The sequence below is a fragment of the Ignavibacterium sp. genome (genome assembly GCA_032027145.1).
In the GTDB taxonomy this organism is placed as follows: domain Bacteria; phylum Bacteroidota; class Ignavibacteria; order Ignavibacteriales; family Ignavibacteriaceae; genus IGN3.
In genome coordinates, this window is the sequence record JAVSMP010000001.1 from 1 (window position 1) to 115,343 (window position 115,343).

Genomic DNA, 115,343 nt, shown 5'->3' on the forward strand with positions numbered 1-115,343 from the left:
TGGTTTGCATACTCGTAGAACATTCTGATGCTTACTGTTGGTTTTGTTGTTATTATTGTGAATGTTCCATCTCCATTGTTAACTGCATCTTTCCAACTGCCTTCATAGTAAGTTACATTACTTGCTGGTATTTGGTTACCCAAACTGTTTTTTAGGTTTACAACAAGATTTGGATTTGCTGGCGGTTCCGGTAATCTGTCTAAAATGTAATGTGCATTCCAGTAGAGAAATTTCCATCCTTCTATTGTTACAAAGCGCGGGTCTGCGTTAAGTGAGTCCTTATAAACATTATCTACTAAATCCTGAAATGCTTTTACCTGAACTCTGCACACGAGTGAATCTCCTGCTTGTAAGTTTGTTTTGGCGGTGGTTAAAATATTTTTTAGTTCGTTGGAGAAAGTTATATCGCCGAGCCAGGTGTAGTTAAGCACACTATCTACTTGCAGCTTTAGATATTCAATTTGATCAATTATTGTAATACTTGAATCAGTATTAATGCTCAATGGTTTGAAATCATAAATAAACCAAATAATATCATCTTTAATATTTGCTGAACTTTCAGTCTGATACCAACTTTTCAAAAAATTAATCCAGTACGGTTGTAAATAAACTTTTGGATATATACCCGATTCAATACTCGGATAAAAAGGTATATAATAGGCACGTAAGTTTTCGTCAGGTTCTAATGGAATAGCCCACATACTCCTTCTCGGTTGGTTAATGGGATCAAATTTATATAAATCAATAAAGAGACTTTGTCTATCCCAACCACTCAATTCCTGAAATTTCTGATCTAATAGTTCAACAGTCAAATCACGATCAATCCAATAAAGAGAATATGTATAATTTGATAGTTCATTTGCATTTGTTGAATTTACGATAGCTTCGCTTAGTAAAGAAATCACTTCACTTCTGTATTGTGGATTATTAGCATAAGTCCTTAAACCCTGAAGTGAATAAACTCTATAATTTGAATCCAAAAAAGCATTTTTTATCAAATCAAAATTATTATAGATGCCAGCCTCAGATAAATACCTGTCAGCAATAATTTTGTCAACTATATAGTTCATCGAATCAATCGCCGATTGCAATGCAACTATAGCTGACTGATCTCCAAGGTAACCCTTTATAATTATGTCTGTAACAAATTTCTGGAATTTCATTGTGTAAATAGGTGTTGATTTATCAGTAATTGGAATTGTGTTTAAATTACTTTGTAACCACTGAAGTTCAGAGTCTTTATGATAATAAGCTAAATAAAAAGCAGCTATTTCATAATCAATTTGTGATGAATATTCATTTAATATTACTGATTTTAGATATTCTATAGAAGTATCTTTGGAAGTCATTGTTATTTGAATGTTCCAAAGTGATTGTGAATAAATATTACCAAAACATATAAAAATTATTAAGATTAGTATTGATTTCATGGATTTCCTCTATCTAATTAATTCCGAGACAATTGAGTTTTGTAGGGTCATACCAAGACTGCATTTTAGCCCAACTTAAAATTCTAGAGCGAATTTCTTGATATGTCTGTTTTGCCACTTGGTCCGCATTTAGTTCAGATTTAAACTGTAAAATAAATGGAAAGGGAAATGCACTAATACAGCCTACAAATTCAGACCCGTTCCTTTGTTTAATGTTTGCACCAGTAATAATATCATAACTGAACAAAAATTCTTTTAAAGCTTGGACCATTGTAATATTATTAACATAAGAACTATTTAGTGCATTCTCCGGACAATTATAATCTGCTTTCAATCTATAGTAAATATTTATCAAATCAGGGAATGTTTTTTCATTTAAGTATTTTTTAACTTCTTCAATTATATCATTATAATGTTTTTCTTCGTGTGCCCTTATCCCTGAGCTAAAAAGATACTTTACAGGATGAACTTCACAAGGGTGAGCATAGGGACTGTTAATCATCCAATCTATATCAGATAATACTCTCTTTAAATCGAGGCAATTGTTGATATTAGAGGAAAGAAGAGTTAAATCATTACCATCCTTTAAATCAATAAAATTATTATTTGAGATAACGGAACTACAAATATCAGCAAATATTGGGACTCTGACATTTTTAACTTTGAATCGCCATTTAGAATCATTAGGATCACGTTCATCGAGGCACGCTTCTACAACAATATCTTCCGATAATTTGTAAACTATTGTTGGTGTACTTTGTGAATAAGTACCGATTTCATCCATCAAGTATGTTAATCCCACATCGGTCTTGGGATCACCTTCACTGCATCCTTCTCCTGCATCTGTATTTTTAGGTGTTTTTGTTACAGGATCGATCCAACTCCAGGGAGCGTTTGAAATAAGTTTTTCAATTTTTCCAACTCCAGGATCATCAAATTTCTGAGGTTCAAAGCTATCACAAACCACAATCTCCTCATCACAACTATCCTCTTTCACCACCACATTACCGTAACCTTCAAGAGTTTCACCAAAATCTATCCAATCACTTTGTATTGGTTCTTTATTATGCACATTTATACTATCTATTTTATTTGTTTCATTTTGTTTCGTATTATTTCCTGTTAATGATGTTGAGATGTTTCCTGTTTCGGTTATTACTTTTATTTCTATTTTCGCTGAGTCAACATCAATACTATCATTTGCAACAATTCTAAATCTATTTGGAATCCCTGTTAATGAACTACCTGAATTACCTGTAAGCGAATCAAGTAAAAATCCGTAACTACTTCCTTCTATTATCCATACATCAAAAGATTGATCTGATGGAAATTCTTCTGTTCCATAATCGGTTCTCCTTTTAACTGTTACGATTGCAGTATCTCCCGGAGCAATTATTTTTGGTTCTGTCTCGACAATCAAATCAAATAACGCTGGTTTTATTTTCACACTATCATATTCAACTAAGCCGTTTCCTTCTATCATAATTACACCAAGTGTATCCAGCGTATCACGCAGTGGTTTATTATATAAGAGCTTGATATTATTTAGATCACTTAATATTGTTTGAGTTGAACTGCCAAGAGTATCTTCTGTTTGATTTTGAAAAAATGTTAGATATTGTGAACCTTGAATGATCGAAAGATTTAGTGAATCGGTTAATGATACTACGTTTGAAGATGAACAGCTATTTGACGGATTTGTATAAAGATTATATTTATTCTTATACTCAACTGGATAGTTATTAGTATTAATTTTGAAGTCAAGAAAATCCACCAAGAAAACATAAATTGTTTGTTCATAATATCTTGTTACTGTCCAGGTATAATCCAAACCAGACATTGCTTCAATTAACCCAGAATGTAATAGTTCGTCATCGAAATAAATACTATAGTTAACATCAACTGATTGATATGCACCATAGAAACCGGTAAGAGTAACTCTTAAAGTATAGTAATATGAATTAACATTCTGGATATTTAATATTGATGAGCCTGTTGGCCAACCAAAAACAAACCCCGTAGCACCAACCACTTGATCACAATTATTAGTTAGTTGGGTGTTCACTTGCAGGTTAGCATTCCAGAAGTGTCCATTCGCTTGTACTTCTTGGGCATCCCAGTTAACTTCAACACTCATACTATGGCTGTTTGAATTAGGATTATCTGGAACAATTACACTTTGCGGATTTATCTCCACTTTTTCTTTGATTATTACTTGGGCGTTAATGTGAGACGAGAAAATAAAAACGAAAAACGTAAAAGCGAGAAGCGAGAAGCGAGAAACGAGAAACGAGAAACGAGAAACGAGAAACGAGAAACGAAAGCTATTGCTTTTTGTGTGCTTGTCAAGTGATTTTTTTTCTAAACTTTTTCCCATAAAGTTTTACTCCACTGGTTAAAGCTGATTGATCTTTTTTCTTTGGAATTTTATCCGCAGTGCTTGGAGGTTTTTATTCCCGCTGATAACCTAAAATTATTTTTCCCTTTTGTCAATAGCTGTTGTTAATTATTTTAGTTGCGCGTAGTTAAGTGTTGACTTTCCTTGGTGGGCTTAGTGGTTAAATGTCGTTTTTTATACCAAAGGACAAAGGTTTTTACAAAGATTACCGGCTTTTAGTTTATCTCAACAACATCATCTTTTTTGTTGATATAAATGAACCAGCCTGCAAACGATAGATATAAACTCCGCTTGCAAGGTTTGATGCATCCCAGCTTACTTCATAATATCCCGGCTCTTGTTTTTCGTTTACAAGTGTTGCTGCTTCACTGCCGAGTATGCCATAAACTTTTAAGCTAACATCTGAGAGGCTGGATACCTGATACCGGATTCTGGTTGTTGGATTAAATGGATTTGGATAGTTCTGATTTAGATTATGCTCACTTGGTAAACCAGATTTTTACATCGACTTCAATTTCATCAGAATAATTAAAAACACCATTAAAATCTATTTGCTTTAATCTATAAAAGTATTTGTTTGAAGAAGTGTTACCAATTGAATCAATAAAAGTATATTTATTAGTTTCAGTTGTTGTACCGCTACCTTTAACAAATCCAATAGGAGTCCAATTGATTTTATCTATTCTTCTTTCTATTACAAATCCAGAATTATTTAATTCAGAAGCTGTTGTCCAATTAAGAATAACTTTATCAAAATTACATTTACCTGTAAAAGAAATTAATTCGACTGGAATAGGCCCACCACCTCCATTTTCCGTAGATAAGATAATTCCATTATTACCGGTTATCCAGCCATTATTCTTATCAAACATATTTAAACCATAAAAGCTGTCGTCTGAGATTGGACTATACTGTGCATACCAATTTATTCCGCTATTTGTAGTATGCAGAATAGCACCTGTAAAACCAACTGCCCAGCCGGTTGAATCATCAATAAAATCAACATCTCTTAAATGCTGCAAAGTCCCTGAATTTTGTAACATCCAGGTAAGTCCACCATTATTAGTTTTCAAAATACAACCATTTTCACCGACTGCCCAGCCAACTAAGTTATTTATAAACTCAATATCAAAAATTTTTGAGTAATTGCCTGTATAATAATACTGCCAGGTTAAGCCTCCATCTAGTGTTTTTTTTATATAGCCTGAAGAACCATCTCCGCACCAGCCAACATTTGGGTTAATAAAATAAACAGCCCAAGTCCATTCAAAGGAGATAAAAGATTCCTGCCAGATATTTCCTCCATTAAGTGTTCTTAGAAAAATACCCGCACTACCGACAGCCCATCCAAAACTTTCATTTATAAATTGAATTCGATGTAATGTATTATCATCAGAATAATATTGGAAATACCAATTTATACCACCATCTGTAGTTGCTATAATGTAACCGGATTGGTAAGGATTATAAGTATAAATTGTTGCCCATCCTTTTAATGAATCAATAAAATAAATTGAATGCACATTGTATTTAAGACCAATTGAACAGTCCAGCCAATCTAAACCGCCATTTGTTGTTTTGACGATACATCCTTCATCGCCGCCAGCCCATCCTAAGTTCTGGTCAAGGAAAAAAACTGTAAGAAATCTTTGGTTAGTTCCGGAATTCTGCAGCACCCACTGTGAGTTAGCAGATGAAAAGAAGAATAGTAAAAACAAAATGAATATTATTAATGATCTCATTTGATTTCTCTCATTGTAAATCAATTTTTGAAGCAGACCCTTTGTTAAACTAGATTAAATTAAATTTAATATCAACTATTACAAACTTACTTTAGTATATTTCTAATCAATAAGTATATTTTTTTTGGTAATCTTGAACAAGAAACTTAGATTTTGTTTTATTCCATACTTGTATTTCAAAGAAAAGATTTACTGGTTAAAAGCCAATAAAGACAATTTAATTGGAAAAGACTTCTACCATTTTGGAAAAACAATAGCCAGGAAACTGTTGGCTAAGGCAGTCATTTCTCCAAAACTACTTTTTAATCCCGTTTCTATTGTTCGATATTTTGAATTTGATTTTGCTTTAAAAAACCTGACCAAATATTCTCTTTCAAATAAGAAGGTTCTTGATATATCTTCACCATACCTTTTTGGTTTTTATTGTGCTTCTAATTTCGATACAGATTATACATATCTAAATCCGGATACAAATGATTTAAATCTCGTAAAAAAATACTCACAGAAAATATTAAACAAACACAATTTTAAAACAGGAACTGGTGATGCTGCCAAATTAAATTATGCAAATAATTCTTTTGATGCAGTAATATCTATTAGTGTAATTGAACATATTGACAACAATGGCGATATGACTGCTATTAAGGAAATGATGCGAATCCTTAAAAAAGATGGGATTCTGATTTTAACTTTTCCTGTTTCAAAATCATTTGTAATAGAGTATTCTGAGAGCGATACTTACGGATTAAAAGTTAATCAGATTAATGATAAATATTTCTTTCAAAGAGTTTATGATGAGAAATCTATAAAAGAAAGATTGTTAAATAATATTCAGGACTTCACTATTTTAGAGCAGCAGATTTTTGGTGAAATAGAACAAGGTTTTTACAGCAAATATTCTGACCGATGGAAAAAGAAAGGATTATTGGAAACAGTTAAAGATCCCTATTACATCTCGAAATTTTTTGATTACTTGGTTTCCTTTAATGAAATAAAAGAATCCGCAGTTTTAGGAATAGCACTTAGGAAAGATAAATGAGTTTTAAATATCCGGTATATCAACCCTCGCTTGGCAACAAAGAAAAAGAGAATGTGTTAGAATGCCTTAATTCGACCTGGATTTCTTCAAAAGGTAAATTTATTACACAGTTTGAAAACTCCTTTTCAGATTACATAGGAATTAAACACTCTGCGGCAGTTTGCAATGGAACTGTTGCTATTCACCTCGCACTTTTAGCATTGGGAATTGGTGAGAATGACGAAGTGATTGTTCCTTCTTTTACTTATATAGCTTCTGTAAATGCAATTAAATATACGGGTGCAAAACCCGTTTTTGTAGATTCTGATTTAACAACTTGGCAGCTTGATCCAGCAAAGATCGAGGAAAAAATTACAAAGAATACTAAAGCTATAATGGCTGTTCATCTTTATGGGCAGCCTTGTGAAATGGATATTATTATAAATATAGCAGCAAAGCAAAAGTTATTTATTATTGAGGATTGTGCAGAAGCTTTTGGAAGTTTATATAAAGGCAGACACGTTGGCTCTATCGGTGATATCTCTACATTTAGTTTCTTTGGAAATAAAACTATCACTACTGGTGAAGGCGGGATGGTCGTTACAAATAATCAATCATTGATTGAAAAAGTAATACATCTTAAAGGACAGGGTTTAGCAAAAAACCGGGAATATTATCACGATATAATTGGTTATAATTACAGAATGACAAATATCTGTGCAGCAATCGGCTTAGCTCAATTAGAACGAGCAGATGAACTTATTAAAAAGAAAATACAAATTGCAAAATGGTATGAAGAAAAATTGAAGAACTTGCCGGTAATTTTCCATTCTCAAATTGGAAATGTCAGGCACTCATTCTGGATGATTTCTATCTTATTAAATAATTCCTCAGAGAGAGATAAAGTAAGAGAATATCTTAGATCAAATGAGATAGAAACCCGTCCAACTTTTCATCCTGTTCATCTAATGCCTATGTATTTTGTAAGAGAATTTTCTCTTCCGGTTGCTGAAGAACTTGGAAGCCGTGGAATAAACCTTCCAAGTTATCCTGATCTTAATGAAAACGATGTTGACTACATTTGTAATATGATTAAAAGATTTTTCAAATGATTCCATCAGAAGTTGAAATAAGAAAAATTAACATAGCTCAGTCAAAGGAACTATCTGACTTACTTTTACAATCTGATAGAGAATATTCTAAGTATTTTATTCCGTTTGAATTTGATATTGAAAGTGTTTCAAAAGTATTGGAAAAAGCGGTTAAAGATATGTATTACGGAATTTATGTTAATAGTATTCTTGTTGGTTTTTATATGCTTCGTGGATGGGATGCCGGTTATGGCATTCCCTCTTATGGAGTCTGGATTGCAGAGAACTTTTCTTCAAAAGGATTATCAAAATTAACACTTCATCATGCAATTTCGATTTGCAGAATCAATAAAGTAAAAAAACTGATGTTAAAGGTTCATCCTGATAATATTATTGCAAAAAAGATATATGAAGATTTTGGATTTACTTTTAGTGGTGTAGATGAAAAAATTGGACATCTTGTTTACTACAAAAATATAAAGTAGATGCGAATAGGTTTTTACATACATCACTCAATGCTTAAAGCTGGTGGAATTTTTACATACTCTATTGGAATACTGAGACTGCTACTTAAATCTGATGAGATAAAATCAATTGTATTATTTACCTCACCCGAAGTTAAAAAAAATCTGACTGAGTTTGATAATAAAAGCAAGATTGAATTCAGTATCCTGAATAGAAACTCTTTTTTTACCAAAATTAGATTTGCATTATCTTATTTTTTATTTGATACATACACGGTTTACAACAAATACTCCTCTGGAAATAAGTTCCTGAACTTTCTAAAAAAATTCTCAATAAGTATAAATCCGTATAATTCACTTTTAAAAAAATCCGGGATCTCATTATTTCATGTTCCAATTCAGTATTCACCGATTTATGGAACGAAGATTCCTGTAATTATTACAATGCATGATCTTCAGGAATTTCATTTTCCGGGAAACTTCTGCTCTGCTGAGAGAATACACAGAGCGATAAACAACCATAAAGCAATGTATGAAACAGATAAAATAATAGTTTCCTTTGAGCATATAAAAAAAGACATAATAAATTTTTACAAAGTCCCTGAGAATAAAATTAATGTATGTCCCCCGCCGTTTTCCGAAAATTGGTTTACAACAAAAAAGGAAACTGATTGGCAATCGCTAGAAAAGAAATATTCTATCTCCAAAAAATATTTGCTCTACCCCGCTGCAACATGGTCTCATAAAAATCATATTAGATTATTAGAAGCTGTAAGGATTGTCAATGAAAGGATTCCTGATATAAAATTAATCTGCACAGGTAACAAAACTGATTATTTCTCTGTTATTGAAAAGAAGATTTATGAGCTAAAGCTTGAAAAGTTTGTTAAGTTTTTAGGAATAGTTCCTGAAGAGGATTTGATTGGATTATACAAAAACACATCTCTTGTTGTTATTCCAACATTATACGAAGCTGGAAGCGGACCTCTTTATGAAGCAATGAGATATGAGGTTCCTGTAATCTGTGCAAATACCACTTCACTTCCCGAAACAATTGCCGATAAACGGTTTATTTTTAATCCAGACGATGAAGTATCATTGAGCAATCTAATTGTCGAAATGATTTCTAACAAAGAATTATTCCAAGAAAATTTGATTAATTCAAGAAATCGGATGATTGAACTTAGTAAAATTGACTATTTCAAAAATTTTAGAAGAATTTATAATCATTTTATTAAGTGATTAAATGCTTTTTTATATCCATTTATTACAGTATTTATATTTACTTCATTTTCTATGACTTTTACAGATTGTCTTCCAAATTCCTTAATCATATTTTCATCTGATAATAATATGGTTAGTTTACTCAGTAAGTCTTCATAATTGCCATTTGAAAAAATAAATCCATTCTTTCCATTTTTCACAAGTTTGCGCTCTGTTCCATCGCAAATCGAACAAATCACTGGTTTACCATATGTCATCGCTTCATTTATTGAGAGACCACCCATGCCACCTAAAACATATACACCACTAGCGAGAAAATATTTCGCTAGTAGAATTGAGTCATAAATTGATCCAACAAATTTTACTTTATTAAGAATATCCAACTCTTTAACTAACAACTTTAGTTTCTCATTTTCTGGGCCATCCCCGATTATAATTAGTTCAATTTGTGGAAAACTATTTCTTAAATCGTTAACTGCTCTAATTAGAAAATCTACTCTTTTCCATTTTACTAATCTTCCTACATGAATCAATCTTTGATAATTGTAAGTTAGAATTGGTTCCGAAGAGAGTGCTTGGTTTTTAACGACCTTAAGCAATTCAGTATCAGGTGAATTATATGATACAAATATTTTTTCTTTAGATACGCCAAATGTTTTTAATAATTTGTATGAATCTTCAGTATAAGTGATTATTCCATCTGCAATCCTATAATAAATTGACCGAATAATTGCTATAAAAAAATTAGAAATTTTTCTTTTAAATGATTTATCAATTAATTCAAGATTTTCATTTATAAATTCTGTGGACTTAAATTTTATAGCATCATAAAAGGGCTGAACCTGAAAGGGAATTTCTTTGAAAAGTATTTTTATTTTGTTTTTTTTTATATGAAATGTTAAAAACAGATTAAACACTAGTTCCAAAACAAATGGCCAACCAAGAACAATAATATTAGGCTTCTCTTTTTCCAATATTAATTTAAAATTCTGAAAAAAAGTTTTATTATAATATCTCTTAACCTCCTTTTCGAAATACATTTTAAAATTAGCTCCACTTTCGGTTAGATATACGCCAGCACCAACATTACTTGATAATTGACCAGCAGATATAGTAATAACTTCAACATTTTCAAGATTATTTATTTTATTTAAAATAGGAATAACATAATGTGTTAAACCATTTAATAAAAAAAGAACTTTCATAGCATTAAATTTCAAGACAATTATTGTATTTATAAAATACAGATGTACAATTATTATGTGGCGTTACTGGTGATATCCCTATAAAATCGATTTTCTTAAATCCTCTATCTTTCAAATGATTAATACCCTCCAGATATTTAGGCAAATCCGCATTATCAAAAATTATTACTCCATCTTCAGTTAAAGAATCTAATGAACATTTAATACAGTTAACTCTATCCCGTCCATCAATAATAATTAAATTAAATTTTGTATTCTCTGCATTAACAGACCGGCAATATTCTCCATTATAATCTAATCCTTTAAAAATAATATGAGCATTTTGGGGCAGTTTAGATGATATAAAGTTAAACCATTCTTTATCGCTTTTAACAGCAACTATATTTTTCACCCGGTTTGAGTACCAAAGTGTTGAATTTCCACTTCCAAACTCAAATACAGTAAAATTCTTTTTCAACCTTGGTTCAATAAATTTGATAAATGAATAGGTGCACCAAGGTATAGGCTTATTATTAATATCAACTGATTGTTTTGTGTTAAAACTTTTGAACCAGCCATCTTCGAGTAAACCACCTGTAAGCATTAGTTGGATGGCTCCTCCAAGATTTAGCTTGATTAATAATTTCCAAACAATATTTTTAATCCTCCTGATCATTTAATCCTTATTAAATATATCAATGTTGTTGTTTTTTTTTTGAGCCCATTCAGATGGATTTTTCCATTTTACAATTATAGATTTTAAAGTGTTAATCTCATTAGTATGATAAAATTTTGTTAAATACAAAATCAATGGGAATAATAGAACTAGCACTAATTTAAAAGTTAAGTTTATCAATAATAATTCTATCTGAGTGACATAATTTATAAATAATAAAATACTACTGATTAAAAAAAGTAAAAGTAAACGTAATACTTCGAAATTTATTTTATAATATTTATTAGACATGATAAATGAGAAAAAGTAAAGGAATATAAACGCAATCAAAGTGTTAACTGCTGCACCCATTATCCCATATATTGGAATGAAAATAAAATTGAGTATAATATTCAAAACGGCAGATACTATTGTTATGATTGCTATGTATGTTGTCTTGGATGTCAGATACATTCCTAATGATGAGATTAAACTCATTCCGAAAAACACATAAGCAAACAAAATTACAGGAACAACTTCATAAGCCGGCAGATAAGAACCGCTGCCGGAAAATAGTTCAATTATTTCTTTACTGAAAATTGACAGTGCCAAAGCTCCCCAAACAAGGAAATATGAAGCATAAGTCATAATCTTCACGTAGTAATCTTTATCTCCCGGCTGCTGATAAACTTTATAAGCAACCGGCAATAAGGTTAAAGAAAGAGGCATTATCATAAACATATTTAATATACCTGCTACACGATAACCTAATTCATATAATCCAAGTGCTTCCTCTGAGTCCAGAAATTTTATTAAAAACCGGTCACTAATGTTTAATAATGTCATTGATAAAGCACTGAATATTAAAGGTAATCCGAACTTTAATGAAGCAGTTAAAATGTTTTTTTCAAATCTATACTCCATTAACTTTAACATAAACGGAGTTAAGATAATTAGTGTTACTATTTCAGAAATTAACTGACCATATAAAACACCATTAATACCGAGTTCAAGCGAGGTTACTAAATAAACAGTTGCAGCTATAAGCACAAATAACTTAATAAGACTTATAACCGTAAACGAGACTGATTTTTCATCAGCCCTTAGTTTATTTTGAAATACATTAGTAATAATTGATACTACAACTATGTAGATTGCAATTCTGAGGGATGAATAATAGTCATTATAATTTCCTAAAATCTTTGCTAACCATGGGGCACCAAATTCTCCAATTACAATAAAAACAAGTGCAGAAAATATTACAAACAAGGTGAGAGTAAAGAGAATAGATTTTTTTTTATCTATGTATTCAATCTGATTATTGAATTTTAATATTGACTGGTTTTGACCAAGGACAACAATCTGAATCATAATTGTAATTATAGCAAGGACAAGCCCAAGCCTTCCGAATTCTTCTACAGTAAAATAACTCGTGTATATAGGAAGTAAAATTATACCGGATGCTTTTGTAGCAACATTACTGATACTATAAATAAAAGAATGTTTTAAGAAGTATTTAAATTTGTCAAGCATTAAAGAGCTAATTCATTTATTGAGAGTCTGTAAAATAATTTGTGTAAATGAGTTTTATTGTTAAAGAACATTTATTAATCTCTCATCAAAAATAATTGATAAATGTGATAATGCAACAGTCCAGTTTTGCACCGGCATAATAGTCCACTTTTTAGAGATATCTCTGTAAACTAAGAAAAGCATTTTTTTCAGTGCATCATCATTAGGAAAAATGCTTCTTTGTTTTGTAACCTTTCTAAACTGACGATGCACAGCCTCAACTGCATTGGTAGTGTAAATGATTTTTCTAATTTCATCAGGGTATTTGAAAAACGTAGAAGCGTGCTGCCAGTTCTGCCTCCAGGTTCTGATTGATAAAGAATATTTCTTTCCCCAGTTTTCTTCAAATCTGTCGAGAGCAATAAGAGCAGCTTCTTCAGTTGGTGCTGAATAAACTAATCGAAGTTCTTTCATAAATGACTTCTGATCTCTGCTTGCAATGTATCTAAGTGTATTCCTGATTAAGTGAATGATACAAAGTTGTATTTCTGTTCCAGGGAAAACCGTATTGATTGCCTCTGGAAAACCTTTCAATCCATCAACACAAGCAATCAGAATATCCTGGAGACCCCGGTTCTTTAATTCAGTTAAAACACTAAGCCAGAAGTTAGAACCTTCAGCTTCACTTACCCACAAGCCCAGTAGATCCTTTCTACCGGTAATATCAAGCGCCAGGCAAGTGTAAGCTGCTTTATTAGTTACCTTTCCTTCGCTGGTTACTTTGTAATGAATGGCATCAAAAAAGACTATTGGGTAAACTGATTCAAGTGGTCGATTGTGCCACTGTTTTGCCAGATCGATTATTTTATCAGTTATTTGGGATACAAGTGTTGCACTTATATCCAGACCGTAGAATTCTTGTACGTGTGATTGTATATCTCTTGTGGTCATTCCTTTTGCATACATTGAGATAATTTTATCTTCAATTGGTCCAAGAGTTCTCTCATACTTTTTTACTATAACCGGCTCAAATGAACCATTGCGATCTCTGGGTACTGTAAGTTCTATTTCTCCGTAGTCATTCTTTAGAGTCTTGTGGGTTTTACCATTGCGGCTGTTACCGGTGTTCTTTCCTGCGGGTGAGTATTTTTCATACCCGAGGTGTTCGGTAAGTTCTGCATCAAGTATTCCTTCAAGGGAGGCTTTAATGATTTTCTTGATAGCTCCGTTTTCTCCCATCAAGTCTTGATAGGTCTTTGCTGTTTTTAGATCGGCTTTAAGCTGCTCGATCATTTCGGGAGTTAGTTCCATTGTGTAAATCTCCTTTTGGCTAATAGTTAAATGTAATTAGTTTTTTAGCAAATGAAAACCCCGAAGGATTTTCGCCAAGTTAAGTGCTGTTCCGCGGAGTTTATCCCGATGAATATCGGGGCTACACAGCACTTAACTAATTTCTTACTTTAACCATTTACACAGAATTATTTACACTCCCACTAAGTGACTTTATACCACTATAAATGGATTAAACTATAAAATTATATCTTGTAGCTTTAGAATAATGTAAAAGTCATCCTCGTATAAGTAAGACTTAAATAATTTAATATTTTCTTGTATTTTATATTTTTCAAGTAATAAATGAGTAACGTTATATTTTTTAATTAAAGTACTTATTACACATGTGTTTAGCGTACTATCACAATTAACGATTTTATCTGCAAGTATTACTCTACTATACCATTCAACTAATTCTTCGGATTTATATGGGTGGGATTTAAAGTCGATAAATACTGGAACCCCTGTTTCTAATCTAAAATTTTCCATTTGAAGCGGAACAACATACTGGTCATAAATTTGCCTGTTTTGCCTAACAAAATTAAATACTTTATCAGTTATGTAGCTTGTATGTGTATTAGCGTAGATCTTATAATTTTTAATACCTAAAATACTGAACAAAAAGATTAAAGATATCATTGGAAAAATCAAATAGGATTTTGTATTAGCAGAAAGGTAATTTTCCAATAACCCAAATGTCAAATTATACATAAGTATTATTGAAAGAAGAGGCATTAAAATCACTGAAATTCTCCACGGGAATAGCAGTCCAAGCTCAATAGAATTAGTGATTAGCTGAATAATAGATAAAATTATTAGCAATACCACAGGAATAATTAGTATTATTTTGAACTTTCTATTTTTAATAAAAAAAATAGATAATACAAGTAATAAATATTTGAGAGTTGATTCGATATTCAACCAGTAAACAATATTTGCATGGTGAGGAATTCTGTAATTATATAAAATCTTTTTTGCATCAACACCCGTAGATTCTAAGGGAAGATAAAATGACATATAAAAAATTATTACCGGTACCATTAAAAAAATAAAAATAAATATTATCTTATAAAGATTTTTGTATTTATGTAATATTAAATACACGCAATAACTCGTAAAAAATATTAAAACTGAAAGAAGATAGGAGGCGTGAAAATATACAGTAATAATTAAAAATATTATTGATAATCTAATTTTTCTTTTAATGAAAAAATACAGTGAGATAAAAATAAAAACACCAAAAATAGACGGTTCAAAACTCTTTCCGATAAGATATTGACCGGCAACACCATCTGTAAAAAAAGATGTAAGATAGAAGTTTAAATACTTAGTTGCTAATAATGTTAATTCATTAGAATAGAGGAAGATTATTATTAGATACACAAAAAGTTTCGAGTAGAAACTAGTTAGATTTAAGATATTTATAATTATTCCAAATAAAGTCCAAAAGTATACTACAAGGACAAGATAATACATAACAACGAAACTAATTTTCCCACCAATTGGGTAAAGAACTTTAACTAAATAACTAAAAACGGGGAAAGGATCTTTTGTTTTGGCTAGCCAATCATTTCCCAAATTGCCAAAATCTATAGAGGCTAGTCCGTGAATGAAATAAGTATTCTGATTTGCATAAAACAAAGGTTTTGGGGGTGTAGTAGATATAACCAAACCAAAAGTTAAAAAAATAACAATAGCAAAATTTTTTGAGTAGATTAGTATTGTTTTCTTAATATCTATTTTTTTGTCTATATCCAATAAATTTTACTCTTTTACCAGACTTTTTCTTCTCAAATTAAACCCGACAGAAACAAACAATCCGAGTACTACAAGTGAACTTAATATTAATGACAGGTTTTTTGCAATTACAAACGATTCAGGTAAATACTCGAAGTGAATCTTGTGTTCGCCAGCCGGAACTACTATCCCTCTAAAATCATGATTGGTTCTGTATATCATTGTTTCTCTCCCATCAATGTATGCTTTCCAGCCGGTAGAGATTTTAAATATTTTGTAATCAGCTTCACCTGAGATATATGTATCACCTAAAAACAAAAAATTATTTCCGCTTGCATTAACTTTTAAGTAAATGTTCTCATTATCATACTTTTCAATATTCACAAAAGCAGTGCTGTCAGGTCTATCAATCTTAAGATCAGCGTTTTCAACAAATGCAACTTCCTTTGGATCAAACTGATCATTTTTTACGTTATTAAGTATTTCAATTGCTGTTGCCTTTTGCACCGAATTAACAAAATATGCTCGAGGTAAAACGTTTTGATTAAGATAAACAAAATCTTTTTCACCGGAATAAACAGGGACTAATCCCTCGTATTTATAAGGTTTATCAAATACCACATATTTTGTATTTGTCATTCTCCAAAAAGTCTGATTTGCCGGGCTTCCGAGCACATCCATATAATCCTGATACGCTCTTGGTTTGATTCCGGAGTAGCCATATAAATCCTGAGTTAAAAAGTAAGCATTAAAATTTGAGTTTTGATTAACAGAACCAAGTGAGCCATCCTGTTTAAGATTAATAATTCTGAAAACTGATTTATCATTCAGTGATTGAATTGCGGAGATATAAGCCGGCTTATCAAATAATTGTTCCTGATTCTGAGCTTCTGTATATGTTTCTCCGCGGTTATTAATTCTTATTATGTCAATGAGGCTTAATACTACAATTATAACTATCATCAAATCTTTGCTTACAGCAGATTTCAAATAAGCATAGATCAAACCAAAAGCTGCTGCTGAAAAGAAAAATGCTAATCTCAGATCACCTAAAAACATATCCGCCATAAAATCATGTATCTGTTGAAGTCTTGTCCCTTTTTCTCCAGCAGCATTGATATGACTGATAAACCAGCTTTTAATTGGTGAAGAAAGGAGAATAGTCAGAACAAATATCCCGGTTAACACATAAAAAACATTTCTGATAATGTTAGAATATTTTTTATCATTTTGATTTTTCAACTCAATTACTCTTGCTATTCCAAGTCCCGCCAGTATTGGAAAACTAAGCTGAACCAGTATCAATATCATCGAAGGAACTCTGAATTTATCAAAGAACGGGAAATAATGGAACATCAAATCATAGGCAATCGGAAAGGTGCTTCCGAAAGAAATCAAAGCAGCAATAACAGCTAAGATAGTCAGATATCTTACAAGCGGGTCATTCCAATTAATTATAATAGAAAATATTGCAAGAAAGAAAATTATTACTCCCATATATTGAGCAACATCAACAAATGGCATCTGACCGAAATAAGTATTTACTTCAACATCCTTATTCTGAGATAACGGTCCATTATAAACTGCTTTACCAAATCCATAGTAAGACGGCACAATCCAGGTTAATATTTCACCGGGTGAGAATGACCAGTTTGTTGCATATTCATAAAAACCAGTTTCTGTTTTGGGTATGGTTCCTGTTTGTTTATCAACAATACTTTCTGTGCCGCGTGTTGAATATGGAGTGTACTCAAAAACCTGAGTTAAATTATCAGACTGAATACCTAATCCAACAACAACTGCCAGTAAAAATATTGCGGCAGATTTTACCAACTGTTTTACAAGAATCTTATCTTTTGATTTTAATGCCCTGGCAAAGAAATAAAGAAAATAAATTAGGACTGCAAAAAAGATGTAAAATATAATCTGCACGTGCCAGCCCAAATACATAATCGGAATAAAAAACAACAAGAGCATAACATCTAAGAATTTTATTTTTTTCTGGAAGTTTAACAGAAGTAATAGAATAACCGGGAAAACAAATATCGCAGTAAGTTTAGTAACATGCCCGATGAACAGAAACACAACTATTCCAGTACTAAACGATACTGCTAAAGCTGAGAACAAACTTATTAGTTTATCTTTTGTTCTATTTAACATAAAGAAATACATTGTGTAAGCTAGTGCAATCAGATAGAATGTCCATTTAGCATAATCAACTGTAAACGGAGCGCTGAAAATATTTCTGATAAAATTTATGACTACATAAATTAAATTAAACCATTTATAACCTGTTGCTAAGGCATACGCCGGCATTCCACAAAAAATATTCGGATTCCAGAGTGTGTATCCGCCCTGATGATTTTCTATATATGGCTTTACACTTAAGCTTGTTAAAATATCACCTGACTGAAATGTTTTTCCTCCAAAATAAAGCGGTGCATAAAAGATCAGAAAAACCAGAAGAATTATTATTAAAAAAGTTAATGTCTGAAATTTAATCGGGATAATTTTATCGAGTGAAAAACTGTTTAGAAAATTATCCTGATGTTCTTTTTTAGTCTTTACGATTTTTTTTGTCTTTGTCATTCAATCTCCGTTTGAGATATTTAATAAACTACTTTGCTGCTATAAAATTAATTCCGGATCCTACTTTGTTATTTGATTTATAATCAATCCACATCATTATAAAAGTGAACGGAAACGTTAGTAAGTAATATAATGGCAGAATGATCAAAAATAACTTTGAAAGATTGACCATTAGTATAGGATATTTAATACCGAGTCTCCAGGCTTTATCTCCCCAAAATCCGTATGTGTATTTGGATTGATAAGTTGCAAATCCAGCCGGATGAAGTTTCGCTTCAAGTTCTTCTTTTGAGTAACCGTCACGTGCGTGTTCGCCAATAAAGCTTTCATCATCATCATCGTGAACATCGCTGCCTCCGTATATTGAAGGTGTGTTTATGATTAAGTATCCATTTTTTTTAAGTGCGGTATAAAAGTTTTCAAACACTTTTCTGTCATCTTCAATATGCTCCATTACATCAACACAGACTATTAAATCAAATTTATCCGTATGATTTATTACTGTTAGATCTTCAATACCAAAAGAAACATTTTCAATTTTCTGACTTTTGAAAAAATTTATACAGTCGTTAATCCAGTCCTCTTTTACATCAACCGAATAGATTTCGCAAGGCTGAAGAGCCTTAGACATAAAATAAGAATACTGCCCATAGCCTGAGCCAGCATCATAAATGCTTATTTTTTTACTGCCGAATAATTTTCTGAGATTTTTTAATTCTCTTCTAACATACCACGAACGTAAGAACATTAAATCAAGTATCTTATAAAAGATGATTCTTAAAAATGGAAATTTCTTAATAATAGTTGCAAAAATATTTTTTACCGGATCGTATTTCATTTTATAAATTCAGTATAGGATAGTATAAATTTAAAAATTATGAGTTAATTAAATTAAAAATTCCATTTACAAAATTTTTCCACGAATACTGTTCAGCAATTTTAGAAATATTATTTGAAAATTCATTTTCTTTATTCTCAGTATAAAACTTAATTATTGCGTCAGCTAACTGACTGGGATTTTCCGGTTCTACAATATAGCCGGTTTGGTTATTCTTAATTACCTCACCCAGACCGCCAACACTTGCGGCAATAACTGGTTTATCAAAATTAACAGCTATCTGAACAATGCCGCTTTGTGTTGCACTTTTGTAAGGAAGAATTACAACATCAGCAGCAGAAAAATAATATTTAACTTCCTCTGTAGAAATAAAATCTGAAAACAAAATCACATCGTCTTGCAAATTTAGCTTTTCAATTAGTCCTGTATATTTTTTTTCATCATCGTAAAATTCTCCAGCCACAATCAACTTTATTTTGATTTTTTCTTTAACAAAAACTAGTGCTTCAATAAGAACATCCAAGCCTTTATAATCCCGAATAAAACCGAAGAATAAAACATACTTTGCATCAGTAAGTTTAAGCTTACTCAGCGCTTTTTCTTTACTAACCTTTTCACCGAATCTTGAATACACCGGATGCGGAAGAACTTTGCATTTTGGTTGTTTAACAAACTTCTCAAGATCTTTTTTTACTTCTTCAGAAAGAGTGATAAAGAAATCCATTTTGTTCAAAAAAGATTTGGTTAATAGTTTATCGCCGGGTCTTTTTTCGTGTGGAATAATATTATGGCATAAAGCAAGTAATTTTGCTCTAGTTTCTTTCATTAAACTTTTTGCAATTGAACTATAACAAAGAGCAAAAAATGGCAGCCAATATGCAAAGATTACCAACTCAGGATTAAGCTTAATAATTTTTTTAGCAGTTTCTTTCCAGGATATCGGATTAATGGAATCAATAATTATTTCAGCCGGAATTTTATCAACATCTTCGCCGTTTTCAAATTGTGATTTTCCGGGGAAAAAAATTGCCGGATATTGTCTTTTAAAAGTAAGAACATCCACGTGATTAGTAATTATTAATTCCTTGTAAAGCTGGGCAGTAAAATTAGCAATACCGCCTCTCAAAGGATAAGCCGGTGATACAATTACGATTTTCATTTTACAGATGTTACGGAGGGATGGATTGTTAATTGAACTTTAGTTTCGGTCTTTAATAACATATTCCCTTTCACTTTGGTTTTGATGGACCATCATTTCACCAAGCAATCCTACAGAAAAAAACTGAACACCAACTATAATCAACAACATACCAAGGAACAGCATCGGTCGGTTGCTTAAGGCTTTACCGGATAACCACTCGATTGTTAAATAACCATTAACAATCAAACCTATAAAAAAAGCCACTGCTCCCAAAAATCCGAAAAAGTGCATTGGTCGTTTTATATATCTGCTTACAAAGGTAACTGTAATTAAATCAATAAAACCTTTAAAGAATCTCGAGATACCAAATTTAGTTTTTCCATATCTGCGTTTATGATGTTTAACAGGAATTTCAGTAACAGTAAAGCCCTGCCATTTAGCGAGTACAGGTACATATCGGTGAAGCTCGCCGTAAACATTTAAATTTTGTACAACTTCTCTGCGATAAGCTTTTAATCCACAATTAAAATCATGAATTTTAATTCCGCTGAATAATCTTGTAATAAAATTGAAGAAGCGCGACGAATATTTTTTTATAAACGGATCAAATCTTTCTTTCTTCCAGCCTGAACAAAGATCATAACCTTCATCAAGTTTCTTTAAGAGATTTGGAACTTCAAAAGGATCATCCTGCAGATCTGCATCCATTGTAATAATTACATCGCCGGTAGCAGTTTTAAATCCGACCTGCAAAGCTGCGGATTTACCATAATTTTTTCTAAAGCTAATATATTTTAATCGTGTATCAGTTTTACCAGCATCTTTAATTACCTGTAAAGATTTATCAGTACTTCCATCATCTACAAAAATAACTTCATAAGGTTTATTTAATGTTTTGATTGCTTTTCTAATTTCATTGATAAGCGGCTGAATAGATTCCTCTTCATTAAAAAGCGGTACAACAATAGAAATTTTCTGAAAACTTACTTTTACAGGCTGGGCTGCTTGATCGCTGGATGAAGTCTGAGGTTTATAATATCTCTTTTTAGGATAATATCTTCTGCCGCCTTTGCGGTATTTATTAGGAGTCTGCCCGGTACTGCTCTTTTCACTCTGAACCGGTTTATTTTGATCGCTTTCTGCCACATTTACCTTTGTTAATTTCACTTCAAAATTAACCGAATAATACGGAAAAAACAATTTGTGTACTTATAAATCATCTCTTAAAGGATATTATTTCTTTGGGCTAAATAAAGGTTATGCTTAATAAATTATAATTGCAGAAAAAAATTTCAGACAGAAATTATCAGACTGCTTTGAATTAATATAAAGTAAAGAATGCAATCTGAATCCATGTCAAGATTTCTTTATTTTCACTCTGAGCTATGTTGGAGATAATCAAATAAAATATTCAGAAATTCTTTCAATTAATTTCCAATTAATACTTCATATTAAAAGGTGGATTGTTTATTTTGCAAATAGATTTCTAACTAATTTAATATCTAACAAACTTTGAGGTGCATAATGCAGAAAATTTTTCTTCCTTTTTTACTTTCATTTTTTGTTTTTGCTGTTGTAGTCAATGCTCAGCACAGCAGAACAAATCAGGATAACTTTAAGAACACACCAATAGTTCATCAAATTCCAAGTGAATCAGTTTTATTTATGGATGATATGAACGGTGATAATACATTGACAGGCATTCAGGCAAGAGGTTGGTTTTTTGATGATGTTGATGGAGCTGGTATAACCACGGTATTCCAGGGAAATACTACCGTATTTCCTGCATACGAAGGACCAGCCACAGGTTACATTGGACAGAATTTTAATGGCGCATTTAATGGCGGATTATTGATTGATCAATGGTTAATTTCTCCACTGGTAACTGTAACTGCTGGAGATACACTTAAATTCTGGCATCGCTCACCTGATAACAGTTCTTGGGCTGACCCTCTTGAAGTTTGGGTTTCAACTACTGGCGGTACAACTCACTCAGATTTTGATGTTCAATTAGCATCATTTACAGGTTCGATCACAGGATGGCAGCAATATGTTGGTAATTTTACTACATCAGGAACAGTAAGATTTGCTGTAAGATATTATACTACAACTGGCGGTCCATCTGGTACTACATCAGATTATGTAGGACTTGATTTATTTGAAGTTACTGGAACAGCAGCAAGTACACAGGATTTATTCATTTCGGAATACTTAGAAGGTTCAAGCAATAATAAAGCGATAGAAATCTTCAACCCAACTGGTGCAAGTGTAGATCTATCAAATTATAGAGTTGTAAGATCTAATAACGGTGCTGATTCCATTCAATACATTCAACCTCTTTCTGGTACTTTGGCTGCAAATCAGGTATTTGTATTGGCTAACCCACAAGCTGATCCAACAATCTTAGCTGTTGCTGATATTGATACTGGTGCTATCACTTTCTATAACGGTGATGATTATATGGCATTAGAAAAAAATATCGCAAGTGTATGGACTCCAATTGATGTAATAGGAATTTTAGGTGAAGATCCTGGCACTGCCTGGACTGTTGCTGGTATAGCTAATGGTACCGCAGAACATACACTTGTTAGAAAAGAAGAAGTTTTATTCGGAACAACAGATTGGGCTTTATCAGCAGGAACAGATTCAGTTAGTTCACAATGGATAGTATATCCCCAAAACACTTTTACTTTTTTAGGAAATCATACTGTCGTACCTGTTGAGTTAACTTCATTTGTTGCATCTGTAAGCGGAACTTCTATTAACTTAGCTTGGTCAACCGCATCCGAATTAAATAACCTTGGTTTTGAGATTGAACGAAAATCTACTAACTCCGAATGGCAAGTGATCGGATTTGTTGCTGGATTTGGAACTTCAACCAGAACTAATAAGTATTATTTCTCAGATGATAATTTATCAATAGGTAAATACAGTTATAGACTGAAACAAGTTGATTTTGAAGGTACTTTTGAATACTCGAATATTGTTGAAGCTGAAATAATTGCGGTTAATAAATTTGAATTATCACAAAATTATCCTAACCCATTTAACCCTTCTACTTCTATCAAATTTAATTTACCTGTTGCGAGCAATGTAAAATTATCAGTCTTCAATTTATTAGGACAGGAAGTTAAAACACTTGTAAACGGATTTAAAACTGCTGGTTCACATACCATTACGTTTGATGCTAGCGCACTTTCAAGTGGTATTTACCTTTATAAAATCGAAGCAAATAACTTTACTCAAACCAGAAAAATGACTTTGATAAAGTAATTTTGTCCAAATTTTTTTTAGCCCCGATGTTTTCGGGGCTTTTTTTTTTGAAAGATATTTGATAAATCAAATCTAAAATGAAACGAATTGTTGTAACCGGTGCAACAGGTTTGATCGGCAAAAAACTTGTTGATTCGCTTATAAAAATGAAATATGAAGTTATTGCTTTTAGCAGGAATGCTGAAAAGGCAAAACTGCTGCTTCCAGATGCAAATAAATTTGTCAGTTGGGATTATACAAAGCCAAATGAATGGAGATCTGAGATAGAAAATTCATTTGCCATTATTCATCTCGCTGGTAACAATCTTTTTGAAAAACGATGGAATGAAAAATTCAAGTCGAAGATATTAGAGTCTCGTGAACTAAGCACAAGAAATCTTATTGAAGCAGTAAAATCCAGTACGAATAAACCAGGAGTTTTTATTTGTGCTAGTGGAATCGGCATTTATGGAGACCGTGCTGATGAATTGCTTAAGGAAGAGTCATTAAATGGAAACGATTTTCTTGCTGATGTATGTAAAGTATGGGAGAATGAATCAAGAAAAGTTGAGGAGTTTGGAGTTAGAAGTGTACAAATAAGAACAGGATTAGTTTTGAGCACTGAAGACGGAGCACTTAAACAGATGTTACCGGCATTCAAATTTTTTGTTGGTGGACCCTTGGGAAGCGGTAAACAGTGGTCTTCCTGGTTGCATATTGATGATATTGTTAAAATCTATTTATATGCGTTAGAAGGTAATAGTATTTCAGGACCAGTAAATGCTGTCTCGCCCAATCCGGTTACAATGTGGGAATTTGCTAAAACATTGGGTAAAGTTCTAAATCGTCCTTCAATCTTTCCTGTTCCAAAATTTGTTTTAAAATTAGTGATAGGCGAGGCTGCCGAAGTAGTTACAGCAAGCCAAAAGGTTGTGCCAGATAAACTTATTAAATGTGGTTACAAGTTTAAATTCGATAATATAGAAACGGCGTTAAGAGATTTGCTTAAATAATTTTATACTTATAGTTCTTTAGATAAATCAATAAATTTTTATAAACATCTTCTCGTTCCAATTCAACAAACAGAAATTAAATTTTTGTCTAGCTTCTTTTGAACTTTTCTTCGAATAACATACTTATCAAATTCTGTTAATCCAGCTGCAAAATTATCTATTGGAGCAAAATTATTTTTCATTTTGTCTTACATCGCTTCAATCAAAAACAAAAAAGGACTTGAATTACAAGCCCTTTTTAACAGCAAATAATCTTTTAATACCTGTAATAATCAGGCTTAAATGGACCTTCAACCTTAACACCAATATATTTTGCCTGTTCCGGTGTTAAAGTATCAATCTCAACTCCGATTTTCTTCAGGTGCAATCTTGCAACTCTTTCATCCAGATGTTTTGGTAAAGTATAAACTTTATTTTCATATCTGTCAGGATGATTCCATAGTTCTAACTGCGCCAGAGTCTGATTTGTAAATGAATTTGACATAACAAATGAAGGATGACCTGTTGCGCAGCCAAGATTTACTAATCTTCCTTCTGCAAGAATAATTATATCTTTACCATCAAGTGTGTATTTATCAACCTGAGGTTTAATTATAACTTTTGTGTCGCCATATTTTTTATTCAGCCATGCCATGTTTATTTCAGTATCAAAATGTCCGATATTGCAAACAACAGTTTTGTCCTTCATCATTTCGAAATGTCTTGCATCAACAACATTTGTATTACCGGTTGCAGTAACAACAATATCAGCTTCTTTTACTGCGTCATCCATTCTCTTAACCTCATAACCCTCCATTGCTGCCTGCAATGCACAGATTGGATCAATTTCAGTAACGATAACTCTTACATGTGCATTCTTTAATGATTCAGCTGAGCCTTTGCCAACATCACCGAAACCTGCAACAACAGCTACTTTACCTGCGAGCATAAGATCGGTTGCTCTGCGTATTGCATCAACTAAAGACTCTCTGCAGCCGTACTTGTTATCGAACTTAGATTTTGTAACTGAATCATTAACATTAATTGCAGGTATTGGAAGTGTTCCATTTTCCATTCTCTCATACAAGCGATGAACACCGGTAGTAGTTTCTTCTGAGACGCCTTTAATACCGGCTGCAAGTTCTGGATAGTTATCAAAAACCATATTGGTTAAATCGCCGCCGTCATCAAGAATCATATTTAATGGTTTTGATTCATCGCCAAAAAATAATGTCTGTTCGATGCACCAGTTAAATTCATCTTCGTTCATTCCTTTCCAGGCAAAAACCGGAACTCCTGCTTTTGCAATAGCAGCAGCAGCGTGATCTTGAGTTGAAAAAATATTACAAGATGACCATCTTACTTCAGCTCCAAGTTCAATTAATGTTTCAATCAAAACTGCAGTTTGTATTGTCATATGTAAACAGCCTGCAATTCTTGCACCTTTAAGCGGTTTCTTGCCGCGGTATTCTTCACGTAAAGACATCAAGCCCGGCATTTCAACTTCTGCTAATTCTATTTCTTTTCTTCCCCACTCAGCTAAAGAAATATCTTTAACTTTATAAGGAAGTGTGAGATCAATTTTTTTATCGAGCGTTACACTCATTATATATTCCTTTAATTATTTATAATTTTCTTTTTTGTATCAACGTTTACCAGATAAATTTATCAACGATTAAATTGAAAATCAGTATAATTTTTTAAGTATATTTTGTAAACAACGGAACAAGGTCCAAAGTTTCCCAGGTAAATTCTGGTTCGGTTCTACCGAAATGACCATAGACTGAAGTTTTCTGATAAATTGGTCTTCTTAATTGTAATCTGCTTATTATTCCATTAGGTGTAAGATCAACTTCCTTCTGTATCATTTTTGATATTTCTGAATCAGAAATTACTCCTGTTCCCTTAGTATCAACATAAACCGAAATTGGTTCAGCAACTCCTATTGCATAAGAAAGCTGAACCAAACATTCTTTAGCCAGTTTTGCAGCAACAACATTTTTTGCTATATGTCTTGCAGCATAAGTTGCACTTCTATCAACTTTACTGGGATCTTTTCCAGAAAAAGCTCCACCGCCATGAGGAGCCCAGCCGCCATAAGTATCAACAATAATTTTTCTGCCTGTTAAACCACTATCTCCATGTGGCCCGCCAATTTCAAATCTGCCGGTAGGATTTACAAAGTATTTTGTTTTTGCATCGAGCATTTCAGCCGGAATAACTTTCTTCACAACATTTTCTATTACATCATCTTTAATTTTTTGCTGTGTTACATCTGCATCATGTTGCGTTGAAACCACAACAGCATCAACTCTTAAAGGTTTTTTATTATCATCATACTCAACTGTAACCTGCGATTTTGAGTCCGGTCTGAGATACGGCATAAAACCATTTTCACCCTTTCTTATCTCAGCAAGTTTTTTAACAAGTTTATGAGCAAACATAATGGGCATCGGCATAAGTTCTGGTGTTTGATCACAAGCGTATCCAAACATAATTCCCTGGTCTCCGGCACCACCAGTATCTACACCCATTGCGATATCAGGTGACTGCGAGTGAATTGCATTTAATACCGAACATGATTCAGCATCAAACTTATAATCAGCACTTGTATAGCCAATTCTTTTAACGGTTGCTCTTACAATATCCTGCACTTCAACATAAGCTTTAGTGGTTATTTCGCCGCCGACTAATACTAATCCTGTAGTAACAAAAGTCTCACAAGCTACTCTTGCATTTGTATCTTTAGAATAAATTGCATCTAATATTCCATCGGATATTGCATCACATACTTTATCCGGATGACCTTCAGAAACAGATTCTGATGTGAAGAAAAATGACATAACCTAATATTCCTTTTACTGTTTTATTAATTCCATAGTTATTTTTTGATTATCAAATTTAGTTAATCCCTTCATGATATACAAAATAACTTAATTAAATTTTACTTACTTTTCTGTTACAGATAATCATTTTTTTAGAACCGAAATGAAAACAAAAATAACAGAGTTATTAAATATAAAATATCCTATCATTCAGGCTGGTATGGTGTGGGTTTCAGGCTGGGAATTAGCTTCGGCAGTTTCTAATGAAGGCGGTTTAGGTTTGATTGGGGCTGGTTCAATGAAACCTGATCTATTAAAAGAGCATATAAAAAAATGTAATGCTGTTACTGATAAACCATTTGGAGTTAATATTCCTTTATTAAGAAAAGATGCTGATGAACTAGTTAAAGCATCACTTGATGAAGGGATAAAAATATTTTTTACTTCCGCTGGAAATCCAAAAACCTTTACTTCTCTTTTGAAAGAAAAGGGCTGTACTGTTGTTCATGTTGTAGCAAATTTAAAATATGGGATGAAAGCACAGGAAGCTGGTTGTGATGCAGTTGTTGGAGAAGGCGTTGAAGCCGGCGGGCATAATGGGGCAGATCAGATTACAACCTTATGTCTGATACCTCAGCTTGTTGATAAACTTAATATCCCGGTTATTGCTGCCGGCGGTATTGCTGACGGAAGAGGAATACTTGCAGCATTATCGCTTGGTGCAGAAGGAGTGCAGATAGGAACACGGTTTGCAGCGACTGTTGAATCTTCTGCTCATCAGAATTTTAAAGATGAAATTGTTAAAGCCGGTGGTCAGGATACTGTTTTAGCCTTCAAAAAAATCGGACTTGTCAGAATGATTAAAAATGATTTTGCAATCCGAGCTATCAAAGCTGAAAGTGAAGGATGGAATGAAACGCAATTAAGAGAATTACTTGCTACTAAACGTGAGCGAATGGGAATCTTTGATGGTGATTTAATTGAAGGTGAACTTGAAGCAGGTCAAGGTGTGGGGCTTATAAATGACATCCCGACAGTGAAAGAATTGTTTAAGAGAGTGCTTAATGAGATTGAAATTACAAACAGAAAAATTAATAATTTATATAAGGGATAATATCTATAAATTTTAATATTGTTATTCGTAATGAGTCTAAATTCTCAATACTTTTATAATTTTTTCTGCTTCTAAAACTTCATAAACAAGTCTATGTTGTTTATTAATTCTTCTTGAAATAAAACCTTTAAGATTATCTGTAAGAATCTCAAATGGCTGAGAAAATGCGTAAGGATTCTGTGCTATAAAGGTAAGAAGCAATTCCACTCTCCCTTTTAAATTTGAAGAAGCAATTTTCTATGCATCTCTTTGTGCCTCTGGAGAATAAAGAAGTTTATACACTACCAGTCAAGCTTTTCAGAATAGTCACCTAAGTCAATCTTGGCTTCCTTAATAATTGAATCTGCAATTTCCGGAATACTATTTAAATAATCCGTATCACTTTGCTCACCTTTATCTGCTTTTTCCTTCATCAACTTAGCATACTCAAGTATGGATGACTGATATTTAAGCGGAATTTTGCCAATGATCTCGACGATTTGATTTTGTATAGAGGGTGATGAAAACAAAGGTGAACTTGAAGCAGGTCAAGGCGTGGGGCTTATAAATGCTATCCCGACAGTAAAAGAATTATTTAAAGGCTAATAGATGAAATAAAAATAACAGAAAAAAAATTACCCTCAATCAATTGAAGATGATAAAGTTCTTTTGTCTGTGTGTTTTTATTAAATTTTTAATAACAATGATTCTATTACTTCATCAACATCAATAGCATAAGGAAAATATGAGTGAATTTTCCTAAGGACCCTCTCAACTACTGCATCAGGACAGCTTGCACCACTTGTTAACAATATTGTTATTATATCTTTCTGCGGTATGAAATTATTTGTTTGAATCTCCTGCCGGTTATGCAGATCAAAATGACTTATTTCTGTTTCCGATAAAATCTTTTTTTCAGAAGAAATAAAATACGTGGTCAATTTTTGCTCACAAATTTCAACAATATGAGAGGTGTTTGATGAATTATAACCCCCGACAACAATTGCAAAATCTGCTTCAACTTCTAATAATCCATAGGTTGCATCCTGATTATCGTTTGTAGCATAACAAAGAGTATCGCGCGTATCAGCAAAGTGATTTTTGATTTCATTCAATCCATATCTTTTTATCATCGTTTCTCTTAACAAATCTGCAATTGCCTGAGTTTCGGTTGCAAGCATCGTTGTTTGATTTACAACTCCGACTTTCTCTAAATCCTTTTCTGCATTAAAGCCGTTTGAATACTTTCCTTTGAAGATTTCATAAAATTCCTGTTCACTAAACCCTCCAAGAATGAAAGAAGATAGCTGTTTTGCTTCCTCCAAATCTCTTATGATAAGAGACTTAGCATTAGTATTGCTATGTGAGAAAGTAGCCCGTGTTTCTTCATGGTAAGATTTTCCATGAATAATAACAGTAAAATCTTCATCACCAAGCTGTGCACTTCTGGTCCAAACTCTTTGCACAAAAGGGCAGGTGGTATTGTACTGATAAGGATCAATTCCAAGTTCATTAAGTTTTTCTTCAATTTCTAAAGTTGTTCCGAAAGCAGGAATGATAACAATATCTTCATTAGTTAATTCTTCCCAATCAATTAGCTGCTTTCCTGAAGTATCCATTAAAAACTTTACACCAAGATTTTTTAGGTCGTGATTAACTCCGGGATTATGGATCATCTCACTCAAAAGAAATATTCTTTTATCAGGATTTTCTTCAATTGTTTTATAAGCTATCTCAATTGCGTTTTCTACACCGTAGCAAAATCCAAAATGTCTTGCTAAATAAAACCTTACAACACCAAAATCTAAAAGAGTAGGAGTAAAATCTTTTTTTCTTGGATCAGAATCTTTACGCAAGTTTTTAATTCTTGTAATAAAAGAACTTCTGTAAACACCTGGTATATTAAAACTTTTCATATAATCATAACTTTAGAAATATCAATAAAATTCAAGTGGTTATTATAAAATATTTATCAATACGACAAATCGGAATAATATTAAAAGAAAAATAAATCTTCGCTTTTGTATATTGGCATTCCAAATTTAGAGAATTAAAATGAATTTATTAGAAAAGTTAGAAAAAATTAAAGTCAGGTTTGATCAAATTAACACACAGCTATCCGAAGCTGCAAATACTAATGATTTTGAAAAAATAAAAACGCTTAATAAAGAAAGATTGAATCTTGAAGATATAATAGCTGCTTACGAAAAATACTCTTCTATAATAAAAAACATTTCGGGCAATCTGGATATAATTAATTCATCAAAAGAGCCGGAACTTGTTGAGATGGCTGAGTCAGAGCTTGACGAGTTGAAATCTGAAAAAGAAAAGATGGAAGAAGAAATTAAAACACTTTTACTGCCTAAAGATCCTAATGATGATAAAGATGTTATAATGGAAATCCGTGCTGGCACCGGAGGTGAAGAAGCTGCGCTTTTTGCAAATGATCTTTTTAGAATGTACACCCGTTATGCTGAAATCTGCGGATGGAAATATGAACTTATTGATTTAACTGAAACCGGATTAGGCGGAATTAAGGAAGTTGTGTTTTCTATAAGCGGGCAAAATGTTTATGGCAATCTGAAGTTTGAGTCAGGTGTACATCGGGTACAAAGGGTTCCGGAAACAGAAGCCAGCGGAAGAGTTCATACTTCTGCAGCATCGGTTGCCGTTTTGCCTGAAGTTGAAGATGTTGAGATTGATCTGAATATGAATGATGTGAAGATTGATATTTTTAGATCTGGCGGAGCCGGCGGACAAAATGTTAACAAAGTTGAAACTGCCGTTAGAATGACTCATTTACCAACTGGAATTGTAGTGCAGTGCCAAGATGAAAGATCACAATTAAAAAACAGACAGAAGGCATTGAAAGTATTAAAAGCAAGATTATACGATTTGGAGTTAAATAAACAGAACGCTGAAATTTCAGCACAAAGAAAATCAATGGTCAGGAGCGGCGACAGAAGCGATAAGATCAGAACTTATAATTTTCCTCAAAACAGAATTACAGACCACAGAATCGGATTAACACTTTATAATTTATCAACTGTAATTGAGGGACATATTGGAGAGTTTATTGAACAGTTGAAGATTGCCGATAAAACAGAAAAACTTCAATCTGCCAAAACAATTAATCCTTTATCTGAATTAAGATAAGACTAACATCATCATCATATTCACCCTGGGTAAACTCATCAAACTTTTTGTGAATAATTTTTAGCGGATCTTTTTCATCGTTTAAGTTTTTAATGATCTCAGAAAGACGGTGTTCTCCAAAACTTTCTGAAGTTCTTGCCCTTGAATCAATCAATCCATCAGTGGTCAGAAAAACTTTTTCTCCCGGCTTCAGATTGATTACTTTATCTTCGTATTCACCGTTCTTAGCAAATCCCAATAACAGTCCATTCGATACAATTCTTACCACATCTCCTTTATCTGTTTTATAAATCAACGGAATATCGCCAGCACCTGAATATTTGATCTGATAGTTATCTCTATTTAGAATAAGAATCGAGAGTGTTGCAAATACTTCAGATATCTTGGAATCATTATGAACAGTAGAATTAACCTGCTGTAATATCTCACTGGGTGAATAACCCCTGGTGCTTTGTAAAACTCCTCTTAAAGCACTTCGTATATATCCCGCATAGGCATAAGCAAAGTACCAGGCTCCCCATTTTTTTCCCATTACATCTCCAAGAATTACAACAAGATTTTTTTCATCTAATTGATAGTAATCTAAAAAATCACCACCGGGTATTCCCTTAAAGGGAGTATGAAAATGAGAGATGGAAAAGCCGGGAAACTCCGGAAAAGAATCAGGCACCACTTTAGTTCTAAGTGAACTGGTTGCTTCCTGAAGTTCTGAGATTATCTTTCTTCTTTCATTGCCAAGACTTTTAATAATAGCTGAAACCTTTGCAACTACAAGTTTTGGCCCAGCAGTTTTTACTACATAATCAGTAATCCCCAAATCATATCCATCAAGTATATCTTCTTCTGTACCTTTTGCAGTTAAAAATATAAATGGTATATCTTTAAGTGAGGGATCATTAAGAATCATTCTGCGAAATTGAAAGCCATCAGTTTTAGGCATCATAATATCAGAAACAATAATATCAGGCAATTGTTTTTTGATTGATTCCATTGCATCATCAACACTATCGGCAACTGCACATTCATATCCGGCTTTTTCAAGATTATATTTGAATAATCTGGACATTGACGGATCATCATCAACGAATAAAATTTTAGGAGTGGTTTTATCAAATGATTCTTTCAGGCTTTGTCTTATACCATAAGTTCTGTAAATATCTGACCGCCTGATTAAAGCCTGAGTCTTAAGAATAAGCTCTTTTACATCAAATGGTTTTGTGATGATATCATCACCGCCGGCTTCAACAGCTTTTGATTTATCTTCGAGAGTGTTTTTAGCAGTTACAAAAATAAACGGAAGAAATCTGTGGTTTTCATTTTCTCTTACTTTCTGACAAAATTCAAATCCGTCCATCCCTTCCATAGTTACGTCGGAAAGCACAAGATCAATTTTTTCATTCTTTAAAACTTCAAAAGCCTGATAAGAATTCTCAGCTTCAAAAGATATAAAATTGTTAAGTTTCAGATGATGAGTAATAAGTTTTCTGATTGTTTTATCATCATCAATAATTAAAACAGATCGTTTCTCTGATACAGCCATAAGTTACTATATTGATGATGAAAAATCATAATTGTTAATTACTATTTAAAACTTTGTACAGCTTCATCAACTGATTTAAATGATTCAAATACCCTGTACATTCTTGTTAACTCGAACATTGAATGAACAGCAGGTTGAAATCCTACCAGTCTTAAATCTCCGCCCAACCCTGTAAGTTTTTTTAATGATACTACCAGACTTCCAAGGAAAGTTGAATCAATAAACTCGCAGTTTGATAAATCGACAACAATCTGTTTAAAGCCTCTTTGTATATCATTAACCAGTACTTGTTTGAACTCTTCGGCTTCGACAAGTGTTGCTCTTTTAAGATTTACAGAAATAATAACAACACTATCTTTTTCTTCCCTGAAAAACTTCATATTATTTCCCTCTATTCTGTTGATCTGTTTTCAATTTTGTATTTGTCCATTAATCTATAGATCGTAGCTCTGCCCAGCTGTAATCTTTTGGCAGCTTCAACTATATTACCATTTGTAATGTTAAGTGCGTGTCTTATTGCTTCTTCCTTTAATTTTTCAAAAGGAATAACAGTTTCATCGCTAAAAAGCGGACCAGTGTATTCTATACTTCCGGAGCTTTCACCAGATCTTAAATGTGCCGGAAGATCTTCAACATCTATCATATCCTTGTCTGTTATGATCATACATCGTTCAATTGTGTTTTCCATTTCTCTAACATTTCCGGGCCAGTTATACTCGTAAATGAGTTTGGTGCGCGTTTTGAAAATCCTTTTACATTCTTTTGCAGTTTGAGACTGAATTTTTGTATAAAATGTTCTGCTATTACAAGAATATCTGATTTTCTGAATCTTAAAGGTGGGATTGAAATCGGAAATGAATTCAATCTATAATAAAGGTCTTCTCTGAACTCTTTATTTTCAACTGCTTTTTTAAGATCGCGGTTTGTAGCAGAAATAATTCTTACATCTGACTTAATTAATTCTGTTCCGCCAACTCTTTCAAATTCTTTTTGTTGAATCACTCTTAGCAACTTAGCCTGCAGTAGCATTTCAAGTTCACCAACCTCATCAAGAAAGATTGTTCCGCCTCTTGCAAGTTCAAACTTACCAAGTTTTCTTTGATGAGCACCGGTAAAAGAACCCTTCTCATGCCCGAATAACTCGCTTTCCAAAAGCTCTCTTGGGATTGAAGCGCAATTAACGACCACAAATGGTTTATCTTTTCGCTCTCCGTTATAATGAATTGCTCTGGCAATAAGTTCTTTACCTGTTCCGCTTTCACCATATATCAATACAGTAATATCATTATGTAAAACCTTAGTAACTAATTTGAAAACATCCTGCATTTTACCATCTGAAGAAATGATATTATCAAAACTGTATTCTTTCTTCACATTTTCTTTTAAGTTCTGTAATTCGCGCGTCAGATCATAATTTCGTATAGCATTTTTAATTGCAAGTTCCAGCTTCTGCTGATCAATCGGCTTAGTAAAATAATCGAATGCACCGAACCTAAGTGATTCAACTGCAACTTCGATACTACCCTGAGCTGAAAGCATTATCACAGGCATATTTTCATCAAATTGTTTAATGCGTTTAAGGGTTTCAATACCATCCATACCGGGCAACATAATATCTAAAAGAATGGCGTCTGGTTTTTTAGATAAGTTTTTCAGTGCATCTTCAGCATTTGCAAAAGTTTCAACTTGATATCGCCACTTATCTTTAGCCCAATAACTGAGCAATTTTGAAATAGCCTGTTCATCATCTACGATAAAGATCAATTTTTCCAATTTATCTTCCTTAAGTTTCTAATCTTTATAGTTCTTTAATAATTTAATCAATATTGTAGTGCCTTTATTAGGTTCACTCTGAATATTGATTAATCCTTTGTGCAAATCTACAATTTGTTTTACAAAAACCAATCCCATCCCTGCACCCGGTAAATCAGAATCCGGTCTGTTTACACGATAAAACTTCTGAAATAAGAATGGTAAATCCTTTTCTGGTATCCCAATACCTGTATCAGAAATAATTATCTCTACCTCGCGATAAAGATTATTCAACAATACTTTAATGCGTCCGTTTTTTGATGAAAATTTGATTGCATTTTCCATTAATGCTTTTAAAGCCTGACTAAATCTTTCTTCGTCAATTTCAGCTATAATTTCTTCAGGCGGTGTTTCAAGTGTAATTATCAGTCCTTTTTCTTCAGCAAAACTTTCTTCTTGAGTAATAATGTTTTTAAGTAACTTAGCAAGATTGACCTTACTTTTATTCAGAATCAGTCTGCCGGTTTCCATACGTGAAATATCAAGTACGTCATTGATAAGTTTTGCAAGTCTTTTACCTTCATTCAAAACTATAAGATTAAACTCCTGTTTCATTTCTTCGGGCATATTAGGATCCGAGGCGATTGTTTCAGAAAAACCAACTATTGATGCTATCGGAGTGCGTAATTCGTGAGAAATATTTGAAACGAATTCACTTTTCATATTGTTAAGTTCTTCCAGCATCATTTTCTGATTAATTGACCTGGTCCTTTCAAGAGATATTAAACGATTTGCTTCGATAAGCTTTGGCTTTAAGTTATTCAATTCATTCTCAAGTTTTCTTAAATAAGTAACATTTTTTGCAATACCTAACAAACCGATAATCTTCTCATTTTTCTTAACTGCTCTTATAGAAAACTGATATTTATGGGAATTCTCATATTTATCAACAATAAAAGATTCAAACAGAGTGTATTCGTTTTTTATTGCCAGAGAAATTGATGAATTGACCAACAATTGATTTGAGGGTTCGATTAAGTCTAATAAATGTTTGCCTATCAGTTCATCCTGATGATATTCGAGTTCAGAGGCTCCGAAAGTATTTACGAAAACAATTTCACCATTTTCGTTAAGAATGAACATCAAATCCCGCGAAATATCAACAAGACTTTCAAATAATTCCTTCCACTCACCTAGTTTTTCCAGTTGTTTATAATCTGTAAGCATTAGTGATTTATTTATTGTATTTTCTTTCTGCTCTTCGAACATTAAAAACTAAGTTAATTGAAAAGTTTTAAAGATTATTAGGGGGCAAAATAGCAGGTTTTGATGTGTAAATCAATGTAGGTTAATAAAGTATAAACATCAATTATTTATCACCTAAAGATTGCTGCTGCAAAACTTCAAAGTATTTTCTGATCATTTGTTCATAATCTGAATTATATCCTTCACGAACAGCACTGTTCAGTTCATCTCTTAATTTATCTTTTTGATTTTCTTTTTTAAGATTTAATTCTGACGGACTGTTTCTGGAAAAATTTGATCCTATTTCGGATTTTCTTTCCTTCTCGAAGTCTCTTTCGTTAATTGATCTTTGTGCATCCAAAAGTTTTGAAAGTATTCTTTCCTGTTTCTGAATAAGGTCATCAGTAAGTTTTTCAGTATTCATATCAGTTACAACTTCTTTCATCTGATTAACAATATTCTCCAAATCAGCAGGAATCTTTTTTGACTCGCCGCTTTGTTTTGCTTCTTTATTTAACTGCTCTAGAGATTTTTGAATCAACTGCTGCTGCTGTGCTAATCGCTGCATTTGTTCTTGCTGTTCAGGTGATAATTGTCCTTGCTGCATCTGCTGCAACATCTGAGTCATATTATTCAGATTCATTTGCTGACCTGACATTTTTTGAAGCTGCTGCATAAGCGACATCATTCCGCCGCCGCTGCTTCCGCCTTGCATCATCGCTTCAAGTGAGCTTTTCATCATCATAGCAGCTTCATTCAGATGCATCATGGCTTCACCCTGCGAAAGTGTAGCCATACTTCCGTTTCTGTTTTGCATCGCTTGCATTGATTGATTCATTTTTTGTTTTGTATTTCCAAGTGCTTTTCCCATTTCGGGAGTAATTGCAAAAGTCTTTTGAGAAAGTTCAGACATTTGTTCAAGCAGTTTATTTAAATTTTTGTTTAGATCATTCTGTTTCTGAAGATTCTGCTCAAACTGCGAGGAGTTAGGATCAACCCTTTGTAATTTATCTTTTAATTCTTCCTGTTGTTTTGATAAAGATAAAATATTATCCAGAATACGCATCATATCAGTAAAGGTCTGCATCTGATTTTCCTGCTGCATCATCTGCTGCATCTGCTGCATACTTTGTTTCATCTGCTTCATATTTTCGGATAACTGCTGCTGATTCTTTTGAGCCTTCTGCATTTGATTTTGTTTTAAATCTTTTGAGGCTTCTTCAGACAATTCTTCATTCTGCTGGGCATCCATTTCATCCTGAAGTTTTTTCATCTCTTCGTTAGGCATATCTTTCAGATCATTCATCTTCTCAGCAAGCTCCTTCATCTTCTCCTGCAGCCGTTCAAGTTCTTTTGTTACTTCATCTTGCTTCTTACTCAACTCATCAGATTGTTTCTGATTATTCTGATCGTTTTGTTTTGTCTGCTCATTTAGCTCATTTTGCTTTTGCTCAATATTCTCCGTCCTTTTAACAATTTCATCCATCTTCTGTTCAATCTGAATTCTCTTCAGCAGATTCATTGTCCGTTCTATACTCTTTTTAAATTTCTCTTCATCCATTTTCATCTGATTCATCGCATCCTGAGTCTGATTGCGATTCATCTTTTGCAATGCTTCCTGCATTTTCTCCATAGCTTTTTTAAACTCATCACTTGTCATTTCATCCATCAGTTTTTGCAGTTCCATATATTTTTCAAGTGTTTCCTGAGAAAGTAAGTTATTCTGCTGAAGCTCGTTCTGCATCTGCTTTAACTGTTCACTTGTGCTTTCAATTTTTTCCTGAAGTTTTTCAAACTTATCAAGTGCCTGTTCAATTTTTTCCTTTTCTTCCCAGGTTAACTTTTGATCATTCTTTTTAAGATCATTATCAATTTTTTCAAGTTCTCTTTTTAGTTTTTCAGCTTCTTCCAATGTCTTCTGCATTTCATCCTGAACATTATCCTGAGTTTCATCAGCATTTGCAAGAATTTCATCAAGTGAGGGAACTCTGACATTAATAATCTGAGTCTTTGCAGATTTTGGTCCGTTTATATTATCATTATCAAATACTTCCAGATAAAATGAAAAGACATCATTTACACCCGGGCTCAGTTTTGTAAGATTCCAGATATAATCAATAATCTGCTCTTTTATTTTTTTATCAAAATTAATTTCAATAGCAGAAAAATTTTCCTGCGGAGATTCATACCTTGATGCTGATAGTCTGTAATTAAGAGTAAGTTTTGAAAATCCATAATCATCAATAATTTTTACTTCAACCGGAACACGATTATCATTTGCAAGATTTAAATCCTGTTTCGGATATACCATTTCTATTGCAGGATCAATATCATACATTGTTTTGATAAAGTATCTGACAGGCTGCAAATTATTATTGCCATAAAGATCAGTTACTGAAATTATATATGAGTTATCTTTCTGCACTCTGAAAGAACCTTTTACAAAATTATTTTCTGACTTCAGTTGTATTACACTTGAGTCTTCAAATTTAATTGCGGCTGATGTTAATTCTTTGTTTGTAAGTAAACTTATTTCCACAGTGCTGCCAATTAAAGCAGAAATATTTCCGTTATCTTTTTGCTGCGATACCGGAATGCCGGAATATGCCGGTGATATTACTTTGACATCTAAAGATCTTATTACGGGATGATCAATAACTTTAATCTGAAATTCTTCACTTGAAATATCTTCTGCTTTTGCAAAATAAAATAACGACGATCTTAATTGCTGAATATTAAAATTATAATTACCGGTTGAATCTGGTTTTAATTCGTGTTCAATAAAATTTGTCTGATCTTCTTCCCTTTTTAACAAAAATACTTTTTTAGGAGATTCACCTTTTACCTTAATTAAAATGTCAACACCCTCACCCTTCGTAATTTCCGTATTGCCGGGCAAAACTTCAAAATAAAATTTAGCCGGTGGAATAAACTCCTGATTGAAATTTAACAATCTGTTTGATGCAGCCCGCAGATCTGGAATGAACACAAAAAGTAAAACTGAAATAAAGAAAAGAACGATGAAGCTTCTTAATAGTTTTTTGACTCTTTTGAAATTAACTATCGACTCAAACTTAACCGGTCTTGATCTTTCATAAATATTTTTGAAAGCAGCGTCTAATAATGTCTGAGAATAAAATGATTCTGATTTTTCTGTTGATACAAGCTGAAGAGCGTTTAAGAGATCATCTTTAATTTCTGGAAAGAATTTACCGACTCTGAATGCAGATAACTGATAGTTCCTGTTCCCAAAAACATTAAAGTATTTAAACAGCGGCAGCAATACCCAATAAGCAAATGAAAATAATACTACAACAAGAAAAACAAAAAACAACACTGTTCTAACAACAGATTTTGAATATGCGGCAAGTTCAAAAAAACAGAACAACAAGAAAACAGCAACACCAATAATCAGAGTAATGATTAACCCCCGAAGAATTAATTCTACATATTCCTTTTTAATTAAGGATTCAAGCTTTGCAATTATTTCTTTGTAAAAAGATTTATTCATTTATCTGCTTAAAGCATAAATAATTATATTAGTTCCGAACTTCAAAGCTTCTTCCCTTTTTTCAGGCGGATCGTTATGCACTTCGGGATCAGCCCAGCCGTCACTTGGATTTGATTCATAAGTATAAAATACAACCATCTGATCTCCCAGAAATATTCCAAAAGACTGAGGTGGTTTTTTATCGTGTTCATGAGTTTTTGGTGTTCCGTTTTCAAATTTATAAAAGATGTTAAATATTTTATGTGAAAAGGGAATCTCAATAAAATCATTTTGCGGAAAAACTTTTTTCATTTCTCTTCTAATGGGTTTATCTAAACCATAATCATCATCAATATACAGAAATCCTCCGTTTTCCAAATAAGTTCTTAATCTTCTAACTTCTTCATTTGAAAGAACAATATTTCCGTGTCCTGTTATAAACAAAAATGGATAAGAAAATATTTCATCGGAAGCAATATCTACAAACTTATATTCTGCTTTAACTTTGATATTTGTATTTGCCTCAACAAATTTTAATAAGTTAACCTCTGCTGAAGGATCGTTGTACCAGTCGCCGCCGCCGCTGTATTTGAGCCGCGCAATTTGAAAACCATCCTTACTTTGAGCGTGCAGGTTTAAGAGATTTGAGCTGATAAATAATATTACGAGAAAAATTTTCATTTTAATATGAATAATACTTCGATTGACTGCAAATATAAGTTCTCTCAATCAGAAATACAGTCACAAATAACAGTATTAAAATTAAAAGGCGAGCTTTAATGCCCGCCTTTTTATTATGATTTTATTTCCAACTTAAAAGTATCTCTGTCTGTCACTCGGATAGAAGTCAAAGAGTGAGTTTAACAGAAAGTTAATAATATTTCTTATCTAAGCAGCAACATCTTCTTTACTGAAACAAATCCGCCCGATACTAATTTGTAAAAATATACACCACTCGATAAATTGCCCGCATCAAAACTTACACTATATCTTCCAGGCTGTTGTATCTCATTTACCAGCACTGCAACTTTTTCACCAATACTGCTGAAGATTTCTAACTCCACATTACCAGCATTTGATATAGAATAATTTATTGTTGTTGATGGATTGAATGGATTCGGATAGTTCTGATCTAATGAAAACTTGTCAGGTGTGTTTACATCAACTTCGATAACATTTGAGTATTCTATGCTTCCATTATAATCTATCTGCTTGATACGATATGAATATGATCCTGATGCAAGTCCTGCATCTGTATATGAATATGATCTTATCTCAGTTGTTGTTCCAAAGCCCGGAACAAAACCTATCTCCTGCCAATTAGATTCTGAATACATCCGTTCAACCGCAAATCCGGAATTATTTGTCTCAGTTGCAGTTGACCAGTTCAGAATAACTGAATTATCAACTACATTTGCTGTGAATGATGTTAACTCAACCGGAATGATAGCAGAAAGTTTATCAAAGAATAATCTTTTAGAGCCATCATTTCCAACCCATAAAGCAGCTACATCTGAACCTGAGTATGGTAATGATATAAGTGAAGTGGAATAAAATGGTGAATATTCCGGCGGATTATCACTAACGTGTACAGGTGCAGAAAATGTTGATGATCCATGTGAAACAGATGTAAAATAAATAATGTCTGTTGCATTTGAACCCTGCCCAACTTGTAAACTATCAGAGTAATAAACAATTCCAAAATCGCCTGTTCCGGAACCAGGATAAAATCCTGCATCAAAAGAGTACTCATCTGTATTGGGATTACCAGCTACCAGTATTGGCGTACCATAAGCTGCACCATTATTTATACTTTTCTTTGCCCAAATATCTCTTGAACTGTCTGGACCCAAAGTATAGAAAATCCATGATTCACCATAGCCCGCAACAGTTTTAATTTCTTTTTTATAACCAACTTCTGTAATAACATCTATAAACCCAGATGAAGTGAGAATACCCGGACCTGTTTCGCGGTATCTGGCTTGTCTGACTACAGACATTGCAGTATCTATATTAACCGGACCATAATAATTTAAATACAAAGTGTCACCCGTAACTGACATAAATACTTTAGGCATTGCACCGGAAGTAGTAATCAAACCTCTTGACATCCAGGTTTTTCCGCCTGTTGTAGAACCATATCTAACAATTGAATTATTTGGTAGTGAATCTACACAAACATATAAATTACCTGTAGAAGAAGCTACCATATCATAAGTACGATAATTGCCGTTAAAAATCTTAGCAAAATTTCCACTTAATGGATTCCAAGTATATATGTCGGTTCCAATCTGGAAAGAACAATAAATTGAATCAAGTCCGCTTCGGAACATTTTAATTTTCGAAAAGTAACCTCTGAAATTTATTCCCTGAGGAAGTAAACTCCATGAATCACCTCCATCAGACGAGGTAAAAATAACCAGCCCAAGATTTGCAGTTGCAAGAGTATCATTAACTGCAACGAAGATAGTTCCATCTGACTTTTGAACTCCGGAAAAACTGCCAACCGGTTCATTATTAAGAATAGTTTTATCAACAGCCCACTCTATTTGTCCTGAGGTTGGTTTTGCATCTACAACTTTAATTTCGGTATCATTTTGAGTGTAGATGAATGTTGATAAAAAAAAGAATACAAGTAGTAGTTTTTTCATAGCGCCTCCTGAATATGTTTAAGGATAGTTTAACATTTAGTTTCTTATTTCTTTAAGCTAAAAGTTGAATAAACTATTAAGATTATTATGCTCAGTAACTGCAAACTTAATTCTATTAAGTATTAATTACAATAATTATGGCGAGCTTTAATGCCCGCCTTTTTATTATGATTTTATTTCCAACTTAAAAGTATCTCTGTCTGTCACTCGGATAGAAGTCAAAGAGTGAGTTTAACAGAAAGTTAATAATATTTCTTATCTAAGCAGCAACATCTTCTTTACTGAAACAAATCCGCCCGATACTAATTTGTAAAAATATACACCACTCGATAAATTGCCCGCATCAAAACTTACACTATATCTTCCAGGCTGTTGTATCTCATTTACCAGCACTGCAACTTTTTCACCAATACTGCTGAAGATTTCTAACTCCACATTACCAGCATTTGATATAGAATAATTTATTGTTGTTGATGGATTGAATGGATTCGGATAGTTCTGATCTAATGAAAACTTGTCAGGTGTGTTTACATCAACTTCGATAACATTTGAGTATTCTATGCTTCCATTATAATCTATCTGCTTGATACGATATGAATATGATCCTGATGCAAGTCCTGCATCTGTATATGAATATGATCTTATCTCAGTTGTTGTTCCAAAGCCCGGAACAAAACCTATCTCCTGCCAATTAGATTCTGAATACATCCGTTCAACCGCAAATCCGGAATTATTTGTCTCAGTTGCAGTTGACCAGTTCAGAATAACTGAATTATCAACTACATTTGCTGTGAATGATGTTAATTCAACTGGAATTGAAAGTTCTAATCCTCTCATTATTAAACCATCTGTACCTACCATCCATAAATATGGACCATTAATCCTGATATCTCTTATTGCTTGTGATGAACCAAGGAACAACTGACTTCCAATCCAATTATCACCACCATCTGTTGTGTAGAAAAAAACTCCACCATCACCGCCGATATAACCATATTCATTACCCACAAATCTTATCGTATATAAAGCTAAAGAGGTTGGCATTTGTATTTCAGTAAAACTGCTACCGCCATTAGTTGTTTTAAATAATTTTCCTGAGCTTCCTGAAATGAATCCGTTATCAGCATCAAAGAAATGCATTGAATACAGTGTTGTTGTTCCAAGAGTTGTGATTTGATTAAAAGACACACCTCCGTTTGTAGATTTGCTTACCCGGTTACCACCTCCGCAAAGATAGATTACTGAAGAATTAACAATAAAAATTTCATAGCCAGCCGCACTTCCCCATCCGGCAGGTACTGACGCCCAGCTAGCTCCTCCATCAGTTGTTCTGGCAACCTGTCCGCTGCTGTACATTGCAAAACCAAGATTTTCATCATAAAATTTTATGTCATAAATATTACTTGATGCAACACCTGTTCCCGTATTAAGTTGATTCCAGTCATCTCCGCCGTTTGTAGTTTTGTAAACACCGTTCGGACCAATTGCACCAACGTATCCAACATTTTCATTTAAAAAGAAAACAGAATAAGTTCTATATCCCGGATTAAGAGAGAGCTTTGACCAGACAGCACCTCCATCAGTGGTTCTTAAAATATCACCATAAGAATTTCCGGTTGCAATGCTTCCGCCAACAGCAAAACCAACTGATTGACTCGGAAAGCTGACTCTTTGCAAAATATTATTTGCAGCCGAAATACTTTTTAACTGCCAATTGACTCCATTGTCTTGTGATACAACTATAGTACCTATATCCCCACCAATCAATATTGGAGTAGCTGCATCTGAATTAACACCTGATATAGCCAGACTAAACAGATTTGCTGTTGCTGCGGTTTGGATAAGAGCCCAGTTTGTGCCTCCATTTGTTGTTTGAAGTACTCTCCCCGAAGTTGTAACAGCATAACCACTATCAGCATCAATGAATTTTACTGAGTAGATAGAGGTAGTTGTTGAACCTATATCGTAAATAATTCCTCCTGAGTTTCCACCATCAGTGGTTTTAAAAATTCTGCCGGTACTGTTAGAAATCCAGCCTGTATTTTCATTCAGGAAATAAAGCCCGCGAACCGTACCACTAAGTCCTGAGATATTGGAGGAAATGTTATTCCAATTAGCACCGCCATTAGTTGATCGAATCAATATCCCTGTTGTTGCCGATGCAGATCCCATAAATAATAATGTATCGTTAACAAAATGAATTTTATAAATCGTTGTAGTACCGAAAGTAGAAGCTGACCAATTATTTCCACCGTTGGTTGTCTTTAATATATTTCCGGCAGTACCAACAACAAAACCAGTATCAGCATTTATAAAATCGACATCATATAATGTAACAGTAACACCGGAGTTTTGTTGTACCCAATTATCTCCGCCATTAGTGGTTTTCATAATCAGTCCTCCACTACCAACTACATATCCGGTATTCTGATCAACGAATTTTGCAGCTTGTATATTACGTGCCTGCGAATCAATATAAGCAACAGACCAAGTACTGCCTGCATCTGTAGATATTGTAACAGCACTTCCATTACCAAATAACATAAATTTATTAAGTGAAAGAACTACTGCGTCATTTTGATCTGCTCCGCTGGGTTTTGGATTTTGCCACTCCCAATTAAAGTCTTGGCTATATGCTGTTATACAAAGTAAGATTATAATGAAAAGGTAAACAATTAGATTTTTCATACCTGACTCCTTAAAAAGGTTAATCAAATAGATTTTGTTAGAATTGTGATTCCAACATATAAAATCATCTGGAATAATCAAAAAAATTGCCGACGAAACATAGATTAATATCTGAGTAATTGACTTAAAGAGCTTAGCTCATTATTTTATTTATAGAAATTTAAAGAATAGAACTAATTTTAGGAATAAAAATGAAATACTGGCTAGTGAAATCTGAACCAGAAGTTTTCTCTTTCGATGATTTAAAGAGTAGTAAAGATCAAACAACTTTTTGGGATGGTGTAAGGAATTATCAGGCGAGAAATTTTTTGCGCGATGAAATGAAAAAAGGTGATCAGGTTTTATTCTATCATAGTAATGCTAACCCGCTTGCTGTTATGGGAATTTGTAAAGTTATAAAAGAAGGCTATCCTGATCATACACAGTTCGATATTGATAGTTATCATTACGACATAAAAGCTGACCCAAAAAATCCGACATGGTTTATGATTGATATAAAATTTGTCAGAGAGTTTAAAACTCCGGTTACACTTCAAGAAATAAAATCAAATCCAAAATTAAAAAAGATGCAATTGGTTGCACGTGGAAACCGGTTATCAGTTATGCCAGTAAAAAAAGAAGAGTTTGATGAGATAGTTAAAATGGGGCAACGGAAATAACGGGATAATTATCAGGATTTTTCTGATCTGTGTTGATCCGTTAAATCCGTGTCATCCGCGTTCTATTGCTTCTTCATTAAAAAATGCGGAGTACTTTCAAACAAGTGCGCAGTGTATTCTTGATCTTATCCCTCTGTAATGTTCAAATTCTTCCGGTATTTGCGGAGGAAGGAAAATCATTCATTCTCCAATAAATTATCATCCTGAATATCTGCACGATTAAGAATTGCCGGAGGTAAAGTTTTACTTGCCTTTGCTCCAAGCTTTTTAATTTTTTCGGAACGGCTGATCAAATTTCCTCTTCCATCAACAAGCTTATTCATTGCTTTATCATAGTTATCTTTTGCAGAAATTAATCCTTTACCAACAGAAATCAGATCATCAACAAAAGCCATAAACTTATCAAGCATCTCACCGCTTTGTCTTGCAATTTCCAATGCGTTTCTGTTTTGATTTTCCTGCCGCCAGATACTTGAGATAGTTCTAAGTGTAGCAAGCAAAGTTGATGGACTTACAATTACAATATTCTGCTCGAACGCATCTGTAAAAACTGCTGGATCAGATTGTACTGCAACAGCAAACGCCGGCTCAATCGGCATAAACATTAAAACAAAATCCAAACTTTCAAGCTGATAAAGATTCTGATAATTTTTTCCGCTTAAGTTTTTTATGTGAGCTCGAATTGAATTAATGTGATCGCGTAATCCAAGTTGTTTCAGATTATCTTCTTCTTCTGATACAAATTTTTCATATCCAACAAGCGAAACTTTGGAATCAATAATTATACTTTTATTTTCAGGAAGTTTTATAATAACATCAGGCTGAAATCTTTTACCTGATTCAGTTGTTAAACTTTCCTGTACTACATATTCCCTTCCCTTTACCAAACCTGATTTTTCAAGAATACTTTCAAGAATAAACTCACCCCAATTACCCTGAGCTTTGTTTTGTCCCTTTAACGCAGTTGTTAAATTTTTTGCTTCCTGAGTTATCTGCTGGTTCATATCCTTAAGCATATTAAGCTGTTCACGTAAAGAAGCATGACCTTTAATGCTTTCTTTATTTGTCTCTTCAACTTTCTTTTCAAAGTCAGAGATTTTTTCTTTTAATGGATTTAATATCTCGCTTAGCTTTTCTTTGTTCTGTTCAGAAAACTTATTTCCTTTTTCTTCAAATATTCTGTTGGCAAGATTTTCAAATTCTTTTGTGAATTTTTCATGCAGGTTTTCTATTACTTCTTTCTGTTCTGAAAGTTTTGTTTGAAGATTAGCATAATCGGATTTAATCGAAGAATTTTCCGAGGTTAGTTTTTCGGATTTTTCTCTTTCGTTTTTCAGATCTGTTTGAAGGGCAGATTTGTCTTCTTCAAATAGTTTAATTCTTTCAGTAAGTTTCCCAGCTTCAATCTTTAGCGAGTTGATCTGCTCGTTAAGCTTGTTTACTTCATCGATTGAAACTGTCTTTTTACTTTTAAGAAAGAAAAAAGCAATCGCAAATCCAATTGCTAAACCAATTATTAAATATATTATTTCCATCTTATATCCTTTCAATCACAATGGCACACTGATTTAACTGATCAAACGGATTTAAACTGATTTAATCCGTGGGTATCAGTTTAATCTGTTCAATCCGCGTCCTATTTTCTTACTCCAAACTTCCAATTACTTTTTCTACCTGCTCAAGTATTTCACAGGATTTGACCAGCTCTTTCATCTTATTATGGTCAGGATAAAGCGGGCGATCAATATCCAGAAAATCAACGTGCCTGCGAATTACTTCTTTTGCTTTTGCAACTCCATTTCCTGTTTGATGTTCACGGAAATCAAGAGCCTGTGCAGCAGCCATAAATTCAATCCCCAATATACCATAAGCATTATCAAGAATCTGAGCATTCTTAATTGCAGTATTCATTCCCATAGAAACAAAATCTTCCTGATCAGCAGCAGCAGGAATAGATTGTATTGATGCCGGGGTAGATAAAATTCTTTGCTCAACAATTAATGTATCGGCTGTGTACTGACTTAACATCAGACCCGAAAACATTCCTGCACCTTTTGTTAAAAAAGCAGGAAGTCCAACACTTAACGCAGGATTGTTTAACCTGTTCATTCTTCTTTCAGACAGCACACATACCATCGTAACAGCTGCACTTATCATATCCATCGGCAGTGAAACAGGTGTGCCCTGAAAATTTGCTCCTGTCAGAGTAATTTTATCTTCAGGAATAAAAATAGGATTATCGCCAACACCGTTAAGCTCTATCTCAATTTGTGATTTTGCATAAGCAACGGCATCGTGTGCAGCACCAATTACCTGCGGAGTTGAGCGCATTGAATAAGCATCCTGAACTTTAATTTTAAGTTTACCTGTCAGAAGATCACTGCCTTCTATGCATTTTTTTATTGACTGAGAACTTCTGACTGCTCCTGAAAATCCTCTTAACTTATGCAGCCTTACATCATAAGGTTTCATATTAGCAAGCAAAGCTTCCAATGACATCGCAGCAGCAATCTCAGCTTGTTTTAACCAGCGATTTACATCATACAATTGTATTGCGCTTATTGCAGTAATAAAATTTGATCCGTTAATTGTTGCAAGTCCATCACGTGCCTGTAAACCGGGAACTTTAATTCCGGATTTTTCAAATGCAGTTTTACCGGGTAATCTTTCACCTTTGTAATATGCTTCTCCTTCTCCCATCATCAGTAAAGCTATTTGCGACATTGGAGCTAAATCACCACAAGCACCAACAGAACCTTTTTGACATACAACCGGAATGCAGTCTTTGTTCAGCATTTCAACAAGTGTTAACGTGATTTCAGGTCTGCAGCCAGAGTTACCATGAGCATGGACATTTATTCTTCCGGCAATTGCTCCGCGTACATATTCAATCGGCATTGGCTCACCTATACCAGCCGAATGATTATAGATAAGATATTTTTGAAAATCTTTTACTTGTTCATCGTTCAGGACAACTTCAGAAAATTCACCAATACCGGTGTTAACCCCGTACATTATTTCGTGTGCCTGAATTTTTTCTTCAAGCATTGCACGACAGGTTTTAATTCTTTCAATTGAGTCTTTACTAAGCTCAACTTGCTCTTTGTATCTTGCTATGCGGACTAATTTTTCAACAGTTAAATTTGAACCATCAAGAATGATCGGCATAATATCTCCAAATAATAAATTTATTGATAAGCAAATTTAGGTATAAGATGTGAAAAATATTTATAAGATTTTACCAATCGTGGTATTATGAGAAGTAATTAAAAGCTGAGGTGAAAGTAAATTCCAAAACAACATCATATCAGTAAAAGATAAAACCATTGCAGCTTTATGTGAAATGAAACATTATTACTCGGGTTTATTATTTTCTAATAATCAGTGAATCAGTAAGTCCATTTACAATTAAAAGAACAGCTGCAATCTGAATGGTTGTGTTTTAATTGATTTAATCAGATTATATTTCCTAATTACTGTCGGTTGAAAATAAATTTATATTTTAACCAACTTCAAGTTCATGAGTCTGAGTATTATGCTCAACACTGAACAGGAACTTTGCTTTTGGATTTTTTTCCTTAGCGCTTGTAATAGAGTATTGAGACTCAGCTAAAAAAACAAGCTTGTTGTGCTTATCCAAGAATAAATTATGTGATCTGATTCTTTTCAATTCAGCGATATCATCTTCATTATCAAAAACAATCCAACAGGCTTTGTAATAATTTAAAGGACGAAAGCGGCATTGTGCACCGTATTCATTCAGTAATCTGTACTCAAGTACATCAAACTGAAGATCGCCAACTGTACCAACAACTTTTCTGTTTCCGTTATTCTGAATAAAAACCTGTGCAAGCCCTTCATCTGTTAATTGCATAATGCCCTTATTAAGCTGCTTGGATTTAAATGGATCTTCGAGATGAAGTTCTTTAAATATTTCTGGTGAAAAAGTAGGAATGCCCTTGTACATAAAATCTTCACCCTCAGTAATGGTATCACCTATTTTAAAATTACCTGTATCATAAAGACCAATAACATCACCAGGAAATGCTTCGTCTATCGTTGTCTTATCCTGTGCCATAAAGGAAGCAGGGTTTGGAAATTTTATATCACGATTTAATCTAACGTGATGATAAAATTTATTTCTCTCAAACTTACCCGAACAAACTCTTAAAAAAGCAATTCTGTTTCGATGTTTAGGGTCAAGATTTGCATGGATTTTAAAAACAAATCCAGAAAAATGTTCATCATCAGGATTTATAATTCCTGAAGTTGTGTCTCTCGGCTGCGGCTGAGGCGCAATCTTAACAAAGGTGTCAAGTAATTCTTTTATACCAAAATTATTAATTGCACTACCAAAGAACACCGGAGCTACATTTCCATTTAAATAATTATCTACATTAAAATTATCATAAGCACCCTGAATCAATTCAATATCATCTTTTAGTTTTTTTGCATCATCACCAAACCATTCTGTAAGTTTTGGATCATCTACTCCAACAAATCTCTCTATCTCTTCTTCAACCCTTTGTTTATTGGCTTTAAAAAATGAAAACAGATTTTCATAAATATTATAAACTCCTCTAAAACTAACCCCGATTCCCATCGGGAAGGTTAATGGCTGTACTTTAATATCAAGCTTTGCTTCAATTTCATCAAGAAGTTCAATCGGATTTCTACCTTCGCGGTCCAGTTTGTTTATAAAAACTATTACAGGCGTGTTGCGCATTCTGCAAACATTCATCAGCTTTTCTGTTTGTTCTTCAACTCCTTTAACACAGTCAATAACAAGAATTACACTATCTACAGCAGTTAATGTACGGTAAGTATCTTCAGCAAAATCTTTATGCCCGGGCGTATCAAGCAGATTAATATTATATCCATCATAATGAAAACTCAAAACTGATGTTGAGATAGAAATACCTCTTTGTTTTTCAATTTCCTGAAAATCACTTGCAGCTGTTTTTCTTATCTTATTAGATTTTACTGCGCCTGCAATCTGAATTGCACCACTGAATAACAATAATTTTTCTGTTAATGTTGTTTTACCCGCATCGGGGTGGCTTATTATTGCAAATGTTTTTCTGTTCTTTATTTCTTTAAGGATATTCATATACTTTTTAATGATTTAATAAACTGATTAAAATAATCGGATGACTTGTAACTACAAGCTTGTTGAGGTTAAAAGAAAAGCTAATAATTTTTTTTCTTATTCATTGCGGTGCAAATATAATAAAATCAGTCCGTAAGTTTAAAAGGATTTTATTTTAATGTGTCTATAAGCTCTTCATTTGATAGGTTAAACTCTTCGGGTGAGACCTGATAAAAGGCACTAAGCTGACGAATCATTTTCTGAAGTTCTTTGCAATCGGGCAGCAGTGATGATTTCGCAATTTTTTCAATTGAGATTTTCTTTACGAGACTGTCGTATAAATCTTCTACTTCGTCCTGTGCAATCTGAAATGTAAGACCGATATTATCGTAAAGCTCCTGTTTAATAGAGCTTAATTCTTTATAAGCACTAAGATGCTTTATTATCACACTGCTAAATGTTTTTAATGTACTGCACAATATTTCCGGTTCAAATCCTTCGGCAAATCTTTTAATTGCAATTTCATCAATATATTTTAAAAGCAGACTCCTGTCACTGCTTCTTACAGTTGCAAGTAATAAGTGGTATAAAGCACTCATATAACATTGAAAATCGTTAATAGGCATTATTTTATACCTTGAGAAAACACCTTTCGGATTTTCAGTTAAAATTATCTCGATAATGTTTGCCAAGATAGCATCTTTTTGTTCAATCATTTTCTCATAAATCATCAGATTTGCTCTGTGTGCTATTCTCTTCAATGCAGCTTCATTTTTTACACGCCATTCATCCGAATGACTTTTCATTTTTTCCAGCAGAAAAAGTAATCTTCTGTTAATATGATATCTTGGTTTAGTTTGCCAATTAAGTTTGGACACTGTGTACGAAGAATCAATATCAAGTTTTTTATCAATATATTTTACCATCCAGAATTGCTCAAAAGGATCTTCACAAGTAAGTTTAAATATTTGTAACAGCTTTCTGACTATTAATGCTGGATATGCCAGAAATTTGGGCAAGTTAATCGGCTTTATTACTTCGCCATAATAATATCTCGTTGATATTTCGAACAGCTCCTTATGCGAGGTTGATCCATTCGGGCTTGCATTATAAATATCAAAATCAGGAAGCTCATCCGTTTTAAGAATGATAGTTTTTATCAGCTCACATAAATCCCTGATATGAATATAAGGTATTGCAGATTCTCCTTTGCCTCCGATAATTCTTGATTCAATTTTCCTTGATAACCAGGTTGATAAAAATTTATAAAGCGGTGCAAACTCACACCAATCGCTGTAAACAGCAGCAAAACGTACTACCGAACATTGAAACTTTGTTGAGTATTCTTTAATAAACTCTTCACCGATTTTTTTACTTCTTGCATATTGATACTTTGCATCAGGTAAGGTTTTTTCCGTAATTACTTTTCCGCTTTCAGGAAATTCGCAAGCTGCTAGTGAACTTGCGAAAATAAATCTTTTGATGTTTACCTTTTCTGCAAAGCCGAGCATGTTTTTTGTCCCATCAATGTTTACTGACTGATAAGCAGGATTATCTTTGTAGGTAAAATCATAAAATGCAGCAAGGTGCAGAATAAAATCTGCACCGTCATTCTTATTAATATATTCAGATGCTTCGTTAAGTGCAGTTTGATTGGATATATCACACTGCAGCCAGTGCAGATTAGGATGATATGGAATATTCGATTCTTTTCTCGATCGTCTTGCAATTGCAAAAATCAAAAACTCTTCTTTAAGAAAGTCAATCATGTTGCTTCCAACAAATCCGCTAGCACCGGTTATAACTATTGACGGTAACTTATTCATAATTGTCTGAGCTAAAATAATTTTTAGTTTCTAATTTTTTATAAAGAAGCAATATCACTATTCCCATTAACATATCTGCAATTGCTGAAGCAATAATCAACCATTGATGGCTGATAAAGACGAAGTAAACAATCAGAAATACAGCGGCAATAAATTTTACTATAACTGAAAATACAACCAGCTGCTTATTTTTGATTAAATTAAAAGCTGCCATACCATAAGCAATAGACATAGCAAAATGAAATACGCCGCCTTGTGTTGAAAAAAATCTGTCGAAGGTTGGCAAAAATCCTAAAAACTCAAATGCAGAAGCTGGTAATAAAATCAGTCCGGTGCCTACAAAAAAAGAATGGAGCGATACAAGCCAAAGGAAAACCGCGAGTAATTTATCAGGCTTATTAAACATAATAATCCAATTAATAATTACTATAGTAAATAAGCTAATAACTTAAGTGAATTTCAAGCAATTATTCTCAAGTGTGAATGATTGAGCATTTGTCCGACGGCAATACAACAAAACTGACTAAAGCTGATAACCTAATTCAAAAATCAGCAGGTATCACTACTTCATATCCCAGAAGTTCATTTTTGATTCAAGAGATTGAGGAAAATCTTTTTCAATATCCTTAAGTGTCTGTCTGAGTATCGAATTGTCTTTTGTTTTAATATATCTAGCTAATTCTCTTTGAAGCAATAGCTTTGGGAAAGATGAATTATTTTTAAAATCCTCTATATCAAGATCAATAATTTTAATTATATCATCATATCTGCCACGCGGCATGATAGTTTCAGTCAAACCTAATCTTAAAATTATTCTGAATTCTTCTGGCGGAAGAAAACCATTAAAATGATAATATGAACTTCCGTTTGAATCAATAAAATAAATTGATGGAGTCCAGTAAGCGCCAAAACTTCTTCTTACTTCTCTGTCTTTAATAATATTAAGCTTAAGCGGAATGAACCATTCATTAATTTCTTTTTCAACTTTAGAATTTGGATAAGTCAATTTCTCCAGTTTCTCACAGCCTCCGCAGTTATCCATTTCAAACTGAAGAAGTATTACTTTTCTGGATTTTGCTGCTTCTTCTTTAGCTTGTTCAAAATTTGTTAACCAGTTCATTACTCCCTTTCTATAATTTTTACTCACTATCTGAAATAGTATTCAACATAAATTATTTAAGACTTATACCCAACTACTGTTATACTATAAATTCCAGTTTGTTTTTCTTTGTATTCTTTGATCTGTTCATTGTTCAGGTGTTTTGTTAAAACGTTATCCGGCAATTCAATCGTCTTTGTTTTTTTGATTTCAACATTTTTAAAACCTGATTTCTCAATTATTCCGATATATTCTTCTTGTTGAATAGCACCAGCAACACATCCCGCATACATCTCAGCAGATTCTTTAAGTCCGGGATGCAATTCTCCTTTAATTACAATATCGGAAACACAAAAATGTCCGCCATATTTTAGAACACGGAAAATTTCATTAAAAGCTTTTTGTTTATCGGGAACAAGATTAAGCACACAATTACTTATAACCACATCTGCAAAATTATCTACTACCGGCAGATCTTCAATTTCACCAAATTTAAATTCAACATTCTTATAACCAAGTTTATCAAGATTAAAATTAGCTTTGATTATCATTTCATCTGTAAAATCAATTCCAACTACTTTCCCTCCATCACCCACTAAAGCTCTTGCAACAAATACATCATTTCCTGCACCTGAGCCGAGATCAATAACAACATCATCCTTTTTAATATTCGCAAATTCAGTGGGCAATCCGCAGCCTAAACCAAGATCTGCTTCTGCAACATAACCTTCAAGATGTCCGTAATCATCTTTCATAATTGAGTAGTCAACAATTTTTTTGTTAGAAGATCCGCAGCAGCATTTTCCCGCTGAAGCGACAGCTATCTCAGCATATTTTTCTTTAACAATTTCTTTTACATTTTTCTGCTCATTCATACTTTTTTCCTTTCAATTTAGCAGCTACATATTTTATTAAATAGTTTATCAAATTCTCTTTTCGCTTTTTGAAGTGTTTTATTATTAATACAGTAACACACTTTAGAACCGTTAATATCGCCCTGAATCAATCCCACTCTTTTTAATTCTTTAAGATGCTGCGAGACAGTTGATTGCGAGAGCGGAAGAAGCTCAACGATATCTCCGCACATACAAACATTCATATCAGTCAATATTTTCATAATGCTGATCCTTGCCGGGTGTGATAATGCTTTAGCAATATCAGCTAACCAAATATCTTCTGTCTTGAAATCTTCCTTTTTAGCAGCAGCCATAATTTTCTCTTTTCCTTTATCGTAAATATACGATAAAGGGACAGTTAAGAGCAAGTGGTAATCATCAGCAATTTGGTTATACTTTTTTATCAGTCTAATTTTGACAGGCAATTATTTTAAAAAAGGTTTTATGAGCTGGTATATTGAATTCGTAAAAGAGTATCCGATAATTTCTGCAATGATTCAATTTTCAATACTTGGAACGCTTGGTGATATAGTTTCGTATTGGTTAATCAAACGCAAGATTCAACTGCCGTATAAAGCTAATGTAATAGTTTTAAAAATGTTAGAGTGGGCAGTGCTTGCAGTATTTATAAAATATGCTTTTATTGGATTTAACGGTTTTGTTGACAGTTTGATTGAACATAATTTTTTGCCCCAATTATCAGGGCTCGGAAAATCTTTTGCAATTTCAACTTCGATGAATTTACAATTCGGACCATTTCTTGTTTTAATGCACCGATTGTTCGATAATTTAATAGCAAGAAAAAACAACTGGAAGAATATTGATAAAGGATTTTATTCTTTATTATGGTTCTGGATTCCTGCACATACTATTACTTTTATTTTACCAAAGGAATTTCAAATAGGATTAGCAGCTCTCTGGTCGCTGGCTCTTGGGATTATTTTAGGTTTTTTTAACAGAAAATAAAAGCGTTAAGATTTAAACATCTCAGGTTACAATAAATAATAAACGAGTTTGTGTTAAAGCTGTTTTATCGAATCAATAATATTACTGCCAAGTTCTATTGTTATCACTTTCCTTCTGTTGTCAAGTAATGCTTGTCTGTCGCCCAATGCCTGAGCTTTAATCAATACTCCAAATGTTATTGATGTTTTCTCTTCACCAATATTTTCCGGAATCGGAAGATCATCTTCTGCATCAGAAATAAACTGAATAAAATATCCGTTACCTGAATCACCTTTGTGAAGCTGACCGGTTGAGTGAAGAAATCTTGGACCGAAACCAAGTGTTGTTGCAACTTTATACTTTTTCTGAATTTTTGTTCTTAAGCTTTGTAAAGCTTCTGTTATTTGCTCAGTTGGATTAAGATAAGCCTGAATTGCAACATAATTTGTTCCGCTTTTACAATCAGATAAAAATCTTTCCAATACTTCCTCAATCAATTTTGTTCTAACATTTCCATATACTTTTATACCTTTGTCCTGTAGTGTTGGAGTTAGTTCGGGCAGCTTTCCATTTTCCTGATATTCTTTCACCATTTGTCTGGCAACAACTTTTGCTTGTTCAACATTGGGTTGATCAAACGGATGTATCTGTAAAACCCATCCTGTAACAGCAGTTGCAAATTCCCACAAAAAATACTGCTTGCCTAATTCAAGTTTATCTCTTATTTCAATTTCAATAATCGGGAAACCGGCATCTTTAATTTTAGCAATCTTATCGTCATAAACTGTATCGCTTTTGAATTTTAAATAAACAAACAACCGATCATTTGAATAGAACACTGGATCTTCAATTAATTCTGAATCAACAGGTAGAATCCCTTTACCAGTTTTGCCGGTGCTTTCAGCAATTAACTGTTCCAACCAGGCGCCCAAGTATTTTAATTCAGGAGAAATAATAAATGTAAGCTTATCAATTCCCTTATTACCAAGCCCTCCGACTATCAAACCAATTTGTGCAGCTATGTTTGATGAAAGCTCAACTCCGGATTTTTTGCAGTTAATTACTTCTTCTTCTGCAAGCAATAATACTTTTTGGATATCAACTCCAACTAATGCTGCAGGAACCAAACCGAAAAAAGATAAAGCAGAAAATCTACCGCCGATATTGGGATCGTTTAAAAATACTTTTCTGAACTTTAATTCTTCTGCAATTTTCTGCAATCCGCTTCCAGGGTCAGTAATAGCGGCGAAATGTTTACCTACTTCTTCTTCGCCTAAAATATGCAGAGCAAAATTGTAGAAAAACTTCATGAACGAAAATGTTTCAACAGTTCCCCCTGATTTAGTAGAAACAATATATAATGTTCTATGAGGATCAAATTGTTTAGCATAATCCATTATAACTTCAGGATTAGTTGAATCTAAAACAGCTAAATCCAGGAATCCTTCTTTTACACCAAATGTTAATCTGAAAACTTCGGGAGCTAATGATGATCCGCCCATTCCCATTAACAAAACACGCGTATATCCGGCTACTTTTACATCATAAACAAATTCAAAAATTTCTTTTAATGCTTTACCGGTTACCTCAACACTGTCAAGCCAGCCAAGTCTGTTTGATATTTCTTCTGGATTATTGTTCCAGACAGTAAAATCCTTTTTCCATATTCTATCAATCACTTTTTCCTTATTCAATTTATCTATTAGTTCATCAATTGATTTTGAATACTTATCTGTCAAATATTTAAACGACATTGTCTATCCTTTCAGATTTAAAATTTTTCCAGATGAAATATAATGATAGATTATCATGAAATAATAGTTAGTTGTTTTTATGTTCATTCATTAAATTGACGCATCATTTAGTAAATATTTATTTGAAAAAAGCATCTAATAAAACAACTGTTTCATACTTAATCTTTATTTGGATAGTAGCAGCATTTCTTTTAGAATCCAGCGATCTGTGGATTTCTGTAAACTTTTACAATCCTGCTTCATTCTGGGCTGGGTTACTGGAAGAGTATGGAGAGATTCCCGGTCTTCTGGTTATTCTTATTGGTATGCATATTTATATTGTAACCTTAAAAGCATCATCCAACATAAAAACTATTTTATTTACCTCATTTCTTCTGACTACAGTTTCGCTGATAACAATTTATATTTTATGGGTGCTTTCCTTAGCAATGACTGATAGCTCTGTATTTTTTAATTCTAACAGAAATTACTTTTTCCTTGCTGCTATATTATTCAACATTTTCATTTCATTGCTTTTTAAGAAGCGTTATAAGTTTTCAAAAAAATCTATCCTGTTTTCAAGATTATCATTCAAAATGTTTTTTTATGGATACCTGGTAACCATACAACCGCTAAAAATATTTTGGGGAAGAATCAGGTTCAGAGACTTAGCTGAAAATTATTCAAATTTTACTGCATGGTATATCCCAAACGGGATAACAGGTAATCAATCATTTCCTTCCGGACATGCTGCAATGGGATTTATACTGATGGCGTTGTTTGTATTTGTAATGGATAAGTCATTTTTAAAACGAATATTTTTTAAGGGGATAGTTATCAGTTACGCAATTGCTGTTTGTATCAGCAGAGTTATAATTGGTGCCCACTATACTTCTGATGTTTTATTCGGAGCGATGATAATGATTATCTCTTTCCTTTTAATAAAACAAAATATTATTAAAACAGTAAAAAATTAATTTTATTTAGTAGTGACTTTGTTTCTCTTCTGATAATTTTTACTTGTTATTAGTCCTATCGGACCTTCATATATTCCGCCATCTTTAAAGCCATCAAATACCCGCACTACTATTGTATTTTCAACTCCGGGTTTTAATATTTTTGAGGGAACGGAATAAACTCTTTTAACCTGATACTCATCATCTTTATTAAAATCTGTCGGGATATTATTAAAATTCCAATTGCCTGTAAAACCAACTAAAACACCATTAACAAAGGTTTGATCAATATCATCAATTTTCCCTAATAATAAAATCATATTTTCACCTTCAAATTCTTTAGGTAATAAAAATGTTTTTCTATACCAGGCAAATCCGTCATAATTCTGATAACCTTGGATATCCCAGTGAGCGGGTACCATTAATTGTGTTGTATTATTATCTTCTTTTTTCTCTTTGAGAAACAATGAATCAGCACCGGTTCTGAAGTCCCAGATACCGCTTAAATTAATATCAGGTTCAATACCGCCTTCTGAAATATATAAACCAATTTCACCGCTTATTATTCCTCCATCAAGCTCATTATCAAATACTCTTACAGCAATGATATTCTCGCCAGCTTTATTTAAGTATTCCTTTGGTATGTAGTATTTTCTATATGCATCATAAGCTGTTCTGTAATTGGGCGGTAAACCTCCGGATAAACCAATCAAATTTCCATTTATAAATGTTTGATCAGCATCATCTATATATCCAAGCACCAGATAGAGCTGCCCATCCGGTAATTCTTTCGGTAATTTAAAAGAAGTTCTGTACCAGGCATAACCATTATAGCCCTGAAATCCTTGATTTTCAAAGCGTGCAGGTGTATGTATTTCTTCCCAATCATTGTCATTAAAATTTTTCTCTTTCCATTTAAGATCATCACCAAGTCTGAATTTCCATTTTCCGGATAAATCTAAAACCATTTTTTCTTTTACATCGTTATTTTGTATTGAATTGTTTTGTTCGTTACAGCCGAAGAAAATCATAATGGTAATTGGTAGAAGTATTTTTAATGGATTGAGGGATTTCATTTTATTTTTATTTATTTTTTACTAAACATAAGCTAATTAATTATAAATGGTGTTATTATAAAGTAAAGATTTGTAAAAAGTTGTCACCACATAATTAAATGACTATCTTAAAACATTTTTTACTATTGTCCATAATAAATTAATCAAAGGATCAGATGAAAAATAAAATATTATTAGTACTTGTTCCTATACTTTTTATTTCAACACACTCTCAGAATAAAAATAATGTCATTGATCCAATTCTTTGGCAAAAGGCTGAGCAAATTTGCAAAAATAATTTACTTGTTGATACACACATTGATTTACCTGACTGGCTATATGATGAATGGTTTGATGTTTCAACAGAAACTGATAAAGGCGAAATTGATTATGTAAGAGCATTAAGAGGTGGTTTAGATGTTGCATTTATGTCAATCTATACCTCTCCAAGTTTGGAAGCTAAGGGTAAGTCAAAGATCAAAGCCGACTCAATGATAGCTCTCGTACATAAAATGGTTAAACTTTGGCCTGATAAGTTTTACTTTGTAAGATCATCTTCCGATATAACGAACAATTTTAACAAGAATAAAATACTGCTTACAATGGGTATGGAAAACGGTTCACCAATTGAACATAGTTTAGATAATTTAAGAGAGTTTTATGACAAGGGTGTTCGGTATATAACACTTGCACATTATAAATGGAATCATATTTCAGACTCTGCAAATGATCCTGAAAGAAAATGGAACGGGCTTAGTCCATTCGGAGAAGAAGTTGTTAAAGAAATGAATCGCCTCGGAATGATGGTTGATATTTCACACGTAAGTGACAGCACTTTTTATGATGTGATAAAATTAAGTAAAGCTCCGGTTATTGCATCTCATTCCTGCTGCAGATTTTTTACCCCCGGTTACGAAAGAAATATGAATGATGATATGATAAAAAAGCTTGCTGCAAATGGCGGAGTTATTCAATTAGCTTTTGCAAATTTTTTTCTTAAAAACGAAACATATCAGGCATATACTGCCGGTGAAGAAAGTATTAAAAAATATTTGAAGGAAAACAATATTGGTTCAAATTCTGAATTAGCCTGGAAATACGAAGAACAATACTGGAAGGATAATCCCCTGCCGCCAGCTACTGTTAAAGATGTAGCTGATCATATTGACCATGTGAAAAATTTAGTCGGAATTGATTATGTTGGTCTTGGTTCTGATTTTAACGGAACAGGCGGCATGCTTGCGGTTGGGCTGGAAGACGTTTCAAAATATCCCAACCTTGTTTATGAATTACTCTTAAGAAATTATACAGAAAATGAAATTGCAAAAATTCTTGGCGGTAATTTACTGCGCGTATGGAAAGAAGTTGAAGAAGCAGCAGCAAGATTAAAAAATGATTAATAACTGCCCATTACTGAGCAGTTATTTTATTGTCAGGATTGTTTTCAAAATATTCTTTGCATATAGCCTGACTCATTTGTCTGACTTTTAAGTTTTGGTCGTAGATAGAAACTTCCTTTAACTCCCTCATTCCTTTTTCACTATTCATTCTGAAAAGTGCCAATCCTATTAAAACTTTTATATCAGCTTCACTTTCAACTTGTAATTGTTTTATCAATTCGTCTTCAAGATCAACAAATCTGTACTTACCTGTAAGATAAACAGCACTCTCTCTTACTCCCATATTTGAGGAATGAATTGCAGTAATCAGATTCTGTTTTGCATATTTATGATTACACAAATCAGCAACTTTGTGATTCTGAGCCATTGTTGTAGAAATCATCAGAGTAAATAATATTGAAACAACAACTGTTAAGTAATTTTTGTCTTCAAATAATCCCGTTTTCACTTTGAATCTCCTTAAAATAAATTAATAAAAAACATCTAAGCTTCTGGTTCAAAACTACTTTAAGGAATTGTAACTGCTGTCATTTCAAAGTAAAGAGATGTAAAGAATTGTCATGATAATCAGGAATGAAGGATAACTTTCAGAGACTATAATATTAGATTTATAAATGTTCAATCACATTGAGCACTATGCGATTATAAGTTTGTAACCGATTCCGTGCACTGTTAATATTACCTGCGGATGGTTTGGATCCCTTTCAATTTTTTGTCTGAGCTTTAAAATAAAATTATCAACAGTTCTTGTAGTTGGAGTATCGTCATAACCCCATATTTCAGTAAGCAAGTTATCTCTGCTTACTGTTTTGTTACGATGCTTCCAAAGGTAACGAAGGATTTCAAATTCTTTGTGAGACATTGCCACATCTTTGTTTTTTAATGTAGCTTTATAACTGTTAAAATCAACAGCAAGTTTACCGATTTGTATTTCACGAGATTCATTATCCATTATTAAACTATCACTTCTTCGAAGAATAGCTTTTACTCTTGCAAGCAGTTCTCTTAAACTGAACGGCTTAGTAACATAATCATCTGCACCTATTTCAAGACCAACAACTTTATCAATTTCCTCACCTTTGGCAGTAAGCAAAATAATGGGAGTTTTTATCCCGGCTTTACGGGTTTCTTTACAAACATCAAAACCGGATTTTTTCGGCATCATCACATCGAGTATTATAAGAGTATAATTATTCGCAAAAATTTTCTTTAATCCCTCATCACCATCATTTGCAGTATCAACATCATAACCTTCAAATTCCAGATTATCTTTTAACCCGGTTCTCATATTTTGTTCATCATCAACAACTAATATTTTAGGCATTTTTATCTCCGATATTTAATTAAGAACCTGAATGAAACAATAATTTAAAACTGCTTCCTTCGCCTGATTTACTTTCAAGAATAATCTTGCCTTTATGTGCATCCATAATTTGTTTAACAAGAGTAAGTCCTAGTCCTGTACCTTTTGTAGTATGGATAAGTCCTGAAGAAACACGATAAAACTTATCAAACACTTTTTGCTGATCTTTTTCTGATATCCCAATGCCTTTATCAGAAATCTTTATAAATACAAAATCATTTTCACTGCCAATAGTAATTTTAATAAATTTATTTTCTGTGCTGTATTTAACTGAATTATCAATAAGATTAACTACGGCTTCTGAAACTGCTTCACGATCTACCTTCACTTTCGGAATATCAATACCTGGTTCATATTCAAAATCAAATCCTTTATTATAAAGATGATAACTGTAATTCTGATAAATCTGAATAACAATTTCATTCAGATCTTCATCAGCAAAGCTAAACTTGCGTTTACCTGCTTCCATTTTAGAGAAGTTAAGAATTGAATTAACAATTCTTCCTAAACGATTAGATTCACGGCTGATTATTGAATAATATTCTTTTTTCTTTTCTTCAGTTTTAACACGATCCATCTCAAGTGTTTCTGCAAACATGCTTATTAAAGAAAGCGGGGTTCTAAGTTCGTGAGAAACATTTGAAACAAAATCTGCTTTTGCTTTAGACAGTTCAAGTTCTTTATTAACTGCACTGTAAACGAACCATACAGCAGCGATCAAAACAATAAATAATATTCCGATCAGTATTAAATTTTCTGTTGCTCTTTCTTCTACAAGATCTTGTATTGACTTTCCAACAAGTGATATTCCCAGATTATAATCCGGGAAAATCCACAATGGTTTCTGAGCTTGAACAGGTTTCTTATCAAAATCTTTTGTGGAATTATATTGATAACCTGTTACAGGATTGATAACAGAAATAATGAATTCATTTTTAGCAACTTCCTGTAAACGCGGAGAAAGTATTTCGGAAATAAAATCCTGTGGATTTATAACTGCACCGTAAATTCTGTTTGGATATTTATCTGTTCCTGCAAAAACCAATAATGCCTCATCAGCAGAATTGTCTAAGTCAATTGGTTCAATTTTTCTGTAGCCCTGATTGCGGTAATCATACAATTTGTGTATTTGGTCTTTGTTCCGAAGCAGCTCACGGGTATAAGATAAATTTAATGAGATGGGATTTGAGATATTCAGATTATTTCTAAAAAAGAATTTTAAATTATCATCCTCCAGACTATCAGCAATAAAAATATAACTGAACTTACGATTTTCACTTACAATTGAATTAAGAATATCATTTCCGGAACCCTGCTTATTACCTGATTCAATCCCGGATATGATTTCATTTACAGTTGCTCTAACAACATCTTCTGAATACTGATTAACGGAAAAGAGTATTGCCTGAAGCTGATTGTTGTAAATTTCTTCAAGCACTTTTTCATCTTTGCTCAGCTTAATAAGTTCATTGTATAATAAAAAAGCTATAGGCAAAATAATAATCAGGATGAGTATCAAGCCTATTTTTTTCATTTATAATTTATCTTTTCGTCAACTGTTCAGATACTTTTGCTTTTACAAAATCTTTTAACGAATCATAAGTATGATTCTCGGGTTTAACCGGCTTTAAGAACCTAACATTTATTTTCTTCCAGGGTCTCGGAAAATGTGTACCGCGGGGCAAAGCGTCATAAGCGCCTTTTATTACTACTGGAACAACAGGCACATTTAATTCCCGGCTAAGAATCGCAAATGTTTTTTTAAAATCGCCTATATCGCCGCTTATTGTTCTTGTCCCTTCGGGAAAGATAATAATATTTTTTCCGCGTTTTAAAACCTCCGCAAGTTTTTGCAGTGAAGTTTTAAGATCATTAAGGTCCATAACAATCACATTATGTTTATCAGCAATAAACTTCAGAAGTTTATTCTTTACGTGTTTTTCTTTTGCATAAAAATATGTCTGTTTTAATAATTTATTTTTAAGAAAAACAGCCACAAACAGTCCGTCAAAAAAGCTTTGATGATTTGGCGCAAGAATAAAAGGACCTTCAGGGATATTCTCTAATCCTTCACCTTTTAATCTGAAATATAATTTAAGAAATACTTTTGCACTGTATTTCATCATATTGTGAGTGAACCAGCTTTTAGGCAGATCAAGATTAAAACGTTCTCTGAATATTTTACCCCAATCAATTGCCTCAACGCTAAGCTTTGTTTTTTTATCTTTTACATTTTCAGCAAGTTTAACAACATTAGAAAACCCGACCAGTTCAGGCTCTGTGTATTTTATCCCGAAGTTAGATTCAAGATAGACACCAAGATTTACTTTATCCAGCGAGTCCAATCCGAGGTCTATCTCTAAATGATCAGAAGGATGAATTGTTGTTTCTTTCTGCTGCTGTAAAAATTCTTTAATTAAAACATATTCCTGAAATGCCGGTTCTATAAGATTTTCTGTTTTTTCTTCAGAAACTTGTTCAAGCTGCGGTAATAAAAATCTTTTTAACTTCAGCAATCTGGTGCGTGGTAATGGTTCTTTAATCAAACTGAATTTCATTACTTTTTTATATGGTGTAACTGACTGATTATATTTATCAATAACCTCCCACTTAATCATCTCTTCAATATTTTCAATTCCCAGCTGTTTTGCTTTTTGATAATCTGGATAAATAACTGCGTGAAGTAAATCAGATTTTTCAAATACACCAATTTCAGTAATAACTTCACTCATATTTAATATTTTATCTTCAATCTCTTCAGGATTAACATTTTTTCCATTGGATAAAATTATTATTTCCTTCTTCCTTCCGGTAATAAATATTCTATTATCATCATCAAGATATCCAAGGTCTCCGGTATATAACCATCCATTTTTTAATATTGCAGATGTTTCTTCAGGGCGGTTATAATAGCCTTGCATAACATTTCTGCCGCGGGTTACAATTTCACCATCAAGAATTTTCACTTCATTGGTTTTTAGTGGCTGTCCGGCAGAACCGGGTAAAACTTTTCCAGGTCTTGTAAAGGTTATCATAGGCGCACATTCTGTCATACCAAATCCCTCAAGAATTTCAAATCCAAGTGTCAGATAATCCCTTGCAACATCTTTATCTAATGCAGCGCCGCCGCTTACAAGATATTTAATCCTGCCGCCGAACTTCCGTTGCACTGAACCGAATATTTTTCTTGAAAATGTTAATGAGTTTTTCTTCTGTGCAACTTTAAACAAAAATTTTGCAATTCCGCTCTTATCAATTTTATCTCTTATTCCCTTTCGGATAAGATTGTACAAACGAGGTACGCCGATAATAATTGTAATTTCCTGTTGAAGTGTTGCCATAATATCTTCAGAAGCCATAGAGGGAGAAAAAATAATTGTACCTCCAACACCCAGAGGAATTATCATCGTGCCCATCAAAGGGAAGATATGGTGCAGCGGTAAAAGCACCAATAATCTGTCATCGTTTCTGTAAATACTAACATCATCAGTAACAGCTTCTATATTTGCGCGGAGATTATCATAAGAAAGCATTACTCCTTTAGGTGAACCGGTTGTACCTGAGGTGTAAATAATTACTGCAGTATCGTTGGGATCAGGCTCAGGTAAATTTGAAAAGGATATTACCTCATTTATTCTGATATCATCAAGATTTATTTTCTGAATTTCATAATTCAACTCTTTGACAGCATTTTCCAGTACTTCTTTTGTTCCATCAGAATAATAAACAACTTCAGGTTTGCAGTCATTAAGTATAAAAGCAACATCATCTGATGACGACATAAAATCAATTGGTACTGCAACAGCATTTTTCATCCAGGCAGAATAAAACGCATAAACCCATTCAAATCTGTTTTCAGAAAATATAGCTGCTTTAGTCAGGTTATTATTTGGGAGAAGAGCCGAATAAAAATTTATATTCTTAATTAATTTATTGTAATCAACTTTTTGATCCCTATAGATCATTGCTGTTTTGTTATGGTCTTTTAAAAACAAGTTTTACCTTTTAGTAATGAATCTTTAGTTCTAAAATATTAAATAATCTCTAAATATCTGTTACTAAATTGTAAGGATATTTTACTTTAAAATTGAATTCATCAGAATTTTTTAGTATGTATAATCAACAACTTTTGAGGAAGTTATGATCCAAACAAGAGAACAACTTATCGCTCAAAAAAAGATTCAATTAAAAGTCATTGATTTGGCTTTAGGAATATTAGTCGGATTACTTTACGGGTATGCAATTGATAACCTTATTGTCGGGCTTATAATCGGGATCGGAGTTGGATTTTTTAAATGGATAAATAGTATTCTTTTCTGGGGTCTTTTCTTTCTTACTATCGTTTACTGGTTTATAATCATTTTTATTAAATGATAAAACACTGGAATAAACAATAACAACTTTTTATAAACATTAAACTCCTAACGGAGTTCTTTTTCTGTTATAAATAATTTCAATAAACTCAAAGAACTCTACTGCTGCCTGTTCTTTTGTTTCAACTTTTTTGCAAAACTAAAACACTGAATCTTCAGTATTTGGAACAGAGTTTTTCCTTATTTGAAAATATTTACGGATAATTATACTCTTATTTACCGATATCTTGTTCTTGTTGTTATTTGAGAAAACTAAACTATTTTTTTTATTCTCATAATAACCAATTCTTTTTTAGCCTTTAGGAAAATGGCACACGGATCGAACAGATTAAACTGATGTTAACAGATTAATCTATCTTCCGTTTATTCATTGTAAGAAATATTATGTCCAATCGTTAATTCTAAATAGTTTTGTTATTAATCAAGATATTTTGTTTATTTACTCTTAATTTTGAATTGAAATTAATATAGAATTTGATATGCGTATAATTATTGCAGGAATGGGAGATGTCGGCTATCAGCTTGCTAAGCAGCTCTCAATCGAGTCTCACGATATTATTGCTATTGATTTAGATCAAGACAGATTATCCTATTCTGATCAGATGGCTGATATTCTTACAATCAACGGATCTTCTACTTCAGTATCTGTTCTTAAACAAGCTGGTATTGATAAAGCTGATCTTTTGGTTGCTGTAACAGCATCAGAAGAGGTTAATATAACATCGGCAATAATTGGCAAAAAGCTTGGCGTAAAAAGAACCATCGCTCGAATTTTTAATGATGAATATCTTGAACCGGAAAGCGGAGTTAATTTTAATGAACTCGGTGTTGATTTTATGATCTACCCCGAAGGTCTTGCTGCAATCGAAACTGTTAATCTTATTAATCGTACAGCAGCAACTGATGTGCTTGAGTTTGAAGACGGCAAGCTTTCAGTTATGGGTATAAGACTTGATAAAAATGCACCAATAATACACAAAAAAATGTTTGAGGTTTCTCAGCAATTCCAAAATGTTGATTTCCGCGTAGTTGCAATTCATAGAAATTTTAGAACTATTGTGCCAAGAGGCAATGATCAATTTTTAGCTAACGATCAGGTATTTGTAATTTCAAAACCTCAGGGTCACGATGCAATCTTACGCCTTGCCGGTAAAGAAAATATTCAGTTTAATAATATAATGATTCTTGGCGGTGGCAAGATAGGAAGACGGGTCGCAAGTATGCTAAGTGATAAAATGACTGTTAAATTAATTGACAATGATGCTGATAAAACTTTTGAACTGGCTGATCAACTTCCTAATACTTTGGTTATTAAAGGCGATGGAAGGGATATAGATCTGCTGGCACAAGAAGGTATTATTGATGTAGATGCTTTTGTAGCTTTAACAGAAGACGCTGAAACAAATATAATTTCCTGCCTGATGGCAAAACATCTTGGAGTTAAAAAAGCAATTGCGCTGGTTGATAAAGTTGATTATATCCCACTTACCCAAACTATTGGACTCGATTCTCTCATTAACAAAAAATTAACCTCTGCAAACAATATTGTCCGTTTTATTAAAAAAGGCGGGTTGGTATCTTATTCTACTTTAGAAGGAATTGATGCAGTTTTATTAGAGTATATTGCACAGCCCGGTTCACATATAACACAATCTACTCTTGCAAAACTTGAACTGCCTAAAGGCACAATCATCGGCGGCTTTATTAGAAATGATGAAGGGCATATAGGTGTTGGGGATTCAAAAATAAATGCCGGCGATAAGGTTGTTGTATTCTCTTTACCCGATGCTGTAGAAAAATTAGAAAAGTTTTTTCTAGGATAACTGCTGCTTTGAACATTAAACGCGTATTAAATATTCTCGGGTTTCTTGTTTTAATAACAGGCATCTTTATGATGTTTGGGATTCCTTTCTCAATATACTATGGTGACAATGATATTGCTGTTCTGCTTTTTACGGGGATTGGGATAAGTATAATCGGATTCGGATTTTGGTTTAAAACAAGAAATGCAGATAAGTCTGATATTGGTAAAAGAGAAGGTTATTTAATAGTAACATTAGGCTGGGTACTGATGTCTTTATTCGGTGCATTGCCATTTGTTATACATGGATCAATTCCTAATTACAGCGATGCCTTTTTTGAAACTATGTCGGGCTTTACAACAACTGGTGCTACGATTTTGTCAGACATAGAATCTCTGCCGCATGGTCTTTTATTCTGGAGATCTCTTACTCATTGGATAGGTGGAATGGGAATAATCGTTCTTTCTCTTGCAATATTGCCTTTACTTGGCATTGGCGGAATGCAGTTGTATGCCGCTGAGGTCCCCGGTATAACTAAGGATAAATTTCATCCGCGGGTTAAGGAAACAGCAAAGCGATTGTGGGTTATCTACATGGCTTTAACATTTTTGGAAACTATTCTGTTAATGATAGCCGGTATGAACTTTTTTGATGCGCTCAATCATTCTTTTGCAACATTAGCTACAGGCGGATTCTCAACTAAGAACAACAGTACCGCTTATTTTACTTCTCCTTATATTCAGTACATACTGATTTTGTTTATGTTTTTAGCAGGAATGAATTTTACTTTGCATTATCAGATAATACATAAGAATTTTTCATTCTTAAAAAAAAATGACGAGTTCAAAGCATATTTGTTTTTTACCATCGGAGTTTCTGTTTTCATTACTCTTATTCATATTCCGTATGTAGATTTTAAACCCGAAGAAGCTTTCAGACAATCACTTTTTCATGTTGTATCACTGGTTACCACAACCGGATTCGTTTCCAGTAACTATGAAAACTGGGCAGTATTTTCTAAAATGATCTTTCTGATACTTCTATTCATCGGCGGTTCTGCTGGATCTACCGGCGGCGGTATTAAAGTAGTTAGGCATTTACTTTTATTAAAAAATGGCTTTATGGAATTGAAAAGATTATTACACCCGAGAGCTGTAATTCCAACAAGATTAAATGGAAAAGCCGTAACTCCGGAAATTATTTCAAATGTGCAGGCATTTTTTATACTATATATGTTAGTTTTTGTACTTGGCGCAATAATGCTATCATTGATGGGTGTGGATTTTATTTCTTCAATAGGCGGAGCAGCTACTTGTCTTGGAAATATTGGACCTGGTTTAGGCACCGTTGGTCCTGCTTCAAACTTTGGACATCTGCCTGAGCTTGCTAAATGGCTGTTAAGTTTGCTTATGTTGTTTGGAAGATTAGAGTTATTTACTGTGTTGATTATCCTTACTCCATATTTCTGGAAGAAGTAAAAAGAAGTTGTTTCAATAATTTATAACTAATTAAATAAGTTAGATTAGTTAACATTTTGTACCTTAATTTATCTTTAGAGTTTATTACTGTGGTTTAATAAAGATAAATTCATTATAAATAATGCAAGATGAATTCTTCTTTTCTGTCTGGTTTATTTTAGTGCTAAATGAAAAAGATATTATTTATTTGAGATGAAATTACATCAAACCCAATTCTACAGAAGAACTGGGTTTGAAGAATATTATAATCATGCTTTTTGGATAATCTGCTGGCAGCTGAAAGTCTGGTCTTTACAATATTATGATAATTTTTATCAACTGATAAATACCCAATAAACAATAGCTACAACTGCTGCCAAAGCACTTAAGCCCAAGAGTCCAATCAATCCATAAAAAGCAATATCTGTAACAAGACTTTTTTGTTTTTCATTTTTTAATTCGGGTTGCATTGAATAATTCCTTTCAAATCAATTTATTTCATTAAATGCTTAATTAATTAAATAAGTAACTGCAGTTACGTAATATGAAAGAAACTATAAATGTATCACTCCAATCTCTGTAAGCGGATTGCGTGCGGAGTCTGATTTTTATATAATCTTAAGTTGCTGAAGCAAATTCAGCAATATAATTTCGTAACTTCAGTAAGTGTTTGAAAAGGATGGACTATGTGCTTGTAGAAAAGATAACAGTAAGAAAAGTTTTGAAACGAAATGTAGTAGAAAACCCACCGTTGCAAATTTTTTTTGAGTCGGTTATATCTCTTTCAGAAATCAGATCATGCTTATCATAAATATAATGGAAAGAGGCAAAATTACGTTCCGTATTTTGTTTAACCGGATTTGGATTACTGCGTGCAGCACTTAATTCGCCGTTGTAATAATAAATCTGAAAACTGGTTTCTGAAAATTTTGTAACAGGATAATCGTTCCGGTTTGAAATTTGAGTGATTTGAAGACCAAACAACAAGATCACTAAAAGAACATTTACACCTTTTTCTTTATATAATCTGTTAACAAACAAGATATTTTTAAAAATTATTAAGTAATTATTGTTTTTATATCAGTAAGAATTTTTTTATTTGCAAGTATAAGTAAAATATCACCAGCTTCAACGGTTGTAGAACCTTTAGGAACAACATATTGTTCATTCCTGTTTATCAGAACTATTAAACTATCTTTCGGCAAACCAAGCTCCACAACAGTCTTACCGGCAGCGCCCGAATTATCAGAAATATAAAAATCGTAAAGGTCGTTATCATCGCCGTGCATTGATTCAAATTCAATCGGTGATCTTATCTTTTTAATATATGGCGCATCCAGTTTTAGCCATCTTGCAACGTATGTTAAACTCCAGCCCTGTAATAATGCTGATGTAAAAACGATAAAGAATACAATACTAAATATCAACCGCGCATATTTAACTTCGGCTAATAAAGGGAATGTTGCCAGAATAATAGGAACTGCTCCCCGAAGACCGACCCACGAAATAAAGACCTTTTCTTTAAAGCTGACCTTTGTAAAAATTAAAGATATAAATACAGCTACAGGTCGTGCAATAAACATAAGAACAACCGATAACACAAGTCCGATTCCAATTATCGGAATTATTTCTGATGGAAAAACCAGTAAACCAAGTGTAAGAAACATGCTTATCTGCCCAAGCCAGGCAAGACCATCAAAAAATCTTAATAAACTTTTCTTTTGAACGAAATCTCTGTTGCCCACAGCAATACCTGTAAGATATACTGCTAAAAATCCACTGCCGCCAATAAGATTTGTTGCAGCATATATCATACAAGCTAAACCAACTAATAAAACCGGATAAACACCTTCATTCTCTAATTTAATTTTATTCATTATTAAGACAACAATTCTTCCCATTGTTAAACCAATCAGAAACCCAAAACCAAATTGAAATACAATCAGCTTTGCAAAACTCAGCCAATCAGAAAGGGGATTTGTAATTGTTTCAATCAAACTGATTGTTAAAAATATTGCCATCGGATCATTACTGCCTGATTCAAACTCAAGAAGCGGCTTTAAGTTATCTTTAAGACTTACATTTTTTGAGCGCAATACATTAAATACTGCCGCTGCATCTGTTGAAGAAATTATTGCTCCTAAAAGCAAACCATAGATCATATCTATTTTCAGAATGTATGAAGCAATTACTCCAAATACCAAAGCTGAAATTATCACACCAAAAGATGCAAGACTGAGTGCTTGAAATCTTATCGGTCTTACTTCCTGTAAACTTGTACTTAAACCACCCGAAAAAAGTATAAACACCAGCGCAATAATTGCGATATTCTGTGCAATTAATGCCTCATTAAAATATATTCCGCCTATTCCTTCAGAACCGGCAAGCATACCAAGAGCAATAAATAAAATTAGTGTCGGCAAGCCAAGGTTATCAAATATCTTTGCAAATACTATACTTAAAAGTATAAGTATTGCACTGCCGAGCAGGAAATAATCAAGAATCATATTTTCATTACTACAGGATTTGATTTTTAAAAAATGATTGGCAATTTAAAAAACTTAGAGCAACATTTCTAATATATTGTTTTCATTTAACTTATTACTTCGTAAAATTATTGCTAAAAATTGCAGCTCAAGTAATACTTTTAATATGCTTATTGGGAAAAAATACCGATCACTTACTATATAATGTTGTTTTAAGTCAATTCTAAGAGCTTTTTATCGGCAAATCTTTTGCAAATAGGTTATATTTGCATCCCAATGTAATTGATTAAATGAATACTAAAGAATTATTAAAAAAGTACAGTAAACCTGAAAATTTTATCAACCGTGATTTAAGCTGGGTTGAGTTTAATAAACGTGTTCTGGATGAAGCACTTAATCCCGAGCTGCCTTTGCTTGATAAGATAAAATTTATCTCAATATTCTGTTCTAACCTGGATGAATTTTATATGATCAGAGTGTCAGGAATAAAGGAGCAGATCGCAGCAAATATCTCTGAGCCCGCAATTGACGGACTTACACCTATAGAACAGCTTAATAAGGTAGAGATAGCATTAAAGCCATTACTTAAGAAGCTTGATGATCTATGGACAATTGAAATAATACCTGCATTAAAAGAACAAGGTATCAGCCTTATTTCACTTAACGAGCTAAGCAATACTGATAAAGAGAAACTAACTAATTATTTTAAAAAAGAAATATTTCCTGTTTTAACTCCATTAGCATTTGATCCCGGAAGACCTTTCCCTTACATCTCAAACTTAAGTTTAAACCTTGCAATACTTATTAAAAAACCAAATGGAGAACAGCATTTTGCAAGAGTAAAGATGCCAAGTATTTTACCGAGACTGCTGCAGGTTGATAGTATATTGGATTCAAACAAATCATCAAATGTTGATGGAAATTTCTTTGCAACTTATATATGGCTCGGTGATATTATCAAAGAAAATTTGAATTTACTTTTCCCCGGAATGGAAATAGTTGAAGCTCATAGATTCAGAATTACAAGAAATACAGATATTGAGCTTCAGGAAGATGAAGCTGACGACTTATTAAGTGTAATGGAAGAAAACATAAAACAAAGAAGATTCGGCAGTGTAGTCAGATTAGAAGTAGGGCATCCAATGCCTGATTTTATGCTTGATACATTAATTGAAAATCTGGAAATAAATAAAGAGGATGTTCATACATCAGATGGACCGCTTGGATTGAGTGATGTAATGAGTTTGTACAATCTGCCAGTGCATCTGCTAAAAGAAAAACCATTTTATCCTGTTACTCCAAAAGTATTTGAAGAAGATGAAGATTATTTTTCAATAATCAGACAAAAAGATGTTCTTCTTCATCATCCATACCATTCATTTACACCTGTTATTGATTTTATTAAAAATGCCGCAAAGGATCCGGATGTATTAGCAATAAAGCAGACACTATACAGGGTTGGCTCTGATTCTCCAATAATCAAATGTTTAATCGAAGCAGCAGAAATGGGAAAACAAGTTGCCGTGCTTGTAGAACTTAAAGCAAGATTTGATGAACAAAATAATATTTTTTGGGCAAGAGAACTTGAAAAAGTTGGAATACATGTTGTTTATGGTTTGGTTGGATTAAAGATACATGCCAAGATGACTCTTGTTGTCAGAAAAGAATATGATGGTGTTAAAAGATATGTGCATATTTCAACCGGAAATTACAACGCAATTACTGCAAAGCTTTATACTGATTTGGGATTTTTTACTTCAGATGAAGATATATGCAGTGATGTTTCTGATATCTTTAATTTTCTTACTGGATACTCCAAACAAAAAGAATATAAAAAACTGCTGGTATCGCCAGTAAATATGCGTGAAAAAGTTTTAGAGCTGATTAATAAAGAAATTGAAAATGCCGCAGCAGGCGCAGAGGCAAAAATTTATATGAAGCTTAATTCACTTGTTGATCCGGTAATTATATCAGCATTATATGAAGCATCATCTGCCGGGGTTGATATTAAGCTTGTCATCCGAGGTGTGTGCAGTTTAATACCCGGTGTTAAAGGACTTAGTGAAAATATTGAAGTCAGAAGCATTGTAGGCAGATTTCTTGAACATAGCAGAGTTTTTTATTTCTATAATGATGGAAACGAAAAAGTATTTATCAGCAGTGCGGATATGATGCAAAGAAATCTTGATAGAAGAGTTGAAGTTGCAGTTCCGGTTGAAAACCAAAAATTAAAAGAAGAAATAATAGGTACATTAATAAAAGTTACTTTGAAAGATAATGTTAAAGCTCGCTTTTTGCAGCCTGATGGCAGTTATAAATTCTCTGAACTTAAAGAAACAACAAAAAAGGTTAACAGTCAGGAATGGCTCATGAAACATAATTTGAAAACAACCGGTGTCAGAAATTAAGAATCTTATAAAGTTATTTTTTTTACAGCACATAAATATTTTTATAACAATATATCTAATACAATTCATATTCCTAAGGTAAGATAATGTCCGAAATAACAAAAAGCAGTTTGATAAACTCAATAAAAAATGTAAAGCATCCTGAGTTAAATGTTAATCTGATAACAATGAATTCCATAAAAAAGTTCGATCAGAAAGATGGAGAAATCTTTTTAGAACTTTCTGTTACAGCAAACAATCCCGATGATATTAAAACAGCTATCACCGATCAGATAAAAAATGATTTCAAAGAAGTAAAAAAAGTTAATCTAAGCATCAAAGCAAGAAGCTCTTCTCATATAACTACTCATAAAGACCCGCGCAAGGATGCAATATTGCCGGGCGTTAAAAACACTATTGCAGTCGCAAGCGGAAAGGGTGGAGTCGGCAAAAGCACAGTTGCTGTTAATCTTGCAGTGGCATTAGCTCAGGATGGTGCAATGGTTGGTTTAATAGATGCAGATATTTATGGTCCAAGTATCCCACTGATGCTTGGCGCAAATGACAGACCAAAAGTTTATCAGGCAGAAAATTCCGTTAAGATTGTACCGCTTGAAAATTATGGAATTAAATTTATGTCAATAGGTTTACTTGTTGATGAAAAAGATCCTATAATATGGCGAGGTCCTATGGCAAGCGGAGCAATTAAACAATTTATGACCGATGTGGATTGGGGTGAACTTGATTATCTATTGTTCGATCTGCCTCCGGGCACAGGTGATATTCAGCTTACACTTGTCCAGACAATTCCTTTAACAGGTGCTGTTATTGTTACAACACCTCAGGAAGTTTCGTTGATCGATGCACGAAAAGCTCTGAAAATGTTTGAACGAGTAAATGTACCAGTACTTGGAGTAGTAGAAAACATGAGCTACTTTATCGCACCTGATACAGGCAAAAAATATGATATATTCGGATTTGGCGGAGGCGAAAAAATCTGTAAAGAATTAAATACAAATTTACTTGGTGGAATCCCTATTGATCCGCGTATCAGACAAGGCGGAGATAATGGTAAACCGATGGTGTTCGCTATTCCTGATGCAGAGGAAACTAAAATATTAATGGATATATCAAGAAAACTTACTGAACAGGTAAACATCCGTAATACCGGTTTAGATGATAAAATAGAAATAGACCTTGGTGATAATAATTAAATTCAGGCTTCTGAAAGACTATTCTAATAATTAAAAGATTGGGGAGTATTATTCTATAAGTGAAAAAGTGACTAATTCAAAATTTCTTAATCTTGATTCTGAGATTAGTTATAAGTGTCTATTGCAGCAAATATTCAGAGATGTCAAATAATTTTCAATAAAGAGCATCCTTACATGGATAAGTAGGAATTAAACTTTATTGGTTTTATTTTAGATTAACTAAAAACAATTGAGGTGATAAAATGAAAAACATAATCTTTTTATTTTTCTTATTCTCGCTCTCATTGGCTGCTCAATCCTTACCTGTTGCCGGAAAAACTTACTTATTAAAATATGACCCTGCGGAAAAAAATATTTTCACAAAGGATTCTAAAATTATACTTGTTTACGCATTTGATTACTGGGGCACAAAAGGAACTTCATCAGAAGGACCTGAGTCCTTATTTCAAAATGTTATTAAACCCGATAAAGGAAGAAAAAAAGAAATCAATATGTTACCATTAAACGGTATCTTTACCGCTGAGATTAATATTCCGGACTCAGCAGAATTGCTTTCATACTATCTTACCGACGGTAATAATTCTGATTTTAATGATAAAAAAACTTATACAAGTTATGTTTATAATAACTCCGGTAAACCCGTCAAAGGGGCAAGATTCAGAAATATCGATTTCCTGATAATGGCTGGCGCTGATAATAAAACCTGCATTGATGAAATAGAAAATGAGCTTAAAGACTATCCGGATTTTCATATTGCACGCTATGTGTTTTGGGATAAAAAATTTAATGGCGAAAAAGATTTTGAAAAGCTGCTTCTGTTGTACAATGATTTCGAAAAAGAGTTCAATCAATTGAAAGAAAGATTTCCTGATGATTATGAGCTTTTAAACGCACAAGGTAAAGGCTATGTTGCCTTTCAATCAGCTTTGAGTGGTGTTTTAATGCCTTATTATGAATCAGCTTCTAAAAAAATTATTGAAATCGCTGAACAGATTCCAGATGGTAAGCGAGCTTCGATTATTCAGAGAATGTATGACATGAATCAAAGACAAAAAAAATCAGCTGAGTTCAATAAAGAAATTATTGGAAAGCCTTCAATTGATTTTCAATTTGTGACAACAAAGGGTGAAAAAAGAATGCTTTCAGATTTTAAAGGTAAAGTTGTTCTTTTGGACTTTTGGGGAACATGGTGCGGACCCTGTGTTGGTGAAATTCCAAATCTCGTAAAAGCTTATCAAATGTTCAGAGAAAAGGGATTTGAAATAATTAGTATTAGCAGCGATCTGATGTTTAACTCCAAAAATGAGGATGAGTTTAAAAAGTTTACTGAAGAAAATAATATGAGTTGGACTCAGGCTTTAGATGACAAAGACCAGACTATTCACAAACTATATAATATTGTACACTGGCCGACTTTATATCTTATTGATAAAAACGGAACAATAATCAGGGATGAAAATGTTTTAAGAGGTGCTCAGCTTGAAGAAACACTTGCAGAAGTTTTAAACTAAAGCAATTTCTTTTTCAACCGGTTAATCAGCCTGTTGAAATATTTTTGGAAATTATAATAATTCTAAGTTAAGCCAATTGCACCAGTTCAAAAATATGACTCATATAAGAAGCGAAATACAAAAAGTACTTAACAACATCAGACCATTTTTGCAAGCTGATAATGGCGATATAGAACTTGTTGATATTACTGAAGATGGAATAGTTAAAGTACGACTGCTTGGAGCTTGTGAAACCTGCCCGCTTTCTGTTATGACATTACGCGCAGGCATTGAAAGAGCAATTTTGAACGAAGTTCCTTCTGTAAAAAGAATTGAAGCAACTGATTGATTAAATGACTGAAATTTTAAGTAAAAAAATATTCAACTACCTTTTTGTGTTTATCGGCATAGTTGCGGTTATCTTTTTACTGTATGTACTAAGCAATGTTGTAATTCTGTTCGTTCTTTCAGTACTTCTTGGTTTTATTTTTGCACCATTTGTTCGCTTACTTGAAGGGAAAGGTTTATCCCGAACAGTTTCAACCTTAAGTGTTTTCCTTTCCTTTGCATTTTTAGTTTACCTTGCTCTTTCATCAGTCATACCAAAGCTTGTATATCAAATGGATCAGCTAATTATTGCATTAAAAGATTTTTCACTTAATGAAGAGCTGAATATAATTGAGCAAAAACTATTAAGTATTTTCCCTTTCTTTGATAAGGGTAATTTGGTTAAGAAGGCTGAAGATATTATATCAACTTCATTTAATGACCTGATAAATCATCTTACTTTTTATCTGGGCAGTATTGTCTCTATTGCTTCTTTTTTTGTAATCGTACCATTTATATCCTTCTTCTTATTAAAAGATACTGATGCAATACAGAAAGGACTGATATACAAGGTTCCTAATAAATATTTTGAAGTATCTTATTGGATACTTAAAAGAGTAACTCTTCAGCTTGGAAGATTTGTAAGAGCCTGGATTTTTGATGCAACATTTGTTGGAGTATTTATTGGCTTTGGTTTTTATTTTATCGGTTTGCCAAATGCTATGCCGCTTGGAGTAATTGCAGGTATAGGACATCTTGTTCCTTATTTTGGTCCAATTATCGGGGGAATACCTGCAATTATTTTATCTATAATGATTACCGGAAATCTGTCAATGATTCCATTAATCTTATTAGTAATTGCATTAACTTATACTATTGATAACGGTTTTGTACAGCCTTATATTTTTTCAAAAAGTGTTGATATACATCCGATACTTATAATACTTTTAATCATTGCGGGAAGCGAATTGTTCGGAATAATTGGGATGCTGCTTGCTGTACCAACTGCAACAATAATCAAAACTGCATTAAAAGAAATTTATTTTGCTTATAAAAATTATAGTATCGCAAAACTATAAATCAGGCTAAATTTTTTCTTCAATAATTTTCTTTATCACATCAACTGAAGATATTCCATCAGCTTCTGCACTAAAGTTTGTAATTATTCTGTGGCGTAAAACAGGCAGCATTACAGATTTTACATCATCAATATTTGGCGTGAATCTGCCTTCCATAATTGCTTTAGTTTTTGCTGCTAAAACAAGATATTGAGATGCTCTCGGACCAGCGCCCCAGGTAACCCAGTCTTTAACATATTTAGGAGCATTGCTGTTTACAGGTCTTGTCATATTAGAGATCTTAACGGCAAACTCAATTACATTTGGTGCTACTGGTACTTTCAGAACAAGTTTCTGATAATCTAAAATTTCCTGAGCTGTAACGACTTTATTTAGTTCTGCCTTATACTGGCTTGTTGTAGTCTGAACAACTTTAACTTCTTCATCAGCAGTCGGATAATCTAACCATAGATTGAACATAAACCTGTCCAGTTGAGCTTCGGGCAGTGGATATGTTCCTTCCTGCTCTATTGGATTTTGTGTTGCTAAAACAAAAAATGGTTCAGGAAGCTGATAAGTTTTTCCTGCAGCAGTTACTTTATGCTCCTGCATTGCTTCAAGAAGTGCAGCCTGTGTTTTTGGCGGGGTTCGGTTAATTTCATCAGCAAGGATAATATTAGCAAACACTGGTCCTGATATAAATCTGAAACTTCTTTGCTTTGTTATATTGTCTTCATCCAGGATTTCTGTTCCGGTAATATCGCTTGGCATCAAATCGGGAGTAAATTGTATTCTGCTGAATTTTAAGTCCAAAACTTCTGCAAGTGTTTTAATCAATAATGTTTTTGCTAAACCCGGAACGCCAACCAGTAAACAATGCCCGCGTGAGAGCAGTGCTATAATCAGATGATCAATAATGGAACTTTGCCCAACTATAACTTTAGAAATTTCAGTTTTAATCTCATCAATTTTTTTATTTAACTGTTCTACTAACAGAACATCTTCTTTACCGGAGTTTGGATTACTCAATTTTAGCCTTTTGTTTTACTTAAATTCTTATTTCCCAAAAAATTTTCTTTTTAATTTCCGCTATCCATTTATTGTATTCATTCTGTTTTTTAAAATCATCAGCTAATTTTTTAATTTCAGAATAGTCTGTATCAAGACCTGCTTTATGCTGCGGTACCCGGGATTTAAGCCATACAATATGATAACCATAAGTACCCGGTGCGTATTCAAGTCTTCTTGGATAACCAATTTCTCCCTGTTTTAATTTTCCGACAGCATCAAGTAAAGCTTTATCCAGCTGATTCATATAGAATGTTCCAAGTTCGCCGCCAAAGGGAGCAGTTTCTTTATCTTCGCTATACTTCTTGGCATAATCCTGAAAAGTTCCGAATCCTTTTTGTATGCTGTCTCTAATTTCGCTGAGAAAATCTATAGTTTTCAAATCAGCATCTTCATCGGCTTTTATCTTTATTAATATGTGTCTGGTATGAACAGATTCACCTCGCTTTTCCAGCATCTGGATTATGTGAAAACCAACCGGTGATTCAACAACTCCAGAAATTTCATCAACATCTAATTTAAATGCTGCCTCTTCAAACTCAGGATAGAACACACCCTTTTTAACAAATCCAAGATCGCCGCCTTGTGCAGCACTGCCGGGATCATCAGAATATTTCTTAGCAAGCTCCGAAAAGTCTTTTCCTGCTTTGATCGAGTCGAGTAAAGCTGATGCCTTATCATAGAATTTCTTTTTTAGTTTTGCACTTGCTTTAGGATTCTGAAAAATGTGATAGATCGTTACCTTTTCCGGTATCATACCAATGCTGTCTTTATAGGTATTAAAAAAATCTTCAACTTCTCTTCTGGTTGCCTGAACTTTTCCGAAATTCTTTTCCTGCAAACGCTGAGACATAAGACTTTTCCTGACTTCATCTCTAAGCTCACGTTTAATCCGGTCTATGCTCATACCATAAATTTTTTCTATATTAGAAACAGAACCATATTGTTGTATAAACATATTTATCTGATAATCAATTCTCTGGTTTACTTCGTCTTCTGAAACAGTTACTGAATCAAGATCAGCCTGAGCATATATTAATTTTTCCTCGATCATTGAATTTAATATCTGATTACGCAAACCGGGTGTGTTTGGATCCAACTGACGTTGTGATGCAAAAACACTAATCTGAAAATCAAGCTCACTTTTCAGAATTATCTCATTATCTACCACAGCTACAATTTTATCCAGTATTTCCTGAGCAGATACAGTTACAGTGAACAAGGTAAGAATTGCTAATAATTTTATTTTCATTTTTTTATCTCAATATCATTCTTGGAGTAAAGTTCTTTTATGTGATTTTCAATTGCTACTGTCTTCAATTCCGTTTTATATCTTTTTGTTACATCTGCTTTAATAGACTCAAATGGTAATTCTGATCCTTTTGCATATTCTGCAATAAACTGTACTAATGAGTAAGACCCGGGTTTTTCTGTAATCACTACGCTGATCTCCTGCGGAAAAAAATCCTTCATTATTTTCGCAATCTGAACAGGATAAAGATTAGATTCTTTTACTACTGCTAAATTTATTTTATTGATAACAGATAAATCGTTTTCGAACATATTCAAAGCGCTCTGCCAGCCTGACTCAACTGCAATATTTCTAAACTTAATTGCTTTGTCTTCGTTATTAAAATAGATCTTATTAAGCTGAAAATAATCTTCATCAGCTCTGAAGTATAATTTGTTTTTTTCATAATATTCAGCAAGGTCATCATCTGAAATATCAAAATCTTCATCATCAATTATTTTATTAATATAAATCGAACCAGCTAATTTTCTTTTGGAATCATTTACTATCCTTAAGAAATTTTCTTCATTTGTTATCCCATCACTAACAGCCTTCTGATAAAGTAACTCATCGTACACCCATAATTTAACAGCATTTTCTTTTTCCTCAGCTGTAATTCCTGAAGTATCAACCAGAGAAGCAAAAACTTCTCTGGTTAAATAGGAATCATTAACTCGAGCTATATATTCTGTTTTCTGTTTTTTCTCTGTACAACTTACAACTATCAGAACAACAGAAAATAAAATAATACTACTTATTGTATTGTGTAAAAGCTTTACGCAATTGATCATAATTTATTACCGGAGAATATCTTTTCTTTAACGAGTCAATATATTCATTTTCAAGTCGTTTGCTTTCATATTCCTGAAATGCACCTGACACTTCTGCTTTGGCTTCTTCAAAAGTTTTTAATCTTGCAGGGTCTTTCTCATCCAATCTGATTATTGAAAAACCACCCTGGTTTGGTACAGGCTCTGAATAATCTCCAGGTTTAGATAAGCCGTCAGCAATTTTTGATAATTCTGAATTAATAGTTTGAAGTTCATACTTGCCATGTTTTTCTTTCATATTAGGGCGTTCAGTTTTTGATGCAAGTGAATCAAAATCTTCACCGGATTTTAACAGGTTGTAATAATGTCTAATTACAGAATCTTTTCTGGCAAATATTTCAGTAAATGCCAATCTGTTATCCCACTTATACTTCTCCATATTCTTTTGATAGAAATCCAAAAGTTTGACACTATCGATTTTTACTTTATTCCAGACTTCTTCTTCCTGAAGTTTGAAAATAAAAATTCCATTTTGATAATCTTTCATCAGATCGGCAAATTGGGCATCAGTTTTATCTAACGTTTTTGATTTTTCTTCAAGCACTTGTTGGTCAGAATATTTACTTATTGCTTTGTTCATAAAATCAGCGTTCAGTTTTTTACCGGTAAATTCAGTATCTGTTTTTAATCTGGAATAAAAATCACTCACACTTACGGCATCATTTGTAAAGGAATAAAGAGTTTTGTTACCAAGAGTCTCCTTACCTCTCAGTTCACCGCCGATAATAGTTGAATCATTTTGATCTAACACCTGATGAAAGACGCTCTCATCAATTTTGAAATTAAATTCTTTTTTAAAGTTTTCGACTAAATCTGTATAAAGATCATTATAGCGGGATCTTTTGAGCATATTCTTTAAGTTTTCTTTGTCTTCTTCAAAAGTTGGATAAGATTGTTTTTCAGTAAGTTTGATAACATGTAAACCAAAACTTGTTTTTACAACATCCGAAACCTGTCCAACGCCGAGGTTAAATGCTGCTTCATCAAACTCAGGCACCATCATCCTGCGCTCAAAAAATCCAAGATCACCGCCTTTATCTTTTGTGCCGGTATCATCTGAAAATCTTTTTGCAACTTCACTAAAATCTTTTCCTGCTTTAAGTTCTGCAAGTACGCTGTCCATTGTGGCGTATGTAGCGGCGGTATCAGTAGTTCCATCCGGGTTTGAATAACTGATCAAGATATGACTAACTCTGATTTTAGGAATTCGTTGTTTAACATCAGTAACTTTAATAATATGAAAACCGAAACGGGTTTGAACTACCTGCGGGTAAACACTATCTTTTGGTGTGTTGTATGCAGCATCTTCAAATTCAAACGGCAATTGTCCGGCAGTGAAGTAAAAAATATCACCATTTTTAGATTTGGAAAAATTATCCTGGGAATACTTCTGAACCATTGATTCAAATGACTGACCAGCCTTTATGCTGTCAAGTATTGCCTGTGTTTTATTTCTTGCAGCAAGTTCACCTGATGAATCAGGTCTAATCATTAAATGACTTGCTCTTATTTCAGTTTTTCTTCTTTCATACAAGTCTTTTACATTTGGTTCTACAAGATACTTTTCAAGGATATATGATGAACCAACTTGTTTTTTATAATTTTGTAATTCTTCGTTTAGTTCAGAATCATTCTGATAACCGCGCAGCTTAGCATCGTCAAGCTTCATCTTAAAGTTAGTATAAAGCTCAGCAAAGTTTTTATAATTATTAAAACTATCTTTAGCGGCGGCTTCTAAATTTCCAACATTTTTTACATAAGCCTTTTCAAACTCGTCCATTCTTATCTTAGTATCATCGTACTCAGCAATCACAATTTTTGAGTGTTCAGTTGAACAAGCTGTAATCAGAAATGTTAATAAGGCAGCGAAATAAATGGAAACCCTTAAAGACATTTTTATCTCCTTTATAGTTTTACAAATTTAACTTAGAATTTTATCATTTGAAGGTTTGAAAATCAAGGTAATTTTAAGCTGGTCAATGCAGATTGTACAAAGACCAGCTTTTCAATTACTATTTTAGCAAACTCATTTTTATAACTTGTTGACTTTTTCTGCTTAACATTTTTACAAAATATGTCCCGCTTGATAAATCCGAACCATCAATTACTAAATTGTAAGATCCGGATGTAATATTCTCATTTAATAATGTTTTAACTTCATTACCAAGTATATCATACAAAGCAATTTTAACAGTTCCCTCTTCAGGAATTATAAAATGCAAATTAGTAACCGGGTTAAATGGATTTGGATAGTTTTGAAATAGTTTATATTCATTAAGATCAGTTATTAAAACACCAGCTTCAGCTGAATACTCATAACTGCCATCAAGATCAATCTGTTTTAGTCTGTATAAATATTCAGAAGAATTTAAGTTATTATCATAAAAATTGTAAGTAATCCTGTTTGTTGATGAACCGCTTCCGCTAACAAATCCGATTGTTTGATAATCTCCCGAAATTTCTTTTCTTTCAATTTCAAAACCGTAATTATTTGTTTCACTGGCTGTAATCCACTGTAATTCAACACTTCCATTTACATATTCAGCTTTGAAAGAGATTAGTTCAACCGGAACAACAATCGAGTTAACTGCATTAAGAGCATTAATAATTCCCCAGCCATATTGGTTATCAGGATTTGCACTGCGCGAAGCAGTTGATTTTAATATGTACAAAACTTCCATTGGTGTAAGTAAGGGATTTTTCTGGAGTATTAAAGCACATACTCCTGCTACCAATGGACAGCTATAAGAAGTTCCTGAACCAAAATTATATTCATTTCCATAAATTGACGCAACATAATCATTGCTTCCCATAGCCATCAGATCTGGTTTAATTCTTCCATCGTAGGTAGGACCAACACTGCTAAATGATGAAATACCGCCTGAACTGTTAACAGAACCAATTGTAACAACACTATCACCGTCAGCCGGGGCATTTAATGTATTATGCGAAGAATTATAACCGTTATTGCCTGCAGAATTAACAACGGTAATTCCCAAGCCAACAGCATAATCGGCAGCAATAGTTATTCTTGCAGTATTGCCGTCCATATCCATCCAGGTATAACTTGAATACGGAGGATCAAATTCCAGATAGCCCAAAGAGGTTGAAGTTACATCAACACCAAGACTATCAGCCCATTCCATTGCTGCAATCCAGTTGTCTTCTTCCTGAGGGGTTTCTCCGGGATCAACCTCAGTCCTTGCTAACAAGTAAGTTGCACCGTAAGCAGGACCAATCAATTCTCCCTGCTTAAATCCGCCTATAAGAGAAAGAGTGGCAGTTCCATGAAAATGTCCGGTAAGATTTGGACTGTTAGTACCAAAATCATAAGTATGTGCAATATTCATACTTGAGAAAACTTCGTGAGTAAGATTTGAAAAGCCGGCATCCATTACACAAATCATAATACCTGCACCGTTATAACCTGAATCATGAACTGCTGGCACATTAATTTGATTAAGCTGGGTATAGGAATTTCCATAGTTTAAAGAATGAATACCTTCAGGCTGTGAAACTTTGCTTGTAATATTGTTTGATTTTTCAAATTCAACATCATCTTTTTTGCTTGTATAAACTCCAACTACATCCAGCAGCTTTACGAATGGATATTGAATAATACGATTCATTACATCAATAGTTGCATAACCGCTTACAGAATTAAACCATTTCGATTTTTGTTTTACAATAAAACCATCCTGTATTAATTGATTAATGTAATCTTGATTTACGGGAAGATCACTATATTTTATCAAATTCGAGTTATCTAAAACTTTCGCTCTTCTATCCAGTGATCTCTGAGTTACAACAGTTTCAGGTTTGTTAAAATATTTCTGAAGGTCATTACCTTTATCACTAAAATCAACCCATATTAGATAATTTTCCATCTGACCATCAGATTGCACTTTTGCTTGTAATCTTGAAGAAATTTTTAAATTCAAATCTTGAGCAAAAACATTTAATACTCCCAACAAAATAAAAGCAACTATAAAACTTCTCATCTAATTTCCTTTAATAGTTTATTTAACTCTTGTACCATTTTTTACTGATTCAGATACATTTAAAACCTGTAAAGTTCCATCTGCAGCTTCAACTGCCAAAACCATACCTCTGGATTCCAACCCCATTAACTTTGCCGGCTGTAAATTTGCAACAATAATTACTTTTTTGCCAATCAATTTTTCGGGTTGATAATGTTTGGCAATACCTGCCACTACTTGTCTCTCTTCGTTTTCTAACTTTACTTTTAGTTTCAATAACTTATCGCTTTTAGGAACATTCTCAACTTCAATTACTTCGGCAACTCTTAATTGCGTCTTCATAAAATCATCATAAGAAACAAGATTAACTTTTTCTGTTTCAGATTCTGATTTGGGAATTTTATTTACCAGAGCCTCAATTTTTTCATCTTCAATTTTAGGAAAAAGAATTTCCACCTGATTTAACTGATGACCAGCTGCTAACTGAGGTTTACCGCTTTCTTTCCAATCAACCGGTTTTGAATTTAACATCACAAAAAGTTTTTCTGTAGAAAATGGAAGAACAGGATAAAAGAGTTCTGCCAGGGTATAAATCGCTTGTAAACAAATATTAAGAGCTGTTCCACATCTTTCTTTATCTGATTTTACTGTTTTCCATGGTTCAGAATCATTAAAATACTTGTTGCCATCGCGGGCAAGATTCATAATCTCATTTACGCCATCCCGGATCTTATACTTTTCAAAAAGATCAGCAACACGCTCCGGATATTCCGAAATTTCTTTAAGCATATCCTGATCAATCTTTTCAAGTTTTGCAATTGCAGGAACTCTTCCATCAAAATGTTTAAATACAAATGTAAAAGTCCGGTTGATAAAATTACCGAGTATATCAGCAAGCTCGCTGTTATTTCTCATCTGGAATTCTTTCCAGTAAAAATCTGTATCGCGGGTTTCAGGTAAATTCGCCGCAAGTGCATATCTCAATAAATCAGCCTGAAAGAGATTTAAAAATTCATCAACATCTATTCCCCAATTTCTGCTTTTTGAAAATTTCTTACCTTCAAAATTCAAGAATTCGTTTGCCGGAACATTTTGAGGCAGACAGTACTGTTCTTTTCCGTCTTCATTCCAAGCCATAAGTATCGCAGGAAAAATAAGCGTATGAAATACTACATTATCTTTTCCAATAAATGCGATGTATTTTGTATTTGTATCCAGCCAATATTTTTTCCAGAGATCGGGATCATTTTTTATTTGCGAAAATTCTTTAGTAGAAGAGATATATCCCAGAACTGCCTCGAACCAAACGTAAATAACCTTACCTTCAGCACCATCAACAGGAACCTTAACTCCCCAGTCAAGATCGCGGGTAATTGCTCTTTCCTTCAATCCATCTTTAAACCACCCGCGGCAATATTGAAGAACATTTTCTTTCCAGCCGTATTTTGTATTCATCTGATCTATATATTTTTCCAATGCAGGTTGATATTTACCAAGTGGAAAGAAGTAATGTGATGTTTCTTTTAATGTAGGAGTTGCACCGGTTATCTTACTTTTTGGATTTAACAATTCTGACGGATCGTAAAGTGAGCCGCAATTCTCACACTCATCACTTCTTGCTTCGATGTAGCCGCATTTAGGGCAAGTGCCTTCAACATAACGATCAGGCAAAAACATATTTGCTTTTTCATCAAAGAACTGAAGCGATTTTCTTTCAACAAACAATCCGCGGTTATAAAAATTTAAAAAGAATTCCTTTGCTGTCTCGTGATGAATTGGCAGGCTCGTCCGTGAATAATTGTCAAAACTCATCCCAAACTGTTCAAAAGCTTTCTTATTAGCTTCATGGTAACGGTCTATAATTATCTTAGGTGAAACTTTTTCTTTATCTGCACTAATTGTAATCGGAACACCATGTTCATCAGAGCCGCAAATATAAATTATATCGTCGCCGTTTAATCTTTTATATCTTACATAAATATCTGCCGGAAGATATGCGCCGCTCAAATGCCCAAGATGAATCTTTCCGTTTGCATAAGGCAGAGCAGATGTTACAATTATCTTTTCTTTAGCCACATTCAAAACCGCAAATGTTGATCGAATTGTTAATTTATAATTTTCAGGTGGAAAATATAAGAAAATTGTTGACTAAAATGGATAAAATTTAATGCTTCCTCACATCTTTGATGGGTAACAAAACGTTGTTTATTTTTGTTTACATCATAATTCTAAAGGTTTCTTATGAAAAAGTTTTTTCTGCTTATTTGTATTTCTTTTTTCTCCACCTCAATTCTCTTCTCTCAAACTACTCCAAAGTTTGTAACCGATTCACTTGATAATTATGTTTTACGTGGAATGAATAACTGGCAAATACCCGGAATCGCAGTTTTAATTGTTAAAGATGGAAAAATTGTTGTTTCAAAAGCTTATGGTGTTAAAGAGCTCGGGAAGAATGAATTGGTTGATGAGAACACTTTATTTTTAATTGGATCGAACACAAAAGCTTTTACAGGAACTGCATTGGCATTACTTGAGCAGGAAGGGAAATTAAAACTTGATGATAAAGTAATTACATATCTTCCTGACTTTAAAATGAAAGACCCTTGGATTACCAAAGATTTAACTCTTACAGATATTGTTACTCATAGAATGGGATATGAAACCTTTCAGGGAGATTTTATGTTCTGGGCTTCTGATTTAACAGCCGATGAAGTGATTGAAAAACTTGGCAGCACTACTCCCAAATATGATTTTAGAACTAAATATGGTTATACAAATGCCGGATATGCAATTGCAGGAAAAGTAATAAAAAAAGTATCCGGATTATCCTGGTCTGATTTTCTTAAAGAAAAAATCTTTAGTCCATTAAAGATGAACCGAACCGTTGCGTTGTCTGTTGATTTCAGTAAATCAGATAATGTTGCAAAACCACATACTATGTCAAATGATCAGATAACAGTTCTGCCTTTTGAATACATTGATAATATGGCTCCTTGCGGAAGTATTGGTTCATCTGTTTCGGATTTGAGTCATTGGCTTATTGCTCAGTTAGACAGCGGCAGATTTGATGGCGAAACAAAAATTCCTTTTGAAGTAATCAAACGAACTAGAAAACCCGAAACAATTATCGGAAGAGCAAGAAGACTTTATAACGAAGGTCATTTTAATTTGTACGGCTTGGGCTGGGCATTAACAGACTATGAAGGTACAGAGATTGTTTCACACACCGGTGCTGTAAATGGATTTTTATCTTCTGTTACATTGCTTCCTGAAGAAAATCTTGGTATTGCTGTTTTAACAAACTCAGATGCAAACAGTCTTTTCGAAATGCTCAAATGGGAAATTATTGATTCATATCTTGGATTACCCTACAGGAATTATGATGAGATAGGATTCAAAAGAAGTTCAGCAAGAGAAAAACAGACTTCCGGAATGATCACTCAATGGCAGGATTCTGTTAAACTGAATATAAAACCTCAAATACCTCTTTCAGATTTTGCAGGGAAATATAAACATGATGTCTATGGATTTGCCGAGCTTGAACTGAATGGAAACTCGTTGTTGTTAAAATTAGAACATCATTCTAAACTAACTGCAAAACTTGAATACATCGGCAGCAACAGATTCTTGTGCACATATTCAAATCCGACTTATGGAATAAAAGTTTTTCCGTTTGAAATTGAAAACGGCAAAATAAAATCTTTTACTTTGTTTGTTACAGAAGGATTGGACTTTCAGCCTTATAAATTTGTAAAACAATAAACATTGTTTAAACAAATCTTTAATAATGAAAGGAAGAAATTAGTGAACCCGATTTCTAAAAGGAATTGGGTTTGTGTAAATACAATTATAAGATTTATAAAAATTTTATTCCGCAAAGTTTTTCGCTTAAATCCCAGATCTGTTTTGCTTTAGCTAAATCATACGATTCATCAGAAGATCTTTTTTCTTTCTTTTCAAAAAAGAATTTACCTGTAACATTTTTAACTTGTTGCGAGGATGCAAGATAAATAACTGTTTCTGCACCTTGCCTGGGAGTTAATAACTGTCTTTTCGCAATGTAAAAAGCAATATGTTTTAGCCAGCGGATAAAACCCTCGTTCTTTGCAAAGTTAGTTGCAACTCCTCCGGGGTCTACGGCATTCATTACAATATTCGGATTATCATTTCTTTTTACAAATTCATAAGTGAATAAAACATTCGCAAGTTTTGATCTTCCGTAAACTAAACTACGATTATATTCTTTTGGAGAAACTAAATCATCTATATCAATCTGCTTTTCATAATGTGCAGATGATGAAACATTAATAATTCTTGCATCATCAGAGTTTTTCAGAAGGTCAAACAATAGATTCGTTAATAAAAAATGCCCAAGATGATTAGTTGCAAAAGTCAATTCAATTCCATCAGAACTCTTTTGATATTCACCAAATCGTGATCCTGCATTATTAATCAATACATCCAGCCGATCGTATTTTGATTTTATCTGCTCAGCAAATAATCTCACATCTTTTAATGATGAAATATCACATCTGATAAATTCTGAGTTGATTTTATAGTTTTTATTTAACAAATCAGAAAACTGTTTACCTTTATCTTCACTTCTTCCAGTCAGTATTAAATCAAATCCAAGCTTGGATAATTCTTTTGCTGCTGCTTTACCAATCCCGGATGTTGCACCAGTAATTAAACAAATTTTTTTCATTATAAAATATTATTTATTAAACGATGGCTTAAGTTATAAATCAAATATTAAAACTTCTAATCCTTTAACAGAGCAGCTTGTAACAACAGCAAATTACATTATGCAGTAAACGAATTTAGATTCACTCAGAATAGAGAGAGTTAATAATCTCTGAATAAAATGACTTTGATTCTTTAATAACTGTAAAAAGATAACTATCTGTTTTTACAGCAATAAAACTGAGAAATTTTTACCATAATCTTTTTGCTGACTGATTGATAAGTATTTATTAGCTCTTTTACTAATGGCATCATTTTGGCTATCATAATTTCTATTACACAAATCCAGTAAGAATTATTGTTATTTAAGAACTATTAATTCGTATATTAAAACAGAAAATACAATGTTTTGTATTAACTTTTACAAGGGAAATCCAATGGCTAAAATAAATTTTATTCTTTGGTCGTTAATAATTTCACTCCTTCTAGTTCCAGTTATTATTTCGCAGACAACCAAATCTTCAGAGAAGTTTTATAATTCTTCGTGGGAAAAAGCTGATTCATTAGAAAGAAGCGGACTTACAAGATCGGCACTTAAGGTTGTTGAAGAGATATTTGCATCTGCAAAAAAAGAAAAGCAATATCCTCAGTACATAAAAGCCGTTCTCTTTAAGCTGAAGTTTGCAAATTATGTTGAAGAGAACAGCCATATAAAGATTGTTAATGAAGTTAAGAAAGAAATTCAGGAATCATCATTCCCTTCAAATGCAATATTGAAATCAATACTTGCTGATATGTTTTGGGAATATTATAAAAACAATCGTTATAAATTTCTGCAAAGGACAGAAACCGTAAATTTTGGAAGCGAGGATTTTTCAACCTGGGATTTGAACAGGATCATAAGAGAGATAACAAAATATTATTTAGGTTCGATTGAAGACAAAGAAAAGCTACAAAATATTTCGTTAGAAGAATTTGAACCGATTTTAATTAATCAAGATTCAGACAATGCTCATCTGCGTCCTACCCTGTTTGATTTATTAACACATAAGGCTTTAGCTTTTTTCATAAGTGAGGAATCTGCCTTAACTCAGCCTGTTTATAAATTTGTATTAAACAACGAAAATGATTTTGCAGTTAATACAGAATTTATAAAAAATGTTTATACTACTAAAGACTCACTGTCACTTAAGTTTTATGCAATTCAGCTTTATCAAAAATTAATTGAGTTCCATTTATCCTCCGGAAATAATGAAGCATTGCTTGATGTTGATATTGCACGGCTAAATTTTGTTAAGCAAATCAGCATATTAAAAGATAAGAATAAGTTTTATTTCAGAACATTGCAGAATTTAGCTGAAAAACAAAAGGATTTTCCTCACTCATCATTAGCTTGTTTTTATCTTGCACAATACTATAAAGAGGAAGGAAATAAATACAATCCTGATGTTTCTGATGAATTTAAATGGCATACAAAAAAAGCATTACAAATATGCGATAGTATTGCGGTAAAATATCCCAAAACTATCGGCACATATAATTGTTTAAACTTAAAAATTGAAATATTAAGCAGATCAATTAGTCTGCAGATTGAAAAAGCAAACCTGCCCAGCGAACCTTTTAGAGTTTTAGTATCGTATAAAAATATAGAAAAGCTTTACATGAGAGTTATTGATTTGAATGATACTCTCGAAGCTGAAGTAAAATCCAAAGATGATGAACAAATGATTAAGATATATACTGCTCAGACTGCAATTAAAGAATGGTCGCTTAATTTGCCTGTTAAAGATGATTATCAAAATCATAAAACAGAAATAGTAATTCCATCTTTACCGGTTGGCAAATATTTAATTATGGCTGCAACTGATTCAAATTTCACTTACATAAAAAACGGAATAGCATATTGTAAAACCTGGGTTACAAATCTTAGCTTTATAAGAAGAAGTTTTCCTGATAATTTTGCAGAAATAATGGTGCTCGACAGGAAAACAGGTGAACCTATATCTGATGTTAATATTGAATTGTATAATACTGAATATAATCAGAGAATAGGAACATACCAGTATGTAAAATCTGATTCCGGCGAGACTGATTCAAAAGGTAGGTTTAAGTATAAGTCACTTAACTATCATTATTATTCGAATTATAAGGTTTTATTGGTAAAAGATAACGATGAATTCGACTCTGAAGACAATTATGATTATAGGTATTCAAGAGACAAGGAGTTACAAGAAGTCAATTCTGCATTATTCCTTGATAGAGCAATATACAGACCGGGACAGATTGTTTACTTCAAAGGTTTAATGTATAAAACTGATTATAAAAAAGACCATGATATCATTTCAGATAAAAGAACTACAGTAACACTTTATGATAATAACAAACAGAAAATTGCTGATACAACTTTAACAACAAATGAATTTGGAACTTTTAATGGACAATTAACCATTCCATTTGGAAGAATAGGCGGTAATTACTCTTTATCAAATGAGTTCACTACTAAAACATTCAAAGTTGAAGAATATAAAAGACCAAAATTTGAAGTTAAGTTTGAACCAATTAAAGGAAGCTATGCCCTGAATGAAAAAATTTCAGTAACAGGTTTTGCCAAAACTTTTTCTGGTGCAAACTTAAATGATGTTGAAGTTAAATTTCGAGTTTCTAGAATCACATCATTCCCTTTTTATAACTGGAGATACAGAAATTATTATAACTGGTATAATCGTAATTATTCATCCACTGAAATAGTTAACGGCACTATTAAAACCGATAATGAAGGAAAATTCATAGTTGAGTTCGATGCAATTCCGGATCTGGCGATTTTAAGAGAAACCAACCCGATTTTTAACTACTCAGTTTATGTTGATGTTGTAGATGCTACGGGTGAAACCCGTTCTGCTCAAACTAATATAAAAGCTGGCTATGTTGCTATAAATATTTATTCAGAAATTCCTGAAATTATAAACCAGAAATCAAATGATGAATATGCAATTAATACTATTAATCTGAATGGACAATTTGAACCAGCAGAAGTATTTATTGAAGTTTATAAGCTTAAAACTCCTGAAAGGGTATTTAGAAATAGACTATGGAGCAAACCAGATAGCTTTATTTTATCTGAATCAGAATTTTATAAGACGTTTGAATTTGATGTTTACAATGATGAGAATGAATATTTTAATTGGGAAAAAGACAGTTTAGTTTATCAAACAAATCTGATAACAAAAGAAAACTCGATTATCAGATTTGATGGAAAGAAAGCCTGGTATATAGGGAAGTATCTTGTAAATATTAAAACTAAGGACAAGAATGGAATTCCGGTTGAAATTACTAAATACTTTACATTGTTTAATCCAGATTCAAAAGAAATTCCTCTTAATAATACAATCTGGGTTCATCTGGATAGTAAAATTTATCAACCCGGTGATACTGCAAGACTGTATTTTGGTTCGGCTTTGAAAAATGTTAAAGCTCTGTTTGAAATCGAGCAGGATGGAAAACTTTTTGATGAAAAACTGATCGAGATAAACAATGAACAAAAAATTATTGAGATAGAAATTGAAGAGAAGCACAGAGGAAATATTGCTGTAAGTATTTCGTTAGTTATAAATAATGAAAACTTCTTAATTACTAGGCATATTATGGTTCCGTGGACTAATAAAAAATTAGATATCACGGTGGAAACATTCCGTGATAAAATAACGCCTGGAGTGCCGGAAAAATGGTCGTTTAAAATCCTTGATTTCAAAGGAAAGAATGCAGATGCAGAATTTCTCGCTTCAATGTATGATGCATCGTTAAATCAGTTTGCTGCTAATAACTGGTACTTTAATGTGCATCATGGGTTTAGCACAAAATTATTCTGGAACAGTTCAAACTGCTTTAGTACGAGTAATTCATCATTCTTTGCTATCAATTTTAACGAGCCTTATAAGTTTAATTTCGGAATTTTATATCCACAACTGGATAATTTCGGTTTTTCGTTTTATGGATTCGGTTACAGGAATAAGTATATCTATCAGCCGCCTAAAAAGAAAGAGAGAAAGGAGAAAGTATCATTTATTGAAGATAGCGAGTCTGATTATCTTAAAAGTTCGGTAAGTCTGGATGAAGTAATAGTTGTTTCTGAAAGACCTTTGATAGAAAAATCTTCTACAAATACTACGAGAATAGTTTCTAGTGATGAAATTCAACCTCTCCCAGTTAGAGGTGGGCGAGTAGATGAAGTTGGATATATTGTAGAAGGAATTTCACAAAACGAGATGGAAACTGCTGGTGAAAAATTAAAATTTGAAGGAATTGCCGCAAGAAAAAATCTTAACGAAACCGCTTTTTTCTTTCCAGAATTAAGAACAAATAAAAACGGTGAAGTAATAGTTTCGTTTACCACTCCCGAAACTTTAACCCGATGGAAGTTTATGGGCTTTTCTCATACAAAAGACCTTGAAGTAGGATTTATAACTAAAGAAACTGTTACTAAAAAGGATTTGATGATTCAGCCAAATCCGCCAAGATTTTTAAGAGAGGGTGATGAAATATATTTTACAGCAAAAGTTAGCAACCTTTCAGATGATTCACTCTCTGGGTCTGCAACTCTACAGCTTTTTGATGCTTTTACAATGCAGCCGGTTGATAATTTATTTGAGAATAATAAGTCCATAAAATCATTCAGTTTAGATAAGAATATGAGTGAGGCATTAAGCTGGAGATTGAAAATCCCGACTGGAATAACAGAAGCAATAGTTTATCGTGTGTTGGCTAAATCGGATAATTTTTCGGATGGTGAAGAAAATGCGCTACCAATTCTTACAAACAGAATGCTGGTTATAGAAACTTTGCCGCTTCCGGTAAATGCCAATCAGACAAAAAGTTTTGTGTTTGATAAATTAAAAAACAATACATCAACTACTCTGCAGAATTACAACTTAACACTCGAGTTTACTTCAAATCCTGCCTGGTATGCCATTCAGGCTCTGCCGTATCTTATGGAATATCCCTATGAATGCAGCGAACAAATATTCAGCCGTTATTATGCAAATAGTATTGCAGGTTTTATCGCAAACTCAAATCCAAAAATTAAAAAGGTATTTGATAGCTGGAAAACAACAGATAAAGATGCATTACTTTCTAATCTTGAAAAGAATCAAGAATTAAAATATGCTTTATTAGAAGAAACTCCGTGGGTATTAGAAGCACAAAATGAATCTGTAAGAAAAAGAAACATCGGATTATTGTTTGACCTTGTTAAGATGTCTGATGAACTTAAAAGAGCTGAAGATAAACTGAAAAAGCTTCAATACTCAAACGGCGGCTGGCCCTGGTTCGAAGGTTTACCGGAAAGTAATTATATAACTCAATATATTGTTGCTGGTATCGGACATCTTGAAAGACTTGGAATAAATAATTTCAGAGTTAATAATAACTTACTAAGTATGCTTCAGAAAGCAATCAGTTACATTGATTTAAAAATGTATGAAGAATATAAAAAATTAAAAAATTCAAAAATTAGTTTATATAAAAAAAATATAGGTTATAGTCAGATCCATTATCTTTATGGCAGAAGTTATTTCAATGATATACCTGTTGATAAAAAATATCAGGAAGCATTTGATTACTGGAAAAATCAAGCTGAAGACTACTGGCTTTCTAATAATAAATATATGCAGGGAATGATTGCTTTAGCTCTTTATCGATTTTCGGAAACAGAAATAGCCGGTGAAATAATTAAATCAATCATTGAAAATGCCGTTATGAATGATGAAATGGGAATGTACTTTAAGGAAGAAAGAGGCTGGTATTGGTATCAGGCACCAATCGAAACTCAGGCATTATTAATTGAAGCGGTGGATGAAATTACTAATGACCAAAAATCTGTTGATTTGATGAAAACTTGGCTGCTTAAAAATAAACAAACAAATGACTGGAAAACTACCACTGCAACTGCAAATGCTTGTTATGCACTTTTACTAAGAGGAACTGAATGGCTTGCTGAAACTCAATTGCCTGATATAAAAATCGGAGATGAAATACTGTATATCGAAAATAAGCCCGATTTACATATTGAACAAGGAACTGGATATTTTAAAACATCCTGGAAAGGTGATAATATAAAACCAGAGATGGCTGATATTACAGTAACAAATAAAAACAATATTGTTTCGTGGGGTGCACTATATTGGCAATATTTTGAGCAGCTTGATAAGATTACCTTTTCAGAAACTCCATTAAAAATTAATAAAAAATTGTTCTTGGAAATTGATACTGAAAGCGGTAAAAAAATTACTCCGATTGATGACAACACTGAATTGAATCCCGGAGATAAAATAATAGTAAGAATAGAAATCAGAGTGGATAGAAGTATGGAATACATCCATTTAAAAGATATGAGAGCAGCAGGATTAGAACCTATAAATGTTTTATCTACTCATAAACATCAGGATGGTTTATGGTATTATGAAAACACTAAAGACGCTGCAACAAATTTTTTCATCTATAACTTACCAGCCGGCACTTATGTTTTTGAATATCCATTAAGAGCAACTTATAAAGGCAATTTTTCAAATGGTATTACTTCAATTCAATGTATGTATGCTCCGGAATTTTCAAGTCATTCAGAAGGAAGCAGGATATCTATCAAATAAATTTTATTGTAAATGCTGTTTGTCCGATTAATCTGAACAAGCAGCATTACATCTAATCCGGCATTCTGCATTCTAAAATCGCATCAATTTTCGTTATCTTTTCGGCAATATTTTTAATAATTAATTGCATCGGAAATTGTATGATTAAAAAATTTTTCTTTACAAGCTTATTATTGCTTTCTGTTTTGTTTTCAGCAGAGACTTATTCCTGCACAAACTTTATTGTTACCAAAGGTGCAAGCACCGATGGTTCTGTTATGATTACTTATACTGCGGATTCTTTCGGATTCTATGGCGAGCTTTTTCACTATCCCGCAGCAGTTTATCAAAACGGCAACTGGTTGGAAATATATGAATGGGACAGCGGTAAGTTTCTCGGTAAAATCCCACAAGCTTCTGTTACTTACAATGTAATCGGAAATATGAATGAATATCAGGTTGTTATCGGTGAAACAACATTCGGCGGCAGAGAAGAACTTTCCAAACCAAATGGTATTATTGATTACGGTAGTTTAATGTATATCGCACTTCAAAGAAGTAAAACTGCACGCGAAGCAATTAAAATTATGACTGACCTTGTAAACGAATATGGCTATTACAGCAGCGGAGAATCTTTTTCAATTGCTGATGCAAACGAAGCCTGGATACTTGAAATGATCGGCAAGGGTGAAGGCGGTAAAGGAACTGTTTGGGTCGCAGTCAAAATACCGGATGGATATATTTCCGGTCATGCTAATCAGGCAAGGATTACAACATTTCCTTTAAATGATCCTGAAAACTGCTTGTATTCTCCGGACGTAATTTCATTTGCAAGAGAAAAGGGATACTTTACAGGAAAGGATTCTGAGTTTGATTTTTCTGCAGCTTATGCTCCTTTAGATTTTGGTGCAATAAGGTTTTGTGATGCAAGGGTGTGGTCTCTGTTCAGAAGATGCAATTTAGAAATGGATAAATATATTTCTTACATCCGCGGCGAATCGTTAGAGCGAATGCCTCTATATATCAAACCAGATAAGAAACTTTCAGTTCATGATGTTATGAGTTTAATGCGCGATCACTACGAAGGAACTGAACTTGATATGACTAAGGGAATTGCCTCCGGTCCATACCAAATGCCTTATCGCTGGAGACCTTTAACCTGGACTTATAACGGCGAAGAATATTTTAATGAACGACCTATCTCAACACCGCAAACAGGATTTTCATTTGTTTCTCAAGCACGTTCTTTTATACCGAGAGAAATTGGCGGAGTATTATGGTTTGGTGTTGATGATACTTATTTTACAGTCTATACTCCGATGTATGCATCAATGACAAAAGTACCGTATAATTTTTCTCACGGTGTTGGATCTTATTCAAAGTTTAGCTGGGACTCAGCATTTTGGGTTTTTAATTTTGTGGCAAACTTTTCGTATCCAAGATATTCATTGGTTTTAGATGATGTTCAAAAAGTACAGAACGAGCTTGAAGGAAAATTTCTTGCACAACAGGAAAATGTGGAATCAACTGCTTTGTCATTATTAAAGAACTCAAGAGGCGAAGCAATTGAATATCTGACAAACCATTCTTTAAACTCTGCCGCAATTACATTTACAAGTTGGAAAAAGCTTGGTGAAGATTTAATATTAAAATATATGGATGGGGTTGCAAAGACAGAGTTTTTCAGACCAAAGAACATTGGTTATCCTGATGAATTTAAAAAACTGATCGCTGAAGAATCAGGCGAAACACTTAAAATGAAACAGATATTCACAGACCATACTGCTGCTTATAATGAAAACATAAAAAAGGCTGATAAGCTTCTTAATGAGAAAAAATATTCCGATGCAAAATTACTTTATGAAAAAGCTTTGAGCATTAAACCATTTGAAGAATATCCCAAAACAAAAATTGAAAAAATAAATTCTATACTTAATACTATTGAAGAATTACATAAGAACACTTTTTAATCAGAGGAGAATAAAATGAGTGAAGAAAAAAAATTGACTGACAATTTCGAAAACGAAATTAAACTCTTGGATATGATCTATACCGATATGATTGAAGCTTTGCACCAAAGACCGGATGAAAACGATATTGAGGCAATTCGTCTTTACATAGATAATATCCGTGGAGTGTTTAACCGCACTGTTTTTAGAGTAACTGAGATAAAAAACAATCTGCAAAAAGATCAAAAACTTAAACATGAAACCTGGAATCCGCCTGCTTAGTTAAATCTTTTCTTTTTTCCTCCTCATAAAACCATTTAAACGGGAATTATGGGGAGGATATTGATTCTATTCTGTTCTTTAAACACAAAACTTTTTAGTAATTTTACATTAACATTTTTTAGAATTTAGGAGTTATAATGTCTCAAGAAGTAAAACTTGACGAGAAGCTGAACCTAAAAAAAGATTTTCCTGTTTCATCTTTTGATGAGTGGAAAAAGCAGGTTGAACAAGATCTTAAGGGCGAATCATTTGAGAAAAAACTTATCACTAAAACTTATGAAGGAATTGATCTCCAGCCAATTTATACTTCAAACGATATAAAAGATTTACCACAATTAAATTCTCTTCCGGGTTTTGATAATTATCTGCGTGGTAGTTTTGCCGCAGGTTTTAATGGAAGGGACTGGGAAATATCACAGGAATTTAATCAGGCTCTGCCTGAAGAAATTAATGATGCATTAATACATGATCTTAAACGAGGATTAAACTCTGTAAATATCCTGCTGGATAATCCAACTCAGCTTGGTTTGGATGCTGATCAATCTAAATCCGGTGAAGTTGGCAAAGATGGATTATCAATTTCAGGTGTTAGAAAGATGCTCGTTTTGTTCAAAGATATCGATCTTACAAATCAGCCAATTAATATTTCAGGTGGTTTTTCTGCTTTGCCAATCACTCTTCTGTTTAACGCCTATGCAAATGAAACAAGAACAAGTTTGATGAATATTAAAGGGTCAATCACTTCAGATCCTTATGATTATCTGTTAACAAAAGGTCAACTGCCGTTTTCATTCAAACAGATTTTTTATGAGATAAAATTAGCTACCGAGTTAATGATCAAATCAAATTCTGCAATCAAAACAATCGGAGTAAGCGGAACAGCATTTAATGATTCAGGTGCAAATGCTGTTCAGGAACTAGCCTTTACTCTTGCATCAGCAGTTGATTACTTAAATGAAATGACTTCTCAAGGATTAAATGCTGATGATGTTGCAAAGAGAATTAAATTTACTTTCAATATCGGTTCGTTTTATTTTATGGAAGCTGCAAAACTCCGTGCAGCAAGAATGCTTTGGAGTAAGATTCTTGAAGCATTCGGCGTTACTGAAGACAATCGTAAAATGTTCATACATTGTAAAGCATCTGGGTTTAATCAAACCTATTTTGATCCTTATGTAAATATGCTTCGCACAACAACCGAAGCTTTTTCTGCAATTGTTGGCGGTGCAGATTCAATTCATACAAATCCTTATGATGAATCGTTTAATCCGTCAGACAATTTTTCAAGAAGAATTGCGCGTAACACTCAGATAGTTTTAAAAGAAGAATCACACCTCGATCAGGTTATTGATCCTGCCGGCGGTTCTTATTTTGTTGAAAAACTAACCGATGATATTGCTGAAGCTGCATGGAAATTATTCCAAACGGTAGAAGAAAAAGGCGGAATGTTAGAAGCTATTAGATCTGGTTTTGTGCAGGAAGAAATAAACAAAGTTGCTGAAGCAAGAAAAAAAGATTTTGCAAAACGGAAATCTGTTCTTGTCGGAACAAATATGTATGCAAATCCAAAAGAAAAAGCAGTAGAAATAAAAAAGATTGATTACGATGCGATTTATAAAAAACGGGTTGAATATATCCAGAAATTCAGAATTACAGGTGAAGATAAAAAGCATAAAAGTATTTTGAATAAACTGCAAAAGATAGCTGATACAAAATCTTTTGACATGATTGAAGATGCTGTGGATGCTTTTATTGAAGGTGCTTCAATTGGTGAAGTTTCAAAATCAATTCGTGCCTCTGCCGAAAAAGGAATTTCAGTTAAGCCTTTAAAACTATTCCGGCTTGCAGAGATGTTTGAAGATGTAAAACTATCTGCCGAAAATTATAAATTAATAAACGGCAGTAAACCTAAAATATTTTTAGCAACGATGGGTCCGTTAAAACAATTTAAAGCACGCGCAGATTTTTCAAGAGCATTTTTTGAAGTAGGTGGATTTGAAATTGTTTATCCTAAAGGATTTAGTACAACCGATGAAGCTGTAAATGCAGCGATTGATTCAAAAGCTCAGGCTGTAGTTATCTGCTCAACCGATGATACATATCCTGAACTCGTTCCGCCTATCGTAAAAGGAATAAAAGAAAAATCAAAAAATGTTGCTGTGATACTTGCCGGTTATCCTAAAGATCAGGTTGAAGAACATAAAAAATCCGGAGTTGATGATTTTATTTATCTCGGCGCAGATGCGCATTTAATTTTAAGTAGTTTATTAAAAAGAATAACACAATAGAACGCGGATGACACAGATATTACGGATCTTCACGGATTAGATCAGTCCAAATCAGTTTTATCCGTTTGATCAGTGTCCCATTGCTCTAAAAATTATGAGAAAGTTATGAAACCAAATTTCAAAGAAATAAAACTTGATTTAAAATCTAAATCCATCTCTAAAAAAGATTGGGAAGAAAAATTTAAACAAGAAACCGGGAAAAAACTTATTGATTTTATCTGGGAAACAATGGAACAAATCCCTGTTAAATCACTCTATACAAATGATGATCTGAAGGAACTTGAGCACAAAGATTATCTATCAGGACTTCCACCCTTCTTCCGCGGACCTTATGCAACTATGTATGTTCAGCGTCCGTGGACGATCAGACAATATGCAGGATTCTCAACTGCTGAAGAAAGTAATGCATTCTACAGAAGAAATCTTGCACAAGGACAAATGGGGCTCTCTGTTGCATTCGATCTTGCAACCCACCGTGGATATGATTCAGATCATCCAAGAGTTGTTGGAGATGTTGGAAAAGCTGGTGTTGCAATTGATTCAATTGCAGATATGAAAATTCTGTTCGATCATATTCCGCTTGATAAAATGTCTGTATCAATGACTATGAATGGTGCTGTTCTTCCCGTTCTTGCATTTTATATAGTTGCTGCCGAAGAGCAGGGTGTAAAACATGAACAGCTTACAGGAACAATCCAGAACGATATTCTAAAAGAATATATGGTTCGTAATACTTATATCTATCCACCTGAAATGTCAATGAAAATTGTGGCTGATATTTTCAAATTTACTGCTAAGAACATGCCTAAATTTAACAGCATTTCAGTTTCTGGTTATCATATGCAAGAAGCCGGTGCAACTGCTGATCTTGAAATGGCATATACTCTTGCTGATGGTTTAGAATACGTTCGCACAGGAATAAAAGCAGGGATGGATATTGATGAGTTTGCTCCACGAATTTCATTTTTCTGGGCACAAGGTATGAATTACTTTATGGAAGTTGCAAAGATGCGTGCCGCAAGACTTATCTGGGCAAAGATGATTAAACAGTTCAATCCAAAAAATCCAAAATCAATGTCTTTAAGAACTCACTCACAAACTTCGGGCTGGAGTTTAGCTGAACAGGATCCATTTAATAATGTTATCAGAACCTGCATTGAAGCAATGGCTGCTGCACTTGGTCATACTCAATCACTTCATACAAATTCATTGGATGAAGCAATAGCACTTCCAACAGATTTCTCAGCCAGAATAGCCCGCAATACTCAGCTTTATCTGCAGGAAGAAACTTATATCACTAAAGTTATTGACCCTTGGGCTGGTTCTTATTATGTTGAAGCATTAACCGATGCACTTTTAAAAAAGGGCTGGGAATATATTCTTGAAGTTGAATCTTACGGAGGAATGACAAAGGCTATTGAAGCAGGTATTCCTAAAATGCGAATTGAAGAAGCATCTGCAAGAAGACAAGCCAGGATTGACTCCGGAAAAGAGACAATAGTAGGTGTTAATAAATACAGATTAGAAAAAGAAGATCCGATTGAAATTCTGGAAGTAGATAACACTGCAGTAAGATTATCACAGATAAAAAGACTGCAGGACGTAAAGAAAAACAGAAATGATGATGAAGTAAAAAATGCTTTGGATGAGCTGACTAAGTGCGCAGAAACTGGTGAAGGAAATTTATTGAAACTCTCAATCGTTGCAGCAAGAGCAAGAGCAACACTTGGAGAAATTTCATTAGCAATTGAAAAAGTAAGTGGAAGGTATCAGGCAGTGACAAGAACAATTTCAGGAGTTTACAGCAGCGAATATTCTCAGGACGATCATTTGTTTGAGCAGGTTAGAAAAATGACTGATGAATTTGCAAAACATGAAGGACGCCGTCCAAGAATATTAATTGCAAAAATGGGACAGGATGGACACGACCGCGGGGCAAAAGTTGTTGCAACAGCTTATGCGGATATGGGATTTGATGTTGACGTCGGACCATTATTTCAAACTCCGGAAGAAACTGCACAGCAAGCAGTGGAAAACGATGTTCACGTTGTTGGAATGAGCTCACTTGCTGCCGGGCATAAGACACTTTTACCGCAGCTTGTTGAAGAACTTAAGAAACTTGGAAGAGAAGATATAATTGTTATTTGTGGTGGAGTTATTCCAGCACAGGATTATGATTTTCTTTATGAGCATGGTGCTTCTGCAATATTTGGTCCCGGTACAAAAATTCCGGAAACAGGAATAAAAATTATGGAGTTGATAAAGGAGAGGTTTTAGAATCTTTGAATCTTCATAGTTAGTTTTTAATTGTTTTTACTTCTAAACTTCTGCCAATCCTACTAATTGGCAGCAAAAAATAATTAATAATAGATGAATCAATTATTAGGCGGATTTGTTATATTTGCCTAAGAAATACTTCAAACCAACCTTCAAATAATTCCTAATCTTGGTTCGATTTTTAGGCAGATTTGTTATATTTGCCTTGTAAAAGAACCAAAAGTTTTAGATGGAAGAAATAATTAAAATATTTGAAAAAAATAAAGGTTATGCTCGTATGGTGGAGCTAAAGAAGGCTAATATTCATACAAGACGAATTGCAAATGCTGTTGAATTAGGTGTCATTGAAAAAATAAAACCTGGTCTTTATAAACTAAAGGACTATCCTTGGGATGAGCATGGTAGTTTTGCGGAAGTAAATCATGCATACATGAAAGCTGTAATCTGTCTTACTTCAGCTGCTGAATATTATGAACTGACGACTTTTAATCCTTTGTATATTTCAGTTGCTGTTCCACATAATACTCCAAAGTTTAACCTGGATTATCCACCAATAAAAGTTTATTACTTTGCAGATAGCTATTACTCGCCAGGAATCGAAACCCTGAAAACCAAAAGTGGAATTGTAAAAATCTACAACAAAGAAAAAACAATTGGTGATCTTTTTAGATATATGAAAAAGATTGGTGAAGATATTGCAGTGGAATCTCTAAAAACATATCTGCAAAATCGGAAAGAAAGAAATATTCCAAAACTTATTGAGTATGCAGAAATTTGTGGAGTAAAAAAGAAAATTGAACCGATGGTTAAGGCAATATTATCGTGAAAGAGAAAAAAGAAATAAAAAATGTTGCAGCTTCAGTTAAAGAAAGGTTGAGGAATATTTCGGTTCAATATGGAAAAGAATTTCAAAGTATAGTTAGTCAGTATGTTCAGGAAAGATTTCTCTATCGTCTATCGCAGTCAAACTATTCTAATAATTTAATTTTAAAAGGTGCTTTATTATTTATTGCACACGATATAAGTAGAAATCCTCCGACAAGAGATATAGATTTTCTTGGTATTTCCCTATCGAGCCAAATTGAAGAATGTATTGAGATAATAAAAGATATAGCATCAATAAAAGTTGATGATGGTGTTGAATTTACTACGATAAATATTAAAAGCAAAAAAATAAAAGAAGATTCTGATATTGAGGGAGTTAGAGTTCATATCCCGTATAAGATGGATACAATTAAAGGCTACTTCTCAATTGATATCGGATTTGAAGATACAATAACTAACGAACCTTATGAAATTGAATTTCCTGTTTTGCTGGATTTCCCCTCACCAAAAATACTGGTTTACTCACTCGAATCAGTAGTAGAAGAAAAATTTGAGGCGATAGTAAACCTTAATTTTGTTACGAGTAGAATGAAAGATTTTGATGATTTTGTTTTTATTACGAAGATGAATCCATTCAATAAAACAATACTGAATGATGCTATAAGTAGGACTTTTGAAAATCGGGAAACTAATATTAAAGATAGTGATATAATCTTTAATGAAAATTTTAGAAAGGATATTCAGAAGCAAAAGCAATGGCAAGCTTTTCTACAAGTAAACAAGCTTGATGAAAAAATCAGTTTTCCAGAGGTACTAATCAAAATACAATCATTCATCCAACCTATATTTGAATACAGGACAAAGAATAATTGGAATCCGGATAAATGGAAATGGGAATAATTATTATTTTAACTTTATGAAAAAACAAACTTCAAAAACAGCTGATACTTACAAACCTGACTGGGCTCCAGAAAACGCCGGTGATGAATTTGCTGTACGCATAGTTAAAGGAAAGCAGAGTATGACTGCAAAAAAAGTAGGTTCAAGATTAAACACAAGTTCAAGTGAAATTAAGCGAAAACAACTCTCGGTTGATGAATATGTTGATGGAGTTCTGAATTTTGATCGTAATATTCTGGCTAGAGCAATTACATTAATAGAAAGTAACAATCCCTCTCATCACGATACAGCACAAGAAGTTTTGAAAAAATTGCTTCCACATTCAGGCAAATCTTTAAGAATAGGGATTACAGGTGTTCCCGGTGCAGGCAAAAGTACTTTGATTGAATCACTTGGGATGTACCTGATTAAACAAGGTCACAAAGTAGCTGTATTAACAATTGATCCAAGCAGCACAGTAACAAAAGGAAGTATTCTTGGTGATAAAACGAGAATGGAAAATCTTTCCAAAGAAAAAAATTGTTTTATCAGACCATCTCCTTCAAGCGGAACACTTGGCGGTGTTACAAGAAAAAGCAGAGAAACTATAACAATTTGCGAAGCTGCCGGATATGATATAATACTTATTGAAACTGTCGGTGTAGGACAAAGTGAAGTTACAGTTCGTTCAATGGTTGATTTCTTTTTACTTGTTTTAATTGCCGGCGCTGGTGATGAGCTTCAGGGAATTAAACGCGGCATTATGGAATTGGTTGATGCGGTATTAATCAATAAAGCTGATGGCGATAATGAAAAAAGAGCTAACATATCAAAAGCTGATTACAACAATGCACTTCATTATCTGCAGCCCGCAACAAAGGGATGGACAACTCAGGCTTACACCAGTTCTGCCCTATCGGGTAAAGGAATTCCAGAATTGTGGGAAGTGATAAAGAAATTCGAAAAGACAATCAAACATTCAGGATTTTTTAATCAGAGAAGAAAAGATCAATCAATAGAATGGGTTTTCAGAATGGTTGAAGATTCATTGCATGATGAATTTTATAATAATGAGAAAGTCCAAAACGAGATTGAACAAGTAAAGGACCAACTTTCAAAAGGCAAAACCACCCCAACTCTTGCTGCTGAAAGGCTGCTGATGGTTTATAAATCCCGTTAAGCTAAATCATATCAGCCAATTGTTTCTGAATCATCAATAATGAACAAGAGTATAAAATTCAAAAGCTGATTAAGTAAATAGAGCCTCAATTTTTCCATACCAGTTTTGTTTTTATTATTTTGCATATAGCAAAACAAACAAATTAGGTTTGTAATGGATATAGAAATTCTTTCTCGTTTACAATTCGCTTTTACAATAGCTTTCCACTACATATATCCGCCATTAAGCATAGGAATTGCAATTATTCTTGTGATAATGGAAGGCAGGTATCTTAAAACAAAAGATAAGTTCTACGAAAACATGACAAAGTTTTGGGTAAAAGTATTTGCCTTAACTTTTGCAATCGGCGTAGCAACCGGAATAGTAATGGAATTTGAATTTGGAACTAACTGGGCAACATATTCCCGTTTTGTAGGAGATGTTTTTGGAAGTGCACTTGCTGCCGAAGGAATATTTGCTTTCTTTCTTGAATCGGGTTTTCTTGCAGTCCTGGTTTTTGGTTGGGATAAAGTTGGACCCAAAATGCATTTCTTTTCAACACTTATGGTTTCACTTGGATCAATGTTCAGTGCTGTCTGGATTGTAGTTGCAAATTCCTGGCAGCAAACCCCTGCAGGCTATCACATTGTTGGTGAGGGTATTAATGCTCGTGCTGAAATAACTGACTTCTGGGCAATGGTTTTCAATCCTTCTTCTGTTGATAGAGTTTTACATGTAATATCTGGCTGTTGGTTAGCAGGTGCATTTTTATTGATAAGTATAAGCGCTTATTATATCATTAAAAACCGTCATATTAGATTTGCAAAATCATCAATTAAAACTGCTTTAGTTGTTGCTGTAATTGCATCATTATTTCAATTATTTACCGGACACTCGAGTGCGGTAGGTGTAAGCAATAATCAACCTGCAAAGTTAGCAGCAATGGAAGCTGTCTTTGACGACCAAACTAATGCACATCTTTATTTATTTGGCTGGGTTAATGAAGATAAACAGGAAGTAAATTTTGGTATTGCTTTACCGGGAATGTTAAGTTATCTGATTGGCTTTGACACAGAAACTAAAGTAACAGGATTGAATTCATTTAAAGAAGAAGACAGACCTCCTGTTAACATTGTATTTCAAGCATATCATCTAATGGTTGCTATTGGATTTACACTTATCATATTAAGTATGCTTGGTGTTTTTTTCTGGATCCGCGGAACGATGTTCAAACAAAAATGGCTGATGTGGGCTTTTGTATTTTCAGTATTGTTGCCTCAAATTGCAAATCAGGTCGGCTGGATAACTGCCGAAGTGGGAAGACAACCTTGGATTGTTTATGGATTGTTAAGAACTTCTGAAGGTTTATCCAAAGCTGTTAATGCTGATCAGATCTGGTTTTCTCTTATACTGTTTACTTTGATATATATTGGATTGTTTATCTTATTTATATATCTGCTTAATGAAAAAATCCAGCACGGACCCGAAGATGTTGATGCAATTCCTTCAGAAATAGGACATCCAAAATCATAAAGGATTAACAAAAAATGGAATTTACTTTTGATCTGAATACTATTTGGTTTTTAATAATCGGAATTCTTTTAATCGGTTATTCAATTCTTGATGGCTTTGATCTTGGTGTTGGAGCTCTTCATCTTTTTGTTAAGGATGATACTGAGAGAAGAATTATGCTCAACTCAATCGGACCTGTATGGGATGGTAATGAAGTCTGGCTTGTAACCGGCGGAGGAGCATTATTTGCAGCATTCCCTCATGTTTATGCAACTGTGTTTTCAGGTTTTTACACTGCAATAATGATGCTTTTATTTATGCTTATATTCAGAGCAGTTGCAATTGAATTCAGAAGCAAGCGGCCAATGAGATGGTGGAGACAAATGTGGGATGTTGCATTCAGTATTGCAAGTATTTTTATTGCCTTTCTTGCTGGTGTTGCTGTAGGAAATTTAATTACAGGTATTCCACTCAATGCTGATAAAGAATTTATCGGAACATTCTGGAGTTTAATAAATCCTTATACCGTTTTAGTAGGTGTTACAACTATTGCGCTTTTTATGATGCACGGGGCAATATATGGAGTAATGAAAACTGAGAATGAATTACATAATAAACTTAGAGGCTGGGTTAACAATACAATAATTTTCTTTATCATTTGTTACATTACAACAACAATGTCAACATTAATCTATTATCCGCATATGATTCAGCACTTTAAAGAATTTCCGGCACTTTTTGTACTGGCAATATTAAATATGCTGGCAATTGCAAATATTCCAAGAGAAATTTCTAAAGGAAAGGATTTCTTAGCTTTCCTTTCATCCTGTGCTTCAATCGCTGCCTTATTAACGTTGTTTGCATTTGGTGTATTTCCAAACTTTGTGATTGCATCAAATAACCCTGAGTTTAGTTTAAATATTTATAATGCGGCATCGTCTCAAAAAACATTGAATATTATGTTGATAATTGCATTAATAGGAATACCATTTGTCCTTGCTTATACGATTAGCATTTATTGGATATTCCGGGGTAAAGTTAAATTAAATAATATGAGCTATTAAGAATTTCTTAAGCACTTAGTAAAAAGATTCAATTATATAATCTGGCATTAAAAATAATAATTCGGAGATGAATTGATGGAAATAATTTTAAGCATATTTATAGGCATTGGTTTAGCCGCTGCAGTTGGATTCAGAATTTTCATCCCATTTCTTATTGTTTCAATTGCTGCTTATACAGGAAATCTTGAACTATCAACATATTTCAGCTGGATTGGAACTTTGCCAGCATTGGTGTTATTTGCGGCTGCAACTGTTGTAGAGATTTTCAGCTACTACATTCCCTGGGTTGATAATTTTCTTGATGCAATAAGTCATCCGCTTGCAATATTTGCAGGAATTGTTTTAAGCGGTGCTGTAGTAACAGATTTTCCGCCATTGATAAAATGGTCGCTGGCATTTATTGCCGGCGGCGGAGTTGCTGGAACTATTCACGCTGCAACAGGAATGATAAGATTAAAATCTTCTGCCCTAACCGGAGGTGCAGGAAATCCTATAGTTTCAACTGCTGAGGCTGGCGGATCAATTTCATTATCTCTAATTGCAATTTTTATCCCAGCTGTTGCTGTAATTATTGTGGGAGTTATAACTGTTTATTTATCATTTATGATAAAGAAAAAATTCTTTTCACCGCCTAAGGAGAGTTGATAATCTCAAATTCACCGGGTTTTAGTTTATTAATTTTCCATTGACCTATTGAGATTCTTATCAGTCGTAAGGTTGGATAACCGATTGCTGCTGTTATCCTTCTTACCAGCCTGTTTCTTCCTTCTGTAATAGTTAATTCAATCCAGCTGGTTGGAATACTTTTTCTTTCTCTTATTGGTGGATTTCTTTCCCAGATTATTGGATTATCAATAATTTTTACTTTTGCTACTTTAGCAAAACCATCATTCAGCAACACTCCCCTATTTAGTTTTTGTACATCAGTCCAATTAATTTTTCCCTCTACCTGTGCCCAATAACATTTTTCTAACTTATACTTTGGATCAGAAATCTTATGCTGAATTTTTCCGTCATCCGTTAATAAGACCAAACCTTCGCTATCATAATCCAATCTTCCTGCCGCATAAATATTTTTAATCGGAATAAAATCTGATAATGTTTTTCTTTTTTCTTTATCAGTAAACTGACAAAGAACATTAAAAGGTTTATTGAAAAGAACTATCATTATGCAAACACATAACAGCTTATTGATTTTGTAAATTAAATTCTATTATACACTTCAATCATTTGAACCTTTCTAATCAGGGTTGTCTGTGTTTCAATCAATACTATAACTTATTGTACATTCCAACTATACCCGACACTAAACTCTGTATTCGGAATCGAGACAGGAAGTTTCCCTTTAGCGGATAAAGTCCCGTTCAAAACATTTAACACAGCACGCTGAGATGCTTTTGAATCACTGAAAGTACAAATATAATTTTCTGCATCTGGAAAATTTGAAAGCAAATAAGGACTTTCAAAACTGATTATCAGAACTTTTTTATTTAGAGCAAGTAAATCCTGAAAGAAATTATATTGTATATCTGATACAGTCTTACCATTTACACCACTTCGAATATAAAAGTATGCAGGTACAATTATAAAATCACTGTCCTTCGCTATATCCAACGCCAGCTTATAATCAGAACTAACTGATTCATTGGTTAGAAGTGTGTGTGAATACACAGAAAATGATTCATGAATGATCTGTGAAAAGTGTGCATCTTTAATGTTCTTGCGATTTGTTATATCTATTATAAACATTTTTAAGTATTTGCTTGAGTCTATCGGCAATAATTCTTTATCCGCTTTTACAATTGTAACTGAATTTTCTGCAATAGTTTTTGCAAGCTGATAATGTTCTTCAAGTCTGATTCGTTTAGGCAAAACAGTTTTTTGTTTATAATCTTTAACATCAAGTTTTAACCAGCGTTTAAGTGTTAAGATTTTCTTCACACTTTCATTTAATCTTTCTTTTGTAATTTTGCCGGACTTAACAGCCTCATAAATAGCAGTTATACCTTCTCTTGAATTTAAAGGCATCAATAAAATATCATTGCCGGCATTAAAAGCCATAATACAAGCTTCAGCATTAGAGTAGTAATTTGTAACAGCTTTCATATCAAGTGCATCTGTTATGATTAAACCTTTATAATCCAATTGCTCTTTTAACAGCTTTGTTATGATTTTATATGATAAAGAAGCAGGAATTTTCTTGTTGTTGTCGAATGCAGGAACATTCAAATGACCGCTCATTATCGCTGGAACTTTGTTTTCAATAAGTGATATGAAAGGCTTTAACTCATTATTCATCAGAGTTTCTTTGTTACCACTAATAACAGGCAGATCAATATGTGAGTCAGTTTTTGTATTACCGTGACCCGGAAAATGTTTTGCAATCGGAATCACTCCAGCTTCTAAGGAGCCGTTTACAAACGATAAACAAAATTCTGTAACAACATCTTTATCCTCTGAATACGAGCGAAGATTGATAACAGGATTACCGGGATTATTATTTACATCGGCTACTGGTGCTAAGTTGATATTAACCCCAAGCATCAATGCTTCGATTGCTGTTGCTTTGCCAGTTTGGTATGCAAAATCAGGATTGTATGTTGAGCCCAATGCCATATTATGCGGAAATGTATTTGAAGCTTTCATACGCATACCAATACCATTTTCAAAATCAGCTGAAACAAGCAGTGGAATTTTCGAATTCTTTTGCAGCTCGGCAATCATCGAAGCAGTTTCTTCTACATTACCGGTTGATATAACTATTCCTCCGATTCCATGTAGCTTCACCATTTCCAGAGCAAACCGAAATTCTTTCGATTGCTGATCAAGAGTTTTTCCGAAGACAGCAGGCATAAAAATCTGAGCACACTTATCATACAGTGTCATTGACTCAAGGGTTTTATTTACCCAAAGTTCATCTTCTTCGGAAAGCTCAATCACTTTTCGCGTTCCCCTTGATGATTTATCAATCACATTTTCTTCTCCTTTATTTATACTTGATGGAGAAAATGAAACAAACAATTGAAAAATTATCAGAGTAATTATTACAAATATTAGTCTGCCGAAAAACTTATCTCTCATCTGATTGGTTTATATCTTTAATAACAGCATCGTGCAAAGCAGGACGTACTTTTGTTAAGCCAGAATTTTCCCTGGTTGGATAAACACGATTGGTCAGAAAAACTACAAACAGATTTCTAACAGGATCAGCCCACACTGATGTGCCTGTAAATCCTAAATGCCCAAAAGAATTACTGCTAAAATAATTACCTGCTGTAGATCCTTTTTCGGATTTGGTATCCCATCCTAAAGCCCTTGTACTTCCGGTGTCATATCTTTTGGTAAACATTTCAATTGTGCTGCTTTTTAAAAACTCCCTGCCATTTACTTTTCCTTTATCCATCAGCATAGACATAACCTTTGCAATATCTCCGGCAGTTGAAAAAAGTCCGGCGTGACCAGCAACTCCGTTTAGTATATAAGAGTTTTCATCGTGCACTTCTCCTTGAATAGTCTTCATCCGCCAGTAATTATCTATTTCAGTCGGGGCACAATATTTCTTTAGTGAGTCTGGTACATTAAAATAAGTAGAATTCATTTCTAAAGGTTTAAATATTTCATCTGTGCAAAATCTATCAAGTGTTTTTCCGGTTACTTTTTCAATTACCTTTCCCAATGTAATAAATCCAAGATCGGAATAAATCGTTTTTTCACCCGGATTATATTCCAAAGCTGCCTTGTACAGTTCATTTAACACCTGGCTGTAGTTTAATCCTTTTTCATAAAATCTTATAAAAGCTGGTAAACCGGAATTATGAAGCAACAGATTTCTTATAGTAATATTTTCTTTATTATTATTTCCAAACTCAGGAATATACTTTACGACCTTATCATCCAAACTAAATAAGCCTCTATCTATACAAAGCATTGCTGCAGTGGTTGTTGCAATCACTTTTGTTAAAGAGGCAAGATCAAATATTGTATTATTATTTACCATAGAAGAATTTTCTTCGTATGTAAATCTTCCGAATGAGTTTTCATATATAATACTTCCATTCTGCCAAACTAAAACCACTGCACCGGGAAATGCTTTATCTTTAATGCCATTATTTACAACTGACTCTACATCTTTAAAATCATAATTATTGTTTTGTGCACAAAGGTTAAGAACTAAAAGATTCAGAGAAAGAATAAAAATTGTTTTGAGTTTCATATCAGAATTTCCTTTGTATTTACATACTTAATTTAACCTAAATTACTTTAATGAAAAAATGAGATGTATCCTTTCAATCTAATTGTTATATTTAAACCAAAAGTTTTAGGATTACTATGAGCGAGCTGGAAAAATATTTTTCTAAATTTCGTAAAAATATAATCGGGATTGATGAATCATTTGACACTCCATTCGGTAAAAAGAAAATTATCTATGCTGATTGGATAGCAAGCGGCAGATTATATAAACCTATTGAAGAAAAAATCTGTGAAACATTTGGCCCGCTCGTCGGCAATACTCATTCAGAGGCAAGTGTAACCGGAACTACAATGACTCTCGCTTATCATCAGGCACATAAAATTATAAAAGAACATGTTAATGCAGATAAAGATGATGTGATTATAACTGCCGGGTCCGGAATGACAACAGTTGTTTGCAAATTTCAGAGATTACTTGGACTTAAAATACCTGAACAACTTGTTGACTATATAAATCTCCCTGACGAATTAAAGCCTGTTGTTTTCATAACACACATGGAACATCATTCGAATCAGACTACATGGTTAGAAACCATTGCTGATGTAGTTGTAATCGCTCCTAAAGATGACGGACTTGTTGATATTGACGACTTTAAGAAAAAATTAAAAAAATATAAAGACAGAAAACTTAAAATCGGAGCTTTTACAGCAGCTTCAAATGTTACAGGTATCGAGCCTGATTATTACGAGCTGGCAAAAATAATTCATCAGCATGGCGGATATTGTTTTGTTGATTTTGCCTGTGCCGCTCCTTATGTAAAAATTGATATGCACCCCGCGAACCCTGAAGCCAAGCTTGATGCCATATTTTTTTCACCGCATAAGTTTCTTGGAGGACCAGGAACTCCAGGAGTTTTGATTTTTGATTCCAAGTTATATAAAAACAAAGTACCTGATCTACCAGGCGGCGGAACAGTTGACTGGACAAATCCCTGGGGACAGCATAAGTTTGTAAATAATATTGAAGCGCGTGAAGACGGCGGAACCCCTGCTTTTCTGCAAACAATTAAAGCCGCACTTTGCATAAAATTAAAAGAAGAAATGGGCGTGGAGAACATTAGAAAACGCGAAGAAGAATTAGTTAACCTTGCTTTTACAGGTTTGAAGAGGATACCTAAAGTTCATATTCTTGCAGGCAATATTGAGCACAGGCTTGGTGCTATTTCGTTTTATGTAGAAGATATTCATTACAATCTGATAGTAAAACTTCTTAATGATAGATTTGGTGTTCAAGTACGAGGCGGCTGCTCCTGTGCAGGGACCTATGGACATTATTTATTACACGTTGACCCAAACAGGTCTAAACAGATAACAGATAAAATTGATCAGGGTGATCTTTCTGAAAAACCAGGATGGGTCAGAATGTCAATTCATCAAACTATGACTGATGAGGAACTAAATACAATTATTACCGGAATAGCACAGATTATTTCAAACATCAGTGATTGGGAAAAAGAATACTATTACGATAAAACCAAGAACGAATTCTTCCATATTTCTTCAAACAGCGAAGAATTAAACAGGATTAAAAGCTGGTTCCAGTTTAATTAAACAGTACTTTGTCTATCAATTGACTTTGTGCAGAATAATTCTAAAATACTAGCATAGTTATTCAATATTTGTGCTAAACAAATACATTTTCTTAATCATAAAAAGGAGGGTGTAAATATGTTAGCGATTGGTGCGTATGAAAAATGCAAGCAGTATTTAAAACTACATTCAACTGAGTCT

General features: G+C 33.2%; 87 protein-coding genes and 1 pseudogene (1 of these 88 running past the window's edge). 34 read left to right on the forward strand and 54 right to left on the reverse strand.

Features of this window, described 5'->3' with window-relative positions; genetic code table 11:
- From ROY99_00005 to ROY99_00020, 4 genes and pseudogenes are all read right to left on the reverse strand, one after another.
- On the reverse strand, positions 1 to 1,430 hold a 1,430-nt coding region (locus tag ROY99_00005; protein ID MDT3694737.1), incomplete at its 3' end, for a hypothetical protein.
- Between the two features lie 13 nt (positions 1,431 to 1,443).
- Positions 1,444 to 3,627: a hypothetical protein gene (locus ROY99_00010; GenBank protein MDT3694738.1), complete on the reverse strand. Its 2,184-nt coding sequence runs from the start codon at positions 3,625 to 3,627 to the stop codon at positions 1,444 to 1,446.
- A 421-nt stretch (positions 3,628 to 4,048) separates the two neighbouring features.
- Positions 4,049 to 4,276, reverse strand: a pseudogene (locus ROY99_00015) (T9SS type A sorting domain-containing protein).
- 31 nt (positions 4,277 to 4,307) lie between these two features.
- A complete protein-coding gene (locus ROY99_00020; GenBank protein ID MDT3694739.1) occupies positions 4,308 to 5,570 on the reverse strand; it encodes a YCF48-related protein in 1,263 nt (420 codons plus the stop codon).
- A 133-nt stretch (positions 5,571 to 5,703) separates the two neighbouring features.
- Here ROY99_00020 and ROY99_00025 point away from each other — a divergent pair, with 133 nt between their 5' ends.
- From ROY99_00025 to ROY99_00040, 4 genes are read left to right on the forward strand one after another with little or no spacing between them, the layout of a single operon-like run.
- The gene (locus ROY99_00025; GenBank protein ID MDT3694740.1) at positions 5,704 to 6,609 is read left to right on the forward strand and encodes a class I SAM-dependent methyltransferase; all 906 of its coding nucleotides are present in this window, start codon (positions 5,704 to 5,706) and stop codon (positions 6,607 to 6,609) included.
- Positions 6,606 to 7,700 (forward strand): DegT/DnrJ/EryC1/StrS family aminotransferase, encoded by a 1,095-nt coding sequence (locus ROY99_00030; protein MDT3694741.1) that lies wholly within the window; start codon positions 6,606 to 6,608, stop codon positions 7,698 to 7,700. Before ROY99_00025 ends, ROY99_00030 begins: the two co-directional genes overlap by 4 nt.
- Positions 7,697 to 8,164, forward strand: coding sequence for a GNAT family N-acetyltransferase (locus ROY99_00035; protein MDT3694742.1), 468 nt, complete (start codon positions 7,697 to 7,699; stop codon positions 8,162 to 8,164). Before ROY99_00030 ends, ROY99_00035 begins: the two co-directional genes overlap by 4 nt.
- The gene (locus ROY99_00040; protein MDT3694743.1) at positions 8,165 to 9,385 is read left to right on the forward strand and encodes a glycosyltransferase family 1 protein; all 1,221 of its coding nucleotides are present in this window, start codon (positions 8,165 to 8,167) and stop codon (positions 9,383 to 9,385) included.
- Here the strand turns inward: ROY99_00040 and ROY99_00045 are convergent.
- From ROY99_00045 to ROY99_00085, 9 genes are all read right to left on the reverse strand, one after another.
- The gene (locus ROY99_00045; protein ID MDT3694744.1) at positions 9,370 to 10,572 is read right to left on the reverse strand and encodes a glycosyltransferase; all 1,203 of its coding nucleotides are present in this window, start codon (positions 10,570 to 10,572) and stop codon (positions 9,370 to 9,372) included. The two genes, ROY99_00040 and ROY99_00045, sit on opposite strands and share 16 nt — an antisense overlap.
- 4 nt (positions 10,573 to 10,576) lie before the next feature.
- Positions 10,577 to 11,227, reverse strand: a complete 651-nt coding sequence (locus tag ROY99_00050) for a hypothetical protein (GenBank protein MDT3694745.1) — start codon at positions 11,225 to 11,227, stop codon at positions 10,577 to 10,579.
- The gene (locus tag ROY99_00055) at positions 11,228 to 12,739 is read right to left on the reverse strand and encodes an oligosaccharide flippase family protein (GenBank protein MDT3694746.1); all 1,512 of its coding nucleotides are present in this window, start codon (positions 12,737 to 12,739) and stop codon (positions 11,228 to 11,230) included.
- 60 nt (positions 12,740 to 12,799) lie between these two features.
- Positions 12,800 to 14,011 carry an IS256 family transposase gene (locus tag ROY99_00060; GenBank protein MDT3694747.1) on the reverse strand — a complete coding sequence of 404 codons (1,212 nt, stop codon included), beginning with the start codon at positions 14,009 to 14,011 and terminating at the stop codon, positions 12,800 to 12,802.
- A gap of 234 nt (positions 14,012 to 14,245) precedes the next feature.
- Positions 14,246 to 15,808: a DUF6798 domain-containing protein gene (locus tag ROY99_00065; protein ID MDT3694748.1), complete on the reverse strand. Its 1,563-nt coding sequence runs from the start codon at positions 15,806 to 15,808 to the stop codon at positions 14,246 to 14,248.
- A 6-nt stretch (positions 15,809 to 15,814) separates the two neighbouring features.
- Entirely contained in the window at positions 15,815 to 18,376 is a 2,562-nt protein-coding gene (locus ROY99_00070) for a YfhO family protein (protein ID MDT3694749.1), read from the reverse strand.
- Between the two features lie 28 nt (positions 18,377 to 18,404).
- Positions 18,405 to 19,214: a methyltransferase domain-containing protein gene (locus ROY99_00075; protein ID MDT3694750.1), complete on the reverse strand. Its 810-nt coding sequence runs from the start codon at positions 19,212 to 19,214 to the stop codon at positions 18,405 to 18,407.
- Between the two features lie 37 nt (positions 19,215 to 19,251).
- On the reverse strand, positions 19,252 to 20,373 hold the full coding sequence (locus tag ROY99_00080) for a glycosyltransferase (GenBank protein MDT3694751.1): 1,122 nt from the start codon (positions 20,371 to 20,373) through the stop codon (positions 19,252 to 19,254).
- 39 nt (positions 20,374 to 20,412) lie between these two features.
- Complete coding sequence (locus ROY99_00085) at positions 20,413 to 21,501, reverse strand: glycosyltransferase family 2 protein (protein MDT3694752.1); 1,089 nt, start codon at positions 21,499 to 21,501, stop codon at positions 20,413 to 20,415.
- Positions 21,502 to 21,879: 378 nt separating this feature from the next.
- Here ROY99_00085 and ROY99_00090 point away from each other — a divergent pair, with 378 nt between their 5' ends.
- Entirely contained in the window at positions 21,880 to 23,628 is a 1,749-nt protein-coding gene (locus ROY99_00090; protein MDT3694753.1) for a choice-of-anchor J domain-containing protein, read from the forward strand.
- A gap of 77 nt (positions 23,629 to 23,705) precedes the next feature.
- Positions 23,706 to 24,620 carry a TIGR01777 family oxidoreductase gene (locus ROY99_00095; GenBank protein MDT3694754.1) on the forward strand — a complete coding sequence of 305 codons (915 nt, stop codon included), beginning with the start codon at positions 23,706 to 23,708 and terminating at the stop codon, positions 24,618 to 24,620.
- Between the two features lie 256 nt (positions 24,621 to 24,876).
- Here ROY99_00095 and ahcY read toward each other — a convergent pair whose 3' ends face one another.
- Positions 24,877 to 26,205 (reverse strand): adenosylhomocysteinase, encoded by a 1,329-nt coding sequence (gene ahcY / locus ROY99_00100; protein ID MDT3694755.1) that lies wholly within the window; start codon positions 26,203 to 26,205, stop codon positions 24,877 to 24,879.
- 94 nt (positions 26,206 to 26,299) lie between these two features.
- Entirely contained in the window at positions 26,300 to 27,442 is a 1,143-nt protein-coding gene (gene metK / locus ROY99_00105) for a methionine adenosyltransferase (protein MDT3694756.1), read from the reverse strand.
- A gap of 145 nt (positions 27,443 to 27,587) precedes the next feature.
- On the opposite strand from metK, the gene ROY99_00110 reads away from it, so the two are divergent.
- Positions 27,588 to 28,538 carry a nitronate monooxygenase gene (locus tag ROY99_00110; GenBank protein MDT3694757.1) on the forward strand — a complete coding sequence of 317 codons (951 nt, stop codon included), beginning with the start codon at positions 27,588 to 27,590 and terminating at the stop codon, positions 28,536 to 28,538.
- A gap of 36 nt (positions 28,539 to 28,574) precedes the next feature.
- Here ROY99_00110 and ROY99_00115 read toward each other — a convergent pair whose 3' ends face one another.
- The 3 genes from ROY99_00115 to ROY99_00125 all read right to left on the reverse strand — a co-directional run bounded on the left by ROY99_00115 (position 28,575) and on the right by ROY99_00125 (position 30,433).
- The gene (locus tag ROY99_00115) at positions 28,575 to 28,772 is read right to left on the reverse strand and encodes a Txe/YoeB family addiction module toxin (protein MDT3694758.1); all 198 of its coding nucleotides are present in this window, start codon (positions 28,770 to 28,772) and stop codon (positions 28,575 to 28,577) included.
- A 47-nt stretch (positions 28,773 to 28,819) separates the two neighbouring features.
- Positions 28,820 to 29,047 (reverse strand): hypothetical protein, encoded by a 228-nt coding sequence (locus ROY99_00120; protein ID MDT3694759.1) that lies wholly within the window; start codon positions 29,045 to 29,047, stop codon positions 28,820 to 28,822.
- A gap of 156 nt (positions 29,048 to 29,203) precedes the next feature.
- Positions 29,204 to 30,433: a 4-hydroxy-3-methylbut-2-enyl diphosphate reductase gene (locus ROY99_00125; GenBank protein MDT3694760.1), complete on the reverse strand. Its 1,230-nt coding sequence runs from the start codon at positions 30,431 to 30,433 to the stop codon at positions 29,204 to 29,206.
- A gap of 139 nt (positions 30,434 to 30,572) precedes the next feature.
- Between ROY99_00125 and prfA the strand changes: the two genes are divergently transcribed.
- Positions 30,573 to 31,673 (forward strand): peptide chain release factor 1, encoded by a 1,101-nt coding sequence (gene prfA, locus ROY99_00130; protein ID MDT3694761.1) that lies wholly within the window; start codon positions 30,573 to 30,575, stop codon positions 31,671 to 31,673.
- Here the strand turns inward: prfA and ROY99_00135 are convergent.
- The 9 genes from ROY99_00135 to ROY99_00175 form a co-directional block, all read right to left on the reverse strand.
- Positions 31,648 to 33,213, reverse strand: a complete 1,566-nt coding sequence (locus ROY99_00135; GenBank protein MDT3694762.1) for a response regulator — start codon at positions 33,211 to 33,213, stop codon at positions 31,648 to 31,650. The two genes, prfA and ROY99_00135, sit on opposite strands and share 26 nt — an antisense overlap.
- A 41-nt stretch (positions 33,214 to 33,254) precedes the next feature.
- Positions 33,255 to 33,593 (reverse strand): STAS domain-containing protein, encoded by a 339-nt coding sequence (locus tag ROY99_00140; GenBank protein MDT3694763.1) that lies wholly within the window; start codon positions 33,591 to 33,593, stop codon positions 33,255 to 33,257.
- Positions 33,594 to 33,604: 11 nt separating this feature from the next.
- Positions 33,605 to 33,901: a helix-turn-helix domain-containing protein gene (locus ROY99_00145; protein ID MDT3694764.1), complete on the reverse strand. Its 297-nt coding sequence runs from the start codon at positions 33,899 to 33,901 to the stop codon at positions 33,605 to 33,607.
- A complete protein-coding gene (locus tag ROY99_00150; protein MDT3694765.1) occupies positions 33,874 to 34,986 on the reverse strand; it encodes a sigma-54 dependent transcriptional regulator in 1,113 nt (370 codons plus the stop codon). Before ROY99_00150 ends, ROY99_00145 begins: the two co-directional genes overlap by 28 nt.
- A gap of 18 nt (positions 34,987 to 35,004) precedes the next feature.
- The gene (locus ROY99_00155; protein ID MDT3694766.1) at positions 35,005 to 36,234 is read right to left on the reverse strand and encodes an ATP-binding protein; all 1,230 of its coding nucleotides are present in this window, start codon (positions 36,232 to 36,234) and stop codon (positions 35,005 to 35,007) included.
- Between the two features lie 100 nt (positions 36,235 to 36,334).
- On the reverse strand, positions 36,335 to 39,721 hold the full coding sequence (locus tag ROY99_00160; protein ID MDT3694767.1) for a DUF4175 family protein: 3,387 nt from the start codon (positions 39,719 to 39,721) through the stop codon (positions 36,335 to 36,337).
- Positions 39,722 to 40,381, reverse strand: a complete 660-nt coding sequence (locus ROY99_00165) for a DUF4159 domain-containing protein (protein ID MDT3694768.1) — start codon at positions 40,379 to 40,381, stop codon at positions 39,722 to 39,724.
- A gap of 203 nt (positions 40,382 to 40,584) precedes the next feature.
- On the reverse strand, positions 40,585 to 42,351 hold the full coding sequence (locus tag ROY99_00170; protein ID MDT3694769.1) for a T9SS type A sorting domain-containing protein: 1,767 nt from the start codon (positions 42,349 to 42,351) through the stop codon (positions 40,585 to 40,587).
- Between the two features lie 255 nt (positions 42,352 to 42,606).
- Positions 42,607 to 45,039 (reverse strand): YCF48-related protein, encoded by a 2,433-nt coding sequence (locus ROY99_00175; protein ID MDT3694770.1) that lies wholly within the window; start codon positions 45,037 to 45,039, stop codon positions 42,607 to 42,609.
- Between the two features lie 191 nt (positions 45,040 to 45,230).
- On the opposite strand from ROY99_00175, the gene ROY99_00180 reads away from it, so the two are divergent.
- Positions 45,231 to 45,698: an EVE domain-containing protein gene (locus ROY99_00180; protein ID MDT3694771.1), complete on the forward strand. Its 468-nt coding sequence runs from the start codon at positions 45,231 to 45,233 to the stop codon at positions 45,696 to 45,698.
- A 176-nt stretch (positions 45,699 to 45,874) separates the two neighbouring features.
- Here ROY99_00180 and rmuC read toward each other — a convergent pair whose 3' ends face one another.
- From rmuC to ROY99_00220, 8 genes are all read right to left on the reverse strand, one after another.
- A complete protein-coding gene (gene rmuC / locus ROY99_00185; protein MDT3694772.1) occupies positions 45,875 to 47,233 on the reverse strand; it encodes a DNA recombination protein RmuC in 1,359 nt (452 codons plus the stop codon).
- Between the two features lie 109 nt (positions 47,234 to 47,342).
- Positions 47,343 to 48,866 carry an aromatic amino acid ammonia-lyase gene (locus tag ROY99_00190; protein ID MDT3694773.1) on the reverse strand — a complete coding sequence of 508 codons (1,524 nt, stop codon included), beginning with the start codon at positions 48,864 to 48,866 and terminating at the stop codon, positions 47,343 to 47,345.
- 334 nt (positions 48,867 to 49,200) lie between these two features.
- Positions 49,201 to 50,808 carry a peptide chain release factor 3 gene (locus ROY99_00195; protein ID MDT3694774.1) on the reverse strand — a complete coding sequence of 536 codons (1,608 nt, stop codon included), beginning with the start codon at positions 50,806 to 50,808 and terminating at the stop codon, positions 49,201 to 49,203.
- 149 nt (positions 50,809 to 50,957) lie between these two features.
- Entirely contained in the window at positions 50,958 to 52,613 is a 1,656-nt protein-coding gene (locus tag ROY99_00200; protein MDT3694775.1) for an NAD(P)-dependent oxidoreductase, read from the reverse strand.
- Positions 52,606 to 53,019 (reverse strand): hypothetical protein, encoded by a 414-nt coding sequence (locus tag ROY99_00205; GenBank protein MDT3694776.1) that lies wholly within the window; start codon positions 53,017 to 53,019, stop codon positions 52,606 to 52,608. The genes ROY99_00200 and ROY99_00205 overlap by 8 nt, the downstream gene beginning before the upstream one ends.
- A gap of 156 nt (positions 53,020 to 53,175) precedes the next feature.
- Positions 53,176 to 53,733 carry a thioredoxin family protein gene (locus ROY99_00210; protein ID MDT3694777.1) on the reverse strand — a complete coding sequence of 186 codons (558 nt, stop codon included), beginning with the start codon at positions 53,731 to 53,733 and terminating at the stop codon, positions 53,176 to 53,178.
- A gap of 56 nt (positions 53,734 to 53,789) precedes the next feature.
- The gene (gene arsM, locus ROY99_00215) at positions 53,790 to 54,587 is read right to left on the reverse strand and encodes an arsenite methyltransferase (protein ID MDT3694778.1); all 798 of its coding nucleotides are present in this window, start codon (positions 54,585 to 54,587) and stop codon (positions 53,790 to 53,792) included.
- 17 nt (positions 54,588 to 54,604) lie between these two features.
- Positions 54,605 to 55,033 (reverse strand): metalloregulator ArsR/SmtB family transcription factor, encoded by a 429-nt coding sequence (locus tag ROY99_00220; GenBank protein MDT3694779.1) that lies wholly within the window; start codon positions 55,031 to 55,033, stop codon positions 54,605 to 54,607.
- Positions 55,034 to 55,052: 19 nt separating this feature from the next.
- Between ROY99_00220 and ROY99_00225 the strand changes: the two genes are divergently transcribed.
- Complete coding sequence (locus tag ROY99_00225) at positions 55,053 to 55,574, forward strand: hypothetical protein (GenBank protein ID MDT3694780.1); 522 nt, start codon at positions 55,053 to 55,055, stop codon at positions 55,572 to 55,574.
- Positions 55,575 to 55,627: 53 nt separating this feature from the next.
- Here the strand turns inward: ROY99_00225 and ROY99_00230 are convergent, their stop codons facing one another.
- Positions 55,628 to 57,307: a hypothetical protein gene (locus ROY99_00230; GenBank protein MDT3694781.1), complete on the reverse strand. Its 1,680-nt coding sequence runs from the start codon at positions 57,305 to 57,307 to the stop codon at positions 55,628 to 55,630.
- Positions 57,308 to 57,429: 122 nt separating this feature from the next.
- Here ROY99_00230 and ROY99_00235 point away from each other — a divergent pair, with 122 nt between their 5' ends.
- On the forward strand, positions 57,430 to 58,263 hold the full coding sequence (locus tag ROY99_00235) for a phosphatase PAP2 family protein (GenBank protein MDT3694782.1): 834 nt from the start codon (positions 57,430 to 57,432) through the stop codon (positions 58,261 to 58,263).
- 2 nt (positions 58,264 to 58,265) lie between these two features.
- Here the strand turns inward: ROY99_00235 and ROY99_00240 are convergent, their stop codons facing one another.
- Positions 58,266 to 59,318: a beta galactosidase jelly roll domain-containing protein gene (locus ROY99_00240; GenBank protein MDT3694783.1), complete on the reverse strand. Its 1,053-nt coding sequence runs from the start codon at positions 59,316 to 59,318 to the stop codon at positions 58,266 to 58,268.
- 155 nt (positions 59,319 to 59,473) lie between these two features.
- On the opposite strand from ROY99_00240, the gene ROY99_00245 reads away from it, so the two are divergent.
- Positions 59,474 to 60,697 carry a dipeptidase gene (locus ROY99_00245; protein ID MDT3694784.1) on the forward strand — a complete coding sequence of 408 codons (1,224 nt, stop codon included), beginning with the start codon at positions 59,474 to 59,476 and terminating at the stop codon, positions 60,695 to 60,697.
- 10 nt (positions 60,698 to 60,707) lie between these two features.
- On the opposite strand, the gene ROY99_00250 is transcribed toward ROY99_00245, so the two are convergent.
- The 4 genes from ROY99_00250 to ROY99_00265 all read right to left on the reverse strand — a co-directional run bounded on the left by ROY99_00250 (position 60,708) and on the right by ROY99_00265 (position 66,055).
- Entirely contained in the window at positions 60,708 to 61,145 is a 438-nt protein-coding gene (locus ROY99_00250; GenBank protein MDT3694785.1) for a hypothetical protein, read from the reverse strand.
- Positions 61,146 to 61,331: 186 nt separating this feature from the next.
- Positions 61,332 to 62,021: a response regulator transcription factor gene (locus ROY99_00255; GenBank protein ID MDT3694786.1), complete on the reverse strand. Its 690-nt coding sequence runs from the start codon at positions 62,019 to 62,021 to the stop codon at positions 61,332 to 61,334.
- Between the two features lie 19 nt (positions 62,022 to 62,040).
- Positions 62,041 to 63,594, reverse strand: coding sequence for a HAMP domain-containing sensor histidine kinase (locus ROY99_00260; protein ID MDT3694787.1), 1,554 nt, complete (start codon positions 63,592 to 63,594; stop codon positions 62,041 to 62,043).
- Between the two features lie 7 nt (positions 63,595 to 63,601).
- Positions 63,602 to 66,055: an AMP-binding protein gene (locus ROY99_00265; GenBank protein ID MDT3694788.1), complete on the reverse strand. Its 2,454-nt coding sequence runs from the start codon at positions 66,053 to 66,055 to the stop codon at positions 63,602 to 63,604.
- A gap of 145 nt (positions 66,056 to 66,200) precedes the next feature.
- Here ROY99_00265 and ROY99_00270 point away from each other — a divergent pair, with 145 nt between their 5' ends.
- The 3 genes from ROY99_00270 (at position 66,201) to ROY99_00280 (ending at position 69,713) form a co-directional block, all read left to right on the forward strand.
- Positions 66,201 to 66,434: a hypothetical protein gene (locus ROY99_00270; GenBank protein MDT3694789.1), complete on the forward strand. Its 234-nt coding sequence runs from the start codon at positions 66,201 to 66,203 to the stop codon at positions 66,432 to 66,434.
- A 478-nt stretch (positions 66,435 to 66,912) separates the two neighbouring features.
- Positions 66,913 to 68,256 (forward strand): Trk system potassium transporter TrkA, encoded by a 1,344-nt coding sequence (gene trkA, locus ROY99_00275; protein ID MDT3694790.1) that lies wholly within the window; start codon positions 66,913 to 66,915, stop codon positions 68,254 to 68,256.
- Between the two features lie 8 nt (positions 68,257 to 68,264).
- Positions 68,265 to 69,713, forward strand: a complete 1,449-nt coding sequence (locus tag ROY99_00280; GenBank protein ID MDT3694791.1) for a TrkH family potassium uptake protein — start codon at positions 68,265 to 68,267, stop codon at positions 69,711 to 69,713.
- Between the two features lie 314 nt (positions 69,714 to 70,027).
- Here ROY99_00280 and ROY99_00285 read toward each other — a convergent pair whose 3' ends face one another.
- The 3 genes from ROY99_00285 to ROY99_00295 form a co-directional block, all read right to left on the reverse strand.
- Entirely contained in the window at positions 70,028 to 70,162 is a 135-nt protein-coding gene (locus ROY99_00285; protein ID MDT3694792.1) for a hypothetical protein, read from the reverse strand.
- 214 nt (positions 70,163 to 70,376) lie between these two features.
- Entirely contained in the window at positions 70,377 to 70,733 is a 357-nt protein-coding gene (locus ROY99_00290; GenBank protein MDT3694793.1) for a hypothetical protein, read from the reverse strand.
- Between the two features lie 17 nt (positions 70,734 to 70,750).
- Entirely contained in the window at positions 70,751 to 72,199 is a 1,449-nt protein-coding gene (locus ROY99_00295; GenBank protein ID MDT3694794.1) for a potassium/proton antiporter, read from the reverse strand.
- A 269-nt stretch (positions 72,200 to 72,468) separates the two neighbouring features.
- On the opposite strand from ROY99_00295, the gene ppk1 reads away from it, so the two are divergent.
- The 5 genes from ppk1 (at position 72,469) to ROY99_00320 (ending at position 78,675) form a co-directional block, all read left to right on the forward strand.
- On the forward strand, positions 72,469 to 74,586 hold the full coding sequence (ppk1, locus tag ROY99_00300; protein MDT3694795.1) for a polyphosphate kinase 1: 2,118 nt from the start codon (positions 72,469 to 72,471) through the stop codon (positions 74,584 to 74,586).
- Positions 74,587 to 74,672: 86 nt separating this feature from the next.
- Positions 74,673 to 75,779, forward strand: a complete 1,107-nt coding sequence (gene apbC / locus ROY99_00305) for an iron-sulfur cluster carrier protein ApbC (GenBank protein MDT3694796.1) — start codon at positions 74,673 to 74,675, stop codon at positions 75,777 to 75,779.
- Positions 75,780 to 76,021: 242 nt separating this feature from the next.
- Positions 76,022 to 77,290 (forward strand): TlpA disulfide reductase family protein, encoded by a 1,269-nt coding sequence (locus tag ROY99_00310; protein MDT3694797.1) that lies wholly within the window; start codon positions 76,022 to 76,024, stop codon positions 77,288 to 77,290.
- A gap of 103 nt (positions 77,291 to 77,393) precedes the next feature.
- A complete protein-coding gene (locus ROY99_00315) occupies positions 77,394 to 77,618 on the forward strand; it encodes a NifU family protein (protein MDT3694798.1) in 225 nt (74 codons plus the stop codon).
- A gap of 4 nt (positions 77,619 to 77,622) precedes the next feature.
- On the forward strand, positions 77,623 to 78,675 hold the full coding sequence (locus ROY99_00320; protein ID MDT3694799.1) for an AI-2E family transporter: 1,053 nt from the start codon (positions 77,623 to 77,625) through the stop codon (positions 78,673 to 78,675).
- 6 nt (positions 78,676 to 78,681) lie between these two features.
- On the opposite strand, the gene ROY99_00325 is transcribed toward ROY99_00320, so the two are convergent.
- From ROY99_00325 to metG, 6 genes are all read right to left on the reverse strand, one after another.
- Positions 78,682 to 79,683, reverse strand: coding sequence for a MoxR family ATPase (locus tag ROY99_00325; GenBank protein ID MDT3694800.1), 1,002 nt, complete (start codon positions 79,681 to 79,683; stop codon positions 78,682 to 78,684).
- Between the two features lie 19 nt (positions 79,684 to 79,702).
- On the reverse strand, positions 79,703 to 80,974 hold the full coding sequence (locus tag ROY99_00330; GenBank protein ID MDT3694801.1) for a peptidylprolyl isomerase: 1,272 nt from the start codon (positions 80,972 to 80,974) through the stop codon (positions 79,703 to 79,705).
- A complete protein-coding gene (locus tag ROY99_00335; GenBank protein ID MDT3694802.1) occupies positions 80,971 to 81,804 on the reverse strand; it encodes a hypothetical protein in 834 nt (277 codons plus the stop codon). Before ROY99_00335 ends, ROY99_00330 begins: the two co-directional genes overlap by 4 nt.
- Positions 81,764 to 83,737: a peptidylprolyl isomerase gene (locus ROY99_00340; GenBank protein ID MDT3694803.1), complete on the reverse strand. Its 1,974-nt coding sequence runs from the start codon at positions 83,735 to 83,737 to the stop codon at positions 81,764 to 81,766. Before ROY99_00340 ends, ROY99_00335 begins: the two co-directional genes overlap by 41 nt.
- A gap of 118 nt (positions 83,738 to 83,855) precedes the next feature.
- Positions 83,856 to 85,844, reverse strand: coding sequence for a S8 family serine peptidase (locus tag ROY99_00345; protein ID MDT3694804.1), 1,989 nt, complete (start codon positions 85,842 to 85,844; stop codon positions 83,856 to 83,858).
- An 18-nt stretch (positions 85,845 to 85,862) separates the two neighbouring features.
- A complete protein-coding gene (gene metG / locus ROY99_00350) occupies positions 85,863 to 87,899 on the reverse strand; it encodes a methionine--tRNA ligase (protein MDT3694805.1) in 2,037 nt (678 codons plus the stop codon).
- Between the two features lie 165 nt (positions 87,900 to 88,064).
- Between metG and ROY99_00355 the strand changes: the two genes are divergently transcribed.
- Positions 88,065 to 89,585, forward strand: coding sequence for a serine hydrolase (locus ROY99_00355; GenBank protein ID MDT3694806.1), 1,521 nt, complete (start codon positions 88,065 to 88,067; stop codon positions 89,583 to 89,585).
- 94 nt (positions 89,586 to 89,679) lie between these two features.
- Here ROY99_00355 and ROY99_00360 read toward each other — a convergent pair whose 3' ends face one another.
- A complete protein-coding gene (locus tag ROY99_00360; protein ID MDT3694807.1) occupies positions 89,680 to 90,528 on the reverse strand; it encodes an SDR family oxidoreductase in 849 nt (282 codons plus the stop codon).
- A 415-nt stretch (positions 90,529 to 90,943) separates the two neighbouring features.
- Between ROY99_00360 and ROY99_00365 the strand changes: the two genes are divergently transcribed.
- The 11 genes from ROY99_00365 (at position 90,944) to ROY99_00415 (ending at position 110,006) form a co-directional block, all read left to right on the forward strand.
- Positions 90,944 to 97,147 (forward strand): alpha-2-macroglobulin family protein, encoded by a 6,204-nt coding sequence (locus ROY99_00365; GenBank protein MDT3694808.1) that lies wholly within the window; start codon positions 90,944 to 90,946, stop codon positions 97,145 to 97,147.
- Between the two features lie 140 nt (positions 97,148 to 97,287).
- On the forward strand, positions 97,288 to 99,096 hold the full coding sequence (locus ROY99_00370; GenBank protein ID MDT3694809.1) for a C69 family dipeptidase: 1,809 nt from the start codon (positions 97,288 to 97,290) through the stop codon (positions 99,094 to 99,096).
- Between the two features lie 15 nt (positions 99,097 to 99,111).
- Entirely contained in the window at positions 99,112 to 99,357 is a 246-nt protein-coding gene (locus ROY99_00375; GenBank protein MDT3694810.1) for a hypothetical protein, read from the forward strand.
- 137 nt (positions 99,358 to 99,494) lie between these two features.
- On the forward strand, positions 99,495 to 101,645 hold the full coding sequence (locus ROY99_00380) for a methylmalonyl-CoA mutase family protein (GenBank protein ID MDT3694811.1): 2,151 nt from the start codon (positions 99,495 to 99,497) through the stop codon (positions 101,643 to 101,645).
- A gap of 105 nt (positions 101,646 to 101,750) precedes the next feature.
- Positions 101,751 to 103,922 carry a methylmalonyl-CoA mutase gene (scpA, locus tag ROY99_00385; GenBank protein ID MDT3694812.1) on the forward strand — a complete coding sequence of 724 codons (2,172 nt, stop codon included), beginning with the start codon at positions 101,751 to 101,753 and terminating at the stop codon, positions 103,920 to 103,922.
- Positions 103,923 to 104,151: 229 nt separating this feature from the next.
- On the forward strand, positions 104,152 to 104,748 hold the full coding sequence (locus ROY99_00390) for a hypothetical protein (GenBank protein MDT3694813.1): 597 nt from the start codon (positions 104,152 to 104,154) through the stop codon (positions 104,746 to 104,748).
- Complete coding sequence (locus tag ROY99_00395) at positions 104,745 to 105,647, forward strand: nucleotidyl transferase AbiEii/AbiGii toxin family protein (protein MDT3694814.1); 903 nt, start codon at positions 104,745 to 104,747, stop codon at positions 105,645 to 105,647. The genes ROY99_00390 and ROY99_00395 overlap by 4 nt, the downstream gene beginning before the upstream one ends.
- 16 nt (positions 105,648 to 105,663) lie before the next feature.
- The gene (meaB, locus tag ROY99_00400) at positions 105,664 to 106,806 is read left to right on the forward strand and encodes a methylmalonyl Co-A mutase-associated GTPase MeaB (GenBank protein ID MDT3694815.1); all 1,143 of its coding nucleotides are present in this window, start codon (positions 105,664 to 105,666) and stop codon (positions 106,804 to 106,806) included.
- Positions 106,807 to 106,959: 153 nt separating this feature from the next.
- Entirely contained in the window at positions 106,960 to 108,318 is a 1,359-nt protein-coding gene (locus tag ROY99_00405) for a cytochrome ubiquinol oxidase subunit I (GenBank protein ID MDT3694816.1), read from the forward strand.
- 14 nt (positions 108,319 to 108,332) lie between these two features.
- Entirely contained in the window at positions 108,333 to 109,361 is a 1,029-nt protein-coding gene (gene cydB, locus ROY99_00410) for a cytochrome d ubiquinol oxidase subunit II (protein ID MDT3694817.1), read from the forward strand.
- A 75-nt stretch (positions 109,362 to 109,436) separates the two neighbouring features.
- Positions 109,437 to 110,006: a DUF4126 domain-containing protein gene (locus ROY99_00415; GenBank protein ID MDT3694818.1), complete on the forward strand. Its 570-nt coding sequence runs from the start codon at positions 109,437 to 109,439 to the stop codon at positions 110,004 to 110,006.
- Here ROY99_00415 and ROY99_00420 read toward each other — a convergent pair.
- From ROY99_00420 to ROY99_00430, 3 genes are all read right to left on the reverse strand, one after another.
- The gene (locus ROY99_00420) at positions 109,993 to 110,529 is read right to left on the reverse strand and encodes a pseudouridine synthase (protein ID MDT3694819.1); all 537 of its coding nucleotides are present in this window, start codon (positions 110,527 to 110,529) and stop codon (positions 109,993 to 109,995) included. The two genes, ROY99_00415 and ROY99_00420, sit on opposite strands and share 14 nt — an antisense overlap.
- 110 nt (positions 110,530 to 110,639) lie before the next feature.
- Positions 110,640 to 112,442 carry a glycoside hydrolase family 3 protein gene (locus tag ROY99_00425; GenBank protein MDT3694820.1) on the reverse strand — a complete coding sequence of 601 codons (1,803 nt, stop codon included), beginning with the start codon at positions 112,440 to 112,442 and terminating at the stop codon, positions 110,640 to 110,642.
- Positions 112,432 to 113,574, reverse strand: coding sequence for a serine hydrolase domain-containing protein (locus tag ROY99_00430; GenBank protein ID MDT3694821.1), 1,143 nt, complete (start codon positions 113,572 to 113,574; stop codon positions 112,432 to 112,434). The genes ROY99_00425 and ROY99_00430 overlap by 11 nt, the downstream gene beginning before the upstream one ends.
- Positions 113,575 to 113,690: 116 nt before the next feature.
- On the opposite strand from ROY99_00430, the gene ROY99_00435 reads away from it, so the two are divergent.
- Both ROY99_00435 and ROY99_00440 read left to right on the forward strand, forming a co-directional pair.
- Positions 113,691 to 115,163, forward strand: coding sequence for an aminotransferase class V-fold PLP-dependent enzyme (locus tag ROY99_00435; GenBank protein ID MDT3694822.1), 1,473 nt, complete (start codon positions 113,691 to 113,693; stop codon positions 115,161 to 115,163).
- A 117-nt stretch (positions 115,164 to 115,280) separates the two neighbouring features.
- On the forward strand, positions 115,281 to 115,343 hold the 5' portion of the coding sequence (locus tag ROY99_00440) for a cytidylate kinase-like family protein (protein ID MDT3694823.1). It continues 645 nt past the right edge of the window; 63 of the gene's 708 nt are visible here — the first part of the coding sequence; it begins with the start codon at positions 115,281 to 115,283; its stop codon lies off the right edge, out of view.

Coding starts and splice junctions, on each gene's coding strand:
- apbC (MDT3694796.1), top strand. CDS start 74,673: ATGTCCGAAATAACAAAAAGCAGTTTGATAAACTCAATAAAAAATGTA.
- ROY99_00195 (MDT3694774.1), bottom strand. CDS start 50,808: ATGAATATCCTTAAAGAAATAAAGAACAGAAAAACATTTGCAATAATA.
- ROY99_00030 (MDT3694741.1), top strand. CDS start 6,606: ATGAGTTTTAAATATCCGGTATATCAACCCTCGCTTGGCAACAAAGAA.
- prfA (MDT3694761.1), top strand. CDS start 30,573: ATGAATTTATTAGAAAAGTTAGAAAAAATTAAAGTCAGGTTTGATCAA.
- ROY99_00340 (MDT3694803.1), bottom strand. CDS start 83,737: ATGTCTTTAAGGGTTTCCATTTATTTCGCTGCCTTATTAACATTTCTG.
- ROY99_00225 (MDT3694780.1), top strand. CDS start 55,053: ATGAGCTGGTATATTGAATTCGTAAAAGAGTATCCGATAATTTCTGCA.
- ROY99_00050 (MDT3694745.1), bottom strand. CDS start 11,227: ATGATCAGGAGGATTAAAAATATTGTTTGGAAATTATTAATCAAGCTA.
- ROY99_00205 (MDT3694776.1), bottom strand. CDS start 53,019: ATGTTTAATAAGCCTGATAAATTACTCGCGGTTTTCCTTTGGCTTGTA.
- ROY99_00055 (MDT3694746.1), bottom strand. CDS start 12,739: ATGCTTGACAAATTTAAATACTTCTTAAAACATTCTTTTATTTATAGT.
- ROY99_00260 (MDT3694787.1), bottom strand. CDS start 63,594: ATGAAAAAAATAGGCTTGATACTCATCCTGATTATTATTTTGCCTATA.
- ROY99_00040 (MDT3694743.1), top strand. CDS start 8,165: ATGCGAATAGGTTTTTACATACATCACTCAATGCTTAAAGCTGGTGGA.
- ROY99_00165 (MDT3694768.1), bottom strand. CDS start 40,381: ATGAAAATTTTTCTCGTAATATTATTTATCAGCTCAAATCTCTTAAAC.
- rmuC (MDT3694772.1), bottom strand. CDS start 47,233: ATGGAAATAATATATTTAATAATTGGTTTAGCAATTGGATTTGCGATT.
- ROY99_00420 (MDT3694819.1), bottom strand. CDS start 110,529: ATGATAGTTCTTTTCAATAAACCTTTTAATGTTCTTTGTCAGTTTACT.
- ROY99_00095 (MDT3694754.1), top strand. CDS start 23,706: ATGAAACGAATTGTTGTAACCGGTGCAACAGGTTTGATCGGCAAAAAA.
- ROY99_00380 (MDT3694811.1), top strand. CDS start 99,495: ATGTCTCAAGAAGTAAAACTTGACGAGAAGCTGAACCTAAAAAAAGAT.
- ROY99_00245 (MDT3694784.1), top strand. CDS start 59,474: ATGAAAAATAAAATATTATTAGTACTTGTTCCTATACTTTTTATTTCA.
- ROY99_00200 (MDT3694775.1), bottom strand. CDS start 52,613: ATGAATAAGTTACCGTCAATAGTTATAACCGGTGCTAGCGGATTTGTT.
- ROY99_00355 (MDT3694806.1), top strand. CDS start 88,065: ATGAAAAAGTTTTTTCTGCTTATTTGTATTTCTTTTTTCTCCACCTCA.
- meaB (MDT3694815.1), top strand. CDS start 105,664: ATGAAAAAACAAACTTCAAAAACAGCTGATACTTACAAACCTGACTGG.
- ROY99_00415 (MDT3694818.1), top strand. CDS start 109,437: ATGGAAATAATTTTAAGCATATTTATAGGCATTGGTTTAGCCGCTGCA.
- ROY99_00175 (MDT3694770.1), bottom strand. CDS start 45,039: ATGAAAAATCTAATTGTTTACCTTTTCATTATAATCTTACTTTGTATA.
- ROY99_00240 (MDT3694783.1), bottom strand. CDS start 59,318: ATGAAATCCCTCAATCCATTAAAAATACTTCTACCAATTACCATTATG.
- ROY99_00060 (MDT3694747.1), bottom strand. CDS start 14,011: ATGATCGAGCAGCTTAAAGCCGATCTAAAAACAGCAAAGACCTATCAA.
- ppk1 (MDT3694795.1), top strand. CDS start 72,469: ATGAATACTAAAGAATTATTAAAAAAGTACAGTAAACCTGAAAATTTT.
- ROY99_00190 (MDT3694773.1), bottom strand. CDS start 48,866: ATGCCGATCATTCTTGATGGTTCAAATTTAACTGTTGAAAAATTAGTC.
- ROY99_00360 (MDT3694807.1), bottom strand. CDS start 90,528: ATGAAAAAAATTTGTTTAATTACTGGTGCAACATCCGGGATTGGTAAA.
- ROY99_00210 (MDT3694777.1), bottom strand. CDS start 53,733: ATGAACTGGTTAACAAATTTTGAACAAGCTAAAGAAGAAGCAGCAAAA.
- ROY99_00295 (MDT3694794.1), bottom strand. CDS start 72,199: ATGATTCTTGATTATTTCCTGCTCGGCAGTGCAATACTTATACTTTTA.
- ROY99_00390 (MDT3694813.1), top strand. CDS start 104,152: ATGGAAGAAATAATTAAAATATTTGAAAAAAATAAAGGTTATGCTCGT.
- ROY99_00285 (MDT3694792.1), bottom strand. CDS start 70,162: ATGCAACCCGAATTAAAAAATGAAAAACAAAAAAGTCTTGTTACAGAT.
- ROY99_00170 (MDT3694769.1), bottom strand. CDS start 42,351: ATGAAAAAACTACTACTTGTATTCTTTTTTTTATCAACATTCATCTAC.
- ROY99_00180 (MDT3694771.1), top strand. CDS start 45,231: ATGAAATACTGGCTAGTGAAATCTGAACCAGAAGTTTTCTCTTTCGAT.
- ROY99_00070 (MDT3694749.1), bottom strand. CDS start 18,376: ATGACAAAGACAAAAAAAATCGTAAAGACTAAAAAAGAACATCAGGAT.
- ROY99_00370 (MDT3694809.1), top strand. CDS start 97,288: ATGATTAAAAAATTTTTCTTTACAAGCTTATTATTGCTTTCTGTTTTG.
- ROY99_00075 (MDT3694750.1), bottom strand. CDS start 19,214: ATGAAATACGATCCGGTAAAAAATATTTTTGCAACTATTATTAAGAAA.
- ROY99_00020 (MDT3694739.1), bottom strand. CDS start 5,570: ATGAGATCATTAATAATATTCATTTTGTTTTTACTATTCTTCTTTTCA.
- ROY99_00405 (MDT3694816.1), top strand. CDS start 106,960: ATGGATATAGAAATTCTTTCTCGTTTACAATTCGCTTTTACAATAGCT.
- ROY99_00155 (MDT3694766.1), bottom strand. CDS start 36,234: ATGTTCGAAGAGCAGAAAGAAAATACAATAAATAAATCACTAATGCTT.
- ROY99_00045 (MDT3694744.1), bottom strand. CDS start 10,572: ATGAAAGTTCTTTTTTTATTAAATGGTTTAACACATTATGTTATTCCT.
- ROY99_00125 (MDT3694760.1), bottom strand. CDS start 30,433: ATGAAAAGTTTTAATATACCAGGTGTTTACAGAAGTTCTTTTATTACA.
- ROY99_00035 (MDT3694742.1), top strand. CDS start 7,697: ATGATTCCATCAGAAGTTGAAATAAGAAAAATTAACATAGCTCAGTCA.
- ROY99_00335 (MDT3694802.1), bottom strand. CDS start 81,804: ATGATCAATTGCGTAAAGCTTTTACACAATACAATAAGTAGTATTATT.
- arsM (MDT3694778.1), bottom strand. CDS start 54,587: ATGAATGAGCAGAAAAATGTAAAAGAAATTGTTAAAGAAAAATATGCT.
- ROY99_00230 (MDT3694781.1), bottom strand. CDS start 57,307: ATGTCGTTTAAATATTTGACAGATAAGTATTCAAAATCAATTGATGAA.
- ROY99_00425 (MDT3694820.1), bottom strand. CDS start 112,442: ATGAGAGATAAGTTTTTCGGCAGACTAATATTTGTAATAATTACTCTG.
- ROY99_00160 (MDT3694767.1), bottom strand. CDS start 39,721: ATGAATAAATCTTTTTACAAAGAAATAATTGCAAAGCTTGAATCCTTA.
- ROY99_00345 (MDT3694804.1), bottom strand. CDS start 85,844: ATGAGAAGTTTTATAGTTGCTTTTATTTTGTTGGGAGTATTAAATGTT.
- ahcY (MDT3694755.1), bottom strand. CDS start 26,205: ATGAGTGTAACGCTCGATAAAAAAATTGATCTCACACTTCCTTATAAA.
- ROY99_00080 (MDT3694751.1), bottom strand. CDS start 20,373: ATGAAAATCGTAATTGTATCACCGGCTTATCCTTTGAGAGGCGGTATT.
- metK (MDT3694756.1), bottom strand. CDS start 27,442: ATGTCATTTTTCTTCACATCAGAATCTGTTTCTGAAGGTCATCCGGAT.
- ROY99_00320 (MDT3694799.1), top strand. CDS start 77,623: ATGACTGAAATTTTAAGTAAAAAAATATTCAACTACCTTTTTGTGTTT.
- ROY99_00310 (MDT3694797.1), top strand. CDS start 76,022: ATGAAAAACATAATCTTTTTATTTTTCTTATTCTCGCTCTCATTGGCT.
- scpA (MDT3694812.1), top strand. CDS start 101,751: ATGAAACCAAATTTCAAAGAAATAAAACTTGATTTAAAATCTAAATCC.
- ROY99_00365 (MDT3694808.1), top strand. CDS start 90,944: ATGGCTAAAATAAATTTTATTCTTTGGTCGTTAATAATTTCACTCCTT.
- ROY99_00375 (MDT3694810.1), top strand. CDS start 99,112: ATGAGTGAAGAAAAAAAATTGACTGACAATTTCGAAAACGAAATTAAA.
- trkA (MDT3694790.1), top strand. CDS start 66,913: ATGCGTATAATTATTGCAGGAATGGGAGATGTCGGCTATCAGCTTGCT.
- ROY99_00435 (MDT3694822.1), top strand. CDS start 113,691: ATGAGCGAGCTGGAAAAATATTTTTCTAAATTTCGTAAAAATATAATC.
- ROY99_00110 (MDT3694757.1), top strand. CDS start 27,588: ATGAAAACAAAAATAACAGAGTTATTAAATATAAAATATCCTATCATT.
- ROY99_00430 (MDT3694821.1), bottom strand. CDS start 113,574: ATGAAACTCAAAACAATTTTTATTCTTTCTCTGAATCTTTTAGTTCTT.
- ROY99_00140 (MDT3694763.1), bottom strand. CDS start 33,593: ATGAAGTTTTTCAGGGAAGAAAAAGATAGTGTTGTTATTATTTCTGTA.
- ROY99_00135 (MDT3694762.1), bottom strand. CDS start 33,213: ATGGCTGTATCAGAGAAACGATCTGTTTTAATTATTGATGATGATAAA.
- ROY99_00145 (MDT3694764.1), bottom strand. CDS start 33,901: ATGGAAAACACAATTGAACGATGTATGATCATAACAGACAAGGATATG.
- ROY99_00270 (MDT3694789.1), top strand. CDS start 66,201: ATGATCCAAACAAGAGAACAACTTATCGCTCAAAAAAAGATTCAATTA.
- ROY99_00090 (MDT3694753.1), top strand. CDS start 21,880: ATGCAGAAAATTTTTCTTCCTTTTTTACTTTCATTTTTTGTTTTTGCT.
- ROY99_00330 (MDT3694801.1), bottom strand. CDS start 80,974: ATGAAAATAAAATTATTAGCAATTCTTACCTTGTTCACTGTAACTGTA.
- cydB (MDT3694817.1), top strand. CDS start 108,333: ATGGAATTTACTTTTGATCTGAATACTATTTGGTTTTTAATAATCGGA.
- ROY99_00255 (MDT3694786.1), bottom strand. CDS start 62,021: ATGCCTAAAATATTAGTTGTTGATGATGAACAAAATATGAGAACCGGG.